Genomic DNA, 115,343 nt, shown 5'->3' with positions numbered 1-115,343 from the left:
CCACTCCGCGTCCACCTGGACGGCCAACCCTCAGTCCATCATCTACCGGGGAAGCGGGACCTCGAACAACTATCCGATCCTCTACAACGACATCGCCGCCGCCTACCAGAACGCACTGCGCTGGCTGATCAGCGGTGACACAGCACACGCGGACTGCGCGGCCGCGATCTGCAACGCCTGGTCGAGCACGCTGACCTCGATCCAGGGCACCACAGACGGGGAGCTGGTCGCCGGCATCCAGGGCTGGCAGTTCGCCAACGTGGGCGAACTGTTGCGCGACTACAGCGGCTTCGACGTCGAGGCCTTTCAGCAGATGATGCTGAACGTGTTCTACCCGATCAACCACGGCTACCTGAGAGACCACAATTTCGCCTGCATCACCAACTACTGGGCCAACTGGGACCTGTGCAACATGGCGTCCATCATGGCCATCGCCATCCTCTGCGAGGACGGCGCCAAGTTCGACGAGGCCGTCAGCTACTTCCAGAGCGGCGCGGGCAACGGCTCCATCGAACACGCCGTGCCGTACCTGTACACCGACGACAAGGTCTACGGGCTGGGCCAGTGGCAGGAGGCAGGCCGCGACCAGGCCCACAGCATCATGGGGGTCGGCCAGATGGGCACGCTCTGCGAGATGGCCTGGAACCAGGGCGTCGACCTGTACAGCTACGACAGCAGGAGGTTTTTCCAAGGGGCCCAGTACGTCGCCAAGTACAACATCGGCCAGGACGTGCCGTTCACCACCTACAGCTGGGGCAGCGGCCAGAACTGCGCGTACAACGAGCAGACCGTGATCTCCGAATCCGGCCGCGGGCAGATCCGTCCGGTGTGGGCGATGCTCCACTTCCACTACCACGGACGCATGGGCTGGAGCGACGAGTATCTCTCGTCCATGTACTACGACTTCGTCGGAATCGAGGGTGGCGGCGGTGACTACGGCTCCACCAGCGGCGGTTACGACCACCTCGGCTTCGGCACCCTGATGTACGCCAAGTAGTCCCAGGGCGGCCCCGCGCTCCCCCGCGGGGCCGCCCCGTCACACCGTTCACGCAACGCCACATCCACGCAGGAGTATCTCCGTGCCTGACGCCAACCGCCCTGCCGAGACGGTCGTGGAGGTGGACACCCGCGCCTCGGGCACGGCCATCTCGACCGACCTTTTCGGAGCGTTCTTCGAGGACCTCAACTACGCGGCGGACGGAGGTCTTTACGCCGAGCTGGTGCAGAACAGGTCCTTCGAGTACGGCCCGGCCGACCGGCCCGAGTGGCGCTCCCTCACCTCCTGGGAGCTGCTGGAGAGGGACGGCGCCGCCGGATCGCTCGCGGTCGCCACCGACGACCCGCTGCACCCCGCCAACCCGCACTACGCGGTACTGACCAGCACCACCGTCGAGGGTGCGGGCCTGCGCAACGAGGGGTTCGACGGCATCCCGGTCCGGGCGGGTGAGCCGTACGACGTGAGTCTCTTCGCCCGCCTGGCCGAGGGTACCGTCGGCCGGCTGGTCGCGCGGATCGAGAGCCGGGACGGCGAACGCGTCCACGGGCAGGCGGAGTTGGGTCCGCTCGACGGCTCCTGGAGACGCCGCGCGGCGGTCATCACCTCCGAAGCGACCGACCCCGACGCCCGCCTCACCCTCACGGCGACCGGCCCCGGCACCGTCCACCTGGACCTGGTCTCACTCTTCCCGCAGAACACGTTCAAGGGCCGCCCGAACGGCCTGCGCGCAGACCTGGCGCAGGCAATCGCCGACCTGAAGCCCAAGTTCCTGCGTTTCCCCGGCGGTTGCCTCGCCCACGGACAAGGACTCGGCAACATGTACCGCTGGTCCGAGACCGTCGGACCGCTGCACGAGCGCCGGCAGCAGTTCAACATCTGGCACTACCACCAGTCGATGGGCCTCGGCTACTACGAGTACTTCCAGTTCTGCGAGGACATCGGCGCCAAGCCGGTGCCCATAGTCCCGGCCGGGGTCTGCTGCCAGAACAGCGACGTGACCGGACAGATCGGCCTCCCCGACGAGGAGATGGACGCATACGTCGCCGAGGTGCTGGCCCTGGTGGAGTGGGCCAACGGCCCCGTCGACTCCCGCTGGGGCGCCCTGCGCGCCGCCGCCGGACACCCCGAGCCGTTCGGCTTGGAATACCTCGGCGTCGGCAACGAGGACAGCATCACCGACACCTTCCGCGAGCGCTTCTCCCGCATCCACGACGCCGTGCGCGAGCACCACCCCGAGATCACCGTCATCGGCACCCTCGGCCCGGCCACCTTCGGCGAGGACTGGGAGAAGGGCTGGGCGTTCGCCCGCGAGCGGAACCTCCCCGTCGTCGACGAGCACTCCTACAAATCACCGCGCTGGCTCCTGGAGAACAGCCGTCGATTCGACACCATGGACCGCGAGGGCCCGCACCTGTACATCGGCGAGTACGGCAGCTGGTGCAACGACGGCCGCGGCGCCCTCGCCGAGGCCCTCTACATGATCGCCATGGAGCGCAACGGCGACGTCGTCCGGATGGCCTCCTACGCCCCGCTCCTCGCCAAACGCGACCACACCCAGTGGCTGCCCGACCTGATCTACTTCGACAACACGCACGTCTGGACCACCCTCAACTACCACGTCCAGCAGATGCATTCGCTGAACTCGGGTGACACCTCGCTGCCCGTCAGGGTCACCGGAGCGCCCCAGGTACCGGCCGTCCAGGTGAGCGACCGGCACGACATCCGCATCGGCACCGGACCCGACACGCGCGCCGAGTTCACCGGCGTCCTCTGCGGCCCCCTGGGCGAACAGGCCGCACCGGCCCCCGACTTCCGCAACTGGGAGATGCAGGACGGTACTTGGGAGGCAAACGGCGAGACCGCGGCCGGATCGGGTGCCGGCCCGCTGCTCATGGACGCGGTGCGCGGAACGTCGTACGCCTTCTCCGTGCGGGCCAGGAAGGCGGACGGTCCCGAGGGGTTCGTCCTGTGCTTCACCGGGACGACGTCCGAGCGCCGGTACCAGTGGCGGCTCGGCGGCTGGGGCAACCGGGCGACCTGGCTCCAGCGGGTGGACGACGGCGTGGGGGAGGACCTCGGCGAGCGGGTGCTCGAAGGTGTGGAGAGCGGGCGTTGGTACGACCTGCGGGTGGAGGTGGATGGCCTGCGCGTGCGTTGCTTCCGCGACGGCGAGCTGCTGCACGACGTCGAGGACGTCCGGCCGGACCCGGAGGTCTTCGCCGTCTCGGCCGTTCGCGACAGTGACGCGGGCGACGTGATCGTCAAGATCGCGAATACCACTTCCCGCCCCGTCCCGGTCAGGCTGCGCATGTCCGGCGCAGAGGGCGTCGCGACCGGTTACGCCCGCACGACTCTCACCGTTGCCCCGGACGCCACCAGCCGGTTCGGGCCCGCCCCGGCCGCCCCCGTCCACGACCGGCTGACTGGCACGCTCTGTGCCGTCCCGCCGTACTCCTTCACCGTCCTGCGCACGGACGCGCGGCATAGCATGCGTGCGGGTACCGAGACCGCTGACCAGGGGCGAGCGTGGTAACGATCCAGGACGTGGCGAAGGCGGCCGGAGTCTCGCCGATGACCGTGTCGAACGTCATCAACGACCATCCGAACGTCCGCCCGTCGACGCGCGAGAAGGTCCTGGAGGCGATGGCCCGGCTCGACTACCGGGTCAATGTCGCCGCCCGCAACCTGCGCAAGGGCCGCACCGGGATCATCGGTCTCGCCGTTCCCGAGGTCAACAGTCCCTATTACGGACGGCTCGCGGCCGGCATCGTCGCCGCCGCCGAACGACGCGACCTCAGGGTGAGCATCGAGCAGACCGCTTCCCGGGAGAACGAGTTGGACGCGCTCTCCCTGTCCCGCAACGCCCTGTACGACGGGCTCATCCTCACCGCAGCCGGCATGAGCCAGGCCGACGCCGAGCGGCTCAAGGTGGAGCACCCAGTGGTCGTCCTCGGCGACCGGATCTTCGGCGGTCCCGTCGACCACGTCGCCATGCCCAACCTGGAGGCGGCCCGGGCGGCCACCGGCCATCTGATCGAGCGGGGCTGCCGGCGCGTCGCGTTCCTGTGCGGGGCGCTGGAGGAGGTCGACACCTCCAGCTTCCGCCTCACCGGCTACCGGCAGGCGCTCGAGGCTGCGGGCCTTCCCGTGGACCGCGCCCTGATCCAGCAGGTGGACCGGCTCGGCATGCGCGAAGGCGCGCGGCGTGCCCGCGAGATGGCGGAGAGCGGGCTCGACTTCGATGGCGTGTTCTGCATCACCGACTCCCTGGCCATGGGCGTGCTGCGGGGCCTGACCGACGTCGGGATCCGGGTGCCCGACCAGGTGAAGGTGATCGGGTTCGACAACGTCTCGGAGAGCGAATTCTTCATCCCCTCCCTCTCCACCGTGGACCCGGACCACGACGGCATGGCCGAGCGCGCGGTCGACCTCCTCATCCGGCGCATCGAGCAGACCGGGCCCTCGACGCGGCACCAGGACTTCATCGGCGACTTCGCCCTGATGATCCGGGAGTCGACGGGCGGCTGAACACGCCGCGCCGCACGAGCACGAACCACGAGCACGAACAAGGGAGAGCCCTGTGAACCCCGTGGCCGACGCGCCACTCTTCCGCGACCCGATACACGACGGCGCCGCCGACCCGGTGGCCATCTGGAACCGCCAGGCCGGCGAATGGTGGCTCGTCTACACCAACCGCCGCACCACCGCCCCCGGCCCAGGCGTCTCCTGGGTCTACGGCACCGACCTGGGCGTGGCCGCATCGTCGGACAGCGGCCGCACCTGGACCTACCGGGGCACCCTGACCGGCCTGGAGACCGAATGGGGCCGCAACACCTTCTGGGCCCCGGAGATCATCTGGCACGACGGCCTGTACCACATGTACGTCAGCTACATCCGAGGCATACGCGACGACTGGAACGGCGCCGCTTTCATCCGCCACTACACCAGCCCCGACCTGATCGACTGGACCCACCACGGTGCCCTGGACCTCGGCTCCGACGGGGTCATCGACGCGTGCGTGTTCCCGCTGCCGGGCGGCGGCTGGCGGATGTGGTTCAAGGACGGCCGCCGTGGCTCGCTCACCTTCGCCGCCGACAGTCCCGACCTGTACCGGTGGCGGCCGACAGGCCTGGTGGTCGGCCACCGCCCGCACGAGGGCCCCAACGTCTTCGCACTCGGCGGCTATTACTGGATGCTCGTCGACGAGTGGCGAGGCCAGGGTGTGCTGCGGTCGGACGACCTGACCACCTGGGAACACCGGGGACTGATCCTCGACAAGCCCGGCAGCCGTCCCGACGACGGGACCATCGGCCTCCACGCCGACGTGGTCGTGCAGGGCGAGACGGCATACGTCTTCTACTTCACCCACCCGGGTCGCGTCGCCCCTGTCACCGACGACGACGGCACCTACGCCACCCGCCGCTCCTCCCTCCAGGTCGCCGCCGCACGGGTCGTCGACGGCAGCCTGTACTGCGACCGCGACGAACCCGTGCGGCTCGATCTGTCCGCTACTTGCTGACCGGCGGAGCTCCGTTGGTCAGTTGAGGGTCCACTTCTGGTTGGTCTGCCCGTTGCAGGTCCAAAGGATCAGCTTGGTGCCGTTGGCGGTCGCCGCCTCCGAGGCGTCCAGGCAGAGTCCGGACAGGTTGTTGGTGACGGTGCCGTCGGAGTGGACGGTCCACTTCTGGTTGGTGCCGCCGGTGCAGTCCCAGATGATGACCTTGGTGCCGTTGGCGGTGCCGCTGTTGTCGGCGTCCAGGCACTTGTTGCCGTAGACGACGAGTTCGTCGCGTGTGGTGTGGGTGAAGGTCTGGTTCTGACCGCCCGCGCAGTCCCACAACTCTGCCTGGGTGGCGTCGGTGATGGTGTTCTTGGCGAGGTCCACGCAGCGGTTGGAGGCCGCGCCGACGAGGGCGGTGCCGTCGGTGCCGGGGATGTTCTGGACGCGGATGGCGTCGATGTCGGGCGCCGTGCTGCCGGAGACGGCCGCGAAGCGCACCGTGTTCGTGCCCTTGGCGAGGTGGGCGAGTACGGACACGGTCCGGTAGGTCGAGGACGCGCCGGTCGGCGGGAAGGAGACCACGTACGTGTACTGGCCGCCCACCTGGATGGTCGCCTTGCGGGCCGTGCTGCCGCCGTTGGCGTAGGTGACGTCGATCAGCTTGGTGCCGGCCGAGGTCGCGGTGACGCCGGTGAAGGCGGGCGTGGTGGCCGTGGTGGTGTCCTCGTACGTCGCCCCGGATGCCTCGGTGCCGGAGACGGTGAGCAGGACGGCGTCGTTGGCGGGGACGGTGGTGGTGTAACTCGTGCTGAACGAGCCGGCGTTGGTGGCGCTCCACACGTTGCGTACGGAGGCGGCGGCCGAGGTGAGGCCCAGGTCGGCCCAGCGGACCGTCATGGACGCGTCGGAGCCGGTGCGGTTGAGCAGCAGCACCGCGCGCTTGCCCGTGCCGGCGAGGACCTTGCCGTACACCTGCAGGTTGCGGGTGTCCTCGGCGACCTTGACGCCCTGCAGTCCGCGCGGATCCTGGTCGATGGCGATCAGCTCACGGTTGGTGAGGATGTCGCGGGTGGTGGTGCTCATCGTGGCCAGGTTGTTGCCGGCCAGCAGCGGGGCGCCCAGGATCGACCACAGGCCCATGTGCAGCCGGTTCTGGGCGGCGGTCAGGCCGCTCATGCCGGTCATCATCATGTCGGGGTCGTTGTAGTAGCCGGTGTGCTGGGCGGCCGGGTGCAGGGCCCGGTCGAAGTTGGTGAGCATCATCGCCGTCGTGGGGGTCTGGCCCCACAGAATGACATCGGTGCTGGTGCGCCACAGGTCGCCGTAACCGGTGGCCCAGTTCCACGGCAGTCCGCTGCCCCACTCGCAGAAGGACAGCACGAGCCTGTGGCCGGTGACGGCGGTGGCGGCCTCGTCGGCGGCGGCGATGGCCTTGTACGTGGTCTCCTGGTCGAGGCCCTCCACCCGGCCGCCGCACCAGTCGATCTTGACGTAGTCGAAGCCCCAACGCTGGAAGGTCTCCAGGTCCTGTTGGTAGTGGCCCTCCATCCCGGTGCCCGGGGCGGCGGCGCGGGTGGTGGGGTAGTAGTAGCCGCAGCCGTTCTTGCCGGCGTCGGTGTAGATGCCGGCCTTGAGGCCCTTGCTGTGGATGTAGTCGGCGACGGCCTTCATCCCGTCCGGCCACAGGCCGGCGTCGACTGCGATGCTGCCGTCGGCATTGCGGTCGCCCTGCCACCAGCCGTCGTCGAGGTTGACGTACTGGTATCCGGCCGCCGCCATACCCGAGGAGACCAGCGCGTCCGTCTGCTGCTTGATGACGCCGGAGTCGATGCTGCTGGCGAAGCTGTTCCAGGACGCCCAGCCCATCGGCGGCGGGGTGACGTCCGCCTGCGTGGTGCTGACCGCGGCCGGCTCGGCGTGCAGCGACGCCGACGACTCGCGGTCGGCCATGGCCGTCAGACCGGCCAGCCCGAGGGCAAGGGCGAGGACGCGCACGGTGACGCGTCCGGCCCAGCCACGTGCGAAGGTGCGCGACATGGGGGTGCCTTCCATGGTCAGTAACCGACCCGGAAGGTCGCGTCCTGCCGGTCCGTCGTCGTGGAGATCGGGTCGATGCGCAGCACGTAGTTGGAGTGCCGGATGTAACGGGTCGGGTAGTTGTACGACCGGAACGACGCCCAGCTCGCGTCCGCGAGGCCCGGCGTGCGGTAGAAGGTCGCGTCGGCGGCGAACGTCGACGTGCCGTCGTTGACGTCCAGTTGGAGCGCGTAGCTGTAGTGCCGCAGGTAACGGGTCGGGTAGTTGACCGACCGGAAGGAGACCCCTGAGCTGTCGGCGAGCCCGGGGACCAGGGTCCACAGGGAGTCCTTGTACGGCTCGATCGGGTACGTATCGATCCGGCCTACATAGTCGGAGTGGCGGACGTAACGGGCTGGGAAGTTGTACGACTTGAGCCGGTTCCAGGCCGGGGTTCCCCACTTCGCGAGCAGGTTGTTGTACTCGGTCGTGGTGATCGTCGTGATGCCGCAGTGCTTGGAGTTGACCGGCTGGGTGTAGGTCCTCTGGTCGAGGGCCGTCCAGGTCCCGGAGGCGAGACTTCCGGTCTGCCAGGCGTAGAAGACGCCGTTGGGCGTGTAGGTGTCGCCCCAGAGCCACCAGGTGCCGGAGTTCAAGGATTTGACCAGCGTCGGGGCCTCCGTGCCGCCGTGCGCCACGCCGGGGCTGAACTCGGTGAAGCTGCCCGGGTTCAGGGAGGTGGACCGGGCGCCCCTCAGCGTCTGGTTCCCCTTGAAGTAGAGATAGTTGTAACCGTCGACGCCCACGGCCATGTCACCGTCGATGACGTCGTAGCCCGGGTCGAAGAGCACCTGCGGCGCGGAGGCCGTGACGAAGTCGCTGGTGTAGTTGACCATGATGACGTTGTGGCCGCTGCTGTTGACGGCGGAGTAGATCACCGCGTACTGGCCCCGGCCCGCGTCCCAGAACGCCTCGGGCGCCCAGCTGTGGGTGTTCATGTCGTGCAGCTTCATCCGCCGGTAACCGGTGAACATGCGCAGGTCGGGGGAGTCCCAGACATGGATGTACTGACTGACATAGGTCCAGTCGGTGCCCTTGAGGTCCGTGGCGAGCACCACGAACGTGCCGTCCTGCTTGCGCAGGATGAAGGGGTCACGCAGGCCGAGGTCGCCCGCGGTGGGGGTGACCACCGGGTTGTTCTGGTTGAGCGGCGTCCACTCGAGCGCGTCGGGGCTGACGGCCAGGTGCAGGCCGTAGTCGGTGCCGTCGCCGAGGTTCGTCGACTCGGTGAAGTAGCACATCACGTACGCCGAGTCGGCGGCGTAGGCGGTCCCGGCACCGAGGGCCAGTGCGCCGGACATGGCCAGGGGGGTGGCGGCGGCCATGCCGAGGAAGTGGCGGCGGGAGGTGGTCATGCGTGCTCCAAGGGGGTGTGCGGCCCTTAAGTTCAGCAAGCGCTGATCGATATACCGAACATAGTTCGGCGAATCGGTCAGAAGTTAGGGCGTGGCCATGCGCGCGTCAATCACCTGGAACACCATTGGTGCAATCCGTGCGCACGGGCCACGCCCGTCGGTCGGCTCAGCGCTGGGTGTAGATGAAGCCGATCTTGTCGACCTCGTCGCCGCTGCGTCCGTGGAATCCGGCGATCTGCCAGCCGGATGGCGCGGTGCGGGTCACGCAGTCGGAGGTGGTGGTGCCGCCGGCCAGGGTGTGGCCGAGGTTCGTCGTGAACTTGGCGTAGAAAATGCGCGTGTGGTCGCTGTACGTGCCCTGGCAGAGCTGCGCGGTCGTCACGTACTCGCCGCTGCCCAGGGTCAGGGAGGACGCGGTGCCGCCCGTTCCGCCGTGGGCGAGGGTGGTGCCGTTCGCCGGGGTCAGGCCCATCTGGTCGACCCGGGAGCCGGAGCGCAGGGCGATGGTGGTGGCGCGAGCGCCGTCCGGGACGCTGTCGATGTCGTTGTAGTAGTCGCCGTGCGGTCCGCCGAACTGGTCGCTGAGCTGGTAAGCGGCGTTGCGCGACCAGGAGAAGCCGACCGTGATCGGGTCGTGGTCGGAGAGCATCTTCCCGTCGTCGGTGAGGAACTTGGCGTGCTCGTTGTTGTAGGACGTCGCGTCGAGCGAGACGAGCTTGCTGCTGCGGTAGAGGACCTTGTCGACGACCTCGCAGGTGTTGGGCACGGTCGCCCCGGACTGGTCGCAGACCAGCGCGGCGCTGCCCTTGGCCGGCGGGGTGCCGCCCCGGATCAGCTGCACCCACGCGTCGGTGAGCCCGTTGGCCGCGCCGAACTCGGCGATGGTGTCGGCGGTGCGGGTGTAGCGGGTGTTGGTGTCGCCCATGACCACGACGGCGTTTCCGGCCGAGTGGGTCTTGATGAAGGCGGTGAGCTGGCTCAGGTTGTCGGCGCGGGAGGCCTCGTCGCCGTCGTTGGTGCCGGCGTTGGTGTGCAGGTTGTAGAAGTCGACGTAGACGCCCTCGGCGAGGCGCTCGTGCATGAAGGTGAAGCCCTTGGGGGTCAGGCAGTCGCCCGAGTCGACCTGGCAGGAGTTCCAGTGGACGCGCTCGAAGTCGTCCTCGTCGTAGGGGATCTTCGACAGGGTGTTGAGCCCGCTGCCCACGCCCGCGCCGCCGCTGGTGGGGGTGCGGTAGGCGTGCGCGGTGTCGGCGGCGTAGAGGTAGGAGTGGTAGTTGAAGTCCTCCTCGACATGGACGATGTCGTACGGCGCTATCCGCTGGCCGATCGTGGTGGTGCTGGACTCGCGGGGCGTCGGCGCGCTGTTGAGGCTCGCGGGCAGGCCGGCCACGTTGTAGCTGAGGACGCTGAAGCTGCCCGAGTCGGCCGCCGCCGCGGGGGACGCGGCCGCGGTGAGCCCGCCGAGGGCGGCGGTTGCCGCCGCCAGGCAGACCTCGCCATTGAGGATTCATGGCAACTGTGCTGCTACGTGCGGGAAGTGGGCGCACGTTCCGTTTCGGCAGCCTCAAGCGTCCATCGCTGTCTGTCCGACGCGTCACGGTCCGCCACGACCACCTCCGTGGACCTGCCGCCCCGGCCCGGCGCCAGAGCGAGGTCCTGGCGGCCGCGGAGCAGGAGTTCCCCACGCGCCGTGATGGTGTACGACACTTCGCCGGAGTGCACGACGCACAGCGCGAGCTGGACATTCCGGGTCCGGGGATCTGCGGTCAGGCAGAAGGAGGGGTCGGCGTCGCTGCGCAGCAGACCGTCGAACTCGTATGACCATCGCTCGGATTCGGTCGACGAGCATGCTGTCAGGTGGATGCCCGCGCCGACCGTGAGTCGGCCGTCGACGGCCAGGCATCGTCCGGTGGCGAGGCTGCGCAGCCTGCTCTGGGGTTGGGTGCCGGGTTCGCCCGGTGAGGTGGAAGGCTCGGGTGCGGTGCCAGGTGGCGCGGTGGGGCTGGAGGAACTGTTGGCGGGAATACCCCAGGTGGGGGTGACCGGGCCGGGCTGACCGCTGTCGTCGGACCAGTTGCGGGCGGCCAGGACGGCCACCAGTAGTGCGAGCGAGGTGAGAGCCACGGCGGCGGCTGCGTGATGCCTCTTCTCGGAAGCGGTGCGGTGCCGGCCGCCTGCGGTCGGACCTGTCGTCTCCCGTTCCGGTGTGGGTGCCCATTCCTCGGGGCTGCTCCAGCCAGGGCGCGTAGCCAGATAGCGGCGGCCTCCCCAGCCGAGGACCGCATCAACGAGCAGGAGGCCCAACCCACCTTTGAAATGCTCGAGTTGGTCCGCGGCGGCCCGGCAGTAAGGGCACCGCGCCAGATGCTGCTGGACATCCGGGAGCAGCCGGCCGCCCCGCTGAATGGGAACGTCGATAAGACGGTTGTAGAAGCGGCACTCCGCGGACGGCGCGAATTGCCTGTGGGCGCGCACCAAGCCCACCCTGAATTGTTCGCGGGCCCGTTCCACGGCGGCTCGCGCCGTAACCGTTTCCATGCCGAGCAGGCCGGCGGGTATCTCTATGGGTTCCGCCTCGACTTCGGTGTGCCACAGAAGGGACTGGGCGAAACCGGACAGTGTCACGAAGGCGTGTTCGGCGAGTTTCCGGTTCGCCGGTGCTTCTGCTTTGGTCGCGTACAGACCGCGGCCTCCGGTGGGTTTGCGCAGTTCTGGTAGGGCTGTGCATATTCTGTCGTCGGCGGCCCAATTGCGGATGGTCTCGCGAACTGCCACGAGCAGTAGTGGGCGCAGGGCTGCGCTGGGCGTACTGCTCGCGAGCCGGTCCAGTGTGCGCTGAAATGCGCTGGTGGCCACGTAATGGGCGGTGGGGGTCGCCGACGCCAGGCAGAGGAGCGCGTAGTCGCGGGCGGCAAGCCAGTGGCGGGCCAGCAACAGGGCTGTCGCATGGTGCCGTTCGTCCTCCTCGCCGCCCAGCTGGGCGGCGAGGTCCGGATCAGCCTCACCGAGAGGCAGTCCGGGACAGGGCGGGTACGGCGGGCGTGGGGGGTGAGGGACCTGCACGGAATCCTTTCCTTTCCAATTGCAGGACGGCATGCAAAATTACGTTCCGTCGGAAAGCAGTGAGTGATTGGTGCATACCTTAAGGATCGCCTTTTCGCCCGGTCATGGCCCTGGCGGTCCTAAGGGAGGCTCACTTTCGCATACGCGTGTTACGCGAGACAAGTGATTCGCCTGACAATTTTCAAGGCTTCCTGAAAGATGTGGTGTTACCGGCGGTAGTCGTACCTGCATTCGAAGATTCGCTTTGAATGTGGAGGTGAATCGCCCTGAAAGTGAAGTGGAAAGTGCTTGAAAGCTTCGGTTGCTGGCCGGCTGTGTCGGACTACGACGTCATTTGTCCCCGGTCCACTTCTTCTTGCGGTCAGCTTCTTTCAGTGGCCCGGCGGCTGCCGGGCCATGTCCGAACCGAACTCAGGGCTTCGGATATGCGGCGCGCACTCGCGCGAGTTCCCCGGTGGCGACGGGCAGGGCCGATCCATGCCAGGCGTGCGGAAAGGCGGCAGTCGCTCGTCGGCATCCGGTCGGGCGCGGCAAGGGTGTCAGTGTAGAAGGAGGGGGGCCGCGTCCGGCGTCCTCGTCCATGAACACCCACCAGCCGTGGCCTGAGTTGTCTTGGAAGACGGTCGGTTACTCGACCCGGTTGGTGCCGACGCCGGTGCGCACGCAGTCGTCAACCAGCTGCCAGTTGCGCGGGTGCCGTGCCGGGGGCGTCGGCTGCGGCCAGATCGCGGGAGCGTTCCAGCACGATGTCGTGCGTAGGAGCCGACGGCCTTGTCGTCGGTGGTGACGCGGTAGTACCAGTCGCCGTCCTTGACCACGGCGGAGTCGATGACGCCGCCGCCCGGGTCGTTCCCGACCTTCGGTTCGCTGAAGGTGCGGAAGTCGCGGGTGGTGACGTATTTCATGCGCGGGTAGGTGGTGCCGGTGTGCTGGGTGTCGTCGGCCGCGTAGAGATTGGAGGCCCGATAGGCGACGTAAGCACCGAGCGTCGGGTCCCAGGTGGCCTCGGGCGCCCAGGGCGGGCCGGCCCGGTTGCCGGAGACCTTCACATGGCGCTGTTCGAGCCAGTGCACCAGGTCGGTGGACTCTCACACCTCCAGGTAAGCACTGCCGAAGCGCATGTCGTAGCCTCAGCTCTTGCCGCCGTTGATCTTCAGGCCGGTGGCGACGAGGTAGAACTTGACGACCTCAGGGAAACGGACGGCGAACGGGTCGCGTACGCCCTTCTCGCCGAGAGCTGAGGCGAGCACCGGCTGGTTGCCGTTCACGTCGGACCTGGTAGTGATCGAGTCGGACGGTGGCGGTCAGGGTGACATGGGCCGGGGGCGTGGGCGGGGCGGTTGACCTCGCCGGTCGCGGTGATGGTCCAGGGCTGTCGGACGTCCACCTCACGGTCGCGTCGTGCAGGGAAGAGGTGGGGAGGGTGAGGTAGCCGCGTACGTCGTCGGCGTCCCACACGGTCAACGCGCTGGCAGCCTCGGCGAGTTCGGGTCCAAGGGTCGACGGCCGCGTGGCCTGCGCAGGCAGTGCGGCGCAGGCCATCGCAACGACGGTGAGCGGAATCAGCAGGTGTCGGTGCAGACGCCGCGGCGGGAGGTGACGAGCGGGCAGGAAAGGCATGAGCGGCTCGTCCTTTTCGCCTCAGGAGGGAGTTGTCCTTCACTGCGTGCCGTGCGATATGTCGGCAGCACCGTCAAAACCCATGCTCCTGAGGTACGTTGGAGAGTTACTTCCCGTAGCCGGTGATCTGAGCGATCCACTTGATGAAGTCGTCTGGGTCCTCGTTGGCGCCGTGACCGCCGTCCCAGTACATGAGCGCGTTGACGTTGTCGCCGAGGTTCTTCAGGCTCGCGGCGAGGTTGCCGACGACCGTGAGCGAAGTGGCGGTGTCGCTGGTGCCGACGCGGATCCACCAGTTCTTCGAGCGGGCTGCGTTCTTCTGCCCGATGAAGTGCATCGGGTTCATCAGCGTGATCTTCTCGGGGAGGTCGCCGTCCAGCCGCGCACCGGACTTCCCGGTCGCGTGACGCAGGCTGTAGAGCGTGAAGTGCCGGGCGTTGGTGGTCTCGTTGCCGAATTCGATGTTCTCGGCGGCCGAGGTGTTGAAGGCGTCGAACGCCGGCACACTCTTGCTCCGCCCGACGTGCGTGACGAAGTCGTCGAATTCGAAGGTCGCCTTGCCGCCGGACCAGGTGATCCAGGACTGTTCCTTCAGATAGGCGGTGCGCTTGGTATCGGACAGGGCCTTCAAGTATTTCGTGGCGGCGGGCTCCAGGTACGTCTTCAGCAGGTAGGCGTCGTAGTTGCGGGCCGTTAGGGTGCCGAAACCGTTCTCGCCCTTGAGGTTGAGGGATGCCTGGTACTCGGCGAACTGGGACCGGAGCGCCTTGGAGACGGTCTGGTCGACGGTCTTGCCGCTCAGTTCCGCGCCGCCGTACATCCACTCGTAGGCCATGTCGGCGTGGTCGAGATCGGTGATCGGGCACCAGTCGGCGCTCGCGAAGATCGCGTCACTGGCGTCGGCCGCGCCGATCTCCTTGAGTTGCGTGTCGTAGAGAGGGCTGTCGCCGGAGGCGCCGAGCAGTGCGGACATGGCACCACCGGCGCTCGTACCGGAGGAGACGATCCAGTCCGTGTTGCCCGGGATGCGTCCCTTGTTGTAGCGGATGTAGCGCACCGCGGCCTTCAAGTCGACGATGACGGCCGGCGCCTTGCCGTAGTACTTGCCGTTCTTCTCGTTGTCGCGGCCCCGAGCGCCGGGCTGGACGATGACACAGCCGGCCGCGAGGGCGAGGTCGCCGTTGCTGACCATCTGACCGCCGCCCGTCATGCCGGCGCCGGGCTGTGTGCCGCCGCTCGGGGCGCCGCCAGCCGTCGCGCCACTGGGCATCGCAGCGGCCCCGCCGCTCGGCGCGGCCCCGCCGGGCATGCCGCCTCCGCCACCCGGGGCACCGCTGGGGGCGGCACCGCCGCCCCCGCCGCTGCCGCCGGTCACGGACGAGGACATGTATCCGGCGATGGCGTTGTCCAGGAGGATCGGGGCGCCGGAGGCGTCGATCTCCTTGTCCCCGATCTTCACAGGCACCATGACGTTGAGGCTCTGGTACTTCTCGTCCACGGGCTTGGTTACATACGTGATCGCCTCCCAGAGGCGGTAGGTGACCTTCTTCTCGCCGTCCGCCGTGGAAACGGTCTTGGTCTTGGTCTTGTAGGCGTCCTTGTCGAACGTGAGCGAGACGCTCTTGCGGCTCGAGTCGCCGTCGTTCGAACAACCGGAGAGCATCGGGAGCGCCGAGGCCGCGGCCGCGGCGAGCGTCGCGGTCTTGAGTACCGTCCTGCGCTTCACTGATCTGCCTCTTTCGTACCGTGGGGGTGGGCAGCCGTGAACGTAGACGTTGGGCAACATAATCGTCAACAATTTCGCTGACCTTCATGGGGTATGCATAGCCGACTCGAGGGAAACCCTCAGGAACGACGCGACAACAAGCGCGCCGCGTTTCTGATCAGGCTCTGATCCAGCTGTGATGCCGCTTTGCGTCGCTCCGTTTCCTGGTGCGCAGCGGTGGGGTCCGACCCATCGCTCTCCTCTACCGGGACCCACCGTCCCAGACCTCCAGGGCACAGCAGCGAGAGAGGCGTGACCAGCAGAATCAAGCGCTGGGTGACGGTCGGCGCGGCCGTCGTCACGGCGACCGCCTGCGTGGTGGCCACCGCCCCGCGGCCGACGCCAACCCGTCGTCCGGTGTCAACATCCGCGGCAAGGAGTCCTTCAACACCGACGTCCTGATGTCCACGCTGTGCAGCGACATGAGCGGCGCCGACAAGTCCTTCGTCCTCAGCATCAACACCGGTGAGCTCGTGGACTCGGCGAAGGCGCACGGCAAGGCGCCTTACTGCCACGTCGCCGCTGGCGCGTCCCGCAGCGTGCACTCCGACCTGCCCTACGGCGAGCACTGGGCGCTCGTGAACGGCTGGGAGGTCGTGGTCGGCAACTGCGAGTTCCCGCACTCGTACACCTGGACCTGGCTCGGCAAGGAGCGCCGCCCGGCTGGCGGCGCTGTATCGACGCCCGCCCGCACATGCGGACCGTCCGGATCAACCCGGTGTTCCACGTCCATTACTACAACTGGAGCGACGGGACAGCCGGAGGTCGGCACGACGGTCCACAGCTGGCGCGGACGTGGCTACGACCGCATCTGGTCCTTCGGCCACTACGTCGACACCTATGCGGACGTCGTCAATCCTGACGGGCCCCCGCCATCAGGTAGCCGCCGCCGTGCACGGTCCTGAAAGCGACTGGTCACGGTCGCCCAGCTTGTGCCGCAGGTAGTAGACGTAGGTCTCCACCACGCCGGACTCGCCGTGGAACTCCGACTGTCACACCCGGTCGAGGATCTGCCCCTTGGAGAGGACCCGGCCCGCGTTGTCCATCAGAAAACTGAGGAGATCGAACTCCCGGCGTGAGAGCGCGACCTGGGTTCCGTCCCGCCACACCTCGCGGGTCGCCGGATCAAGCGCCACGCCCCTGATGCGCAGCAGCCGGCAGTCGAGGGCGCGTCCGCGCCGCAGCAGCACATGGACCCGGGCGACCACCTCCTCCAGCGCGAAGGGCTTGGTGACGTAGTCGTCGGCGCCCATCATCAGCCCGCGCACCTTGGTCTCGGTCCGGTCCTGGGCAGTGAGGAAGAGAAGGGGCGCGTCGACGTCGGCGCCGCGCAGGGCGCGGTAGGTCTCGAAGCCGTCGCCGTCCGGCAGGATCACGTCGAGGACGACGAGGTCGGGGCGTACGGCGACGCCGACTGGGTCGCCCTCCTCGCCGCGACCGGCCGCGTACACGTCGAAGCCGAGCTCACGCAGCCTCGTCAGCAGCGGTCACGTACCGCTGTCGGCGTCCACGACGAGCACGCGGGGCGGTCTGGAGGAACTGTGCGCCTTCACGTCGTGGAAGACCTCATTCCGCGAGGTGGGGTGCACGTTGCGCGGGGGAACAAGGTGTGACAACTCCATGACAGGACATGAGGGCGGGTGGAGGCGACGACGTGCGGAGCTCTCGGCGGTGGTCACATCGTGGCGCGCAGATGGCTCACGGTGACGAAGTGGTAGCCGCGAGCGCTGAGGGTGCGCAGGATCTCCGGGAGCGCAGCGACCGAGGTGGGGTGGATGTCGTGCATGAGGACGACGTCGTTGCGCTTCACCTTGCCGATGACGGACTGGGCGACCTTCGTGGCATCGGGGTACTTCCAGTCCTCGGTGTCCAGGGTCCACAGCACCGGGGAAAGGGTGGTGGCACCGCGTACGGCGCTGTTGACGGCGCCGTAGGGCGGCCGGAAGAGGGTGGGGGCCCTGCCCGTGGCAGCCTTGATCGCGGCGCTGGTGCGGTTCAGCTGGTAGGCGACCTGCTCGGAGCTGAGCTTGGTGAGGTCGGGATGGTTCCAGGAGTGGTTGCCCACCTCGTTGCCGGCCCGTGCCTCGGCACGCACCAGGTCCGGGTGGGCGACCACGTTCTGGCCGACCGTGAAGAAGGTGGCCCGCGCGTTGTACTGCGCAAGGTACGTCAGCAGGGTCGCGGTCTCCGGGGCGGCGGGACCGTCGTCGAAGGTCAGGGCGATGCAGCGGACCCGCTTGCAGTCGGTTTCGTCGTCGCCGGATGCCGTATGGGCCGGCGCGGCGGCCGCCGGCGTGCTCGTCGCCCCGAGGTCGAGAGAGCGGGACGGCTGGACGGTCTGGTGCTGTGCGCGCCTGCCGAACGCCGACAGCCAGGGGGTGACCGTCGCCTTGGGGAGGGTCACGAGATACGAGCCGGCGGCGGGGGCGCCGACAGCGCCCTGGTCGAAGGCCACCCGCAGCCCGCCGTCCGGGGTGAAGGCCATGTCGTCGAGGATGGCCGTGAGGTCGGACCGGTCGGCGAACGCCTCATCCACCGTGTCCGCATCCGTGCCCTCCCGCCCCTTGAGCTGGTTCTTCAGGGCGGTGACGAAGGCGTCCCTGGAACCGTCCGCGACGAGTGCGAGTGCGGTGCGGTACGCGCCGACCTTCCCGTCGTACCAATATGTGCCACTGGACAGTCCGCTCCCTGCGGCGGCACCGTCCAGGGTGGTGAGCCGCACGCCGAGGACGTCCCCCGAGGCGACCAGGAACTGGTGGCTGATGTTTAGTTCGCGATGGTCGTCGCCCTGACACGCGGAGCGGAAGGTCTCCAGGCGCTCCTCCACGTACTTCTTCATCGCGTCGGTCATCGTGCTCGCGCCGGGGACGTCCGGGTAGCTGGTGGCCCACGCGCAGGAGGCGCTCTCGCTGTTGTCGGTGACGAGCTGCAGGCCCTTGATCTTCGAGGGGTCCACCGACCTCACCGAGGAGACGGTGGAGGACGAGCCGGGCCGTGCTCCGGCGGTCGTCGAACTCGCCGTCCCGGAGGATCCGGACGAGCATGCCGACGTCGCGCAGAGCGAGCCGAGCAGGAGGAGAGAGGGGACGACAAGATGTGCGCGCATGAGGACCAGAACCTGGGATCGGGGGCTTATCGGGGTCCGATCCTGCAGGTCAGGGATATTATTCAGCGACCGTCGCAGTCACTGCGAACAAAAAAACCTTCCCGGCCCTCCACGTCCGTCGTCACTTACCGTGCAGAGGGGCACACCTGTCGGTACGACACGTCGGGCACGTACGTCCGCCACTGCGCGCCGGTGAGTCCGCCCCCGGCCCGGGAACACAGGACGCGGGCGATGTCGTCCGGGGCGACGGGGTAGCCCTGCAGCAGCACGTCCGGGCCACCGGCGTACAGGGTGGAGCCGTCGCGGGTGAAGGCGAGGGTGTCGATCTCGTCGCGGGCGGTGGGCAGGTCGGTGCCGAGGAGTTGCTGCCCGGCGGTGTCCCACAGGCGCAGGGTGCCGTACTGGCCGCCCACGGCGAGGGTGGAGCCGTCGGGGGAGAAGGCGAGCGCGCCCACGGCCTCCGCTTCGCTGCCGGGGGTCGTGTCGGAGGTGCCGGTCAGTAGGCCGAGGCGGTGGCGCAGGGCGCCGTCCCACAGCGTCACGTGCCCGGTGGAGTCGCCGACGGCGAGCCGGGTGCCGTCGGGACTGAATGCCAGTGCGGTGACCTGCCGGCCGTCGGCCAGGGCGTGCCTGCGCACGCGACCGGACGGCAGCGCCGTGTACTCGTCGCCGGAGTCGGCGAGCAGCCGCCCGTCGGGCCGCAGCGCGAGACTGCCCTGGTAGACGGTCTTCAGGGTGGCCGTCCGGCGGTGGCTGCGAGTGTCCCAGACCTCGGCCGTACTGTCGCCGCCTGCGGAGCGTGCGGCCAGCAGCGTCCGGCCGCCCGGGCCGAGAGCCAGCGCGTAGACGGTGCGGTCCGCCGCGCCGGACGTCTCGAACGAGGTACGGGCCCGGTGCGCACGCACGTCCCAGATGCTGAAGCGCTGCCGCACGGAGCCGTGCGAGGAAACGGTGTCGGCGACGGCGAGGAAGCGGCCGTCCGGGCTGTAGGCCGACTGAGGGGAGCCGTCGCCGGAGTCGGTCGGCAGGGGGCCGAGGGTGGTGCGGGCGAGGAGGGCTCGGCTGCCTGTGGTACGCAGTTCGAAGCGGTAGCCGGTGCCGGAGCGGGTGGCGGTGGCCAGGACGGAGCCGTCCGGGCTGAGCGCGGTCGCGTCGGCCGGCGTGCGCTGCCAGTGGGCGTCCAGGCGGTCGCTCACGTCGTACGTGCGGACCGTGGCGCCGTCCAGATAGCGCAGTGTCCGGCGGCTCGTGTCCGGATCCCAGGCCAGGCCCCTCACCTCGGCGCCGGCCAGCGGCGTGTGGAAGACCTGTCCGCCGCCATTGGCCAGCCGCCACACGGCGATCTCCTCGCCGTCGGCCGTGGCCAGGAACTCCCCGTCCGGGGACAGGGCGGCGTCCGTGAAGCCGGTGGTACCGGCGCTGGCGAAGTCGGCGACCTCTCGCCCGCCGGAGACGTTCCAGACCGTGGACGTGTTTCCCAGGACGGCGGCCAGGCGCCGGCCGTCCGCGCTGAACCGCAGCAGCCGCGAACCGCCGTCCGCCCCCGACCCGGTACCGCAGACGCCGCCGCGTGCCTTCTCCCAGGCACCCGTCACCTTCCCGCCGTGGACGGTGTCCCACACCTGGGGTGCACCGCCGGCCGTGCACAGGGCGAGGAGACGGCCGCCCGGGCCGACCGCGGCGGCGGTGAGGGCACGCGACATGTCCGTGGTGAACAGCGTCTTGCCGTCGCCGACCCGGTGCACGCGCACCGAACCGGTGCCGTCCGTCGGCCCCGTGACGTAAGCGCTGCCGTCAGGCGCCCAGTCCACCGTGTCGCCCAGGTCGGCGACGGTCCTGCCCGAGGTGAGGTTCCACAGCTGGTCGCCGTCCTGACCGATGACCACGAGGAAGCGGCCGTCGGGGCCGCCCTCGGCGACCTCCGTGCCGGCGGGCAGACGATAGGTGGCGGTGACGCGGTGGTCGGCCACGTTCCGGACGGTCACCCTGCCGCCCGTGACGGTGACCAGGGAGCGACCCTGACCGGTGAGGAAGCGCCGGATGTTCTCACCCGTCTGCGGGTCGGTGAAGGCGTCCCGCTCCGGCCGGGCCAGGGCTTCCAGCAGGGCCGAGCGGGACTCGGTCAGCGGGGCGAGCCGCCAGGCGGCGACGGAGAGCCGGGCGGCCGTGCGGGGGTCGTCGGAGAGCAGGCCGGCGGCCACCGTGGCCAGGCGGCGGGCGGCCGCCTTGGCCGCCTCCTCCTCGCTCGTCCGGCCACGCTGCCAGGCCAGCAGGCCCGCGGCCAGCGCGAGCACCAGGAACGCGGACAGGCCCGCGGTGAGCACACGGGTACGGCGGGTGGCCCGTGCCTCGGCGTCCCGTTCGGCATCGCGCGCGGCCCGCGAGGCGTCGAGGAAGGCCCGCTCCGGCTCGGCGAGGTCGTCCTGCGAGGGCCCGTCGAACAACTCCTCGGCCTGGGCCAGCCGCGCCCCCCGGTACAGCACTCCCGCATCCCGGTTCAGCTGCTCCCAGGCGCGGGTCGACTCGCCGAGCAGCCGCTGCGCGCGCAGCCGCTCCCGGCCCTCCTCGATCCAGCCCGCCAGCCGCGGCCAGCCGGTGATCAGGACCTCGTGGGCCAGTTCGACGGTGTCGCCGTCCAGGGTGACCAGCCGGGCGGCGGCGAGGCGTTCCAGCACGTCCTGCGATTCGGGCCCGAGCTCGGCCCGGGACGCCGGGCGGCGCGTGTCGGCGGCGCCGTCGCCGGGGGCGATCAGCCGCAGCAGGATGCGGCGGGCGGTGCGGGCCCGCTCCGGCGCGAGGTCGCCGTAGACCTGCTCGGCGGTCGCGGCGATCGCCCCGCGCACGCCGCCGGCCTCCTCGTACGCGGCCAGGGTGAGGGTGCGGCCGCGGCGCCGGCGCCAGGTCTCCAGCAGGGCGTGCGAGAGCATCGGCAGGGCGCCCGGCTGGTCGATGACCTCGTCGATGATGCGGGCGGTCAGCGCGCGCTCCACGTTCAGGCCCTCGGCGGTCGCGGGCCGTGTGATCACGTCCCGCAGCTCCTCCCGGCCCATCGGCCCGATCAGCAGGGTCGCCCGGCCGACCGCCTCGGCCAGTCGCGGGTGGGTGCCGCAGTGGCCGTAGAAGTCGCCGCGTACGGCGATGGCCACGCGCAGCCGGCTCGCGGGCTCGCGGGCGGATAGCAGCAGATCCAGGAAGCGGTCGCGTTCCGCGCGGTCATGGCAGAGGGTGAACAGCTCCTCGAACTGGTCGACGATCACCCAGGTGTCCGGGCCGCCGTCCTCGCCGTCCCCTCCGTCCTTCGCGACGAGCGCCTGCTCGTGCGTTCGCGCGGGCTGTTCACCAGGGGTGAGCACTCGGATCACCGCCGGGCGGTCGGCGCCCTGCGCCTGCCGCAGTGCCGGGATCAGCCCGGCCCGCAGCAGCGACGACTTGCCGCTGCCGGAGGCGCCGGACAGCACCGCGAACCGGTGCGCGCGCACCAAGCCCAGCAGCTCTCTGACCTGCTTTCCCCGGCCGAAGAAGAGATCACTGTCGCCCGATTCGAAGCGTGCCAGCCCCCGGTAGGGCGCCCGCTCCTCGGCCGAGGGTGCCCGGACCTCCGCGTCCGCCTCCCGCCAGCGCCGCTCCCACTCGTCGGGATCGGCGTCCAGCACCCGGACATATGCCCGCACCAGCGCGAGTGAGGGCAACTGGTCGCCGGCCGCCGCCTGGGACAGGGCCGTCGTCGAGTAGCCCGCCCGCGCGGCCATCTCCCGGTACGGGGGCTTTCCCGCCTTCTCGCGGAGCAGACGCAGGTCGTGCGCGAGCCTCTGTACGGGTCCGGCTTCGGGGTCCACCGGTTTTTCGCGTCGTCCCACCGGGCCGTACCTTTCGACCTGCAAACACACCAGTGATCGCCGCCAACCTACGTTCGGCCGCCGATTCGAGGCAATTGCGGCCCATTCTGCGGACGCGAGGCCGACGCACGACACCGCCGTGTCTCCGACCGGTACGGCCGGAGACACGGCGTGCAGCTGTCCGGATGGCTAGCGCACAGTGCGGTACGCCGTGTGGATGGTCTGGGTGGCGGTGTTGCCGTCGGTGTCGGTCAGGGCCGCCCGGAAGGAGACCGTGCCGGGCTTCTTCGGGTGGGTGAGGGTCAGATACCACTTGCCGGAGCGGTCCGTGTGGACGGCGACCGTCCTCCAGGTGCGGCCGCCGTCGTACGACACGCGCACGGTCAGCGACTTCAGGTGGCCCTTGGCCGCGGCCGGGCCCTGGAGCGAGAGGGGCACCGTGACGCGGGCGCCGGCCTTGGCGGTGTCGGTCAGGCTCAGCTTCGGGTGGAAGCGGACGACGGAGAGCGGGAAGGGGACCCCCTTGGTTTCGCCGTTGTCGCGGGAGGTGAAGGTCCACACCGCGTCCACGTGGTCGCTGGTCCGGTAGTCCTTGGTGCGGTCGGCGCTGATGGACAGCCGGTAGGGGGTCGGTGCGGCGGGCAGGCCGCCGTAGACGTTCAGGCAGGTGTCGTCGGTGGTGGAGGTGAACACCCGGGAGCCGGAGCTGAGCCGGGTGGTGATGGTGGCCTGGGGGAGGTAGGCCAGGTTGCCCGGGCCGTCGGAGAACATCGGCACGCACACGTAGTAGAACCCGCCGAGCCGTTTGGCGCCGGTTCCGGAGGCCGGCGCGACGGCCGGCCCGTGGACACCGCCGTCGAACGTGACCCGGTAGGTGTGGCCCGGCTCGAAGCGGCGGTCGGTGAGGAAGTTGAACGTGTCCTCGTTGTGCGAGCCGTTGCCGATCACGGTGCCCAGGTTCCAGCGCAGCCCGCGGTCGGTGCTCAGGTACTGCACGACGGAGGCGGTCGGCGCCGGGCGCCGGGCGCCTTCCAGGGCGAGGGACGCCCGGCCGAGCTGCGGCCAGTCGGGGATGGACCAGTTCACCTGGGGCGTAGTGTCGGCGCCGCTCAGGGCGGTCGCGACGGAGGTGTTCACCCGGGCCATGTCCCGGGTACTGGAGAAGCTCCGGTTCAGACCGGTGAAGAACGAGCCGGTACGGGTGGTGACCAGGTTGTACGCCGGGGAGACGGCGGTGCGCTGCCAGATCCCGCCGAACTGGGCGACGAAGGAGCCGGCCGCGGTGGAGGAGCCGATCTGGCCGAGGGCGGTGTCACCGGCGTCGACGGTGTTCCCGCCGGCGTAGTCGTAGGCCGGCTTGGCGCCACGGGCCGCGAAGAGGACCTGCGCGTCGCGCGCGGTGGCCCGGCGGTCGGGGGCGGTGATCTTCACTGGCTCGGCCCTGCGCCCGTCGAGGGCGAGGCTGGTGTCGTGGTCGAGCGTCAGGCGGGGTGCCACCAGCAGGGCGGTCTTTCCCCGCGAGTCGGTGGTCTGGGCGTCGACCACATAGTGCCCCTTGGGCAGCCGCAGGGTGACCGTGCCGTCGGGGTGGTTCTTGCCGTCGTCGAACGGCGTGTACTGCTTGCCGGTGTCCAGGTTCGCCACGGTCACGCCGGGCGCGTCGTCGCGCTTGCCGTCGCGGCGGGTGACGGTCAGCTTCAGCTTGTGCGACTCCACCTCGCGGATGACGCCCAGGGCGGTGCGCACGCTCTGTCCGTCGCCGCTCGCGGTCACCGCGCCGGAGTAGGCGCCGTCGGCGCCGCCGAGCCGGGTGTCGGCGGTGACCGTGGCCTGCGCGGTGCCGCCGGCCGGGACGGTCAGCCGGGCCGGGGAGACCGTGAACATGCCGGCGGGTGCGCTGCCGCCGTCGGGGCCGGTGACGTCGGAGGCCAGGTCCAGGGTGACGGGCTTCGTGCCCGAGTTGCGGTACGTCAGCGTCCGGGGCGTCGGCTGGTCGTCGTCGTGCGGCCACTTGGCGACGCCGAAGCCGACGGAGGACGGCTCGGTGGCGGCGGTGGCGCCGGTCGCCTGGTTCAGGTCGACCCGGCCCGCCCCGGCCTCGTACGCGGTGGTGCCGGTCAGCGGCTTAGCCGAGGCGGTCAGCGCGGCCTTGATCCGCTCGCCGGTCCAGTCCGGGTGCTCCTGGGCGAGGATCGCGGCGGCGCCCGCGACGTGCGGGGTGGCCATGGAGGTGCCCGACATCTTCACGTATCCGGGCGCCACCTCCTCGCCCTCGCTGCCGTGGGCGGCCCGCGCGGCAACGATGTCGACTCCGGGCGCGGCGATGTCCGGCTTCAGCGCGCCGTCCGCGGTCGGGCCGCGGCTGGAGAAGTCGGCGACCTTGTCGTGCCGGTCCACCGCGGCGACGGTCAAGGCCGACGCGGCCGAGCCCGGAGTGCCGACCGTGGTGTCGGAGGGGCCGTCGTTGCCGACAGCTATCACGAACAGGGCGTGGGAAGAGGCCGACAGGCTGTTGACGGCCTTCTCCAGCGGGTCCACCCCCGGGGTGTCGGTGTCGCCCAGGCTCATGCTGACGACCTTGGCGCCCTGTGCCACGGCCCACTGCATACCGGCGATGATCGACGAGTCGGATCCGACGCCGGTGTCGTCCATGACCTTGCCGACCAGCAGCTTCGCGCCGGGCGCCACACCCTTGTACTTGCCGTGGCTTTCCGCACCGGAGCCGACGATGGTGGAGGCGACGTGGGTGCCGTGGCCCTGCCTGTCGTCGGTCGACCCGGTGTCGGAGCCGGTGTCGGAGCCGGCGAAGTCCTTGGTCTTGAGGATGCTGCCCTTGAGGTCCGGGTGGGTGGCGTCGACGCCGGTGTCCAGGACGGCGACCTTCACGCCCTTGCCGTCGTAGCCCTGCTTCCAAGCCGCGGGGGCACCGATCTGCGCGACACCGCCTTCGGGATCGAGGGCGTCGCTGTCCTGGGCGGCCACCTTGACCTCTGCGTCGAGCCACACCCGGTCGATGCCGGGCGCGGCGGCCACGGCGGTGTGGCCGGCGACCGGGGTGGTCAGCGCCCGCCACACGTCGTCGATGTCCGGCTTGTCGACGGACAGCGCCACGCCACGGACGGCGGGCAGCATCCGCTCGACGTCGGCGTCGGCGGCTGCCAGGGCACGTCGGGCCCCGGCCTGGGTGCCACTGCCGCCCCGGTAGGAGACGATCAGCGGCACCTGCTTGCGATGGGCGTCGTCGTAGCCGTCCTTGAAGAGCTGCGTGATGTCGAACAGGCGACGGTCCAGCCGCCCGCTGTCCAGCAGCCGGGTCGCGTCCTGCGGGACGACGTAGGTGTGGCCCGCGAACCGCCGTATCGAGAAACCGATGTGCCCGCGGCCCGTGCCGCGCCGCACACCGGTCACCCGGCCCGTGCCGTCCATGCTCACGGTGTCACCGGTCACCAGCGTCACGTGGACGCCGGCCCGGGCCGACCCGCTCGCCGCTGAGGCCGCAAAGTTCGCCGGCGAGCCCGCTGCCGCCGGGGTGACGACGGTGGCGGTGAGCCCGGCCACCGCCACCACGGCAGGTATCCCGTACACGGCGCCCCGTGCCGTCAACCGCTTCCGTGTCCGGCTGTGCTTGTTGCGCAATGTGTTGTCTCGCTTCCCCGTAAGTCAAGTGGGTGGGTGGTCGCGGATGAGGCCCGTCCGCGCGGGCGCACCGGCGGCCCGGGCCCACACAAGGGGGCGTGTGAACCTGGGCCGCGTGAGCCGTCGGCGGTGCAGTACCGTCGGCCGTGAACGAGTCTTGGTCTCCTGGGAATTGGTCAGTAGCTCCTCTCGGGCAGTGAAAAATCGAGGGAGATGGCTGTTCGCGCGCGATCTCGGCCATTTGGCCGGTGTGCGCGGCTCGCTGTGTCGCGGAAGATGGCCTTTCGGCTGACCCGGCCGTGCCGGTGAAGGGATTAGGGTCGCGCCGTGGATCTCCCGAGCAGCGTGCGCGCCATGGGTGCGTCTCCCGCAACGGCCAGCCGTCGTCGGGGCCTTCTGAGAGCGTTCGGCATCGTCCTTCTGCTGTTGGCGGCAGGTGGGGACGTGCTGTTGGCCGGCGCCGACGGCGGTTTGTGGTGGCCTCAGCTGGTGGTGCTTCCGGTCGGTCTGGCGGCGCTCCTGTGGCCCGCCGCCCGGCGGCCGAAGTGGCTTACGACGGTGGTTCGCACCGCCGTGCCCGCGGTCCTTTCCGGCGCCGTGACGGCTGCCGTGTTCCTGTCCGGCAGGGAGGCGCTGTCCGGACCCGGCGAACTCGCGATCCTGCTGTGCCTGCTCCTGATCGCGGTGCGTGACTGCCGCGTGCGGTGGGCGGCGGTGTGCGGCGTTCTGGACGGTGCCGCGATTTCGGCGCTGCCCTACAGACAGGCCCCCGGCGACTCGGCCGTCAACCCGTTCGCGATGCTGGTGCTGGCCGGCGTGGTCGCCGGACTCGGCGGGTACCTGCGCGCACTGGACCGCCGCCGCCGTGTAGCGGTCACCGAGACCCAGCGGGCCGAACGCCTCGCCATGGCCGCCGACCTGCACGACTTCGTGGCTCACCACGTCACCGGGATCCTGGTGCAGACGCAGGTGGCCCAGCTCCTCGCCACGACGGACCCCCAGCGCCTGAACGGGATCCTGAAGGACGTCGAACGCTCCGCCACCGAAGCCCTCGCCTCCATGCGTCGCACGGTCGGCCTGATGCGCGAGGCGCCGGAGGCCGGTGACACCGACCGCAACCCGAGGGGCGATCTGGCCGCGCTGCCCGAGCTGGTGGAAGGCTTCGCCGGACCCGTCGGCCCCAAGGCCGTGTTGCGCCGTGATCCCTCGGTGCCCGATGGGCTGCCCCATGAAATGCAGGCCGCCGCCTACCGGGTCGTCCAGGAAGCCCTGACCAACGTGCGGCGGCACGCCGCGGACGCCACCGAGGTGCTGGTCGGCCTGGCCTACGACGGCCGCGTGCTGGAGGTCACGGTGCGCGACGACGGCCGTGGCGGCACCCGGCTTCCCCAGGCCGCGCGCGGCGGCGGCTTCGGCCTGGTCGGGCTGACCGAACGGGTCACCGCGCTCGGCGGCAAGCTGCGCACGGGACCCCGCCCCGACCGCCGGGGCTGGGAGGTCACGGCGAAGCTGCCGATGGAGAAGCCGCCGTCGTGACCTTTGTGGCACGCTCTGCCACGCCGTAGAGAGCAGGAGCGCGGCCGCCGGCGCCTTGAAAGAGACCGGCGGCCGGTGCCGGTAGTCGGGTGAGACCCGCGACGTCACGGTGCGGTTCGTTCCTTGCCCGGCCCGCCGACTGCAGAATCCGGGCTGCGGTCGTCCCGGGCGGAGAGGACCACGTCCCGACCGGCGCCGGGGGCTCGTGACGTCCCGTCATCCGCCGTTCGGCCGAGCCCCAGCCCGTCCAGGCCGGTTGCTCATGGCCGTTCGACCGAGGCGGCGGCCCTTGCCACGAGGGGAGATTGGAAGCTCGTCAGATGACAGGGGCAGGAGAGATGTACATGACTATCCGGGTGGTCGTCGTGGACGATCAGGACATGGTGCGTTCGGGGTTCGCGGCCTTGCTGTCGGCGCAGAGCGACATCGACGTCGTGGGGGAGGCGCCCAACGGCCGGCTCGGCATCGAGGTCAGCCGCAGCACGCATCCCGACGTGGTGCTGATGGACGTACGGATGCCGGAGATGGACGGGCTGGAGGCAGCCCGACAGCTGCTGGATCCGCCGCCCGGTGTGGTGCACCGCCCCAAGGTGCTCATGCTGACCACCTTCGACATCGACGACTACGTGTACGAGGCCCTGCACGCCGGGGCCAGCGGCTTCCTGCTGAAGGACGCCCCGGTCGCCGAACTGGTGCAGGCGGTGCGGGTGATCGCCGCCGGTGAGGCGCTGCTCGCCCCCTCCGTCACCCGACGCCTCATCGAGGACGTGGCCCGGCGCCGCCCCACCCCCCGCCGGGACGCCCGGCTCCGACTGAACGGCCTCACGCCACGGGAGACGGAGGTTCTGCTCCTGGTGGCGCAGGGCCTGTCGAACGCGGAGATCGCTGCGAGTCTCGTGGTGGCCGAGCAGACGGTCAAGACCCACATGACCCGGCTTCTCACCAAACTCGATGCCCGCGACCGGACCCAACTCGTCGTCCTGGCCTACGAGTCGGGGCTGGTCGCCCCGGGGATGTCCCAGCCTGCCCCGGGCACCTGATACCCGGGTGTGACACCGGAGTCGGCACCTGGGTGCGACGTGCCACCTTCATCGCAGCTACGCTCACGATCTCGACCGGGCCCGCGAGAAGCAGCGGGAACTGCTCGCGCCGCCGACCTCGCTGAAAGCCCAATTCGACGGCATCGAGGCGGAGATCACTTCCTGCTGCGCAAGACCCGCCCGGAGAGGTGGTGGAGATCGGCACCTTCCTCGGCTGGTCCACCACCTGGATCCTCCAGGCCCTGAAGGACAACGGCACCGGCCACCTGTACTCGTACGACATCGTGGACCACGTCGCACGCAACGACACCTCCCCCTCGCCGCCGTACCCGAATCGAGTGGTCCGGGCCGAGGCGTCGGCCCCGCCCGGGGCACGAGCACGCTGCGGGCTCCTACGCGGATGCCGTAGGGACCAGGCGGCCGTGGAAGATGAGTGAGGCCGCCTGTTTGAGACGGCGGACGCGGATGCTGACCTCGTAGGCGTCGATGCCGTCGATGGCGGCGACGCTGGTGGTGAGGTAGCGGTAGAAGTCCTCGGCGTCGCGGCAGATGACGCTGACCATCAGGTTGTGGTGGCCGCTGATGGCGCCGGCGAAGGCGACCTCGGCGTGCCGCGCGAGCGCCTCCCCGGCTTGTTCGAGGCGGGCGGGGGCGACGCGCAGCCAGAGGGTGGCGTTGAGGGTGTGGCCGAGGCGCTCGGGCAGTAGTTCTACGTCGTAGAAGAGCGTGCCCGAGGTCTCCAGGGCCTCCAGGCGGCGGGCGACGCGGGCGTTGGACCAGCCGGTGAGCTCGGCGAGGCGGGTGTGGGTGGTGCGGCCGTCCTCGGCGAGGGCTTCCAGCAGGGGGGCGTCCTCGTCCGTGGGGGGCCGCAGTGGGCCGGCGGGGACGGTTGGCCGGTCGGACGTGAGTTGCCGTACCTGTTCGAGGGTGAGGCCGTTGCCGTAGGCGGTCCATTCGCTGGTGCCGGTCTCGCCGAAGGGGTGCAGGAGGAGGTCGATGCTGACGTCCAGGACCGAGGCGGAGCGGGGCAGTTGGCGCAGGAGGATGTCGTCGCGCTCGGCCTCGACGGCGGAGCGGATCATGCAGATGATCTCCGAGCCGCCGGAAGCCAGGTTCGCGTAGGCGATGTCCGGCCGCTTGGCCAGGGAGTCCGCCAGGGGCCCGACCCGGTCGGGGCGGGAGCGAATGCGGGCCACCCACTGTGCCTTGCCGTGGACGGCCGGGTTGACCAGGCCGACCACGCGCATCACCCCGCTGCGGCGCAGGGCGTGGTAGCGGCGGGCGGCCGTCTGCTCCGACACGCCGGTCACTTCGGCGATGTGCCGGAACGAGAGACGGGGTGCGCACTGGAGGGCGTGGAGGATTTTCATGTCCACATCGTCGATCACGAGTGGAGTGTGACACATTTTCGGAGCTGCATAGAGGTTTCTGCTCGTCTTCAGCAATTGGCTTCGTAGTTATGGGCTGCGAGGCGGATGCTGGTCATGTCCAAAAGAAAGGGCGTGACTCCCATGGGTACGCGGCTGGCGCCGGCGGCGGTCTGTATCGGCACCTTCGTCCTGCTGGCGCACCTCACCGCGACGGACGTGACGCCGTCCCATCGGACGGCGCTCCCACGGGCCGGTCTCTCCCGCATCCAGCGGGCGATCGATGACATGGCCCCGGTGCCCGCGGCGGCTCTCCTGAGGGCTGCCCGCCGCGGCGTCGCCGTCGCTCCCTGACCGGCCCGCGCCGGCCGACGAGTCGGTGGCACCACCGCACAAGGGCAGTACCACTTCCCGAGAGAGGCATTCGTCCCCGTGGACCTCACCGCCGACGCCTTCCGCTCGACACCCCATTCGAGCGTGCTCGTTCCCGAGCCGAGCTGCAGGCCCATCCGGCCGCGCACCGGGCGGAGTTCGGGCTGACAGCGACGTAAACGGCGGAGCGCTGTCGCCAACCTACGTCTGGAGGACGCCACCGGCTGCGTCGCCCAGGCAGGGGCTGCCGACTTCGGCATGGCAGTCCCTGAGCACCACCCACCCCTCCCCACCCAACCGACTGCGGCGCACCACGCCGTACGGGAGAAAACGGAGAATTTCCGTGAACGTCATCACACCGGCGAGCGGGTCGACGGACAGGCGGGCGGCCACCATCGTCATGGCCTGCCTCGGCGTGTTCGTCGCCTATCTGCCGATCACCACGGTCGCCGTCAGTCTGCCCGCCGTCCAGCGGGCGCTGAACACCTCGACCGCGCAACTGTCGTGGGTCCAGGACGCGTTCGTCCTTCCCATGGCCGCCTTCATCCTGACCGCCGGCGTGTTCGGCGACGTCCACGGCCGCAAGAAGGTCTTCCAGGCCGGCCTGTTCTTCAGCGCGGCCGGCGCGGCCGTCGCCCTGTGCGCGCACAACATCGAGACCCTGTGGGCGGGCCAGGCACTGGCGGGCCTGGGTTCGGCGGCGCTGCTGCCCACCACGCTGGCGCTGATCAGCCACGCGGTGCCCGACTTCCGCGAGCGCGGCAAGTTCATCGGTATGTGGGCCATGGCCCTGCTCGCGGCCCTGGCGGTCGGCCCGGTCATCGCCGGCGTGATCCTCGACCACTACTCATGGCGCTGGATCTACCTGCTGTCCATCCCCCTCTCGCTGGTCGCGATGGCCGTCGCCGCCCCGCTGCTGACCGACTCGCGCGCCCCGCACGGACGCAAGCTCGACTGGCCCGGCCAGATCACCGCCGCCGTCGGCGTCACCGCCCTGGTCTACGGCGTGATCGAGGGCGGCGCCGACTCCTTCACCACGCCGAAGGTGGTCGCCGCCCTCGCACTGGGCGTCGTCGCACTGATCGCGTTCGTCGTCGCGGAGAAGCGCAGCGCCAGCCCCATGCTGGACCTGGCGGTCTTCCGCAGCGCGGCCTTCACCGCCACCGCCCTCATCGCCCTGATCACCTTCCTGGGGCTGATCGGCTTCTTCTTCGTCCTCAGCCTGTACTTCGGCATGGTCCAGCAGCTCGGCACCCTGGAGGCAGGCGCCCGCCTGCTGCTGGTCCCGGTCGCCGCGATCGTGGCCGGCGCCCCGGCCGGCCGCCTCATGCACCGCGTCCAGGCCCGCTGGATGATCACCGGGGGGCTGGTGCTGATCGCCGGGTCCCTCCTGGCCATGACCAACCTCGATGCCGACACCTCCTACGGCTCCATCGCCTGGCGCCTGATCGTGCTGGGCGTCGGCCTCGGCCTCGTCACTACCCCGATGACGGCCACCGCCGTTGCCGCCGTGCCGCACCAGCTGGCCGGCATGGCCTCGGCCGCCAACAACGCCTTCCGCCAGGTCGGCGGCGCGCTCGGCCCGGCCGTCCTGGGCGCCCTGCTGTCCACCCGCGCCGTGCACACCCTGCCCGGTCACCTCGCCGACGCAGGTGTGACGGGCACCCAGGCCCACACCATCGTCGCCACCGCCAAGGACGGTGGCCTGGGCGCGGTCGCCGGGATGAACCTCGGCTCCACCGCCGGACAGGTCTACGGCGCCCTGGGCGACTCCCTCATCGACGGCATGCGGCTGTGCCTCATCGTGGCCGCGGTGCTGGTACTGATCGCCGCCGTGTGCGCGGCCACCCTCCTGCGCCGCCCCAGGCAGGCCGCAGCGGCCGGTGTGAAGGCCGCAGACACGGCACAGCACAGCCGCCCCGACGCCGCCGAGAAGAACGAGACGATGGCCACCGCCAAATCCCACGGTCACCGGCGCGGCTGACCGGCCGACGAGGAAGGGGGCGGGGCATCGTCTCCCGGGCCGTTCACAGGGCCCCGGAGACGATGCCCCGCCCCCCGCCTGCCGGGACCAACTCCCGCACACCAAGACCCGGGGAACGCTTCGTTCGGCGACGCGTCTTCGGGTCTTGGCATCGGACCGGGCGCCCTCGTCCTCAGCCTGCTGATACCGCCTTTGAAACCAGCCGGAAGAAGAGCCGGAGGCGGCGGTTGCGGTCGCCGCGCACTGAGCCTCTCTCTGCTCACCGAGCACCGCTGTCTCCCACTGTCTCCCACGGCGGTCGTACGGGCTGCGTCTGCGGGGGTGTACCGGACGGCTGTGCCCCGCTCCGTCAGAAGGACGTCATGCCTCAGCACCAGTGGACCGCACAGGTCATCGCCGCTGCATCGGCTTCCCCGGCCGCCGCTTTCTCCGATGCGCCAGCATCCGGCGTATTCGGTCGACGTCGTGCCGGCCCCCGGCTGGACGAGCTATCGCCATCGGCATCGCTACCAGACGTTCGACGTCACCGGCCTGCTGCGGCCGGGCCCCAACGTGTGGGGCGCACACCTGGCCGACGGCTGGTACCGGGGACTGCTCGGCTTCAACGGCGGTACCCGGAACCTGTACGGCTCGCACACCGGCCTGTTCGCGGAACTCCACATCACCTACGCCGACGGCACCACCCACATCGTCACCACCGGCCCCGGCTGGCGCGCGGGCATCGGACCGGTCGTCGCGAGCGGGCTGTACGAGGGCGAGACGTATGACGCCCGTCTCGGACAGCCCGGTTGGAGCGCACCGGGATTCGACGACTCGGCGCCGGGTCTTTCCGGGCCGTGCCACTTCGCCACGCGGTGAAGGCTGCGACCGTCGCCTTCCCTCGCCGTCTCGTCGGCGGACTCCAGGGGACGGTGATCCGGACATGGGCGGTCTGCCGGGGCGTTGTGGCGACGGACTTCGGCGCGGGCGCCGGGCACCGCCTGCCGTGGGCGATGTCCGCGCAGATCGTGGCCCGGACCAGTCCGGTGAGCCTGCACCTGGGCACTCCTGGGCGCCGACAGGGCGCTGAAGTCCGCCCGGCCACCGCCCTACGGGTGTGCGAGCCGTTTGACCTGACGCAGGACGGACGAAGTCTCCGCCCTCCCGATGCCCTCGACGCCGCGGATGCCGCTGATGAGGTAGGCGTACAGCTCTCTGCGCGTGGCGAAGTGCGTGGAGACAACGACGTTGGAGTCGCCCGTGACGGCCGCGGCGAAGTTCACCTCCGGGTGGCCGGCGAGGTCGTGTCCGACGCGGGTCAGGTGGGCGGGGGCGACGGTGAGCCACAGCAGCACCCGGAACCCGTGGTCGAGCTGCTCATGGTCGAACTGCACGGTGTAGTGGAGGACACCTGCCGAGCGCAGACGCTCCAGCCTGCGCCGGACGGCCGACTCCGACTGGCCGGTGACCTGGCCGAGTTGGGTGAGGGGCGTTCGTCCGTTGCGTCGCAGCGCCGCCAGGAGCACATCGTCCGAGGCCGGCCGTGGGATCGGTTGGTCGGACGACTCCGCGGGCGGAGGGCGCAGCGCGGCCTCCTGCTCATGGGCGAGCGCAGCGATGCGGTGGACCGGGCCGAGCGCGCCCTTGTGGAAGGAATGCAGCACACAGTGGGCGCTGACCGACGTGACCCCTGCGCTGAGATGGAGCCGGTCCAGGACGAGTCCGTCCGTGTCACGCACGCCGCACACCACCTCGGTGCCTCCGGAGGCCACGGCGACGTAGACCGTGTCAGGGCGCCGGGCCAGCGTGTCCGCCAGGCTCTCGGCGGCGTCGGGCACACAGCCCAGCCGGACGATCCAGCTGACCCCGCCCTGCCTGCGGTCGTCGGTCATGCCCACCACCCGCAGGTTCGCGAGGGTGCACAGCCGCTGGAAGCGGCGGGCGACCGTCCGGTCGGAGACGCCGAGCACGGCCCCGATACGGCTGAACGAGGCGCGCCCGTCGATCTGCAGAGCCCGCAGCAGCTGGACGTCGAGTGTGTCGAGGACGTCGCGTGCCGGGGAGTTCACGGGCATGTCCAGCTCCAAGGCTCGGTGTCGGGGCGGTCGGTCGGGGCCCGGTGCTGTCTGTCGCGGGGAGACCCGGGACCCATGGGGGAGTACGGTCCCGGGTCTCGCGCGGGGCGCCGTCCCGTCCCCACGGAAGGCGCCCGTACCGGTACGGCCGCTCCGCTCGGGCGGCCCCGTCCGGTACGTCGGTGAAGGCGTCGGTCAGATTTCGGGGTGGGCCAGGGCGAGGTCCAGACCGTCCAGGTCGTGACCGCTGCCCACCGCCAGGTGCACCGTCGCGAGCGGATACCCGGCTGCGATGACCGTGTACTCGCCGGCGTCGAGGTCGGTGAAGGCGTAGTCGCCGTCCGCTGCGGTGATCGCGTCGGCCACGACATCGCCGACGGCGTTCACCAGCGTCACCCGCGCATCCGCCAGGGGCGTGCGGTCGGCGCCGCTGCGTACGGTTCCCCGCAGCCGTGCGCTCGGCCGCAGTGGCAGATGCACCATGGCAGCACCGGCGTCGGACAGCCGGACCGGAAGCGCGGCCGGCCGGAAACCGGTGGCGGTCGCCCGCACCTCCACCGTGCCGTCGGTGTACGGCAGTTCCCGGAAGCCGAACCGGCCGTGCTCGTCGGTCGAGCCGGCCGCCAGCACCGCGCCGTGCACGTCCGTCACGGTCACGACGGCTGCCTCCAGGGGCAGCCCGGCCTCCTCGTCGGTCACCGTGCCCGCCAGCCCGCGGATCGAGGGCAAGACGACGTCGTACGCCGTCGGCTCCGTCCCGAGCAGCAGGGTCCGCGCCTGCGGCCGGTGACCGGAGGCCGCCGTGACCAGGAAATACGCACCGGGCCCGGGAGCGTCCAGCCGGTAGGTGCCGTCGCCGCGCGCCACCGTCCGTCCCAGCCGGCGTCCGATCGGTGAGATCAGGGTCAGCGTCGCGCCCGCCATGCCGCTCCCGTCCGTGTCGCTCACTCGGCCCGAGAGCAGCGGGCCAGGCGGTCGGGGGGCCGAGACGAGGTGTGCGGTGTCTCCGGTGGTGCGCGTCGCCCGGTCGAGCGACGCGTCCGGCGTCCCGCCTTGTGCCCTCCCGGAGTCCGGTACGGCCGAGGGGCGCGGGCGGCGGATCAGGACCGCGGCCGCCAGCGCGGCCAGCAGAAGCAGGCCGGCGCTGACGGTCAGGCACAGTCTCAGTCCGCCGAGGAACGACTCGCCCAGCGCCGTCAGAGCACGTCCACGGTCGGCGCCCAGTGGCATGCGGGCCACCGCACTCAGGCCGCTGTCGGCGGCGGTTTCGGTGATGCGCCGGGCCATCGCCCCGGTCAGGCCCGCATCCGCAAGGTGCCCGGGCAGCGTGCTCGTGGCCCGCGTGGAGAGCACGGCGCCCAGTACGGCCGGGCCGAACGCCGCGCCGAGCTGGCGGAAGGCGTTGCTGCCCGCCGAGGCCATGCCCGCCAGCTCGAACGGCACGGAGTTGACAGCCGTGTTCGTCATCGGCGTGATCACGAAGCCCAGGCCGAGCCCCAGCAGCACCAGCCGCCATGACAGCGCGCCCAGCGAGGTGTGGACCTCGACGCCTGTCAAGGACAGCAAAGCACCTGCGGCCACCAGCAGACCGCCCGTGATCAGGACCCGGGCGTTGACGTGCCGGGTCAGTCGGCCCACCAGTGGGCCGAGAACCAGCGTCGTCCCACTGACCATGATCATCCGCTCGGCTGCTTCCAACGTGGTCAGCCGCTGGACGACGCCGTAGTACAGGCTCATCGCGAAGTAGAAGCCGATCAGCCCGAGAAAGGTGATCATCGCGACGAGTGTGGCGCCGACGAAGCCGGAACTGCGGAACAGCCTCAGATCCAGCATCGGACTCGGGCTGTGCCGCTCCACCATCACGAAAGCGAGGGCGGCGAGGCCGGCCAGCGGCAGGGCCACCAGCACCTGGGTGTCCGTGAACGAACCGGCACCGCCCTCGATCACGCCGTACACGAGCGCGGTGACCGCCGTCGCGGCGGTGAGCTGCCCGAGCCAGTCCAGTCGTCGCCCCCGCGGCGCGCGGGAGTCGGCCGGGAGAGGGATCGAGGCGGTCAGGGCGATCAGCGAGACGGGGATCGGCAGCAGGTAGATCCAGCGCCAGGCGGCATGTTCCAGGATGCCGCCGGCGACCAGCGGGCCGGAGGCCAGGGCCGCCGACAGGGCGGTCGCCCACAGCCCGACAAACCTGCCGCGCTCGCGCGGGTCCGGCACCGCATGGCTGATCAGCGCCAGCGTCGTCGGCAGCAGCGCCGCGGCACCCAGGCCGGAGAGTGCCTGCCCTGCCCACAGCACCTCAATGGAGCGGGCACCCAGCGCGGTGGCGGCACCTGCGGCCGAGCACAGCAGGCCCGCTTGGAACACCCCCTTGCGGCCGTACACGTCCCCCACCACCCCGGCGGTCAGGACGAACGCGGCCATCGGGAGCACGAACGCGTCCGTCACCCACTGCAGTTGGGAGGTCGGTGCGTGCAACGCCCGCTGGATTGCGGGCAGACTGACCGACACGGTGGTCACCGGCATGTAGGCGACGAACACGCCGACACAGGCCATGACCAGTGTGGCCTGGCGACGATCCGGCGATGCGGTGACCGGTGCTGCGGCTGTCGTGGCGTTCACAGAGCTTCCTTTCGCGACCGTGCCGCACGGGTGGTGCGGCGCGCTCCCGGACTGGCCGTGCCAATCTCCGCCCCGAAGTGCCCCGGCACCAAGGATCCGTTGCGGAACGGACAAGAACCGCCATCTGTCCTGTGCATGCGCGGATCTTGCGTCATCCGTAGGCGGTGCGGTGTGCCACATTCCGCATGCGAGTTGACCTGCCACTGCGTGAGCCGTTCCTGGACGACGAGCAGGTCAGCCGTCCCAGTGTTCGAGGACGCGTGGGCGGATGTGTGGCGGGTACGCCTCGGCGGAAGGGCTCTTGGGCCGGCGCCCTCGGCCGGGCGCCGTGCGATTCCTGATCCCGCGTTCCGCGTAATTCGGAGCCTCTGCAGCGACGGCATGCCTGCTGGCTTGCGGTTTCGCCTTGTCGGGCGTCGCGGGGCGTTTCTCTAGTGCCCGACGTTTCCGCAGGTCAGGAGGGGATGGTGCCCCTTCTCGTGGTGTAAGCGATCTACGAGTGGGAGTGCGCGGGCGTCTGCTCGGGGCGCACACCTGATGTGGGCGGCCGCTCCCTGACCAAGGGGCGGGCCATCGTGCAACTCTCCCTGCTAAAACGCCAGTTCAAGCGGTGGGAGTGCACGATGGCCCTGTCTCAATCTGACCTGATACGCCTGCTTGAGTCACTACGTTCGTCCGACGGAATCGAGATCGTCCGCGCCATCGCCGAGCGGATGGTGCAGGAGCTGATCGAGGTCGAGGCGAGTGCGCACATCGGTGCCGAGTGGAACGAGCACACCGCCACGCGGACGGCACCTCGTGATGCTCGCCGCCGACACCTCGGGCCGCCGGGCAGAGCTCTTCGTGATCGGCCCCGAGCCCCGCCGCTTCCTGACCACCAGCAACCGCGGCCTGGGCCCTGGACCGCAGCCCAGGGGCACTGCGGACCTTCACCACCGTCTTCGGCACACCGAGCATGTCCGTCGCCCAGTTCACGGCGACCCATGCCGCCCACGTTCAGATCACCGATCTGCGGGATCTTCTCCCCGCGTCCGTCGCAGCCCTCCTGCAGTGAAATGTCCTCGGCATGAAGCGCCAGCTTGCGAAGAGCCCCACACTCACGCCCTCCAAGCCACGGCGGCGCGTTCCGCCACTAGCGCGGCGCCGGTGAGACAGGTACCGCGGCCGATGCTTGTGGCGGCTTGCCTGTCCGGTAGCCACCGATCCGGGGCGAACTGGTCCGGGTTCTTCTACAGCTCCGGGTCGCGGATGAACGCGGAGCCGACGATGACGGCGTCAGTGTAGGAACGCGGGGCGTAGACAGATGTCCGCGACCGACCCGTCGGGCCAGTCGCGCGAGGCTGTGATCCACAGCGTGAAGGCCCCCACCAGCGGGCCCGAGCTCCGCACCCTCCTGGTAGAGGTGGCTGGCCGCCGAGACAGCTGAGCGGCCGCACCCCGGTGGCTGGGCGTGACGTGCCGGCTGCCGCGGCTGCCCAGGCGGGCGTGCTCAGCCCGGCCGGTGTTGCTCGCTGAACGTGGCCTTGCCCGCATCCGATCGCGTATCGGTTAGGGGATCGTCGATGATCAGGTGAAACCGCCAGCCCTCGGACGAGGACAACGCCTCGCTCAGCTCGTCCCACGACAGCGTCCGGCCGTCGACCACGACCCGCATCGGGCCGCGCTTAAGATCCGCGACCAGCCGGCCCGCCGCCTCCCTGTCGGCCAGTTTCCACCCCGCGCCGTGTGGGGTCGGATCCAGGTAGCAGCGGCCGATCTCCGCTTCGGCCTCAGCGCGTACCCGGGTGGCCAGCTGGTCCACGTCGGCATCGTGATCGCCGAGCACCGCGAACTCGAACCGCGTCGCTCCAGGCGATCTTCGGCTTGCCCGGGTCGGTGTAGTCGTGCGCGCTGCACTGCGCGGCAGCCACCGCTGCGGCGCCAGGGACCTCGCGGATCACCGCGCGGACGGCGGCGGTGATCTGGGTGACGGTGTCCTGGGTGGCGACCGCATCGTCCAGCACGGTGTCCTTCACCACCTCGCGCACGGCCTCGAACACGCGGTTGGGGCGGGCGGAACGGGCCATCCGGCGGCGGAAGCAGGCCAGCAGCGACGGATCGAAGGCCATGTCGTGGGCGCCCAGTCCCCGCAGGCAGCCTTCCATCGCAGGTCGCACCGCAGTTCCTGCACCGTCTCGAAGTCCGACAGCCCGTTAACCTGCGCGTTTCACTTGGGGCCGTGTCCGGATCATGAGCGGGAAAGCGAAAGTGCCTTCTGACCTGGGACGATCGGGCTTGTCTACGGCTTCTGTCATCTCGCAGAGGAAGGCGCTTTCTGCGTGAGCACTACCGCGTCACGTCCCCGACTTGTCGTCACGGCCGACGGTCGTGGGGTCGTCAGTCACGCCGGATCCCGTCTGCTGGCCGACCTCGCCGACGCGACCGGCCTGACGTACCCTGCGCAAGCTACGGCCACGCGGCACCGGGCACGCTCCGGGCCGGGTTGCCGTCGATCTCGCTGTCATGCTCGCCGACGGCGGCGAGGCCATCACCGACCTGGCCGTCCTACGCGACCAGCGTGAGGTGTTCGGGCCGGTCGCCTCCATCCTCACCGCCTGGCGGGTCCTGACCGACGTCGACCCGGTCGCACTCGCGGCACTGCGATCAGCCCGCGCCACTGCCCGGGAGATCGCCTGGCTGCAGGCCGCCGACGCCGGCCGGGATATACCTCCTTCGCGTGCGGGCGGCCGCACCCTGCCCGGCCTGGTTCTGGACCTCGACGCCACCCTGGTCACCTGCCACTCGGGACGGTGATGCGCAGGAGGACGGCGGCGCTGTGCGGCCCGGGAACTGATGCGCCGTATCCGGTTCAAGCGGCTGATCACCGCTCATGAGCTGCCCCTCTTCCTCTCGCCGACTCGCTGAGCACTGTGTCGATCGACGATCGGCGGAAGTCGGTGCGCCAGACGTCGATCACATCACCGTGGTGGTTGGTGATGAGGTACTCGGGCCATCGGTCAAATGCCGAGCACGGGTGCGAGATCCCGAACTCGACAACATCCGTCACCTCAAGATTCCGTGCGTCGGAGAGCACGGTGTGGTGGTCGTACAGTGCGCGGACGCGGCCGTGGACATCCGGCTTGTCCTGTCCGGCCGCTGTGCTGGCGGACAGAAGGATCGGTGTCTCGGTGTCGTAGGGAAGGTCGCGCTTCCCGGCTCCGACCACGGCGGTGCCGTCCTCGGCGGCGGACACGACGACCGCACGCACGGCCAGGGCTGAGGCGAGGCCGGGAATCGCGCTCACGCGGTCGTAGACGCCGTGGTCGTGCGTGACATAGCAACCGGACCTGAGCAACCGGATTGTGCCCGGAACGTCATCCTCCGTCGGGAGGAATTCGACGACACGGTCGGGAAAGGCCGATCCGCCCATCGAGTACACGGGGCGGTCGGTCTCGAAAAGTCCGGCGACGTCGAGGTAGACGTCGCGGACCCGGCGGCAGTGTTCGTCCACGGCCGCAAGCGTTTCGTCGGTCCTTGTGTTCGGGGCGACGCCTTCGTACCCGGCGACTCCCACGAGCCGGAGTCCGGGAGCCGCTCGGACAAGCTCCGCTGCGCGGCGGGCCTGCTCCGGGTCGCGGATACCGGTGCGGCCACCCGGAGTGCCGATGTCCAGCAGCACTTCAAGAGCGGGGCCGTGCGCGCCGAACACCTGTTTCGCTGCGGCGATCCCGGCCACGGAGTCGACGAAGCACCGGATCCTCCGTTCCGGCTCGGCGGCGAGCAAGGCCCGAAGCCGCGCCAGTCCGAACGGGTCGACGATCTGGTTCGCGACGAGGACGGTGTCGTGTCCCCAGCCGAGGACGGTCGCGGCCTGGTCGACGGTGGCGACGGTGACGCCGACGGCGCCGGCCGCGATCTGTCGTTCGATGATGGGAGCGGACATCGTCGTCTTGACGTGGGGAGCAAGCACGACGTCATGGGTCTTGCACCAGTCGGCCATGATGCGGATGTTGCGATCAAGGACGGTGGCGTCGAGACGCAGTTGGGGGTATGCGGCGGGAATCACGGCTGTTCCTTCAGGTGGCTGCTCGGTAGGGCGTCAGCGCCAGTGGACGGACTCACGGCTCACAGCGCGCTCGGTGTCCGGGCCGGGATGTGCTCCTTGCGGGCGGCGTTTCGCGACGACAGCCGGTAGCCGCCGATGAGAACCGCTGCCCAGACCGGCAGGGCGTACAAGGCGATGCGCTGGCCCTCGTCGAACGCAAGGAGAACCGTCAGGGCTGCGAGGAAGGCGAGAGTGGTCCAGCACAGGGCCTTGGCGTAAGGGAGCCGGAATGTACTCGCGGGTGCCTGACCGCGTTCGACGCGCCGCCGGTAGACGAGGTGGCATACGACGATGACACCCCAGCTCCAGATTCCTCCGAGGGTGGCGACCGACGAGATGTACGAGAACGCCTTCTCCGGGACGATCGCGTTGACCGCGACGCCGACGAGCATCAGAGTGCCGGAGGCGATGATGGCGGCCGCAGGCACGTGACCTCGGCTGGTCTTCTCGAACACCTTGGGCGCGAGCCCGTCCGCGGAGAGCTTTTTGAGCAGGCGTCCGTTGCTGTACAGCCCGGCACTGCACGCCGACAGAGCGGAGGCGAGGACGACGAAGTTCATGACGCCGGCGGCCGCGGGAAGACCAATGTGCGTGAAGCCCTTGACGAAGGGGCTCTCGTCCGCGCTGAACTGATCCCAGGGGAACAGTGACATCAGCACGATCAGGGTGCCGACGTAGAAGATCCCGATACGCCAGGGCACGGAGTTGATCGCCTTCGGTATCACGGTCTCCCGGTCCTTGGTCTCGGCCGCGGTCATGCCGATGAGTTCCACGCCCTGGTAGGAGAAGACCACGATCTGGAAGGCCAGAAGGACCGCGAGCAGCCCGTGCGGGGCGATGCCTCCGTACTTCCAGAGGTTCTCGATCCCGCCTGCCTGGCCCGCTTTGCCGACGTTGAAGACCAGGGCGAAGACGCCGCCGCCGATCAGGGCAAGGATGGTGACGATCTTGATCGATGCGAACCAGAATTCGGCCTCCCCGAAGAATCCGACCTTGGCCAGGTTCAGTCCGACGAGTGCGCTCAGCGCGATCAGCGCCGTGAGGTACTGCGGCATCGACGGGAACCAGAACTTGACGAAGACTCCGGCTGCGGTGAGTTCGGCCATCCCGATGATGGTCCAGGTGATCCAGTAACCCCAGCCGGTGACGAAACCGTATGCAGGGCCCAGGAACTCGCGGGCGTACTCGGCGAAGCTTCCCGAGACGGGCCGGTACATCAGCAGCTCGCCGAGGGCACGCATGATGATGAAGATGAACACGCCGGTGACCGCGTAGACGCCGATCAGGGCCGGACCGGCGTAGGAGATGCCTTTCCCGGATCCGAGGAAGAGCCCGACTCCGATGGCACCGCCGATCGCGATCATGCGGATGTGCCGTTTGTTGAGTCCTTGCGCGAGGCCGTCCTCGGTCGCCCCTTCGGGGGAGCTGTCGACTGTCATGATGTGTCCTTGTTCGAATCGAGATCGGTGTTCGGATATAGGCGTTTTGGGTCGGCGGGGACAGCCCTGGCAGACCGTGCCGGGCGTCGCCCGGTCGGGTCCGGCTGGGCGTGGGGGGTCAGGCAACCTCGACGATGAGTTCGACTTCGACGGGGGCGTTGAGTGGCAGTTCGGCGACGCCGACAGCCGAGCGCGCGTGTGTACCGGCATCGCCGAAAACGCTCGCGAGCAGCATGGAGGCGCCGTTGACGACGTCGGGCTGGCCGGCAAAGTCGTCGGCGGAAGCGACGAACCCGGTCACCTTCACCACCCGTACGACCGAGTCGAGGCCGATGAGGGCATCGATCGCAGCAAGTGCGTTCAGGGTGCAGATTTCCGCTGCCCTCGACGCGTCCGTCACCGAGACCTCGCGGCCGACCTTCCCTGGTCGTTCGATCGATCCCCGCACCAACGGCAACTGGCCAGAGGTATAGACCAGGTCACCGGTCCGTACCGCTGGAACATAGACGCCGATCGGCGCGGCCGTCGACGGCTGTTCGAACCCGAGCTCGGCGAGGTTGTGCGCCCATGGCGACATGGGTGACGCGGAGGCAGTGCTCCGCGCGTGGTCGGATGCACCGTTGGTGGATGGTGTCGCGAACATGTAGACGCTGCCTGCTTTCGGGGGTGGGGGTGTCGATGGGCATCAGCGTGCTGCGCGTCACCACGACGTGCATCGTGCGGCTGCACCAATCTCGACCGAGGTGTGGTGTGGATTCACCAACGACGTACCGTTGGGGCAGCAGGCAGCGAGCGAAGGGACGATCATGACCAGCCCTGGAGCCAGGCTCGACAACGTTGTGAGCAAGCTCGCCGGCACCCTGCTGGAGGTTCTTGCGGGGAGCATCGACGGAACTACGTTGATCACCGACGTCGTCGTCGACGATCCACGGGAACAGGCGCCGGTTCGCCCAGGGGCCATGCTTCTGTGTACCGCCGCCGACGTCCGAGATCTGCCGGCCTTGCTCGATCGTGCGGTCACACGCCAGGCGCCCGCCCTCGTGGTACGTGCGCCGCTGGATCTAGAGCCGGAGCTGCGTGCTCGCATCGAACGCAGCGGTGTGGTCCTGCTCGGCCTCGCGGGCGGAGCAACGTGGGCACAGTTGGTCGTTCTGCTCCGCTCGCTGCTCTCCAGCAGTGGGAGCGGTGAGGAACTGCTGGCCGGAATGCCCGCGGAAGACTCGTTCGCCCTGGCGAACGCGATCGGATCGCTACTCGATGCGCCGATCACCATCGAAGATCGCAATTCACAGATTCTGGCGTTCTCCGATCGCCAGAACGAGGCTGATCAAACACGGATCGAGACGATTCTCGGACGGGTCGTCCCTCAGCACGCCCGCCTCGCGCAGGAACGAGCGGGCGTCTTCAAACGGCTCTACGCCGGTGAGAAACCGGTCTTCATCGACACACCGCAGATCGAAGGAGTGCCGGGTCTTCCGCGCGTGGCGATTGCCGTACGCGCAGGTGACCAAGTACTCGGTTCGATCTGGGCGGCTGTCCCCGGGCCCCTGAGCGACGAGAAGGAGCAAGTACTCGTCGATGCGGCGAAAGTTGTCGCGCTGCAGCTGCTGCGGCACCGCATCGGTACAGACATCGACCGGCAGATCCGCGCGGACCTCATCGCAACCGCATTGACGGGTGGCGCTCCGGCGTCGGGCGCGATCGAGCGTCTTGGACTCGCGCACCGGACCGTGACGGTGCTCGGCCTGTCCCTTCCGAATGGGAACTCGACCGACACGGCGGCCGCCGGCCGAACGCGACGGCAGACCTTGGAACGGATCACCGACTCCTTCGCATTTCATCTGTCGGTCGCGGTCCCCGGCGCGGTCGCCGCACTGGTCGGCGACGTGTGTTACGCGATCGTGCCGGCGCCGATCCGGAAAGGAAAAGAAAACGTCACGGCCATGGCCCAGCGGGTTTCGAACAATTTCCTCGACCGGACACGGGACAGACCTGGAGGAGCGGCGATCGGCATCGGCCGCGAGGTCTCGTCATCCGATCCGGCCGGCCTCGCTCGCTCGAGGCACGATGCGGACAGAACCCTGCGTGTCCTGCGCCAGGCACCAGCCGGCCGAGTCGCGGTGTTCGCCGACGTCCAAGTCGACGCACTCTTGCTGGAGATCGGTGACCAACTGCACAACCAGGGCGGACTGCTGAACGGCCCCATCGCCCGACTGCATCACCACGATAGAGAACACGGAACGACGATGGCGGAAACCGTGGCCCAATGGCTCGACCACCTCGGCAACACCCTGAACGCAGCTGCGGCCATGGATGTACACCCCAACACATTCCGATACCGCCTTCGCCGGGCGGCGGAAATCGCGCAACTGAACCTGAATGATCCCGACGAACGCTTTGCGGCGATGCTCGAGTTCCGGCTCACTCGGCAACGACCGTCCGCGGAAAGCGGCTGACCCGCCGGCGCGAGCGCGATCGCCGTACCGGCGGAGCCGATGAGGGTCGGCGCTCACCGGGACGTCACCGTGCACGAGGCCCCGATCCGTACTTTGACCCAATCAGCCGGGCGGATGTGGATACCTGGCCACTGCGAGTGCGCCTCGTCGGCGACGCCGCCTCGCCGTTGATTACCCGGGAGACAGTGAGCCCTTTCCAACCTCCGGCGTCGGCTGAGCAGTTGGCGGGACGGACGGATGAAGCCCCTGGTGGATGGGCCTTCCTGACCTGGGACGATGAACCTTGCTGAGGGATTTCTGTCGGTCCAGGCGGAGGGCACTTTCTACGTGCAGGCTGTCGGGTTGCGTCCCAAGGTTCAGGTCAGTGCCGACGGTTCGGGGGTGGTCGGGCATGCCGGGGCACGGCTGCTGGCGGATCTCGCTGATGCCACCGGCCTGACCGCCGCGTACTCCGCCGCGCTCAGGCCGCTCCGGCCTCGCGGGACCGGACATGATCCAGGCCGGATCGGCACCGACCTCGCGGTGATGCTCGCCGACGGCGGCCAGGCCATCGCTGACCTTGCCGTACTGCGGGACCAGGCAGCCCTCTTCGGCTCTGTCGCCTCGACACCGACGGCCTGGCGGCTGCTCTCCGATGTCGACGAGACGGTCCTCGCCTCGCTGGCTTCTGCCCGCGCCCAGGCCCGGGAAGTCGCCTGGCTGCACGCCGCCGAGCACGGTGAGGGCATCCCCGCAGTCCGGGCCGCGGGGCGCATGCTGCCCGGTCTGGTCCTGGACCTCGACGCCACGCTGATCACCTGCCACTCCGAGAAAGCACAGGCTGCACCCACCTACAAAGGCGGCTTCGGCTTCCACCCGCTGCTGTGCTTCCTGGCCAACACAGGCGAGGCACTGTCCGGCCGGCTGCGGCCAGGCAACGCCGGCGCCAACACCGCCACCGACCACATCACTGTGCTCGGCCAGGCCCTCGCCCAGATCCCCGACGCCCACCGGCACGGCACCGACATCCTTATCCGCACCGACAGCGCCGGATCCGCGAAAGCCTTCCTCGCCCATGTCCGCGACCTGCGCAAACGAGGCATCCGCACCTGCTTCTCGGTCGGATACGCCATCACCGGAACGGTCCGCCGCGCCATTGGGGCCATGCCCGACCGCCTCTGGCATCCCGCCCTGAACCAGGACGGAACGCTGCGTGAGGGCGCCGATGTCGCCGAGTTGACAGGCATGATCGACCTGGACGGCTATCCGAACGGCACCCGAGTCATCGTGCGCCGGGAACGGCCGCACCCCGGAGCACAGCTGTCCCTGTTCGACCAGGACGAGGGCCGACGTCATCAAGTGTTCCTCACCGACACTCCCTACTCCGGTGGCGGCTCCGCCCAGTTCCTGGAAGTCCGCCACCGCGGGCACGCCACCGTCGAGGACCACATCCGGTGCGGCAAGACCACCGGATTCGGCCGCTTCCCCTCACGCGACTTCCACGTCAATGCCGCCTGGCTCGAACTCAGCCTCGCGGCGATCGACCTGCTGGCCTGGACCCATCCCCTGTTACTGGACGGCGAGCTGGCCAGCGCCGAACCGAAGAAGCTCCGCTACCGACTACTGCACGTCGCCGCCCGCCTCACCCGCGGCGGCCGACGCCTGCGACTACGCATATCGGCGACCTGGCCCTGGAGACACGAGCTCGCCACAGCCTTCCACCGCCTCGCCGCACTGCCCCGTCCCGTCGGCTGACCAGCAGCCCCCTGCCCGCCCACAACCCGAAAGGCCTTGGAGAACCCGACCACCGCGCCGGGACTCAGCGATGCCCCCGCAGCGAAAACGCCTCATCCACCTGACAGTTGACGATCAACGACGGCTCATCAGCTCGACCGAAACGGCGAGGTTAAGGGCCTGCAAGGTGATTGCGGCGGCCAGGATCTGCGGCGGCATGCTCGGCCGCCCGTTCGCCGACGGGTACATGTCCGCGAACGTCTCAGCCGGGAACAGCTCGCCGCGATGCTTGGCCAGGAACGCGAACACACTCCCTGCCGGGCTCAGATCCCGACACGTCTCCCCACACATCCGGCCCGACCATCTCGCCGACCCACTCACCCGCCGCCACACAACGAGTCTGGCCCTGCCGCTGACGCGGCAGGGCCAGAACCCAAGATCTTCATCAACCTTCTAAGGGGGTGCGTCCCGCCTCCCAGGTGGGAGACGAGTGGGAGATGATCATGGCGTGGTGATGCAGTTAGGCGCTAGGAAATGCTAGATGGTGCTGCATGGGTGACCGGGCGGCTTACTCCGCCGACTGCGCCGCGCTGCCGCCGACCCGGCCCGGCTGTGAGTCAGCGCTGCCACTGCCGACCCGCCTGACCGGCAGGCTGATCCAGGCCTGTCGGCCGTACAACTCCCGCGCTGCGGCGGGGTGTTGACGGCCGCCAGGCCCCGGGTCAGCCCGCCGACTCCGCCGCGTGCGGGCTCAGTACGCCCGCGCTGACCAGGGCGATGATGACGATGCCCAGCGCGATGCGGTACCAGACGAAGGGCATGAAGCTCCTGGTCGAGATGAACTTCATGAACCAGGCGATGACGGCGTACCCGGACGCGAAGGCGATCACCGTAGCGAACAGCGTCGGACCCCAGGCGACATGGCCGCTCTCCAGCGCGTCCTTGGTCTCGAACAGACCGGAGGCCAGCACCGCGGGAATGGCCAGGAGGAAGGAGTAGCGGGCCGCGGCCTCGCGCTTGTAGCCCATGAACAGGCCGCCGCTGATGGTGGCGCCGGAGCGGGAGACGCCGGGGATGAGGGCTGCCGACTGGCACAGGCCGTAGACGAGGCCGTCCTTCACGCCAAGGTTCTCCAGCGTCTTGCGCTGTTTGGGCGCCCGGTGCCGGCCGCCCGTCTCGTCGCGCGCCGCGAGCCGGTCGGCGAGGCCGATGACCACACCGATGACGATCAGCATCGTCGCGGTGATCCGCAGATCGCGGAACGGCCCCTCGATCTGGTCCTTGAACAGTAGCCCGAGCACACCGATCGGAATCGAGCCGACGATCACCAGCCAGCCCGTCTGCGCGTCGTGGTCCCGGCGCATCTCCTTGTTCGCCAGCGAGCGCGCCCAGGCCGAGATGATCCGCCCGATGTCCCTGCGGAAGTAGATCAGCACGGCGGCCTCCGTGCCGATCTGTGTGATCGCAGTGAAGGCCGCGCCGGGGTCCTTCCAGCCCGAGAAGGCGGCCGTCAGCCGCAGATGCGCGCTGGAGGAGACGGGGAGGAACTCGGTCAGCCCCTGGACGAGTCCGAGGATGAGGGATTCAAACCAAGACATGGATGTACGGCGTCCAGGTGCTGATCGTGGCAGGCGCGACGGGATGTCACGCCGGCGGGCGTCGTGATCACAGGTGTGCAGGGCAGCCTAACCTCCGGTGCCGACGGCCCCGGCACAGGGGTTTCGGGGGCGGCCCGCGGCCTTGGGTTTCGGGTGGTTGACCAGGCCTGGGGGTGGAGCTTACGTTTCTGGGAGGAGAAAGCGCTTGCTGACGCTGCTCCTCCTCGTAGCTCGTCGTTCCCGGAGGAGTGCTGATCAGGTCCATGTCCACGTCCGAGACCCATCCCGGGACGTCCCAGCCGCCCTCCGCCCTCCTGTCCGGCCGGCGCATCCGGGCCGCCCTGATCGGCACCGGCGCCATCGGGCGCGGCTCGCACCTGCCCGCGCTGGCCAGGCTCGCCGAGGAGGGCGAGACGGAGATCGTCGCCGCCGTCGACATCGATGCCACCGCGGTCGAGGAGTTCTGCCGGGAGACCGGGATCCCCCACGCGTACACCGACCTGGAGCAGATGCTCCGTGAGCAGCGCCCCGACCTGGTGAGCATCTGCACCCCGCCGACGCTGCACCGCGAGCAGACCATCGCCGCCCTGCGCGCCGGGGCGTGGGTGTGGTGTGAGAAGCCGCCGGTGCCGACCCTCGCCGACTACGACGCGGTGGAGGCGGAGGAGGGCAAGGACGGCGGCCCGTACGCGTCAATCGTCTTCCAGCACCGCTTCGGTTCCGGCTCGCAGCACGTCCGGCGGCTGCTCGCCGAGCAGGCCATGGGCAGGCCCCTTGTCGCGCACTGCCAGACCACCTGGTACCGCGACACCGTCTACTACGCCGTGCCCTGGCGCGGCCGCTGGGCGACCGAGGGCGGCGGCCCCGCCATGGGCCACGGCATCCACCAGATGGACCTCCTGCTGGATCTGCTCGGCCCGTGGAGCGAGGTGCGCGCCATGGCCGGGCGGCTGGTGCACGACGTGGAGACCGAGGACGTCTCCACCGCCCTGGTCCGGTTCGAGAGCGGCGCCATGGCGACGATCGTCAACAGCGTCCTGAGCCCCGACGAGGTCAGCCGCATCCGCATCGACTGCGAGCGCGCCACCGTGGAACTCACCCACCTCTACGGCCACTCCAACGAGAACTGGCGCATCACCCCGGCCCCCGGCGTGGCCGGCGACGAGGCCGCCGCCTGGCAGGACTTCGGCGCGGACGTGCCCAGCTCGCACCTGGAGCAGTTGCGGGAGCTGGTGGCGAGCATGCGCGCGGGGGAGCGCCCGCGCAGCAGCGGCGCCGACGGGCGCACCAGTCTGGAGTTGATCGCCGCGATCTACAAGGCGGCGTTCACGGACACCACGGTCCGGGCCGGCGAGATCGGCCCCGGCGACCCGTTCCATACGGCGATGCACGGCGGAGCGCCGGGCTGGGCACCCGTCGCTCCCGTCGCGGCCCAGGAGGTGTCCGCATGACCGGGCCGAGTGTCGTGCACGCCCAGGGCGACCGCATCACGATCACCGAACCGGCCGGTGGCGTCGAGCTGTTGAGCTACGTCTACGCCCAGGAGGCGGCCTGGGAGTCCCCGAAGCCGTACGTCCACCCGCTGCGCACCCTGGCGGGCGACGTCGTCACCGACTACCGGCCCAACGACCACCGCTGGCACAAGGGCCTGCAGCTGACGGCCTCGCACCTGTCGGGCGCCAACCTGTGGGGCGGCAACTCCTACGTGCACGGCGAGGGCTACCTCGAACTCCCCGAACGCGTCGGCTCGATGGCGCACGTGGCCTTCGACGAGGTCGCGGCGCACGACGACCGCGTAGTGATCGCGGAACGGCTGACCTGGCACCCGTACAGCGGAGAGCTGTGGGCGGACGAGGAGCGCCGTATCGAGATCCACGACGTCGACCCGGCATCCGGCTCCTGGGCGCTGACCTGGACCAGCGCCGTCACCAACCGCCGCGACGAGCCGCTGCGTTTCGGCAGCCCGACCACCGCGGGACGCGAGATGGCCGGCTACACCGGCCTGTTCTGGCGCGGCCCGCGCGCCTTCCGCGACGGCCGGATCATCGGCCCCGACGCCGACGGCCCGGGCCTGATGGGCGAGCAGTCGCCCTGGCTCGCCTTCTGCGGTGAGCACGACGGCAGCGACGGCCACGCGACCCTCGTCTTCGCGCACGCCCCCGAGAACGACCACCTGGGCGAGCGGGGCGCCCACCCCGCCCACTGGTTCGTACGCAACGAGCCGTTCGCCGCTGTCGCCCCGTCCTGGGCCTTCTACGACGAGCTGGAACTCGCCCCCGGCGACACCCTCACCCGCCGCTACCGGATCGTGGTGGCCGACGGCTCGTGGGAGCGCGAGGAGATCACCAAGTACCTGGAGGCGCATCCGTGGTGAGCACAGGGGAGTTCACGGGACTGCCGGGCTCGGTCGCTGTCTCGCACCTGTCCGTCTACGACTGGCCGGCCGTCGACGGTGTCTGCGGCGGAACTCCCCATATGCATCTGACCTGTTCGGAGGCGTATGTCGTCACCGGCGGCCGGGGTGCGGTGCAGACCCTCACGACGTCCGGGTACGAGGTCACGCCCCTCGTACCCGGAACGGTCGCCTGGTTCACGCCGGGCACCATCCACCGCCTGGTCAACGAGGACGACCTGCGTATCGCGGTGCTGATGCAGAACAGCGGCCTGCCGGAGGCGGGTGACGCGGTCCTGACGCTGCCGCCGCGGTACCTGGCCGACCCGGAGACGTACACCGCCGCGACCAGGATTCCGACGGGTGTGCCGGTGGAGGAGCAGGAGCGGTTCGCCCGCACCCGCCGGGACCTCGCCCTGGAGGGCTACCGGGCGCTGCGCGACGCGGACGGCCCCGAGGCGCTGGCCGCCTTCCACCGCGCCGCCGCGGCACTGGTACGCCCTCGGCTCACCGAGTGGCGCGAGCGTTGGCGCCGGGGCGCGGAGGCGGCCGCCGCGGCCACGGGGGAGCAGCTCGACCGTCTGGAAAGGGGCGACGTCGGCCATCTCGCGGAGGCCGTCGTCAGGGCCGAACTGCCCTCGGCGTACGGGAAGTTCGGGATGTGCGGGCGGTTGGACGTGTACCGGGCCGACTAGGCCCTAGGCCCTGCCGCCTCGGGGCCTCACGGCGCTGCAACAGGCGTGGGTGATGTGGCACGCAGTGCAGCACCCTGCAGTGCCGTGATGCGCTGGATCACGAACATCGCGAGGACGGCCGCGGCCAGGTTGAGCGCCTCCGTCACCGCCAGGAGGGGCATCGAGGTCCCGCCCTCGAACTGGGATGCCATGGCGATCACGGTGTGCCCGGCCCAGGCCGCCCACCAGACGTTCACCAGAACCTCGTCGCGGCCTTTCTCCGCCGTGCCGGGGCCGCTCGCGCGGTGGACCTCCAGGACGAGCCAGCGCGGAACCCACAGGTTGACCACCGGGATCAGCCAGGCCACGACGGCCCACATTCCGGGTTGCGAGGCAGTCCCCGGAGAAAGGACCCGTGCGTTTCGCCGGCAGCGGCTGAACCACACCAGGAAGACCACGGCCGCCGCGGTCATGAGGTTCACGAACACCATCGATCTGAAGCCGAACTCGTTCAGCGACGCGTTCGTGGGGTGCAGCTCATGAGCTCTGAGGGCCAGTGCCCGGAAGACGTCCGCGACGGCTGCCGCGGCGATCGCGACCTGCGCGAAGCGGGCGAGGAGCCATGGTGCGTTCATGACAGGGCTATCGGTGTCGGCTGGGCCGTTCACAGTGGGAGACCTACTTCTCGCGGGCGGCCCGCACTGTGGCGGCGCAGCGGAGGGAATGGGCGCCTCGGATCATAGAGCTCTCGCGAGCCGGGTTCGCCGCAAGATCGGCAGCCGTGGGGCAGAGGGCACCTGCTGATCCCGGTTTCTCCGGGTCAGGCCGCCGACGGCCCCTTCGCCGTCCACCCCTCGGCCTGCGGGTGGGCGGTGAGGTCCTCGTGGTGCAAGGGATCGCCGCAGGCCTGGCAGGTGACGACCGGGACGAGTTCGTTGCCGCAGATGTGCTCGACCGCCATGGGGAGGTCGACTCCGTTGCGGAGGTGGCGGTCGCCCCACTCCTTGAGGGTCATCAGGACCGGCTCCAACTCGAGCCCCGCCTGGGTGGGCCGGTACTCGAAGCGCTGCGGCCGCTCACTGTAGGCGCGCTTCGTCAGGATCCCGGCGTCCACGAGGCGGCGCAGACGGGCGGCCAGGACGTCGCGCGGGGCGGCGATGTTGCGCACCAGCTGGTCGAACCGCCCGTTGCCGAGGCACACCTCGCGTACGACGAGCAGGGAGTACTTCTCGCCCACCACTGCGAGCGTGTCGGCGATCGAGCAGGGGCGCGGATCTTTGGTGGCGGCCATGGCGCCCAGTCTAGAGGAGGGTTTGTTTTTCCAACCTTCGAAGCTATGGTGAGTTTGGATTTCCTACTAACCAGTAGTTCCCGTTCGATTCGCCGTGGAGGCATGCACATGCGTGACGCAGTCATCGTCGAAGCCGTACGCACCCCGATCGGCAAGGGCAAGCCGGGCGGCTCCCTCGCGCACGTCCACCCCGTGGAGCTCCTCGCCCACACCCTGCGCACCCTCGTCGACCGCTCCGGCGTCGACCCTGCCCTCATCGACGACGTCATCGGCGGCACCGTCGACCAGGTCGGCGAGCAGGCCATGAACACCACCCGCTACGCCGTGCTGTCGGCGGGTTTCCCGGAGACCGTTCCGGCGACCACCGTGGACCGCCAGTGCGGCTCCTCCCAGCAGGCCGTGCACTTCGCCGCGCAGGGCGTCATCTCGGGCGCCTACGACCTCGTCGTCGCCTGTGGCGTCGAGTCGATGAGCCGGGTGCCGATGTGGTCGAACGTGCCGCCCGGCAAGGACCCCTTCGGCCCCGGCGTCGCCGAGCGCTACCCGGAGGGCCTGGTCCCGCAGGGCGTGAGTGCCGAGCTCATCGCCGCCAAGTGGTCGATCACCCGCGACCAGATGGACGCCTTCGCGGTCTCCTCGCACCACAAGGCCGCCGAGGCCTGGAGCCAGGGGCTCTTCGACGCCGAGGTCGCACCCCTGGAGGGCGTCACGCGCGACGAGTGCGTCCGGCCGGGCAGCACCACCGAAGTCCTCGCCGGCCTCCGACCCGCCTACCACGACCCGGCCTTCGCCGAACGCTTCCCGCAGATCGAGTGGAACGTCACGGCGGGCAACGCCAGCCCGATCAACGACGGCGCCTCCGCCGTTCTGATCACCTCCAGCGAGACCGCGGCCCGCCTCGGACTGCGTCCGCTCGCCCGGCTGCACAGCTTCGCCGTCACCGGCTCCGACCCGTTGCTGATGCTCACGGGCGTCATACCGGCGACCGAAAAGGTGCTGCGCAGGGCCGGCCTGACCCTCGACGACATCGACCTGTTCGAGGTCAACGAGGCGTTCTCCAGCGTCGTCCTCGCCTGGCAGCAGGAGACCGGCGCCGACCTCGCCAAGGTCAACGTGCACGGCGGCGCGATCGCCCTGGGCCACCCGCTCGGGGCCAGCGGCACCCGTCTGACGACCACCCTCGTGCACGCCATGCGCGCGCGTGGCGCGCGCTACGCCCTGCAGACGATGTGCGAGGCGGGCGGGCTGGCCAACGCGATGATCCTGGAAGACGTGTAGCCGGTCGTCAGCGTCCGCGCAGCTGGTGCCGCTTGCGCCAGGCCACCACTGCGGCCACCAGAGCCGGTACGGCGATGCAGGCCATGGCGATCAGGAAGGCGGGGGACGTCGGCGCGGAGGCGCGGGCCCCGGCGACGGCGTACGCGGCGGTGTTCGGCACCGAGCCGAGCGCTGTGGCGAGCACGAAGGGCACCCAGCCCATGCGGGAGACGGCGGCGCAGTAGTTCGCAGCCCAGAACGGCACCCCCGGGAAGAGCCGGGCCGCCATCATCGACCGGAATCCGTGCCGGCTGAGCTGCCCGTCCGCCGCCTTCAGCAGCCGGCCCCGCAACAGGGGGCGCAGCGCGTCCTGCCCGAGCACCCGGCCGAGGCCGAAGGCGAGCCCGGCGCCGAGCACCGTGCCCGCCAGGGCCGTTCCGGTGCCGAGCTGGGAGCCGAAGAGCGCGCCCGCCCCGAGGTTCAGCAGCGGGCGTGGCACGAACGCCACGGTGCACAGCCCGTAGGCCCCCGCGAACGCCACGGCCGCCGCGGCCCCGCCCAGCTGCGGCGGCCAGCCGTGCGCGAGCATCCGCTGCGGCTGGAAGAGCAGCACGGCACCCGCGGCAGCCGCGAGCAGCACGACGAGCAGGGACAGCCGCGACCACGGCGAGAGCAGCACGCGCGTGCAGCGCGCGCCGAGGCTCGGCGGTGGTACAGGTACGGCGACGGCGAGCTCCGTGGCGGCGGCCCGGGGAGAGGCCGTGGCGGTGCCCCCAGAGCGGGTGGTGGCATCGAGCATCCGGTGACACTAACCGACAAATGTGTGTGATCGCCGTATGGTTCGTCCCATGAGCGTCACAGGTGAGGTCACCCCGCATGTGCCGTTCAGCACACTCGCCGACGCCGTGCTGGCGCGACTCACCGCCACGTACGCCGCCGCGGCCGACCCGGAGCGCGCCGTGTCCATGCGGGCCTACATGAAGGACGTGGCCCCCTTCCTGGGCCTCGCCACGCCCGTGCGCCGGACCCTGTCCCGTACCGTCGTCGAGGGTCTGCCGCGCCCCGTCGAGGACGACTGCACGGCGATCGCCCTGCGCTGCTGGCAGTTGCCCGAACGCGAGTACCACTACTTCGCCGTCGACTATCTGCGCCGCCACGCGCGCGTGTGCTCCTCCGGTTTCCTGCCCCTGGCCCGGCACCTCGTCGCCACCGTCCCGTGGTGGGACACCGTCGACGCGCTCGCCGCGCATGTCGTGGGTGCGCTGGTCGCGGCCGACCCCAGGCTCACGGCGGACATGGACGCATGGATCGTCGACGACGACCTGTGGATCGCCCGCACGGCACTGCTGCACCAGCTGCGCTACAAGGAACGCACCGACACCGAACGGCTCTTCACCTACTGTCTGCGCCAGTCCGGACACCCCGACTTCTTCATCCGCAAGGCGATCGGCTGGTGCCTGCGCGAGTACGCCAAGACCGACCCGGAGGCCGTACGGGCCTTCCTGGCGCGGGAGCGCGGGCGGTTCGCGCCGCTGTCGGTCCGGGAGGCGCTGAAGAACATCGGCGCCTAGCGGGGTCACAGCAGGGCGAGCTGCCAGGCGAGGAGCAGCGTGCACAGTACGGCCGTGACGATGGCTCCGCGCAGTGTCGCGCCCAGGCCGCCGTAGGGATCCATCGGGCTGTAGGGGCTGTCCGGGGAGACCAGGACGGTCATCGAGGAGCCGATCTCGGCGGGGCGCCCGAAGCTCGCGTTGGCGATCCCGGCCTCGTAGCGCCTGCCGTCGATGTAGTAGCGCACGACCGGGGTGAGAAAGTACGCGCCGGGCTTGCCACTGCCGGTGGCCCTGTTGTCGACGATCTCTGCCGACAGTTCGAGCGCCGTCGGACGAATCTGCCGCAGAGTCATGCCCTGTCGCAGCTCGCGCACCATCGTCACGAGCGACGCCACGAGCAGCCCTGCCGTCACCAACAACCACACCATGCGGCATCTATAGCGCACCGGGGAAAACCATTCGACGCCGGGCAGGGCATCGGCAATGATCGATGGCATGTTCCGGTACGCCTTCCACCTCGCAGCATCCGCGGTCGCGGATGCCCCGAAGGCTGCCGTTCCCACTTTTGTCGCCGCAGTCGACGGCGCCCGAAGCTGACCCTCTCCGGATCGTCCGGCGGACCCCGCAGGGGGAGGGTCGGCGAGTCCTTGGGGTCCCCATCTCTCCTACGAAGAGGCTTCGAGGTATCGCCATGCCCAAGACGGCATACGTGCGCACCAAACCGCATCTCAACATCGGCACCATGGGCCACGTCGACCACGGCAAGACCACCCTGACCGCCGCCATCACCAAGGTGCTGGCGGAGCGCGGCACCGGCACCTTCGTGCCGTTCGACCGCATCGACCGCGCCCCGGAGGAGGCCGCCCGCGGCATCACCATCAACATCGCGCACGTCGAGTACGAGACCGACACCCGCCACTACGCGCACGTGGACATGCCGGGCCACGCCGACTACGTCAAGAACATGGTCACCGGCGCCGCGCAGCTCGACGGGGCGATCCTCGTCGTCTCCGCGCTCGACGGGATCATGCCGCAGACCGCCGAACACGTCCTGCTCGCCCGGCAGGTGGGCGTCGACCACATCGTCGTCGCCCTCAACAAGGCCGACGCGGGCGACGAGGAGCTCACCGACCTCGTCGAGCTGGAGGTCCGCGAACTGCTCTCCGCGCAGGGCTACGGCGGCGACGCCGTGCCCGTCGTACGGGTCTCGGGGCTGAAGGCCCTGGAGGGCGACCCGCGGTGGTCGGCGTCCATCGAGGCGCTGCTCGACGCCGTGGACACGTATGTGCCCATGCCCGAGCGGTACTTGGACGCGCCGTTCCTGATGCCCGTCGAGAACGTCCTCACCATCACCGGCCGGGGGACGGTGGTGACGGGCGCGGTCGAGCGCGGTGTCGTCCGTGTCGGCGACCGGGTCGAAGTGCTCGGCGCCGGGCTGGAGAGCGTCGTCACCGGCCTGGAGACCTTCGGCAGGCCCATGGAGGAGGCGCAGGCCGGCGACAACGTGGCGCTCCTGCTGCGCGGCGTCCCACGGGACGCCGTCCGCCGCGGGCACGTCGTGGCGGCGCCCGGCAGCGTCGCGCCGAGCCGCCGCTTCTCCGCGCGCGTGTACGTCCTGTCGACGCGCGAGGGCGGGCGTACGACGCCGGTGTCGACCGGCTACCGGCCGCAGTTCTACATCCGCACCGCGGACGTGGTCGGTGACGTCGACCTCGGCGAGACGACCGTCGCCCGGCCCGGCGAGACCGTGACCATGACGGTCGAACTCGGCCGTGACGTGCCGCTGGAGCCGGGGCTCGGCTTCGCGATCCGCGAGGGTGGCCGCACGGTCGGCGCGGGCACGGTGACGTCGGTCGGCTGAGCCTGTGCGGCGCCCGCTTCCCCGGGGGCGGGCGCCGCGCATCGGGCCGTCCGGGCCCGATTGTCAGTGGCGTGCGCAAGACTTGATCGCACACGGAGTCGTGGGTCGTGGAGAGGCGGGGGAGAGCATGGCGGGCAGGGCGTTGGTACTCGGCGGCGGGGGCGTCGGCGGCATCGGATGGCTGGCCGGGATGGTGTACGGGCTGTCCGAGTCGGGCGTGGATCTCGGGGACGCCGATGTCGTGTTCGGTACGTCGGCGGGCTCGGCGGTGGCGGCCCAGCTGCTGGCGTTGCGCGCACCACAGGAGCTGTACGAGCGCCAACTGGCCGAGCCCGAGGGCGAGATACCCGCGCACCTGGGCCCGGGCGTGATCGCCCGCTTCGTCTGGGCGGCCCTCACCTCACGCACTCCGGAGGCGTACGGCCGCAAGGTCGGCCGGTGGGCACTGACCGCCAGGACACCCACCGAAGCGGCGCGGCGGGCGGCGGTCGAAAGCCGGCTCGTCTCACCGCAGTGGCCGGACGGCCCGCTCCGGATCACCGCCGTCGACACGGCCACCGGGACACTGCGCGTCTTCGACAAGGACAGCGGCGTGCCCCTGGTGGACGCCGTCGCCGCGAGCTGCGCGGTGCCGGGCGTATGGCCGGCCTGGCCCATCGAGGGCCGCCGCTGGACGGACGGCGGCGTGCACTCACCGGCCAACGCCCACCTCGCGAGCGGATACGAACGCGTCGTCGTCCTGGCCCCCATCGCCTCGGGCGGCGGCCCCCTCGCCTCGGCGGCCGACCAGGGGAGACGACTCGCCGAGCAGGGCGCCCGGGTCGCGGTCGTGACACCCTCGCCGGCGGCGAAGGAGGCGATCGGACGCAACGCATTGGACCCTGCGGTCCGGGCGGCTTCGGCTCGGGCGGGTCGCGAACAGGCGAGGGCGCACGTGGGGCGGGTGTCGGACGTCTGGGGCGGCTGAACCACGGGGCGTGGAGCCGCTGAACCATGAGGCATGGGGCGGCTGAACCGGTGGGCTCCCGATCGCACGCCTGCGCCTCCCCCTCCCGGCACAATGGACCCGTGGACGAGCCGATACCCGTGACCCGAGACGTTGATCACGGCACCGCCAAGCTGATGCCCGACGTCGACCGGAAGCGGGCCTGGCTGCTGACGGTCGACGGGGCGCCGCAGTCGTACGTCGACCTGGACGAGCCGGTGCACCTGGAGTTCGAGTACGCGCGGCGGCTCGGGCACGTCCTGGACACCGTCGCGGAACCGGGCAGTCCGCTGGACGTGCTCCACCTCGGCGGGGGCGCGCTCACCCTGCCCCGGTACCTGGCCGCGACGCGGCCCGGCTCACGACAGGACGTCGTCGAGGCGGACCGCGCTCTGCTGGAACTGGTCGTGGAGCACCTGCCGCTCCCGGACGGCTCGGCCATCGCCCTGCACACGGCCGACGCCCGCACCTGGCTGGAAGCGGCCCCCTCGGACTCGGCGGATGTGCTCATCGCCGACGTCTTCGGCGGCTCCCGCGTCCCGGCACACCTCACCTCCGTCGCCTACGCCCGCGAGGCCGCACGGGTGCTGCGCGACGGGGGCGTCTACCTGGCGAACCTCGCCGACGCCGCGCCCTTCGCCTTCCTCCGCTCCCAACTCGCCACCTTTGCCACGGAGTTCGAGGAGCTGGCCCTGATCGCCGAACCGGCCGTCCTGCGCGGACGCCGCTTCGGCAACGCCGTGCTCGTCGCCGCACACCACCCCCTCGACACGGCCGCCCTCGCCCGGCTCACGGCAGCCGACGCCTTCCCGGCGCGGGTCGAGTACGGGCCCGGAATCGATGCCTTCATCGCCGGCGCGCGACCGGTGCGGGACGAGGACGCCGTACCGTCCCCCGAGCCCCCCGACGGGGCGTTCGGGATCGGCTGAATCGTCCCGGGCACTCGACGGCCGCTCCGCCGTCGGCCTCATGCCCTCCCCGCAGGTCGTGTGAGTCCGGCCCGCCCGGCGCCGCCGAAACACCCCTCTGGCCAGCGAAGTCTACTCGTGGGTAACATGTTGCTCATGAGCGCAGAACAGATGTCGATCGGCGAGATGCTCGCCGCGACGGTGCCGATGGCCCGGACCCTGAACCTCCAGTTCCTGGAGACCACGCCGGACAGGGCCGTGGTGGCCCTTCCGGACCAGGGCGAGTACCACAACCATGTCGGCGGGCCGCACGCCGGGGCGATGTTCACGCTGGGCGAGACCGCGAGCGGGACCATCGTGCTGGCTGCCTTCGGGGAGCAGCTGGCGCGGGCCGTGCCGCTCGCCGTGAGGGCCGAGATCGCGTACAGGAAGCTGGCGATGGGAGCCGTCACCGCCACCGCGACCCTCGGCCGCCCGGTTGCCGATGTCGTCGCGGAGCTGGACGCCGGGGAGCGGCCCGAGTTCCCGGTGTCGATCGAGATCCGGCGCGCCGACGGTGCCGTCACCGGCGAGATGACCGTCGTGTGGACCCTGCGCCCCAACGGCTGAGCGGCGCTTGCACACTGGGCCCGGGGCTATGTCGCCCCGGGCCCGGTGTGCGTTCGGTTCGGGGGCCCGCGGCCAGGCCGCTGATGTCACAGCCCCAGGGCGAGCGCAGGATCAGGCCGCCAGTGGGCGGCGTCCGGCGCCGGCCCCCTCTTCCAGCCCGGCGACGAACTCCTTGAGCCAGGCGGTGAATTCGGGGCCGAGGTCGTCGCGGTCGCAGGCGAGGCGGACCACCGTGCGAAGGTAGTCGGCCTTGTCCCCGGTGTCGTAGCGCAGACCGTCGAAGACGACGCCGTGCACGGTGCCGCCCGCGGCCAGTTCCTGCAGGGTGTCGGTGAGCTGGATCTCGCCGCCGCGGCCGGGCGGGGTGCGCTCCAGGGTGTCGAAGACGGCAGGGTCGAGGACGTAGCGGCCGATGACCGCATAGCTGCTGGGTGCGTCCTGGCGGGACGGCTTCTCGACCAGGCCGGTGACGCGGACCAACCCGTCCTCGCCGGTCGCCTCGACCGCGGCGCAACCGTAGAGGTGGATCTGCTCCGGCGGGACCTCCATGAGGGCGATGACACTGCCCGCGTGCTGGTCGCGGACGTCGAGCATGCGGCTGAGGAGGGTCTCGCGGGGGTCGATCAGATCGTCGCCGAGGAGGACGGCGAAGGGCTGGTCGCCGACGTGGCGGCGGGCGCACAGCACTGCGTGGCCGAGGCCGAGGGGCTCGCCCTGGCGGATGTGGTGGATGTTGGCCAGGCGGGCGGGGTCGCGCACGGCGTCCAGGCGTACCGCGTCGCCCTTGGCGGCGAGGGCCTGTTCCAGTTCGAAGGCGTTGTCGAAGTGGTCCTCGATGGCGCGCTTGTGGCGTCCGGTGACCATGAGTACGTCGTCGAGTCCGGCCGCGGCGGCCTCCTCGACGACGTACTGGATGGCCGGCTTGTCGACGACCGGCAGCATCTCCTTCGGGGTCGCCTTCGTCGCGGGCAGGAAACGGGTACCGAGACCGGCGGCGGGGACCACGGCCTTGGTGACCGCACGGGCGGAAGTGGTGTGGGGGATGCTCATGCGGTTCATGCTGGCGCAGGCGGATGAGAGCTCGCAGAGAGAAGCTTGGGAGCTCGCTGTGGGTCCGGCAGTCAGTGGAGATTTCGTGTACCAGCCGTCCTGCGGTACACACAACTCGCCATGCCCCCTACGGTTGTTTCGAATGCGGGTGCGGATACCGCCGGTAACTTATCTGAAGTTCCTGCGTTTTGAACTTTCGTCACTCGAACTCCTTGTTTCCTGTGTGTCAATTGTGCGAAAGTGAGCGGCCCTATAGCGGTCCCAGATCCCGACCCGGCATAGGTATGCACCAAACAGACACCTGCTTTCCGATGGACGCGAAATCCGCCTACCGTCCTGAGGCTTGGAAGGAAATGGTTCAGTGCAATCCCCCTACCCCCCACGACCGCCGTACCCGCCGCGTCCCGGATCGGGGCCCGCCGAGTCCGACCGCAATCTCGTCGCACAGCTGGGCCCGGGTGCCGCCGGCGCCCATGCGGGCGCGTTGCTGCTGGCCCGGCACTGGCGCGCGACGTACGACTACGCAGTCATATGCCTTGCCACCGGAGAGGGTCCGGCATCCATGGCCGCGGCCGCCGCGTTTTACCGGGTGCTCGGCCGGCCGGGCGGCGGCGCCCTGCGGCCGCAACTCCTCATGGCCGTACGGGACACCGTCAAGGAGTGGGCCGCGGATGACGGTATTTCAGCTCTCCTGCCGGAACTCCGCAAACCGACCGGCGGCCGTGGACTGCGTGCCGCACGGTCCGCGACGCCCGAAAGGCGGCAAATCGCCGAGCGGGCATTCCGGGCCCTTCCGGGAGCCTCGCAATGCCTGCTGTGGCACTCGGAGGTCGAGGCCGAACCCATAACCGTACCGGCTGGTCTGTTGGGAGTGGATGCGCCCACCGCGTCGGCCGCACTGGAGCAGGCGCGCGAGCAATTCCGGGTGGGCTGTGTGCGCGCCCACCGGGAACTCGCACCCGGCAAGGAATGCCGCTTCTACAACCGCCTCCTCGACGTCCCCATACGCCGCGGCGGTGCCCTGCTCCCGGATGTCCAGCAGCACCTGATGGGGTGCAGGTACTGCCGTCACGCCGCCGAACAGCTCAGTCACTTCGAGGGCGGACTGGAGATCCTGCTCGCCGAGACCGTGCTCGGCTGGGGCGCCCGGCGCTACCTCGACTCCCGCCCCAGGCGCGGCGGAGACCTGGCGTTCACGCCCGGGCGCGACAGCGCACGCCCCGGCGGCGGACGGCACCGGCCCGCCGCGCCGCGCAGGCACACCAAGGCCGTCGTCGTGGGCGTCGGCCTGACGACGCTCGCCCTGCTCGCCACGGTTCTCGTCAGCAAGGGCTGGTCCGACGACAACGCTGTCCGCGACTCCGGCGCCACCTGGGGAGCGCCCAGCAGCAGCACCCTGCGCCCGTCGCCCCCCGCGGACCACACCTCGTCGGCCGGTTCCCCCTCGCCCGCCTCCGTGGAACAGCCCCTCGTGATCGGACGCGGCAGACTCCTCAACCCCAAGGCCGGACTCTGCCTCGACATCGAGGGCGGCAGGGCCAGGTCCGGTGCCGCGGCCGTGCTGGCGGCCTGCTCTGCCGCCGCGGCACAGCAGTGGTCGTACCAGGACGACGGTCTGCTGCGCAGCGGCGCCGACCCCACTCTGTGCCTCGACTCCGACGCCCACGACAGTTCGGTGTTCCTGGCCGACTGCGTGGTGCACGCGGGCGAGGTGCGCTACGACCTCACGGTCCGCGGAGAGCTCCTGCTGCGTGGCGGCAAGGGAGTGCTCGTCGCGCCGGGCAAGCGGGCGGACGTCGTCGTCACCGCACGGGACGGATCCGCCGGGCAGCGGTGGATCCTTGAAGCCGGGCTCGAAGGCACCGGCCGTACGGAGAAGAAGGCCGGATCGCAGGGCAGCGGTCACCCGGCGGGCCAGGGCTCTCCCAGCGGCGCGCCGCAGCCGCCCGGATCCCGGACCCCGGAGCGGCAGCCCGCGGGCGAGCCCCAGGACGGGCAGTACGAGGAGCGGTTCGCCCAGGTCCACAGCGAAAACGGGCCTCCCGGGGCGCCGGCGCCCCTCGACCGGGTGCGCTCCCTTCCCGCCGACACGCTGGGCTCGGTCACCTCCGTGGCGGGCATGGCCACGAAGCTCGGGGCCCTCCTGCACTGAGCAACGCGCATAACAGGGACGTACAACTCATCTGGGGTCACCCCGCCGGGGTGGCCCCACCTTCGCTTCTTGTCGGCACTCGGAGTGTGTCTTGTTCGCTTCATTGACACGAGTCACTTACGGTCATAGTTTTCCCGCCGCGCCCACGGTGCCCTACGGGGTGTCAGGTCGGTCCTGAAGCACACTGCGTTCAGATGCCGAACGCAGACCGGGCCGCCGGGTGCACCCGCGGTTCACACCGTCGTGCCCGCACACCGAAGGAGTGACGGCCCATGACCGACACTGTCTCCCGGAGATCCGCACTGCGTCTGCTGGGCGGCGCGATCGCCGTCGCCACGGCGGCCACCAGCGGTCTCACGTCCCCCGCGCACGCACTGGACAGACCCGAGGCGGGGGCCGGCTCCCGGGTAGAAGGCCTGATCGGCAAGCTCACCCTCGACGAGAAGATCTCCCTCCTGCACGGCGCCACCGACACGAAGTCGCTCGGCCAGGCGGGCTACATCCCCGCGGTCGACCGCCTCGGCATCCCCCGGCTCCGCCTCGCCGACGGCCCCGCCGGCGTCCGCGTCACCCGGCACGCCACCGCCCTGCCCGCCCCCGTCCTGCTGGCCGCCGCCTTCGACCCGGACCTGGCCCGCCGCTACGGACAGGTCATCGGACGCGAGGGCCGGGCCCTCGGCCAGGACGTCCTGCTCTCCCCGATGGTCAACCTCATCCGCACCCCGTACGCGGGCCGCAACTTCGAGACCTTCAGCGAGGACCCGCTGCTCGCCTCCGGCATGGTCGCCGCCGAGATCAGGGGCATCCAGGGAGAGGGCCTCATCGCCACCGTCAAGCACTTCGCGATGAACAACCAGGAGAAGGACCGTATGTCGATCGACGTACGGATCGACGAGCAGACCATGCACGAGACCGAACTGCGCGGCTTCGAGGCGGCCGTAGGCGCCGGCGTCGGCGCGGTGATGGGCGCCTACAACAAGGTCAACGGCACGTTCTCCTGCGAGAACAGGACCCTGCTCACGGACATCCTGCGCGACCGGTGGGGCTTCGACGGCTGGGTGATGACCGACTGGTTCGCCGCGCACAGCACCGTCGCGGCCATCACCGCCGGCCTCGACATGGAGATGCCCGACGGCAGCCACTTCGGTACGGCGCTCAAGTCGGCCGTGCAGAACGGCAGTGTGCCCGAGCGGTATGTCGACCGTTCCGTCCGCCGCATCCTCACCGTCATGGACCGCTTCGGCCTCCTCGACGGCAGCGCGCCGCCGCGCCCGGACCGCGACGCACACGCGGGCGCCGCGGTAGCCCTGGAGGTCGCCAAGGCCGGCGCCACCCTCCTGCGCAACGAGCACCGCACCCTCCCCCTGGCCCCCGGCGGCACCGTCGCGGTGATCGGCCCGACCGGCACCCTGCCCTTCGTCAGCGGCGGCGGCAGCGCGCACGTCGTCCCGGATCACGCCGACAGCCCACTGGACGCCATCAAGTCCCGTGCGGGGAAGGTCACTTACTCCCTCGGCGAGGACCTGTTCGGCAAGGCGGTCCCGGCGTCCGCGCTGAGCCCCGCCTTCGACAGCGAGGGGCAGGGCGTCGACGCCGGCAAGGTCTGGACGTACGACGGGACGCTCACCGTCCCGGAGGCCGACGAGTGGACCTTCGTCCTGCACTTCTCGTCCGCGCCCACGGCCCGCCCCAAGGTCCTCCTCGACGGCACCGAACTGTTCCCGCAGGCCTCCGGATACGGCGAGTTCTTCACGGGCGGCCTCGTCTCGGCCGCCCCCGACGGCCTGTCCGTACGCCGCAGGACCCTCACCCTCGCCAAGGGCGCCCACACGCTGAAGATCACCGCGCAGGGAGGAGCCGACGGTCTGCTGTTCCGGCTGCGGCGCAGCACCGGCGCGACCCGCGCACAGGACGTCGCCGAGGCCGTCGAAGCCGCGCGCACCGCCCGCGACGTCGTCCTGTTCGCCTACGAGGACGCCACCGAGGGCCAGGACCGCACCACCATCGCGCTGCCCGGCCACCAGCAGCAGCTGATCGAGGCCGTCACCGCGGCCAACCCGCGCACCACGGTCGTCCTGAACACCTCGTCCTCGACCTCGATGCCCTGGCTGCGGCGCACCGGCGCCGTGCTCCAGATGTACTACCCGGGCCAGGAGGGCGCGGCCGCCACCGCCGCCGTGCTTTTCGGCGAGTGCGACCCCGGCGGCCGCCTCACCCAGTCCTTCCCGGTCGACGACGACCACCACCCCGTCGCCGGTGACCCGCGCCGCTACCCGGGTGTGGACGGCACCGAGGAGTACTCCGAAGGCATCCACGCCGGCTACCGCTGGTACGACGCCGAAGGAGTGCGGCCGCTGTTCCCCTTCGGGCACGGACTGTCGTACACCTCCTTCTCGTACGAGGACCTGCGAGCCCGCCGGACACGAGCCGGCATCGAGGTGTCCTTCACCGTCCGCAACACCGGCCGGCGCGACGGTGTCGCCGTGCCGCAGGTGTACGTCGGGCCCTCGCCGGACCTCCGACTCGACCAGGCGGTACGGCTGTTGGGCGGGTACCGGCGGCTGACCCTGCGACCGGGGGAGCGGCGCCGGGTCAGCGTGGAAGTCACCGCACGCACATTGTCCTCATGGGACCCGAAGCATCACGATTGGGTACTTGGCACCGGCCGCCGCACGGTATGGGTCGGTGCGTCCTCGCGTGATCTCCGGCTGCGAACGAACGTGGAGGTGGGCACGTGATACGACGCATCGCCATCGGCCTGACGGCCCTCGCGGCAGCCCTCGTCACACCGCTCCCGGCGGCGCAGGCCGCAGCGGCGGGCGGCGACCCGGTCGTCCGCACCGAAGCGGGTCTCGTGCGCGGCGAAACCAACGCCGAAGGGCGGCAGTTCCTCGGCATCCCGTACGCCGAGCCGCCGGTCGGGAAACTCCGCTGGCGCGAGCCGCACGCCGTACAGCCCTGGCAAGGAGTGCGTTCCGCAAAGGGCTTCGGCAACAAGTGTGTGCAGACGTCGAGTTGGGACCCCGGTTACGAGCACCCCTCGTACACCGAGGACTGTCTCGACCTCAATGTGTACGTCCCCGAAGGCTCCGCCCGACGGTCCGTCCTGGTCTGGTTCCACGGCGGCGGACTGACCGCCGGCGCCGGTCAGGACGTCGTCCCGGACACCTTCGCACGACAGACCGGAACGGTCGTCGTGACCGTCAACTACCGGCTCGGCGCGATGGGTTTCCTCGCCACGTCCGCTCTGGACGGCGAGACGCACGACGGGGTGTCCGGCAACTTCGGCATGCTCGACCAGCAGGCCGCGCTGCGCTGGGTGCGCGCCAATATCGGCCGCTTCGGCGGCGATCCGGGCCGCGTCACCATCGCGGGCGAGTCGGCCGGCGGCCGCTCGGTCTGCACCCAGCTGGCCTCGCCGACGGCCAGGGGCCTGTTCCGCGCCGGCATCATCGAGAGCGGGGCCTATGGTGACTGCGGTGCGCGAACGCACCAGGAGGCGGTGACCCAGGGGGCGGACTTCGCCAAGAAGCTCGGCTGCACCACCGTGGCCTGTCTGCGGGGCAAGTCCGCCCGCGAGATCCTGGAGGCCCAGGGCGACTTCGACTGGGGCCCGGTGACCGGCGGCGCCTTCCTGCCGGTGCAGCCCGAACAGGCCATCGCGACCGGGACCGCGTCCCGGGTGCCGGTGATCAACGGCTCGAACAAGGACGAGGGCCGGCTGTTCGCCTTCTCCGCCTTCGATCTCAACGGCACGCCCCTCACAGCCGAGCGGTATCCGGTGGTCATGCGGAACGACTTCGACGAGCAGGCGCTGCAGCGCTATCCGCTGTCGGCCTTCCCGACACCGACCATCGCCTACGCCACCGCACTCGGCGACACGCTGTTCAGCTGCTCGGCCCTGCGGCTCGACGGTCTGCTCGCCGCCCGCGGCCCGGTCTACTCGTACGAGTTCGCCGACCGCACCTCCCCGCCCTTCGCCTCCCTGCGCAATCTGCACACCGACTTCGACTTCGGCGCGACGCACGTCAACGAGGTCCAGTACCTCTTCAAGCACTTCGGACTGGAGAGCCCGCTGAACGCCGAGCAGAGAGCGCTGTCGCGCCAGATGGTCCGGTACTGGGGATCCTTCGTACGGGACGGTGTGCCGCGTGCGGCGGGGCAGCCGGCGATGCCCGCCGGCCCGGACGTGGTCCTCTCCCTGAAGACCGCGTCCAAGGGCGGGAACACCCTGAGCACCTCGGTCCACCAGGAGCACCGGTGCGATCTGTGGGACGGCGCCTCGGCAGGCTGACCCGGTAGGCTTCCCGGCGTGCGCCCCCGTGCGGCGCACGCCGGGAACACAGGAACCAAAGGGTCACGAATCGGGAGGAACCGGCGTTGCACGTCCAGGAGTGGCTCGACACGGTGCCCGCGGCAGCCGTCTACGCCGTGGTGGCACTGGTCATCGGTCTGGAGAGCCTGGGCATACCGCTGCCGGGCGAGATCGTCCTGGTCTCGGCGGCGCTGCTCTCCTCCCAGCACTCCGCCATCAACCCGATCGTGCTCGGCGCGTGCGCGACGGCCGGCGCCGTCATCGGCGACTCCATCGGCTACGCGATCGGCCGCAAGGGCGGACGGCCGCTGCTCGCCTGGCTGGCCAGGAAGTTCCCGAGACACTTCAGCGAGGGCCACGTCGCCACCGCCGAGAAGTCCTTCGAGAAGTGGGGCATGTGGGCCGTCTTCTTCGGCCGCTTCATCGCCCTCCTGCGCATCTTCGCCGGCCCCCTCGCCGGCGTGCTCCACATGCCGTACTGGAAGTTCCTGACCGCCAACGTCCTCGGCGGCATCTGCTGGGCGGGCGGCACCACGGCGGTCATCTACTACGTGGGTGTCGTCGCCGAGGACTGGCTGAAGAGGTTCTCGTATCTGGGGCTGGTGGTTGCGGTCCTCATCGGCCTGGCATCGATGCTGGTCATCAGGCGCAAGGCCAAGAAGGCGCAGGGCGCGCAGCAGGAGGAGGTCGAGGTGGGCGCCCCCTGAGGGGCGCGGGGCTGTGTCTGATCTGCGGCTCCGCCGCGGGGCGCGACAAGCCCCCCACCGACCCGCGCTATGACTGATGGATCTCCCTGTGTGATTCAGCAAGCTCCGCATACAGGGTGCCGTTCAGTGTCACGCCTTGAAGCTCCTCCTCCGTAAGCTCCCGTTTCACTTTCGCCGGTACCCCGGCAACCAGCGAACCCGGCGGCACCTGCATCCCCTGCGGCACCAGGGCCTGCGCGGCCACAAGCGACCCCGCCCCGATCACGGCGCCGTTCAGAACGGTCGCCCCCATCCCGATCAGGCAGTCGTCCCCGACCGTCGCGCCATGTACCACCGCGTTGTGCCCCACGGACACCCGCTCACCGATGCTGACCGGAAACCCCGGGTCGGCATGGAGCGTGCAGTTGTCCTGGATATTGGCCTGAGCCCCCACGAAGATCCGCTCGACATCCCCACGCAGCACCGCCCCGTACCAGACGCTCGCTCCCGCCTCCAGCGTCACGTCCCCGATCACGGACGCCGTGGGCGCCACGAAGGCCTCCTCGTCGATCTTCGGTTCCCGACCTCCGATACCCGTGATCAACGCCTTGTGCGTCATGGCTCTCTCCTCGTCGTCGACACAGAACGCACCGTAGGCGATGGCATCCCGCTGCCGGGCGCCGGGCCCACGGCCTGCCGGAGACACGCGCGAAGGGCACCGCCAGGACGGCCCTGCCGAAGGCCGTGTGGAGCCGTCGCGCCGCCGGCCGCTCGGCGGCTTCTCCAGGGCGGTCTCCGCTGGCGACCGCCCGTCCGCGGCGGGTGTCCACCGTGCGCCGGTGCGCGCGGTACGCGGCGACGGCGTCCTCCAGCCGTCGGGAAGAAGTGGGCCGGATCGATGGTGAGGGTCAGTTCACAGCGCTCGATCCTGCGCCGCACCGGGTCCTTCAGCTCAGCGAACACCAGGCTCATGCCCCGCTCGTCGAGCGCCTCGTCGAGCTTCTCCGACTCGTCGGCCGCCGTGGTGTCCACGTCCGTCACGGGCTCGGCCGCCGGCAGCACCCACACCGGCGGCGGCTCGCGGCGGGTCAGCCGCATGATGTGGTTTCGGAAGGCCCCCAGCCACTCGCGCCGGTACGCCGGCAGCGTGCGCAGCCCCGGCGGGACGTGACGCCTGGTGTCTGCCATCGCGGGCCTCCTTCGGCCGTGCCGGCCCTCTCCGTCCTCGGTCGGCCGCCGGTCGCGGCCCTTCCTGTACGACTCATACGCGGCCCGCACGAGGTCGTCGCCTCGCAAGGGTGATGGTGTCAGAACCGGTGGTACCGCACCGCGCTGGCCATGACGACGTCCTGGACCGAGGCGTGGCGTCGGCTGAAGGGAATCCAGAGCAGTCCCACAGGCAGAGCGACGCAGAACACGGCCCGCAGCAGCGCGCGGGGGGTGCCGAGCAGCCGCCCGGTGCGGCCGGTGACCCGCAGGCCCAGCAGCCAGTCGCCGAGGGTGCCGCCGGTCGACGCCCAGCTCACGCCGAGATAGAGCACCGCGACGGCCCAGCCGAGCGCTCCCGTCTGCCACGCGGACAGGTCCGGCATACGGAACGGCGGCCCGGTGACGAGCAGCCGCAGTCCGCCGTACGCGAACTGCACGGCGAGCCCGATGCCGGCCACCACGATCACGTCGACCAGCGCCGCGAGACACCGCGACACCACTCCCGCGGTGTCGGCTCCGGAGCTCCGGTCCCCCTGCGTCACGGTGGCTGCCCGTGCCCGTCGGAGTGTGCCGGGGCCACGCCGGGTCTGTGCAGCAGTCGGTCGGCGACGCGGTTCACCATCCGGTCGGCCCTCATGCTGCGCAGCCGCAGCGCGTCCACCGTCTCCTCGGCCATCCCGCCGCTGGTGTCCCGGACGATCCGGCCCAGGTCGATCTCCTCCAGCACCGCCCTGGTGAGCGAGACCAGGTCGATCCTGGCGATCACGGCGTCGAGGTCCAGCCGGGCGGCGATCCGGTCGACGTCGATACGTGCCGCGATCCGGTCCACGTCCAGCCGGGCCGCGATCTCGTCCGCATCCACCCGGGCCGCCACCCGCTTCACATCCACGCGGTCGGCGACGCGGTCCACGTCGACCCCGTCCGCGATCAGGTCGATGTCGACCCGCCGCACGACCCGCATCACGTCCACCCGGTCGGCGATCCCGTCGACGTCGATCCGGGCGGCCAGGGCGTCGAGGTCGAGCCGGTCCACGACGGCGGCCGTGCCCACGCGGACGAGACGGTCGACGACCGGGCCGGCGGCCCCCAGCGCGTATCGCGTCAGCCGTCCGGTGACGTCGAGGGGATCCACCAAGCTGCGCCAGGTCATCCCACCATCGCACCACGGCTTCGGCGCCTTCGCCTCATCCGCCACGGGTGATCCGCGCCCGCTCGGTTGGGGTGAAGATCACAGCCTCCGCACCTCATCGGCGCCCCGCACGCTGAGTACGGTGACTCCGTGCCGAAGAGCAAGAACACGTTCTCATCCTGGCGGCGAAGCCTCAGCCAGCGCGCCGTCCACGCGGGCTGGGCCTGGGTGCAGCGCACGGGCTCGGTGACGGCCGAGCGCCCCGGCCGCTTCCGCTTCGGATCGATCGGCGAGGCCACCCGGCTCGCCTTCCCGCTCGGCACGGTCTTCGGCGAAGCCTGGATCCACATCGGCTCCCACTGCATCGTCGGCGAGCAGGTCACTCTCACCGCGGGGCTGATGCCCGACCTGGACCTGGGGCCCGACCCGATCCTGCGCATCGGAGACGGTGTCGTGCTGGGCCGCGGGAGCCACGTCATCGCCGACACCACCGTGACCATCGGCAGCGACTGCTACTTCGGGCCGTATGTGTACGTGACGTCCACGAACCACTCGTACGACGATCCGCACGAGCCCATCGGCAAGCAGTGGCCGCGCATGGAGCCGGTGGAGATAGGGCCGGGCTGCTGGATCGGCACCGGAGCGGTGATCCTGCCGGGGGCGCGGATCGGGCGGAACGTGGTCGTGGCCGCCGGTGCCGTGGTCCGGGGCGTCGTGCCCGACCATGCCGTGGTGGCGGGGGCGCCCGCCCGTGTCGTACGCCGCTGGACGGCCGCCGACGGCTGGCAGCCGCCGCTCAGGACGCCGGCCCCGGTACCGATTCCCGACGGGATCACGCCCGAACAACTGCGAGCCCTCTCCGAGCTGGACGAGGAGACGGTGGCGAGGCTGGCCGAGCTGGAGCCGGAGTCCTAGACCCGCCTCAGCCCGTCGCCAGCAGCAGCGTGCCCACCAGGGCGAGGCCCGCGCCCGCCGCCTGGATGCCGCGCAGGCGTTCGCCGAGGAAGCCGCGTGCGGCGAGGGCGGTCACCACCGGGTAGAGCGAGGCGAGGACGGCGGCAACCGTGATGGGGCCGTGCTGGGCGGCGACCGAGTACGTGCCGTTCGCCGCGACGTCCGCGAGACCGACGAAGGCGAGCGCCGGGAGGCACGTCCAGGGGAAGCCGCCCGGCGGGAGGGCCTCGCCGCCGCGCTTCACGGAGGCGCAGAGCGCGAGGCCGCCCGTGGCCACGCTTGTCAGGCGCTGGACGAAGAGGGCGAGGAAGAGGCCGGTGACGGTCGTGGACGCCTCGGTGATCAGGGCGAACACCGTGCCGAAGCCCACGGCCGCGAGGAGGGTGAGCAGGATGGCCTGCCGCTGTACCGGGGCACCCTTGAGCTGTGGTCCGCCCGCGAGGACGACGCCGGTCACGGCGACCGCGATGCCCGCGACCTGCGTCAGGCCGGGGCGTTCGCCGAGGAAGAGGCCCACGCCCACCGGGACCGCCACGCTCAGCGTCGCGAGCGGGGAGACGACGCCCATCGGGCCCAGAGCGAGGGCCTTGTAGAAGGAGAACAGGGCGACCGGGCCCACCAGCCCGGCGGCGGAGGCGAACCACAGCCGGGGGCCGGCCTCGCTCCAGCCGCCGGTGGCGACCACGATCGCCCCGAGCATGACCGCGGCGATTCCCTGGGAGACGACGACCACCGTGAGCGCCGGGGTGCGCCGGGTCAGCAGTCCGCCGCCGAAGTCGGCCAGGCCCCACAGCAGGCTGGTGGCCAGGGCGAAGAACGCTGTCACGGGACGCCTCGCAGTACAGTTCGGTGAACGATCGGGTGCACACCACCGTAGTTCAGTGCAGTGAACCCTGTCATCCAGAATATTGACCTCCCTGTATATGAATATTGGACGGAACGTGTCGGACCTCGATCTGCTGACCCAGTCCCTGGCCCGCAACGTCAAGCGCTGGCGCAACGAGCGGGGCTTCACCCTGGACGCGCTGGCCGCCCGGGCCGGGGTCAGCCGCGGCATGCTCATCCAGATCGAGCAGGCCCGCACCAACCCGAGCATCGGCACGGTCGTCAAGATCGGCGACGCGCTCGGCGTCAGCGTCACCACCCTGCTCGACTACGAGCAGGGCCCCAAGGTGCGGATCGTCCCGGCCGATCAGGTGGTGCGGCTCTGGCACACCGACGCGGGAAGCTACAGCCGACTGCTCGCCGGTACCGAGGCGCCCGGCCCGCTGGAGATGTGGGAGTGGCGGCTGATGCCGGGCGACAGCAGCGCCTCGGACCCACACCCCGCCGGTACGGTGGAGATCGCCCATGTGACGCGGGGTGAGCTGACCCTCACGGTGGAGGGCGCGGAGTACCGCGTCCCGGCGGGCGCGAGCGTCACCTTCGAGGCCAACGCCCCGCACAGCTACGGCAACCAGGGCGACGTTCCGATGGAGCTCGTACTGGCGGTCTCCGTCCCGCCCGTGCGCTGAGGCGGCCGGTACGTCCTGTTAGCGTGCGGCCATGCGCCCGCCCCTCGGACACTTCGACATCGCGACCCCCGCCCCCGACGCCCTCGACGAACTGACCCGCCCGGTCGCCGACGCCGTACGCCACAGGAGCGGCAGCGTCCCCGCCGACCAGATCGTCTACGTCGACACCGACCCGCAGTGGGCCGACACCGCCGTCTTCGTGGAGCACTACGGGCAGGAACTGCTGGAGCAGTCGGCGAACTGCGTGGTGGTGGCGGGCAAGCGGGGCGGGGAGGCGACACTCGCCGCGTGCCTCGTGCTCTCCACCACCCGGGTCGACGTCAACGGCGTCGTCCGCCGCCAACTCGGCGCCCGCAAGGCCTCGTTCGCGTCCATGGACACCGCGACGGCGGAGACCGGCATGGAGTACGGCGGCATCACCCCGATCGGACTCCCGGACGGCTGGCCGGTGCTGGTCGACTCGGCCGTCGTCGAGCTCCCCTACGTCCTGGTCGGCAGCGGCCGACGGCGCGGCAAGCTGCTGGTCCCGGGGAAGGCCTTCGCGGAACTGCCTGGGGCGGTGGTGCTGGACGGGCTCGCAGGCTGAGCGCACCGAGCTCCTCCAGGGCGCCGCCGTTTTTGTCTGCGGCATCATCGTGGCTGGTCGCGCAGTTCCCCGCGCCCCTTCGGGGTGCGGCAGACCGCACGGGACCTGCTCAGCGCTTCGCGTGATGAGCCAGCGCCAGGTGGGGGTCCGCCTCGCCCGGCGCCGGTGCCGGATCGGCGTGCACCAGGGCCGCCGTCAGTCTCGGTACGGCGTGCAGCAGCGCGTGTTCGGCCTCGACGGCTATGCCGTGCGCCGTACGTACGGTCGCCTCGCCGTCGACCACCACCGCGACCTCGGCCCGCAGCCGGTGCCCGATCCAGCGCAGCCGCAGCTCACCGACCGCGCGCACGCCCGGCACCTCGCGCAGCGCCCGCTCCGCCCGGTCGACCAGCTCCGGGTCGACGGCGTCCATCACGCGCCGGAACACCTCGCGCGCCGCGTCCCGCAGCACCAGCGCGATCGCCGCGGTGATCGCCAACCCCACGAGCGGGTCGGCCAGCTGCCACCCCAGCGCGGAGCCGCCGGCGCCCAGCAGCACGGCCAGTGACGTGAAGCCGTCCGTACGGGCATGCAGTCCGTCGGCGACCAGCGCCGCCGAGCCGATCTCCCGGCCCACCCGGATCCGGAAGCGGGCCACCCACTCGTTCCCCACGAAACCGGCCAGCGCGGCCACCGCCACCGCCGCTATGTGCGTGACGGGACGCGGGTCGAGCAGCCGCTCCACCGCCGCCCAGGCCGCGAACGCCGCCGACGCGGCGATCGTCAGCACGATCGCGATCCCCGCCAGGTCCTCGGCCCGGCCGTAGCCGTAGGTGAAGCGGCGCGTGGCCGCCCGTCGCCCCAGCACGAACGCGATCCCCAGCGGTACGGCGGTCAGCGCGTCGGCGGCGTTGTGCACCGTGTCGCCGAGCAGGGCCACCGAACCGGACATGACCACGACCACCGCCTGCGCCAGGGCCGTTGCCCCGAGGACGGCCAGCGAGACCCAGAGTGCGCGCATTCCGCGGGCCGAGGACTCCAGCGCGGAGTCGAGCTTGTCGGCACTCTCGTGGGAGTGGGGCGTGAGGAGGTGGCCGAGGCGGTGCCTGAGGCCGGCGGGGCTGTGCTGATGCGGGTGCCCATGCTCGCCGTGGTGCTCATGGTGCTCATGGTGCCCGTGATGGTTGTGGTGCTCGTCGTCGTGACGGTGGTGCCGATCGCTCACGGTGGCCCCTTCCTGCGCGCGGTGGTGGACGCGGGACGCCCACGGGACCATTATGTGCGTATGAGCGCACGCATGCACCTATCAACTGCGCACGATGCGCACCCGCGCACCCCGGGCGAGGAACAGTTCGCGCTCGCCGCCGAACTCCTCGCCCTGCTGGGCGACCGCACCCGTCTCGCGCTGCTGCATGCCCTGACCGGCGGCGAGGCCGATGTCACGACCCTGACGGAGGCGAGCGGGGCGGCCCGGCCCGCGGTCAGCCAGCATCTGGCGCGGCTGCGGCTGGCGGGCCTGGTGAACACGCGCAAGGAGGGCCGCAGGGTCATCTACTCATTGCGGGACGGGCATCTGCGGCGGCTCGTGGACGAAGCGCTGAAGGTGGCGGACCACAGGCTCAGCGACCGGCCGCTGCACGACTGAGGGTCACGGAACTCAGGACGCGGAGCCCTTGCCGAGGTACTGCTCCGCGAACGCCGACGCGGCAGCGGGGGATTCGAGGAGGCGGCGCAGCCGGGCCAAGGTCGTTCCTGCGCGGTAGGCGTCGCCCGATGACGCGCCGTGGTACACCTCCGACAGCCACTGCGAGAACTCCTGGTAGTCCCACACGCGTCCGAGACAGGCCGCCGAGTAGCCGTCCAGGCCGCGGTCGTCGCCGTTGGTGAGGTGGGCGACCAGCCCGTCACCGAGCAGGAAGGCGTCGTGCAGGGCGAGGTTCATGCCCTTGGCCGCGATGGGCGCGGTGAGATGGGCCGCGTCCCCGGCGAGGAAGAGCCGGCCGAACACCATGGGTTCGACCACGTAGTTGTGCATGTCGAGGACCCGCTTCTCGATCAGCCGTCCCTCCGTCAGCGGCGGCCGGTCGGCGGCGCCGAGCCGCTCCTGCAGTTCGGCCCAGACGCGGTCCTCCGACCAGTTCTCCGGGTCGTCGCCGGGCGGGCACTCCAGGTAGTAACGGGTGACCTCGGGGCTGCGGGCCATGTGCCCGGCGAAGCCGTTCGGATGGATGCCGAACACCACGCAGTCGCTGGACGGCGGCGCCTGAGCCAGCAGCGCCAGCCAGCCGATGCCGTAGTCGTGCCGGGCGATCCTGGCCTGCTGCGGAAGCACGGTCCTCGTCACCCCGCGTGCTCCGTCGCAGCCCGCCACGAAGTCGCAGTGCACGAGGGTGCGTCGGCCGGTCTCGGGGTCGAGGTACGAGACCGCGGGCCGGTCCGTGTCCAGGCCGTGCAACTGCACGTCCCGCACGCCGAAGCGGACGGCGCCGCCGCGCACGTCGGCGTACTCGCGCAGCAGGTCCGTCACCAGCAACGGCTGCGGATAGACGAAGTGGTGATGCCCCGTCAGCTCGGTGTAGGAGAACCGGTGCCGCTGCCCCTCGACGCGGAACTCGCACTGGGTGTGGAGCTGCGCCCGCTCCAGCAAGTGGTCCGCGAGCCCCCGATCCTGGAGCCCGCGCACCGCCCACTCCTCCAGCACACCGGCCCGGGGCCGCTGTTCGATGAACGCGCGCGTCTCGGTCTCCAGGACCAGGCAGTCCACCGAGGCGGCCCGCAGGATGTTCCCGATGGTGAGACCGGAAGGCCCGGCGCCCACGATCACCACCGGAAAGCGTTGCGGCGACGGGGAGTTGGGGTGGGGGGAGCTGGAAGTCACCCGGGCATTATGACGGTGGCCCGCCGGCCACGGCAGAGGAGCCGGGGCCGACGGGCCGGGTCGTGAGAGGGGGGTCGGTCAGTGCGATGGGGCGTCGGTGACGACGACTTCGTCGATGCTGCGCTCGATGTCCTCGCGCTTGGATGCCGTCGCCCGGGCCCAGTAGTAGATGACCAGGGAGAAGACGGTGATGACCAGGATGTCCCACCACAGGCCGATGTTGCCCGAGCCGCCGAAGCCGCCTTGGGCGGAGATCACGCCCATGCCCAGGAGGTAGACCGGCAGCCACTGGGCGGCCTTGAAGTCCATCCGGGGCGCGTCGGGCTGGTTGGTGGAGTTGGCCCACCAGGCGTAGCCGCCCAGGAGCAGGTAACCGAGGACGATCGCCAGACCGAGCCGCCACAGGGTGTCCCAGCCGGACCAGTAGATGATCAGGTTGGCCACCACGAACGACACCGGCGAGATCACCTTGCCGCCGGGCAGCCGGTACGGGCGCTCCAGGTGCGGCAGCTTGTCGGCGAAGACGCCGTACGCCAGCGGCGCGCCCGCGTACATCAGGACGCTCGCCGAGGTGATGAAGCCGACCAGCTTGTGCCAGCTGGGGAAGGGCAGGAAGCAGATCACGCCTGTGACGAAGGACATGATGAGGCCGAACCACGGCACACCGCGAGAGTCGGTCTTGGCGAAGATCTTCGGCGCGTAGCCGTTCTTCGCCAGGCCGTAGGAGACGCGGGAGGTGGCGGTGGTGTAGATCAGGCCGGTACCACCGGGGGAAATGATCGCGTCGAGGTAGAGGACGAAGGCCAGCCAGCCGAGACCCGCCAGGGTCGCGACACCGGCCCACGGGCCTGTGTCGCCCTTGAATGCGAGGTGGGCCCAGCCGTGCGCGAAGCTGCTGTGCGGCAGCGCGGCGATGAACACGACCTGGAGAAGGACGTAGATGACGGCGCCGATCGCGACCGAGCCGAGCGTGGCACGCGGCAGATCCCGCTTGGGGTTGCGGCTCTCGCCCGCCAGCTGAATGGCCTGCTCGAAGCCGAGCAGTGCGAAGATGATGCCGCTGGTGCTGATCGCGGCGAGCACACCCTTGGCGCCGAACGGCGCGAAGCCCTCGGAGTGGAAGTTGGCGGGGTGGAAGTGGGTCGCCGCCATGATGAAGATCGCGCCCAGCGGGACGGCGATCTTCCACCAGGTCGCCGCGCTGTTGGTGTGCGCCAGCGCCCGTACGCCGAAGAAGTTCACCCCGACGAAGACGGCCATGAGTACGACCGCCACCACCAGACCGCTTGCCGTCAGAGTCTTGTCGGCGTGCTGAAGGCCCTGTGCCCAGGACCAGTGACCGGCGTAACCGATCATGGCCTCGACCTCGATCGGGGCGACGGTCGCGGCCTGGAGCCAGGAGAACCAGCCGAACGACATGCCGGCCAGTCCGCCGAACGCGTAGTGCGGATAACGGGCCGTACCGCCCGCCACCGGGAACATGCCGCCCAGCTCGGCGTGCACCAGCGCCAGCAGCACGATCGCGACCGCGCCGATCACCCACGAGATGATCGCCGCCGGGCCGGCCTGGATGACTGCGTCGTGGGCTCCGTAGAGCCATCCCGAACCGATGATGGACCCGACGGAGGCCCACATCAGACCGATCAGTCCGACGTCACGCCTGAGGCCACCGGGACCCCGGGCCTCCTCCACGGAGGTCTGCTCGACGCTCACCATATTTTCAGCGACCTCTCACGATTTGAATACTTGTTTTCATTACGTGCGACGTCGCAGATTAGGAAACATCAGGGGTCGAGCAGAAGGGTCATGGTGAAGTTTTGACCAACGCCCGGGAGCTTTCTGGGCAGCCCTTCAGGGGCTCTGTACGCGGCGGAAACCTGTGTGAGGACTGGAACCGTCCACGGAAACGGCAGTGCGCGCCGCCCGCCGGCAGCGGTTGCGGTGTGACCGGCGGCACATGGGGAAGCCGCCGCGGACGACCTTCGCGGCGGCGGTGGGAGGCCCCCCGGGCTGCTAGCCGAGCAGAGGTATCTCGATGGCGGGGCAGCGGTCCATCACCATGTCCACGCCCGCCGCGCGCGTACGGTCGTACGCCGCCTCGTCGATCACGCCGAGCTGGAACCAGACGGCCTTGGCGCCCTTGGCGACCGCCTCGTCGGCGATCGGTCCGGCCAGGTCGCTGTTGACGAAGACGTCGACGACGTCCACGGCGAAGGGTATGTCGGCGAGCGAGGCGTACCCCTGCTCGCCGTGCACGGTCTCCGCCTTGGGGTGGACGGGCACGACGCGCTTGCCGAAGCGCTGCAGCACCTGGGCGACGCCGTATGCGGCGCGGCTCCGGTTCGACGAGAGGCCGACCACGGCCCAGGTGTCTCCGGACTCCGTGAGGATCTTGCGGATCGTTGCCCCGTCGCCGTGCACCGCGGCCTCCCTGCGCCTCGTGGACATGCTCTTCTGTCCGACAACGGCCGGGTGTTCGCGATGATTCCCCGGATTCCGGCCACGGCATGCTTGCCGCTTCGCTCGACCGGCTTCGGTGCCGGCGACACCGAGCAGTCGCACCTCGCCCCGAAGGGGCCGTGCGCCGTGGCCATCGTCGGACGAGGAGCCCCGGCTGCGGGACTTCCTGCCGCACGTCGCGGACGGTTTGGGGAGACGTCGGCGGTGGCGGTGCTCGACCGGGTGCGGATCCGTACGCCGCGCGCGCATGGGTGAGCCTCACGTATGAGTGAGAGGTGCGAGCGAGTGGGGACGGGAGCTGCACGCGCGCGTGCGCGTCACGCGACCCCGCGCACCTGGTTGAATTCCGCCGCTGTGTGCGGAATTCGCGCCGGATGCCTGCGCGTCGGCCGTCCGCCCGCCTACGCTCAGCCCGTGCTGCGCATCACCGACGCCCGAACCGGCGAATCCGTCGACGCCGCCCCGGTCCGCCGGGGGCTGACCCGGGTCGAAGCCCATGTGCCGGATTTCCACACCGGCGCCCTGCGTGTACTGCTGGTCGCCGACCTCCTCCAGCGAGCCCTGGAACTCGGCGGCACCCCGGTGTGGGGTGTGCTGACCGGTGAACGGGGGCAGGCGGAGCTGCGGGCGGGGGTGGCCGCGCTCGGCATCCGGCCCTTCGAGGACCGGCGGGACGTCGGCCCCGGACTGAGCGAGGCCCAGGTCCTGCATGTCGTGGGGGAGGGCGGCGCGACACCTGACGGCGTCCGGGTCGCCGTCGCCCCCGTCGACTCGGAGGCACCCGGCACCGCGGAGAGCGCCGACCCGGCCGCCCTGCGTCTGGCCCTGCTCTCCCGGCACCGGAGCACGCCCCTGCGGCTCGACGCGGCCGCCCTGGACGAGGCCCGCCACACCCTCGCACGCTGGCGCCGCGCGGTCGCCGCCTGGGCGCAGCAGCCGTCGCGGCCGATTCCCGACGAGGCGCGCGCACGCCTCCGTACCGCCTGGGAGGACGACTTGGACGTCCCCTCCGTGCTCAAGGTGCTGGCCTGGGTGGAGACCGACTCCGGGCTGCCGGACGGCGCCCGCTTCGAGACATACGCCTACGCCGACCGGCTGCTCGGCCTGGATCTCACCCGCGACCTCGGGTCCCCGGCGTGATCGCGCGCGCGGGCGCCGGTCCACTGCGTCGCCTGGTGGTGCTGCGGCACGCCAAGTCGGCCTGGCCGACGGGCGTCCCCGACCACGAGCGCCCGCTCGCGCCGCGCGGCCGCCGCGACGCACCGGCGGTCGGCCATGCCCTCGCCGAGGCCGACTGCCTGCCCGACCTCGCCCTGTGCTCCACCGCCGTACGTGCGCGCCAGACCTGGGAACTGGCCTCGGCCCAATGGGGCACACCGCCCCCGGTGCGCCGCGACCCGCGGCTGTACGCCGCCGACGTGCCCGACCTGCTGACCGCCGTGCACGAGGTGTCCGCCGAGGTCGAGACGCTGCTCCTGATCGGGCACAACCCGGGCCTCGAGGAACTCGTCCTCGAACTGGCCGGGGACAGCCTCGACGACGCCCTGGACGAGGTGCGGGTGAAGTTCCCGACCTCGGCGATCGCGGTACTGGCCTGGCACGGCACCGCCTGGGACGCGCTCGCCCCGGGCACGGCACTGCTGACGAGCATGATCGTGCCGCGGGGCAAGAAGCACGGCGGGAAGCAGTAGCGCGCGCCGCATAGGCTGGCCGGATGCAGGACGAGTACCGCACGGTCGCCCACGGGGGCGTGCACGAGACCGAGGTCAACCGCTCCCGCTTCCTGTGCGCCCTGGCACCGGCGGCCACCGAGCAGGAGGCCCAGGACTTCGTCGCCGCCGTACGCAAGGAGCACGCGGACGCCACCCACAACTGCTGGGCCTACGTCATCGGCGCCGACGCCTCCGTCCAGAAGGCGAGCGACGACGGCGAACCGGGCGGCACCGCGGGCGTTCCCATGCTCCAGATGCTGCTGCGCCGCGACATGCGGTACGTCGTGGCCGTCGTCACCCGCTACTACGGTGGCGTCAAGCTCGGCGCGGGCGGACTCATCAGGGCGTACGGCGGCGCGGTCGGCGAGGCCCTGGACACGCTGGGCACCCGCACGCGCCGCAGGTTCCGGCTGGCCACGGTGACCGTCGACCACCAGCGGGCCGGCAAGGTCCAGAACGACCTGCACTCGACGGGACATGAGGTACGCGACGTGCGCTATGCGGAAGCCGTCACCATCGAGGTCGGCCTGCCGGACTCCGACGTGGACGCCTTCAAGGCCTGGCTCGCCGACGTGACCGCCGGGACGGCAGGGTTCGAACTGGGCGGGGAGGCGTACGGGGACGTATGAGCATCAGCATGAAAGGGGCGTAACGGACCAGTGTGGGACGCCTCATGACGAGCCGGTACGGGAGTAACCGACCGTGATGATGCTCCTGTTGCTGTCAAGCGGTCTGGATCCAGTCGCGGTAGGCATGGGCGAGGTCGTCGTCTCGGCTGAGACCTCGTTCAAGCCTGGAGATGGTGGTGGGCCAGACGCCGAAGTGCTGGGCGACGGCGGTGAGAGCGATGTTCCTGGCTTGCCGTAGTGGCCGTAGGTCGGTGATGCCGGGGACGGTGACGGTGGTGGTGAGGCAGCGGAATATCTCCCGGGCGATGGCTCGTTTCAGGAGCCGGATGATCTCTCTCTTCGTCCGGCCGGCAGCGGTCTGCCGTGCCGCGTATGCGCGGGTTGTGGAGTCGCTGGACATGCGGACCAGGGCGATGCGGTAGGGAGCGGCGTTGGTATCCCGGTCTCCGCCCCGGGACAGGCGGTGCCGGTTGGTTGTGCCGCTGGAGGCGGGGACCGGGGCGACGCCGCAAAGGGCGGCGAAGGATGCCTCGGTCCGCATGCGTTCGGGATTGCCTCCGGCGGTGACCAGCAGCTGCGCGGCGGTGTCGGGGCCGACGCCGTGGGCGGCTCGCAGGCCTGGGTCGTGCGTGCTGACCTCGTTGTCCAGGGCCCGGGTCAGGGCCTCGTGTTCGGCGGTCGGCTCCTTGACGCGTCGGGCGAGGCTCTTCAGCGCGGCGAGGACCGCTGTGTGCACCGCGTCTCCGGCCGGCCGCAGCCGGGCCAGGGCGTCAGTGCGGTCTGTCCCTTTGAGCTGCCCGTACTTGGCGCGGACGGCTTCGGGGGCGTGGGGCATCTGGTTCAGGGCGGCGGTGCGGGCCTTGACGGCGGAGCGGGCGGCGTCGTGCAGGGGCCTTCCCAACGGAGGTACGTGCGCGCGAGCGCGGTCTGCAGCAGATCCTGAGCATCGAGCGGATCGGGGACCAGGCGTCGAGCGCTGCGCAGCAGAGCGTCGTGCCGTGCACTTACGTATTCCTCAAATTCCAGCACCTTGCCGAGGTGCCTGGGCGCGTTCACGTATCGGGTTCCTTCCGTGCGTGACGTGGGTGGCCAGCCCTGCCGAGAGGGTGGTGGGCCGGTGGAGGATGAGGCCGGGGCGGTCGGCATACGTCCGCCCCGGCACCATCTGTCGCCTGCCGCTTATCGGAGACTCAGACGTGCAACCCTGGCTCCTGATCACGAGCGCGTACGGTCAGGCGCGGGCGCGCGGCGGGCGGACGGCGCCGCCCTGCCGTGCAGCCTGTCGGGCAGGAGCCCGGGTTTCGGCCGGTGTAAGTTCCGGCTGTGCCGCGAGGTCGAGGCCTCCGTGCGACGGGATCGTTCAAATGCCCTGGCTGCAGTGCCAGGTTGAGTCGTTCCAGTCGATGTTCTGCAGACAGACCCGTGCCTTGTAGCCGCGGTCGTCCCAGTAGTAGCCGGTGTGGTCCTGGTTGTTGTAACGCACGAAGTGGTACCAGGTGATCCGTTCCCAGGCTCCACCGTGCTGACGCTGGAGCATCATGACGCAGTGACCTTGGTTCCAGGAGTGGACCAGGCCCTGCGCGAACCAGTGGCCGTTGATCTTCTTGGTGTTCATCCAGACCTTGCAGTCCCCGCGGGTGACGACGGAGCCCGGCTCGAAGCCGTCGGGGTGGACGGCGGTGCTCTGCCGGACCGTTGGGCCGGCCGTGGGGTGAGCGGCGGTTGCCGCCTGGGCAGGCGCCACCACCGCGAGACCTCCAGCCAACGCGGCGGCCGCAGCGTACAGAGTGGCTCGCTTGCGTGTGTTCACGTTTCGTCCCTTTCGTTGGTGATGAGGTGTCTGGACACCGAGCGCGCAGGACGACCATCTGGCTCGGCGCTTGCTAGTGCGGGGCGCCGCCACCCACCCCGTGGGGCGACGGCGGCTTCCCCGCACCGGCACCGCTGCAGGGCGGCACATCACCGAGTTCAGCGGTTCCGGAATTGAATGGGCAGCCGGTCTTGTCACCCTGATCAATGGCCGCTTCGCAGGTCACGGGCACGACGGTGGTACTGACCAAAGAAGGCGCATCACGTTTGCACTTCCGTCGCGGGCGTGCGTAGCGTGCGGCCGGTCGTGCCGCGTCCACGGGGGAGGCGGACTGATGGAGGGGTGAGCCCCCGATGGCAGGACGTCCAGAGAGCCCTCTCGATCCGAGTGCTGGACCGGTGGCGCGGTTCGCTGCCGAGTTACGCAAACTCCGGGCGGAGGCCGGAAGCCCGACCTATCGGTTGATGGCCCAGCGGACCGGGCAGGGGGCGAGCACCTTGTCCCAGGCGGCCGGAGGGGAGCGGCTGCCGACCCTGCCGGTCCTCCTCGCCTTCGTCCACGCCTGCGACGGCGATCCTGAAGAATGGGAGGCGCGTTGGCGCCAGGCGGCGGCCGAGACGGCGGCAAGCCCGCGTCCCGACGACGAGAACGCGGTGCCCCCGTACCGGGGTCTGGCGCGCTTCGAACCCGGCGACGCTGACATGTTCTTCGGCCGCGATCAGCTCACCGACAGTCTTCTGGAGCTGACCCGCACCCACCGCTTTTCCGCTGTTTTCGGTCCTTCGGGGAGCGGCAAGTCGTCGCTGCTGCGTGCCGGCCTCATCCCCCGTCTGCGCACCCCCGACCCGGCCGGTCCGCAGCCGGCCGCGCTGCGCGTCCTGACCCCGGGCGAACATCCCCTGCGCACCCACGAGAAGCGCCTGATACCGAAGGACGGCGGCGAAACCTGGCTGATCGTCGACCAGTTCGAAGAGCTCTACACCCTGTGCACCGACTCCGCCGAACGCAATGAGTTCATCGACCGCCTCCTCACCGCCGGCGATCCCGCCAGCAGGCTGCGCGTCATCCTCGCCGTACGCGCGGACTTCCTCGGTCACTGCGCCCAGCACTCCGCGCTGACCGCCGCCCTGCAGCACGGCACACTGCTGGCCGGGCCGATGAGCCGCGACGAACTCCGCGAGGCCATCGTCAAACCCGCCCAGAGCGCCGGTCTGATCGTCGAACGCTCCTTGACGGCCCGCCTCCTCGACGATGTGGAGGAGGAACCTGGCGCTCTGCCGCTGCTGTCTCACGCCCTGCTGGAAACGTGGCATCGCCGAAAGGGCCGTGCCCTGACCGAATCGGCCTATGAGGCGGCCGGCGGGCTGCACGGTGCCATTGCCCGCACCGCCGAAGTCGCTTATACCCGGCTTGCCCCCGGCCAGGCCGACCTCGCCCGCCGCGTCCTGCTGCGCCTGATCAATCCCGGCGACGGCACCCCCGACACACGTCGCCCCACTGCCCGCACCGAACTCCACCTCGATGACCACGACGACACCGCCACCGTCCTGGAACACCTCACCCGCGCCCGGCTGCTCACCCTCGACGGCGACACCGTCGACCTGGCCCACGAAGCGCTCATCTCATCGTGGCCACGGCTGCGGGCGTGGATCGAGGAAGACCGCGAACGGCTGCGTACCCATCGGCAGCTCACCGGCGCCGCCCGCACCTGGCACGCCCTCGGGCGCGACCCGGGCGCCTTGTACCGAGGCACCCGGCTGGCCGTGGCCGAGGAAACCTTCCCCATCGCCGACCGCCGGGCTACGTTGACGAAGCAGGAGGCCGCGTTCCTGACCGCCAGCACAGACCGTCTGCGCCATGAACACCGGCGTCGGCGCGTTTTCGGCGGAGTCTTGTCCCTGGTCGTTGTGCTCGCTGTGCTGGCGGGCGGCATGGCGTGGCAGCAGAACCGCAGCAGCGAGCACCGCCGCACCGAGGCCGCCGCCAACCGGGTCGCGGCCGTGGCGGACAATACGCGCTACTCCGACCCGGTGACGGCGATGCGTCTGAGCCAGGCGGCCTGGGACACCGCGGACACCGTGGAAACACGGTCCGCGCTGTTCGCCGCAGCGATGCAGCGCGAGGAAGACCGGTTCGCCCCGCCCGGGGCATCCCAGGCGGGGGACTTGTTCCTCAGCGCCGACGGCAATGTCCTGGTTCAGGCGTCAAACAGCCGGGTGATGACCTGGGACGTGTCCAGCCATCGCAGGACAGGGCTGTTCAAAGGCTTCGGTGAGGGCTCCTGGACCGTGCAGGCACTCAGCCCCGATGCACGCCGACTTGCACTGGACGCCGACGACCGGCTGGTCATCTGGGACATCGCCCGGGGACGCCCGATCGGCAGCCCGCTTGCCTCCCGGGCACCCTTCATGACGGTCTTCGGGCCGAGCGGCCGCACACTGCTGGCCGAGCAGAGCGACGGTGCCGGCCCCGCCACCATGCGAGTGTGGGACCTGAACAGGCGCCGTACGCTCTTCCAACATCCGGTGCCGACCTTCGAGAGCGCGGGAATCAGCGCGGACGACCGCTTCGTCGCCTTGTGCCCCCAATCCCCGGGCCGCGTACAGCTGTGGCGGGTCGCCGGCGGGCGGCGCATCCCGCTGCAAGACACACCGGCCGTCGGGGCGGCAGACAACTGCGCACTGACCTTCAGTCGCGACAGCCGTCGGGTGACGATTGCCGTCGGCGGGTCCGTGTCGACTTGGGACACCTCTTCGGGCCGGCAGGTCGGTCACTTCACCAACCGTGCCTACTCAAACCTGCGTTACAGCGGTGACGGACATTTCCTGGTCGCGTCCAACGACTCCGGTATCGACATCTGGCGGCAGCCCCCCCTCGACGACCAGCCGGTGATGACCTATCCCATCCCCAGCGACAAGGCCGACGACTTCCGCCTCGATGCCGGCGGCCGGTTCATCAGATACATGGCCAGCACCGGAGCGACCACCGCCGCCGGATCCGTCGTCCGCACCATCACGCTCGGAGACCTGACCCGCCTGCCCTGGCGAAGCGAGCTGTCCGATGGCGCCTGGTACAGCCCGGACGGCAGCCGGCTCGCCATCGCACGACGCGCGGGAGGCAAGGACCGGTTCTGGTTCGCGGACGCGCGCACCGGCCGGGACACCGCGCAACTGCCCGCCGCCGACTGCCCCGTCACTGCGACCTCATCCGGCGATCGAGACCGCGAAGTGGAGGGCGGATGTACTCCTGCCATGTCCTTCAGCGCGAACGGCGGCACCGCCGCCTACGCGCTGCTGCCGGCTGATGAACCGACACCCCGGCAGCAGGTCGTGCTGTGGCACCAGGCCGGCGGGCCGGCCACCCTCAGCCTGCGTCTCAAGCACCCCGCGTTGATCCGTGCGATTGCGCTCAGCCCTGACGCCGCACAGCTCTTCCTCTCAGCGCGGTCGGGCAACGGCTCGGAATGGATCGAGGTCTGGGACACGCACAACCGCTCACGGATCCGGCTGATCGAAGGTATGGGAGGCACCAGCATGACAGTGAGCCCCGACGGACAGCTGCTCGCCGCCTCCGACGGCCGGTACGCCGAGGTGTCCACCGGCCGCGTTGGGCACCTGCCGCTCGGCTTCGACACGTCCGAGACGGTCGAGTCGGGCGGCGTCGCATCGAGCCTCCCGCCGCAGAACAACATCGGAACGCTGACTTTCAGCCCCGACGGGAAGTACCTGGCAGCGGGGGATCTCTCGGGACGAGTGACCCTGCTCGACGGCAGCCTGAAAAGACGCCTCGGAATCATGTCCGGGCTCGTCACCAGCGACCGCCAGGACGCTGCGGCGGCGGTCATCGCCCTGGCCTTCTCCAGTACGGGAGGGACTCTCGCCGTGGGAGGCGACGACGGCACTGTGCGGCTGTGGGACGTGGCCGCCAACCAGCCTTTGGGAACCGCTCTCCCCACCCCGAGCGACACCGTCCAGGCCCTGTCGTTCGCCCCCGGCAACGACACGCTGTACGTGGCGAGTGACTATGTTCCGTCGCAGACCTACAAGGTGTCGCCGAAAGCCGCGGCAGCCACGGTGTGCACACGCGCCGACGGCGGCCCTTCTCCACGGGAATGGCATCAGATGATCCCCGAAGTGCCCTACCGCAGGCTTTGCTGAGCGCGCCCTGCGCAAACTCCGGTGCAGCACCACCCGCATCACCGCACTCGTCCATGCCGTCCTCACCCTCCACCTCAACGCCTCACGCAGAGGTTGGGAAAGGCTCAATGAGTGAAAGTCCATTTCCGCCACCGTTCCCTTCCGCCGCCCGGCTCGCGGCACCGGACTGGAGGGCGGCATGCGTTAGCGTGGCGGGTGTTAACGGCGAGCCCCGTGCTGGTTCGTGCTGGTTTTTGAGGTGCAGTGGGGGCAAACGTGCAGGTCAGAGCGATTTCATGAAATTCCTGCACACTTCCGACTGGCATCTGGGCCGGGCGTTCCACCGGGTGAACATGCTCGGCGCCCAGGCCGAGTTCATCGGCCACCTCGTCACGACCGTGCGCGAGCGCGGGGTGGACGCGGTGGTCGTGTCGGGGGATGTGTACGACCGGGCGGTGCCCCCGCTGGCCGCGGTCGAGCTGTACGACGCGGCGCTGCACCGCCTCGCCGACCTGGGTGTGCCCACGGTGATGATCTCCGGGAACCACGACTCGGCCCGCCGGCTGGGCGTCGGCGCCGGACTCATCGGGCGGGCCGGCATCCATCTGAGGACCGATCCGGCGGCAGCCGGGACACCGGTGGTGCTGCCCGACAGCCATGGCGAAGTGGCCTTCTACGGACTGCCCTATCTCGAACCGGCGCTGGTCAAGGACGAGTTCGGGGTGGAGAAGGCGGGACACGAGGCGGTGCTCGCCGCCGCCATGGACCGGGTCCGCGCCGACCTCGCCACGCGCGCAGGGGGCACCCGTTCGGTCGTCCTCGCGCACGCCTTCGTCACCGGCGGAGAGGCCAGCGACAGCGAGCGGGACATCACGGTCGGCGGGGTCGCCGCCGTGCCCGCGGGGGTCTTCGACGGTGTGGACTACGCGGCACTCGGCCATCTGCACGGCTGTCAGACGATCACCGAGCGGGTCCGCTACTCCGGCTCCCCACTGCCGTACTCCTTCTCCGAGGCCGACCACCGCAAGACCATGTGGCTCGTCGACCTCGACGCCGACGGCTCCGTCACCGCCGAGCGCGTCGACTGTCCCGTGCCGCGTGCGCTGGCCAGGATCCGGGGCACCCTGGAGGAACTGCTCGCCGATCCCGGGTTGGCACGGCACGCGGAGGCGTGGGTCGAGGTCACCCTCACCGACCGGGTCCGCCCTTCCGATCCCATGGCGCGGCTCACGGAGCGCTTCCCGCACACCCTCAGCCTCGTCTTCGACCCCGAGCGGACACCGGACGACCCGGACGTGTCGTACGCCAGACGGCTCGCGGGCCGCAGCGACCAGGAGATCGCCGAGGACTTCGTCGCCCATGTGCGTGGCGCCGGGCCCGACGCGCGCGAACAGGCCGTGCTGCGGGACGCCTTCGACGCGGTGCGCGCCGACGAGGCCGTGCGGGAGGTGGCGCCATGAGGCTGCACCGGCTGGACATCACGGCGTTCGGACCCTTCGGCGGCTCGCAGACCGTCGACTTCGGCGAGTTGTCGGCGGCCGGGCTCTTCCTGCTGCACGGACCGACGGGAGCCGGCAAGACGTCCGTCCTGGACGCGGTGTGCTACGCGCTCTACGGCTCCGTCCCCGGCGCCCGCCAGACCGGTCAGGGCCTGGCCCTGCGCAGCGACCACGCCGCATCCGGTACGCGCACGGGAGTGACCCTAGAACTGACCGTTGCCGGACGCCGGTTGGAGGTCACCAGGCAGCCGCCCTGGGAGCGCCCCAAGAAGCGGGGCTCGGGCACGACCCTGGAGAAGGCCCAGAGCTGGCTTCGTGAGTACGACGCCACGGCCGGCGCCTGGAAGGACCTCAGCCGCTCGCACCAGGAGATCGGTGAGGAGATCACCCAGCTGCTCGGCATGAACCGCGAGCAGTTCTGCCAGGTCGTCCTGTTGCCCCAGGGCGACTTCGCGCGCTTCCTGCGTGCCGACGCCGAGGCGCGTGGCAAGCTGCTGGGCCGCCTCTTCGACACCCACCGCTTCGCCGAGGTCGAAAAACGTCTGGCCGAGCGCCGCCGCGCCGCCGAGGCGCAGGTGCGCGAGGGGGACGCCGCGCTGCTGGCCGACGCACACCGCATGCAGCAGGCGGCGGGCGGCGTGATGGAGCTGCCTCAACTGGCACCGGGGGAGCCGGGGTTGGCGGAGGCCGTCATCAGCGCCGCGGCCTTCGCCCGCAGTACCGCCCGCGAACAGCTGACCATCGCGCACTGCCGCCTCACGGCCGTCGAGTCGGCGCAAGCGGCCGCCGAGCGCGCGCTGCGCGAGGTGCGCGAAGTGGCCCGGCTGCAGCAGCGGTTCACCGAAGCACGCGAGCGCGCAGCCCGGCTGGAGGAGCGGGCCGCCGCGTACCGGGAGGCGCAGGCGCGCATGGAGCGGGCCCGCAAGGCCGAGGCGGTGGCGCCCGCACTGGAGTTGCGGGAGGCCGCCGAGGGAGAACACCGGCGTGCGACACAGGCCGAGGCCCGCGCGCGTGCACTGCTGCGACAAGCCCTCGCTGAGGGGCACGCGGATTTCCGGACGGCGAGCTCCGCCGCGGGTGCAGCGGGGGGCACGTGGCCGCGGGACGCCCTCGGCGAGGGCAACGCGTCGGGGCGCGCGGGGTGGCGAGGCACCGGCGGCGACAGGGGCGCGGGGAACTGCGCGAGCAGCCACGACAAGCCCGCACCCGCCCCACATCGTGCACCCTCCTTTGGCCCCGCCGATGCAGCCGGGACTGCGGGGCCGCAGGATGGTGGCGCAGATGCGGCTGAGGGCGCGGGGCCGCGCGATGGGCTCGCGTCCGACGATGGGGCCGGTGCTGCGCTGCCGCGAGATGCTGTTGCCGAAGCCGCCGTCACCGGACTCGCCGAGCCGCAGGACGCGATCGCCGAACCCGGCAGGGGCCAGGAGCTGACGGGCGCGTGTGGCGACACCGCCCCACGTGAGGAGCCGCGCGGTGCTCTGGCCGACGCCGGTGCCGCAGGGCTGGCCGCCGCCGCACGCCGGAGTGCCGAGGAGCTCGGTGGCCTGGAGTCCGCCCGTCGTGCCGAACGGCGACTGGCCGAACTCGTCGCCGAGCGCGCCGGTCTGGACCGGCAGGAGCGCGCCGACGAGGACGTGCTTCAGGAGGCCGAGGCATGGCTCGCGGGCTGGGATGAGACCCGGGCCGGACTTGACGCCCGTATCGAATCCGCGCAGCAGGCCGCGACGAGCGCCGAGCAGCTCGGGGTGCAGCGAGAACCGGCACGGCGCAGGCTCGGCGCGGCCCGCCAGCGCGACCAGTTCGCCCGCGACACCGACGAGGCCCACGCGCGCGTGCTCGCCGCCCGCGAACGTGCCACCGAAGCCCGCGCCCACTGGCTCGACCTCAAGGAACAGCGGCTGAACGGCATCGCGGCCGAGCTGGCCGCGAGCCTCACCGACGGCGAGCCGTGCGCCGTCTGCGGAGCCACCGAACACCCCGCCCCCGCGCGCAAGGTCGCCGGGCACGTCGACCGGGAGGCGGAGGAGAGCGCCCTCGCCGCCTGCCGGCGCGCCGACGAACAGCGCGCCGAGGACGAGCGGCGCCTCGGCGTCGTACGTGAGGCACTGGCCGCCGCCACCGCCGAGGCGGGCGACACGCCCACGGCCCGACTCACCGAAGAGGTCGAGGAGTTGGAGCGGCAGTACAGGCAGGCGCGGCATGCCGCTTCCGAGCTGCACCCGGCGAGCGAGCAGCTGCGGCGAGCGGAGCAGGAGCACGAGCGGAGGACAGCGGCACGGCAGGAGGCGGCGGTCAGAGCCGCCTCGCGAGTGGGCCACCGTGAGCGGCTCGACCGTGAACGGGCAGGTCTCGAAGGAGAGTTGGCGCAGGCGCGCGGCACGGCGGAGAGCGTGGCCGTGCGGGCCGCGCAGCTGGAGCGGCAGGTCGCGCTGCTCACCGAGGGCGCCGACAGCGCGCGGGTGGCCGAGGACGCCGCCCAGCGGCTCAAGGACGCCGACGCCCGGCTCGCCGACGCCTCCTTCCGGGCCGGCTTCGACACTCCGCAGGCAGCGGCCGCCGCGCTTCTGGACGACGCCGCCCACCGCGAGCTCCAACGCCGCCTGGACGCCTGGCAGTCCGAGGAGGCCGCCGTGCGCGCCGTCCTCGCCGAGGCCGACACCGCGGCCGCCGCACAGCAGCCGCCCGCCGACGTGGTCTCGGCGGAACGGGCCGCCGCCGTCGCCACCCAGCGGCTGCGCGACGCCGCCTCCGCACGGGACGCGGCCGCCCGCCGCTGCACCGAACTCGACCGGCTCTCGGCTCAATCCGCCGCGGGCGTACGGAGGTTGGCCCCGCTGCGCGAGGAGTACGACCGGGTGGCGCGGCTGGCCTCCCTCGCCGCGGGCACCTCGGCGGACAACGAACGGAAGATGCGCCTGGAGTCGTATGTGCTGGCGGCCCGCCTGGAACAGGTGGCCGCCGCCGCGACCGTGCGGCTGCAGCGCATGTCGTCCGGCCGTTACACCCTGGTCCACTCCGACGACCGGGCCGGGCGCGGCCGCAGCGGGCTGGGGCTGCACGTCGTCGACGCGTGGACCGGACGCGAGCGGGACACGGCGACGCTGTCGGGCGGCGAGACGTTCTTCGCCTCCCTGGCGCTCGCCCTCGGTCTCGCGGACGTCGTCACCGACGAGGCCGGCGGAGTCCGTCTGGACACGCTCTTCATCGACGAGGGCTTCGGCAGCCTCGACGACCAGACCCTCGACGAGGTCCTCGACGTGCTCGACTCCCTGCGTGAGCGCGACCGCAGCGTCGGCATCGTCAGCCATGTCGCCGACCTGAGACGCCGTATCCACGCGCAACTGGAGGTCGTGAAGGGGAGATCGGGGTCGGAGGTCCGGCAGCGAGGTCAGTGACCGAGGGGCCGTCGGGGCAGCGGGGACGAGTAGACGACGCTCGTGGTCACCGAGCCGAGCGCGCCGATCTTGCCCGACACCTCTTCCAGGTGGCGCATCGAGCGGACGGCGACCTTGATGACGAAGCAGTCGTCGCCCGTCACATGGTGGGCCTCGAGGATCTCGGGCGTCACGGCGACCAGGTCGTGGAAGGGCTTGTAGTTGCCGTTCGGATACCGCAGCCGGACGAACGCGAGGATCGGCAGCCCCAGCCGCTCGGGGTCCACGATGGCCGCGTACCCCTGGATGACGCCGGCCTCCTCCAGGCGGCGCACCCGCTCCGTGACCGCGCTCGGCGACATGGAGACGGCGCGGGCCAGCTCGGCGAAGCCGGCCCGTCCCTCCCGCTGGAGGACATCGAGGATGCGCCAGTCGGTGGCGTCCGGGGAAAACGCGGTCATAGCGCAGAGATAGCAGGGGAATCCCTGGCCGGGCAAGGCGCAGACCGGGGAATACCCCTTCTGGGAGATCATCGGCGGCCGTAGATTTCTGGCCGTAGCGACAACCTCGGAGAAAGCAGGCCGGATCATGAGCAGCACCACGACCGCCGTCAACGCTGTCCTGCGCGTGGCCCCGGCGGCCCCGGCCGAGGCCGCTGCCTACTTCCGCGCGAGTCTCGTCTTCCACGCCGACGTGTCGGACGTCGCCGCAGCACTCGCCTCCGACGGCGACCCGGGGTTCGTCGTCCTGGACTCCCGTTCCACCGAGTCCTGGGACCAGGGCCACGTCCCCGGCGCGGTCCACCTGCCGACCGCGCTCATCCCCGAGCAGGCCGAACAGCTCCTCGACAAGTCGGTGCCGGTGGTCACGTACTGCTGGGGCCCCGGCTGCAACGGCGCCACCCGCGCCGCGCTCGCGCTCGCCGAACTCGGCTACCAGGTCAAGGAGATGCTCGGCGGCTTCGAGTACTGGGCGCGCGAGGGCTTCGGGTACGAGACCTGGGAGGGCCGCGAGCGCCGCCCCGCCGACCCGCTGACGGCGCCGGTGGACGCGGAGGACTGCGGCTGCTGAACCGACGTCTGTGCGGGGAGGGACGGGGAGGGGCGGAGTCACGGGTTCTGCGGCCGTGTACGGTTCTGCGCCATGGTGCGATACGCGGATCCCGGTGCGCTGGAATGGGTCGAGTCGGGTGGCGGGCCGCTCATTGCGGTACCGGAGACGGTGTTGCCGTTCTGGGCGGGTGCCGACGGCGAGGAGACCGCCTCCGACTACGACCGGGCCTGCGAGGTCGACGGATTCGTCGGCCTGCTCCCGGTCGGCGACTCGGCCGCCCTGGTCCTGGGCGACGAGCCCGCCTCCACCGCCTTCCTGCCCGAGCACGCCACCTTCATACGGTGGTGGGCGGCGAACTCCGAGGCCGAACTCCTGGCGGGCGTGCCCGCAGCCCTCGCCACGGCGAACTGGGGACACGAGGTGCGCTGGGAAGTGCCCGGCACGGTCGTGCTGTTCGACTCGGCCTGGCCCGGATCCGAAACAGAGCGGACCGACTGCCTCCGGGTCGGGCTGGAACCGGGGCGGTATGCCGTTCGCGCGGCCAACGTCCAGCCAGGACCGGAGACCTGGCTGGGCCTCGTCCAACTGCGGCGCGTCGAGCACGGATAGTCGAGCACGGATAGTCGAGCACGGATAGTTGAGCACGGATAGTCGAGCACGGATAGTCGGGCATCCATGGTCCTGCACGGTTGATCGCGTGCCCCGGCCCGAAGCGTTGCCCATCATGCTCGTCCATGCCCCGGCTGCCGCACCCCGCCCCCGAAGACCTGCGCCGTGAGCGGCAGCCTCTGCGTGGCCGTACCGCCCTGGTGACCGGGGCCGGCAGACGCTCCGGCATCGGACACACCGTGGCCCGGCGGCTCGCCGCGTACGGGGCGAGCGTCCATCTGCACCACCACGTGCCGCACGACTCGGCCATGCCCTGGGGCGCCGACCGTACCGAGGACGTGGTCGCCTCCGCGCCCGCCGAACTCGTCGCCACGGCCGTCTCGGCACTCGGCGGACGGCTCGACATCGTCGTCGCCCACCACACCCTCAGCGTCAGCGACGGCACCCTCGACACGATCGACGCGGCGATGCTCGACGCGCACCGGGCGGTCGAGACCCGCTCGGTGCTGCTGCTCGTCCAGGCCCACGCCCGGCACCGCGCCTGACTGCCGTCGCAAACTCCGGGCGGACGCGTCGTGATGATGACCTCCCGCCAGGACATCGCGGGCGTATGACCGGCGAGATCGCCTACGCCCCCAGAAGGGTGCCCTCGCCTCGATCACACGCTCCCTGTCGACCACGCTCGCCGAGCAGGCGATCACGGTGAACACCGTCGACCCGGGTCCGGTGGACACGGACACACGACCGGAGAGACGTAAGATGCGGTCGCTTCCCGCTTCCCGTCCGGCCGTTGGGGCAGGCCCGACGATCCCGGCCGCCTCATCGCGTGGCTCGCCACCGACGAGGCGGACTGGATCACGGGCCAGGTGATCGACTGGGAGGGCGGCTTCCGCCACTGACCTGCCGGGCTGTCAGAGCTGGGCGAGCTCGTCCACCAGGTCGTCCAGGCCGAGGGAACCCTGCGAGAGTGCCGCCATGTGCCAGGCCTTGAGGTCGAAGGCGTCGCCGTGCCGCTCACGCGCCTTCTCGCGGCCCCGCAGCCAGGCCCGCTCGCCGAGCTTGTAGCCGATCGCCTGGCCGGGGATGGTCAGGTAGCGGGTCAGCTCGCTCTCCACGAAGTCCGCCGGCCGGCTGCTGTGCGCGCCGAAGAACTCCTGGGCCAGCTCGGGAGTCCAGCGCTCGCCGGGGTGGAAGGGGGAGTCCGCGGGGATCTCCAGCTCCAGGTGCATGCCGATGTCCACGATGACCCGGGCCGCCCGCATCATCTGTGCATCGAGGTAGCCGAGCCGCTGCTCCGCGTCCGTGAGGTAGCCGAGCTCGTCCATCAGCCGCTCCGCGTACAGCGCCCAACCCTCGGCGTTGGCGCTGACCCCGCCGATGGTGGCCTGGTAGCGGGAGAGATCCGCGGCCACGTGCGCCCACTGCGCGAGCTGCAGGTGATGGCCGGGGACGCCCTCGTGGTACCAGGTCGAGACGAGGTCGTAGACCGGGAAACGGGTCTGCCCCATCGTCGGCAGCCAGGTGCGGCCCGGACGCGAGAAGTCCTCCGACGGTGCCGTGTAGTACGGGGCTGCCGCGCCGCCGGGCGGGGCGATGCACGACTCCACCTTCCGCACCCGCTCGGCGAGTTCGAAGTGCGTGCCGTCCAGCTCGTCGATCGCCTGGTCCATCAGACCCTGCAGCCAGTCGCGGACCTCGTCGACGCCGTCGATGTGCTTGCCGTGCTCGTCGAGGTGCGCGAGCGCCACCCAGGGCGTCCCGGCACCGGGCAGGATCCGCTCGGCCTCCTGCTTCATCTCGCCGAGCAGCCGGTGGAACTCGGCCCAGCCGTACGCGTACGCCTCGTCCAGGTCGAGGTCCGTGCCGTTGAAGTAGCGAGCCCAACGCCCGTACCGCTCACGGCCCACCGTGTTCGGCGCGCCCTCGACCGCCGGCGCGTACACGTCGCGCATCCAGTCACGCAGCTCCACGACGGCGGCGGTGGCCGCGCGAGCCGCCTCGTCCAGCTCCCCGCGCAGCGCCTCGGGGCCGGCCGCCGCGAAGTCCTCGAACCAGCCGCGGCCCTTGCCGTCCGTGTCCGACCACTCGGTGAGCTGCTCGACGAACGTGGCCGTCGGGCGCGGAGCCGCGTACAGCTTGCGCTCCAGACCGAGCGCGAGGGACTCGCGGTAGCCGGCGTACGCGGCCGGTACCGCGCGCAGCCGCTCGGCGATCGCCGCCCAGTCCTCCTCGGACTGGTTCGGCGTCACGGTGAAGATGTCGCGCACCGAGTGCGCGGGCGTGGCCATGTTGCCCACCGAGCGCAGGCCCTCCTCCGCCTCGTGCACGGCCAGTTCGGCGGTCAGACGCTCACGCAGCAGCCGGCCGCAGCGGCGCTCGATGTCACTGTCCGAGCCGGGTTGCCGCTCGGCATCGTCGAGCCGCGCCAGGGTCTTGCGCGCCAGTTCCGCGATCGCCTCCTGGCCTGCGGGCGAGAGGTCGGGCAGCCTGCTCGAACTCTCCTTCACGCCGAGGTACGTACCGGTCACCGGGTCGAGGGCGATGAGCTCGTCGACGTATGCGTCGGCGACCTCGCGGGGCAGCGGGTTCGTGGTCTGTGACATGCGGTCCATCCTCATACGAGGGGCCGCCGCCCGTCACCCGGATTGAGCCGAGGGCGTAGGCGGCGAAAACGGCGGGACAGGGCGTACGACGTGCTCCGGGCCGTGGCCCCGGACGCCGAAACGGCCCGGCGTTCACGCCGGGCCGTTCGCAGGTGCGCCGTGCCGGGCGCTAGTCCCGTGCGATCCGCTCGCCGACCTGCTCCTCCGCCACCTCGTACGGCGGCCGGGAGCCGGACCGGCCTGCTCGCAGGCGGGCCGTGATGACCAGGGTGCCCTCCTCGATCTGGTAGTCGAGGGGGAGTCCCAGACCGCGCATCGCCGCGACCATGCCGGTGTTGGATGCCTGCGTCACGGCGTACACGCTCTCGCAGTTCGCCTCGGCCGCCATCGCCACCAGCCGCTCCAGCAGTTCACCGCCGACGCCACGGCGCTGCCACTTGTCCTCGATCAGCAGCGCGACCTCCGTCTCGTCGCCGTCCCACAGCAGGTGGCCGAGGCCGACGAGGCGCCCCGACGCGGTCTGCACCGCGAGGGTGCGGCCGAAGCGCGGGCTGAGCAGGTGGTTCAGGTAGCGGTCCGCGTCGCCGACCGGCCCGTGGTAGCGCATGCCGAGCGTCCGCGCCGAGCACCGTTCGTGCATCGCCTTCGCGGCCTCCAGGTCGCGTGCGTCGGCCCGGCGCACGGTGATCTCGTTGCCCTCGGGCAGCGTCAGTACGTCCTGGCTGTGCGGCACGCGCGGTCCGAGCCGGGCGTCCAGCTCCACCAGCGCCCGCGCCCGGGCGAACTCGGTCGGGGTGAACGGCAGATACGGCCGCTCCACGGTGATCACTCCGCCTTCCGGCGCCCGCAGCCGCATCACGGTGTCCTCCAGCGCTCCTTCCACGGGCACGCCTCCCGGACCCCGGCCGCCGCCGACGGGTGTGGCGGGCAGTTGGCGAATGGTGCACCGGCCCAGCAACTGCCGCAGTGCGAGCGGCAGTTCGGCCGCGTCCAGGGCGGTGCGGGCGGCCAGGCCCAGCACCCGGGTGGGCGCGTCCACCAGATCGTGGGCGTCGGCCCGCTCGATCCAGGTGTCGGTACCCCCGGCCAGCGAGACCACCTTGGTGAGTTCGGACGCCATGAGCCCGCCGGGAGCCCGCAGCAGGAACTCGTCCACCGTGCCCTCGGCCAGCGGATGCGTCTGCAGGCTCAGGATGTCGATCTGCCGCCCCGCCAGCGCCGTGCACAGCGCGGCCAGTGACCCCGGTTCGTCCTTCACCGTCGTCCGCATCCGCCACAGGGTGCTCTGACCGGGCACGGCCTCCGCTGTCGCCGACGACTCGTCGGACGGCCCGGCCTGCTGCTCCTGGGGCAGCGACCGGGCGCCGGTATCGCCGGCCGGAGGTGCATGACCGTGGCGGCGTGTCCACCAGGCGGGCAACCGCTCCGCGATGTCGCGCATCCACTGGTGCACGGGACGGCCCTGCTTCGCACAGGTCACATCAGACATTTCTCGACTCATGCAGCCACTGTGAAGGAAAGGTGTTGCGTGATCACGAACGCTTTGTGACTGATCGGTAAAGTGTGGTTATGCTCCTTTTGTAGAACTTTGAATTGATCGTGCCGCGATGCCCGCGGCATGGAGAAGCCGCGCACCGGGGGATGACGCCGGTACGCGGCCCACGGGAAAGCGTACGGGAGTTACTGTCCGACCCGGCCCGGCTGCAGCACCTGCGTGAACAGTACGGTGCCGTCGTATTCGCGCAGCCGGACCGTCAGCTCGCCGCTGTCACCATCGATGTCGACCTCGCCGAAGAACTGGTAGCCCTGGGCAGGCGAGACGTTCGCGGTCGTCGGTGCCTTCACGAACACCCGGTCGGGGCCGAAGGTGTTGTCGAGCGCGTTGGCCGGGAAGGCGCCGGCGTTGAGCGGGCCGGACACGAACTCCCAGAACGGCTCGAAGTCCTTGAACGCGGCCCGTGACGGGTCGTAGTGCTGGGCGGAGGTGTGGTGCACGTCGGCCGTCAGCCACACGGTGCCGGTGATCCGCCGGTGCTTGATGAACCGCAGCAGTTCGGCGATCTGCAGCTCACGGCCCAGCGGCGCGCCCGGGTCGCCCTGGGCGACGGCCTCGAAGTTCGGCTTGCCCTCGACCGGGTCGGGCACGACCAGCCCGAGCGGCATGTCGTTGGCGATCACCTTCCACACCGCGCGGGACCGGGCGAGTTCCCGCTTGAGCCACTCCAGCTGCTCGCGGCCGAGGATGCCCACCGGGTCCGTGGTCTGGTTGTCCGGCGAGTTGGCATTGCGGTAGGTGCGCATGTCGAGCACGAACACGTCCAGCAGCGGGCCGTGGCCGACCTTGCGGTAGATCCGGCCGTCCGGGCGCCCGCTGACGGTAGAGATCGGGAAGTACTCGGAGAAGGCCTGCCGGGAGCGCAGTGCCAGGTCGTCGAGCTTCGTGCCGGCCGGGTAGGGCGTGCCGGTGCCGATGACCTCGCCCGGGTACCAGTTGTTGCGGACCTCGTGGTCGTCCCACTGGATGATGTTGGGCACCTGGGCGTTGAACCGGCGCAGCGCCTGGTCGAGCAGGTTGTAGCGGAAATTGCCCCGGTAGTCGTCCAGGGTGGTCGCGACGTGCGACTTCTCCTCGGTGGTGACGTTCCGGTAGACGCTGCCGTCGGGCAGCGTTGCGGTGGCCGAGATCGGGCCGTCGGCGTAGATGTTGTCGCCGCTGCACAGGAAGAAGTCCGGGTTCACCTTCGCCATCGCGTCGAAGATGCGGTAGCCGCCGATGGACTCGTTGATGCCCCAGCCCTGCCCCGCCAGGTCGCCGGACCACACGAACTTCACGTCCTGGCGGCGCTTGACGGGCGCCGTGCGGAAGGTGCCGGTCACCGGCTCGCCGGTGCGGCGTGGGTCGTCCGGGTCGGCCAGCAGCACGCGGTAGTGGAGCTGCTCACCGGACGGCAGCCCGCGCAGCCGGGTGGTGCCGGTGAAGTCCGAGTCGGCGCCGAGCAGCGGACCGTGCCATCTGCGCGGGTTGCGGAACGACTCGGTCGCCGACGTCTCCACGATCATCCGGGCGGGACGGTCGGAGCGCACCCACACGAGACCTGAGTCGCAGGTCACGTCTCCCGCCTGTACGCCCCAGCCCGCCCGGGGGCGCCCGGAGAGGGCGAACGCCGGTGCCGCGCCGAGGGTGGTGGGCAGGGTCAGGGCCGCCGAGGCGGCGAGGGAGCCGCGCAGGACGCTGCGGCGCCCGGGGAGCGGACGGTGTGTCATGGATGCGCCTCCAGGGACGGGATCCGGCCAGTGTGCGATGCCACAACTACTGGTGCGCCGCAGCGCGTACGGAAACCAGAAGTGAACAACTGACCGCAGGGACAAGGGAACCGGTGTGCGACCGGGGAGACAGCGGGGCGAATGGCATGAACCATCCGTTGCTTTCCGCGCCGGCCACCCCACGGTCATGCGTCGGTCGCTTGCGCCATCAGCCGTACACCTGCGCGGATCCGGGTGGGTGACAGATGCGCGTACCCCAGGACCAGCTGTATACCGCCGCTGCCCTCGTGCGCTGCACGCGCGTGCGTGTAGTCCGTCAGCGGGCGTACGGCCACACCGGCCGCGGCCACGCGCGCGAGGAAGTCCTCCTGGGGGCCGTACCGGTGCGGGAGCGCGGCGATGACATGCAGTCCAGCCGCGATCCCAGCCACCTCCGCGCCCGGGAAGTGCTCCCGCAGCGCGGCCACGAGCGCGTCACGGCGTTCACGGTAGGCGCGCTGGCAGCGGCGCAGCTGGCGGTCGTAGTCGCCGCGCTCCACGAAGCGGGCGAACAGCGCCTGGTCGAGGGTGGGATGGCCGAGGTCCATGGTGCGCTTGCGCTCGACGACCTCCTCGGCCAGCGCCTGAGGTACGAGCAGCCAGCCCAGCCGCAGGCCCGGAGCGAGCGACTTGCTGACCGAGCCCGTGTAGGCCACGTGTTCCGGGTCCAGTCCCTGCAGGGCGCCCACGGGGGCACGGTCGTAGCGGAAGTCGCCGTCGTAGTCGTCCTCCAGGACGAGCCCGTCCTCGGACCGCGCCCAGTCGAGCAGTTCGGTGCGGCGGCGCGCGGAGTACGCGATCCCGGTGGGGAACTGGTGGGAAGGCGTCGTCACCACGGCCCGCACCCCCGAGTCCCGCAGCGCTCCGACGACGATTCCCTCGCCGTCCAGGGGCAGGGGCACCGTGGTGACACCGGCCGAGGCATACAGCGCGTCGTGCTGGGGGCTCCCGGGATCCTCGACGCCGACCGAGCGCAACCCGCGCGCGTGGAGCACGAATCCCAGCAGCGTCGTCGCCTGCGCCACCCCGGAGACGATCACGATCCGCTCCGGGTCCGCGACCACACCCCGGCGGCGTGCCAGCAACTCCGCCAGGGCGGTACGCAGCGGCGGCAGCCCGCGCGGGTCGGGATAGCCGAGGTCCTGGTGGGGCAGTTCGGCCAGGACCGCGCGCTGTGCCGCGGCCCACGCGGCGCGCGGGAACAGCGACAGATCCGGCGTTCCTGGCACGAAGTCGGCGCGCGCACCGGGGGAGCGCGGGGCGAGATCACGTGCGGGTGGGGGAGCGGCCCGCACCGCGCCTCCCACCCAGGTGCCCGCACCCCGCCCGCTGCGCAGATAGCCCTCCGCCGTCAACTGCTCGTACGCCTCGGTGATCAGTCCCCGTGAGACTCCGAGGTCGGCGGCGAGATCGCGGCTGGAGGGCAGCCGGGTGCCCGGCGCCAGCCTTCCCGCGCGCACCGCCTCACGCAGTGCTGCCTGTAGCGAGCGTCCACGCGTGCGTGCCGGCGCGGCGGCGGCCGGCAGGAGCAGTTCCCAGGCGGGCGAGCCCGGTCGGCCGGGCTCCGCACTTCCGCCCTGGTCCGCACTCCCGCCAGGCTCAGGAACCCCGACAGGCTCAGGAACCCCGCCCGGCTCAGGAATCCCGTCCCGATTGGTCTCCGATGACGTCATGGAAATGGACCTTAAACCGGACCGCAGCGCTGCCTAGCGTCGCTGCCATGAACGCCACCCCCACCCGCGGAGCCCTCCTCGCCGCACTCGCCTGCGTCCTCGTCGGCGGATCCTTCACGGCGAACAGCGTCCTGGGCCACTACCCGTACGCGGGCGGCCAGTTCCTGCGCTACGGCCTCGCCGGCCTGCTGTTTCTCCCCCTGACCGGCGCGGGAGCGGTCGCGCGGCTGCGGACGCTCGCGCCCCGCCAGTGGGCCCGCCTCGCCCTGCTGGCCGCCGTCGGCATGGTCGGCTTCAACCTGGCCGTCATCGCGGCAGAGCGCTCCGCGGAACCGGCGGTACCCGGTGTCTTCGTGGGATGCGCGCCCGTGGTGGTGGCTGTCGTGGTCCCGGTCCTGGCGGGCCGTCGTCCCCAACGCCGGGTGCTGTACGGCGCGTTGCTGGTCGCCTTCGGCGCCTTCACGGTCCAGGGGTGGGGGCGTACGGACGGCACCGGGATCGCCTTTTCGTCCTGTGCGTTGGCCGGGGAGGTCGGTTTCGCCGTACTCGCGGTGCCGGTTCTGCGGCCTCTGGGGCCCCGGCTGCTGTCCGCCACGGTGTGCGGACTCGCGGCGGCCGAGTCCGCGGCCGCCGGACTGCTCGCGGACGGCACGGCGTGGCTGCGGCGCCCCGACGCCACCGAGGCCGGCGCGCTGCTGTGGCAGGCGGCGGTCGTCACCGTCGTCGGGTTCGTGTGCTGGTACATGGGCATGCAGCGGCTCGGCGCCGAGCGCGCCACGCTGTTCTCCGGCCTCATCCCGGTCGCCGCCGCCTGCACGGCCCCGCTCGTCGGAACGGGCTCCTACGGGGCCGCCCAGGCCGTCGGCAGTGCGCTGGTCGGCGCCGGAGTCGCCCTCGGATCCGGCGCGCTGACCTTGAGGCGTGCCGGGTCAGCGGCTGCCGTCGAGGATGACGCGGGCGACCAGCGCCGGGTCGTCGTTCATCGGGCAGTGCCCGCAGCCGGGCAGTCGCACCAGCCGGGCCCGGGGGATGATCTGCTTGGCGCGCACCCCCTGACGGCGCACGAGCAGCATGTCCCTGGTGCCCCAGCCCACGGTGACCGGAATGGAGGGGATGTCGTCGGAGAACTGGACCGTACTGCCGGCCCGGAGGGTCGCGTCGAACCCCGTGGCCTGCGCCAGGGCCAGCGTCTCGGCGACCACGGCCTCGGGTGAACGGCGGCCCGGGCGGGCGTAGATCGTGCTCGTCAGCATGGTGCGGCCGGCCGCCGAGTGCGACAGCCGCTCCACCAGGGGCAGCGGCAGCCGCCGGGAGATGTGCCGCATGGCGAGCAGCACACCGAAGGCGTAGCGCCGCTCGGCCTCGGACCAGAACCCGGCCGGCGACAGGGCGGTCACCGACCGCGCGAGCTGCCCGCGGCCGAGTTCCAGGGCGAGCAGGCCGCCCAGCGAGTTGCCCGCCACATGCGGACGCTCCAGCTCCAGCGCCTCGCAGAACGCGCCGAAGACGGCCGTCGTCGTGGGCAGGTCGTAGGCGAGCCCGTCCGGCAGGGCCGGGGAGACGCCGAACCCGGGCAGGTCCACGGCGATCACGTCACGCTCGGTCGCCAGGATGTCCACCACCGGGTCCCAGGCCTGCCGGTGGTGACCGATGCCGTGCAGCAGGAGCAGCGGTTCGCCGCTGCCCACGCGCGCGTAGGAGACGGTCACGGGCTGCGGGCCACGTGGAGAGGGGACCTTGAAGGAGACGGTGGCGGACATGGGGGTGCTCCTCGTCTGGGGCTCGCTTACGGACGCCGTGTAGACAGCTTGTCAGCAATTGCTACCGACGGGTAGCCCCTGAAGGTGGCCGACCTCCCGGCCGTACGCCCTTTCAATGGCCCTGCGGACCTCCAGGTTGAACTCCGCGTGCCCCAGATGCCGGAAGAGATCGAGCCACAGCGGCAGCAGCATCTCCACGCTGCGTGCCGAGCGGATGCCGCCCAGGCCGAGCACCCGGTGCGGAGGCGGCCTCCAGCGCGGCGAGCGCCACCCGCCCGCCGACGGCGACCACCACCACCTCTGCGGCCGAGGCCGCCTCCGCGAACGTGCCGGCCCGCGCTCCCGCGCCGGCCTCGCGCACCCACTCCAGGGCGGTGGGACTGTCCTTCGCGCGGGAGCCCGGAGTCACCTCGTGGCCCAGCTCGGCCGGCCTGCCGCCGAGGGTGCGGCCGACACCGCCCGTGCCCGGAACCGCGTACCCCATGGCCATCTCCGCGAGTCCGGCCGCCGGCGGCCCGCGCGCCATTCCGCTCCGGGACACACGGATTTCTCCTGGACATGTCCGGACGTGTCGCATGGGATGAGTCCGTGACCACCGACACCGAGACCGACGTCTTCGAAGAGCACCGGCCCGTCCTGCTGGGGGTCGCCTACCGCATGCTCGGGCGGGTGGCCGACGCGGAGGACGTGGTCCAGGAGGCCTGGCTGCGCTGGTCCGGCGCCGACCGCAGCGAGGTGCGCGAACCGCGCGGATACCTGGTGCGCATCACCACCCGCCTCGCCATCGACCGGCTGCGTCAGGTCAAGGCGCGCAACGAGGCCTACGTCGGCCCATGGCTTCCCGAGCCCTATGCGACCGACTTCGGGGACACCGTCCCGGACACCGCCGAGCGTGCCGTGCTCGCCGACTCCGTCTCGCTGGCCGTCCTCGTCGTCCTGGAGTCGCTGTCGCCGCTGGAGCGGGCGGTGTTCGTGCTCCGCGAGGCCTTCGGCTACCCGTACGCCGACATCGCCGTCATGCTCGACCGCGGTGAGGCGGCGGTGCGCCAGCTCGCCGGGCGGGCCCGCAAGCACGTCGAGGAGCGGCGGCCGCGCTACGAGGTCGATCCCGGCCGGCGTCGCGAGCTGACCGAGCGGTTCCTCGCCGCCGCGGCGGAGGGAGATCTGGAAGGTCTCATGGCGCTGCTGGCGCCCGACGTACGACTGGTGGGCGACAGCGGCGGCAAGTCCAGGGCGCCGCTACGGGTACTGGAGAGCGCCGACAAGGTGGGCCGTTTCCTCGTCGGGGCCGCCAAGAAGGGCGTGCCGGCCCAGTCCTTCCGCTTCATGGAGCTCAACGGCGGCCTCGCGGTCGTCGTCCTGTCCGCGGGCAAGCCCGACAGCGTCTTCCAGGTGGACGTCTTCGAGGGCCGCATCCAGTCGCTCTACATCATCCGCAACCCGGACAAGCTGCTCTCGCTTGCCTCCGAGTAGGCGGCGTGGGCCGCCCCCGTACGAACACCTCGTGAACCCTGCGCGGCGCGCGCCCTGTGCCGTGCCCATGGGATCCAGGATTGGTCTTGACCAAGGGTTTGGGCCGCCCTATGGTCGCAGATAAGTGCAACAACCTTTAATAAACAAGGGCGCTAAAACGCCGCCGGATCACGGCGATTGCGGAGGACAGGGTGGGGACCACGCAGTTGGAATCGGTGCCGGAACCGAAGTACTGGCATCTCAAGACCGTGCTCAGTGAGGCATTGGACTCCGAGTTCTCCGTGGGCGAGATCCTGCCCAACGAACGCGACCTGGCGGCCCGCTTCGGCGTCGCGCGCGCCACGCTGCGACAGGCCCTGGAGCAGCTCGAACTGGAAGGCAGGCTGCAGCGCCGCCGCGGTGTCGGGACGACCGTCGCCCCGCCGCGCGTGGGCGTCGCGGTCGGCACCGAGCAGCAGGCCTGGCCGGGGGGCGCCGGGGACGTCTGGCAGGCCGTCGACTGCACGCCCGCGGCGCCGCCCGCGGCCGTCGCCGCCGCGCTGGAGACGGGCCCGGACGACACCGTGTACACGGTGCGCCGCTCGCGCGTCTCCCAGGGCCAGCCCGTCGCCGCGGAGCTGCTCTACGTCCCGGAGTCTTCGGTGCCCGAGCTCTCCGCCATAGACGCGCCGTCCGGACCGGCACGCGCGCGTGCGGTGCTGCGCGAGCTGCAGCGGCTGGAGCTGGAGGGGCGGGACAGCGCCGTCGAGCTGGGCTCCGCCCGAGCGGACGACGCCAGGGAACTGGACCGGCTCCCGGGGGCGCCCGTCCTCGTGGTCACCACCCGCTTCCTCGCCGACGGCCGCACCGCGGCGCTCTCCGTGGCCACGTACCGTGCGGACACCTGCCGTCTGACCTTCGGCGACTCGGGCGGCGTGGAGATCCACCAGGGGCCCGAGCGCCAGGCCTCCTGAGGCCCGGCCTCGCCTGACCTGCTGTGCCCCGGAACTCCTCCGGGGCACAGCGCGTTGCGGCGCCGGTGACTCAGCGCCGCGCCGTCACCGTGCCCTCCACCGCGAACAGCTGCTCCTCCACGTGGTCCAGGGCGAGTCGCAGCGCGCCCGTCGCGACCGCCGCCTCGCCCAGCAGCGACAGGGCCACCTTCGGCGGACGAAGGCAGTAGCGCGCCAGCTCGCGGCGCAGCGGCTCCAGTACGCCGTCCAGGCCGGCCGCCCAGCCGCCGACGACGACGAGTTCCGGGTCGAGCGCCAGGACCAGGGCGGCCACGTCGTGGACGAGCCGCTGGATGAAGCGGTCGACGGCGGCGCGGGCCCGCTGGTCGCCCTCGCGGGCCTGCGCGAAGACCTCGGCGACGGCCTGCTCGTCGAGCGGGTGCAGTGGCTCGTCCGTGGTGGACAGCAGCGTCTCCGGGGTCACCTCGCGGCCCAGCAGATGCAGCGCGCCGATCTCGCCGGCCGCCCCGCCGTACCCCCGGTGCAGCTGCCCGCCGATCAGCGAACCGGCTCCGGGGCTCAGCCCGGCCAGCACGAACACCACGTCGTCGGACTCGGTGGCCGCGCCCTTCCAGTGCTCGGCGACGGCTGCGGCGTTGGCGTCGTTCTCGACCAGCACCGGGCACTTGAAGGACCGGCTCAGCCGCTCACCCAGGCGCAGCCCCGTCCACTCGGGCAGTGCCGCGCACAGCCGCACCGTGCCGTCGGCCTCCACGATCCCCGGTGAGGCGACCCCCACGGCCCGCAGCGAGCCCCGTGCGACCCCGGCGCGGCGCAGCAGTTCGGCCACCGCGGTACGCAGTCGCTCCAGGCGCTCGTCGGCCGGGGCCGTCTCGTCGACGTCCTTGGCGACGGACCCGAGCACCCGGCCGTCCAGGTCGGCGAGGAGCGCGGCGACCCGGTGGGAGCCGATGTCCACGCCCAGCAGATGCCCGGCCTCGGCCCGGAACCGGAAGCGCCGCGCGGGCCGCCCCTGCCGTCGAACCAGGCTCTCGTCGGCCGCCTTCTCGACGACGTAACCCGCCTCGATGAGCCCTTCGACGACGCCCTCGACAGTCGGCCGGGACAGCCCGGTCACCCGGGTGATCTCCGTCAGTGTCGCCGCGTCCGTGGCGCGCAGCGCGTGCAGCACCACCGCGGAGTTGATCCTTCGCAGCAGCGAGGGATCCCCGCCGGTCAGCCGCCCCAACGTCCCGTCCTCCCAGCTCGTGCGCGTGTTGGCCGGATCGTACCGGGTCGCTCCGCTGGGCAGGGCCGCTTGGCAGTGCCTGCCGCGTGCCGTCTTTTGTCTGCCGCGCCGTCGTGGCTGGTCGCGCCCCGCGGCGGAGCCGCACAGGGGCACTGCCCGCGTCCCTTCGGGGCACGCTGCACTCGCCCGGGGCCACGAAGTGTGGAGCGTACGACGCCGGGATGTCTGACGCCTCACCAATTGTCAGTGTCGGCCGCTTTACTGGATCACATGGACATCGCGAAGGACCTGGCCCTGACCGACCTGCTGTGCACCGAGGCCTTTCCGACGGAGCACAGCGAGACGCGGATCGCCGCGGGTGGACCCGGCTACTACATCACCCCGTTAGGGACGGGCCCCTGGCCGAGCGCGGACGATCTGTACGCCTACGAGGCCGCCCTGGTGCAGCGATACGACGAGAGATGGGGGGACGCGGCACGGTGGGGTGGCGTGACGCTCCAGGAGCGGCGCAGCCGGGGGGAGGACATACCCGAGCCCTGGGACGTGCTCAGCACCCGCGCGGACGACCTGCGTACCTGGGAGGCGACCGGCACGGGGCGCTGGGTCAACCTGGCTGTCGCCGACCGCGACACCGAGGAGGAGCCCGAACTCCTCCTCATGGTCACTGAGATAGACCCGCCCTGACCCGCAACCTCCCGAACTCCTGCGCCATCGTCTCCGCCGTCCAGTGCGCATTGAGCCCGCTCGGATTCGGCAGCACCCACACCCGCGTCTCCCCGAACGTCCGCTCCTGCGGCCCCACCTGGGCCAAGCGGTCGTCGAAGGCCGCCCGGTACGCGGTGACTCCCACCACCGCCAGCCAACGCGGCCGCAGCTGCTCCGTCTTCAGCGCCAGCACCCGCCCGCCCTCGCGGTATTCCTCCGCGCCCAGCTCGTCGGCCCGCGCGGTCGCCCTTGCCACGACGTTCGTGATGCCCAGCCCGTACGACAGCAACTCGCCCTGCTCCGACGGCTTCATGAGCCGCGGGGTGAAGCCGGACAGGTGCAGCACCGGCCAGAAGCGGTTGCCGGGGCGGGCGAAGTGATGGCCCGTAGCGGCCGTCATCAGGCCAGGATTGATGCCGCAGAAGAGCACGGAAAGGCCGTCCGCGACCACGTCCGGGACGAGGCGGTCGCGGGCGGCCTCCAGTTCCGCCGGGGTGAAGCGGGTCAGAGGATCGCCCCCGGCGTGTAGCCCGCGGCCTCCGGGTGCTGCTTGACGATCTCCTCGATGCGTCCGACGACCGTGGCGACCTGGTCGGCGGCGGCGCCCGTGAAGGACAGCTTGTCGGCCATCAGCGCGTCCAGCCGGGCGCGGTCGAGCGGGATGCGGTCGTCGGCGGCGAGCTTGTCGAGGAGCTCGTTGCGCTCGGCGCCCTGCTCGCGCATCGCGAGGGCGCAGGCGACGGCGTTCTCCTTGATGGCCTCGTGCGCCAGCTCACGGCCGACGCCCGCGCGCACCGCACCCATCAGCACCTTGGTCGTGGCCAGGAAGGGAAGGTAGCGGTCCAGTTCGCGGGCCACGACGGCCGGGAAGGCGCCGAACTCGTCGAGCACCGTCAGGAACGTCTCCAGCAGACCGTCCAGCGCGAAGAACGCGTCCGGCAGGGCCACACGGCGCACCACCGAGCAGGACACGTCGCCCTCGTTCCACTGATCGCCGGCCAGCTCGCCGGTCATCGAGGCGTAGCCGCGCAGGATGACCATGAGGCCGTTGACACGCTCGCAGGAGCGGGTGTTCATCTTGTGCGGCATCGCGGAGGAGCCGACCTGGCCCGGCTTGAAGCCCTCGGTCACGAGCTCGTGCCCGGCCATCAGCCGGATCGTCTTGGCCAGTGAGGAGGGGGCCGCCGCCAGCTGCACCAGCGCGGTCACGACCTCGTAGTCGAGGGAGCGCGGGTAGACCTGCCCGACGGACGTGAACGCCTGCGAGAAGCCGAGGTGCCGGGCGATGCGGTTTTCCAGATCGGCCAGCTTGCCCGCGTCGCCGCCGAGCAGGTCCAGCATGTCCTGTGCCGTGCCGACCGGGCCCTTGATGCCGCGCAGCGGGTAGCGGCCCAGCAGCTCCTCGACGCGGCCGTGGGCGACGAGCAGCTCGTCGGCCGCCGTCGCGAAACGCTTGCCCAGCGTGGTGGCCTGCGCCGCCACGTTGTGGGAGCGGCCGGCCATGACCAGCTCGCCGTACTCGCCGGCCAGCTTGCCCAGGCGCGCCAGAACGGCCACCGTGCGGTCGCGCATGAGTTCCAGCGAGAGCCGGATCTGCAGCTGCTCGACGTTCTCGGTGAGGTCCCGGGAGGTCATGCCCTTGTGCACGTGCTCGTGCCCGGCGAGGTCGTTGAACTCCTCGATCCGCGCCTTCACGTCGTGCCGCGTGACCTTCTCGCGCTCGGCGATGGAGGCCAGGTCGACGGTGTCGAGGACACGCTCGTAGTCCGCGATCGCCGCGTCCGGCACCTCGATTCCGAGGTCCTTCTGGGCGCGCAGCACGGCGAGCCAGAGCCGGCGCTCCAGCTTCACCTTCTGCTCGGGGGACCAGAGCGTGGCGAGCTCGGCGGAGGCGTATCGTCCGGCGAGGACGTTCGGGATGCGGGGCTTGGCGGGCGCAGAAGTCACGTGTACGGATTCTACTGGCGATTCGTGCAGGCCAGCGCCACGGTCGCTTTCGGCGGAACCTACGAGATCTGCGTCACGCCATTGCCGAGAGGTTCTCGCCCCCGCCGCCCCTACCCGTCCCATCCTGGAGGGGCTCTGCCCCTTCGGCCCCGCTGGGGCTGCGCCCCAGACCCCCATCGCCCTGAACGGCCTCGTCCTCAAACGCCGGACGGGCTGAAAAACTACGCCGCCGGATCCTCGTACGGCAGCAGTTCCGGCCGCTTGGCGTCGGCCGTCCCCGGACGGGCCTTCAAGGAACCGAGACGTCCTCTCCTGCGGGTCATCAGGCGTTGATGTACTGGTCGGCCCAGGCGCTGATGATGCGGGCGGCTCGCTGCGCCTGCCCCCGTGCGGTCAGAAGGTGGTCTGCTCCTTCGAGCGAGACGAAGCTTCGCGGGTGCCGCGCCGTGCGGAAGATCTCCCCGGCGTTGGCGATATCGACGGTGTCGTCGTTGGGCGAGTGCATCACGAGGAGTGGCCGGTCCAACTCACAGACCCGGTCGTGCAGACGGGCACGGCGGACGTCCTCGACGAAGGCGCGCTTGAGGACCAGGGTCCGCCCGCCGACGAACCACTCGTGCTGCCCGTCGCTGAGCACGCGATCCACGACCGCGTCGTACTGGTGCTCCACGTGGCTGGGGTCGGCGGGCGCCCCGATCGTGGCGACCGCGCGGACGCCGTTCGCCTCGGCCGCTGCGGCGATGGCGGCGGCGCCTCCCCACGAATGCCCCACCAGCAGGTCTGCCGGTGTCCCTCGCTCTGCCATCAGAGTTGCCGCACGGACGGTGTCCTGGACCTTGACGGTGAAGGAGCCGTCACCCCAGTCGCCGTCGGAATCGCCGATCCCGAGGTTGTCGTAGCGCAGCATGCCGATCCCCTCGCGGGCCAACTGCTTGCTGACCCGCGAGGCGGCCGGCGAGTCCTTGCCGAGCGTGAATCCGTGGACGAAGATCCCCCAGCCCCGGACCTCGCCCTCCGGCAGGTCGATCGACCCGGCCAGCTCGGGGCCGACGACACTCTTGAATCTCACTTCTTCGGACATGTTGCGATCACTCCGGTCGGCTGTTCGTGGAGGTCGGCGTGGAGACGAGCAGCTCGGTGATCTCCTTGGCAAGGTCCGGGCCGAGCTCACCCCAGCCGTCCTTGTAGCCGTAGACGCCGGCCAGGGTGCGGGCCTCGTAGTCGCCGTTCATGATCTCGATGTCGTCGGCGGTGATGAGCGCCGGGTGGGCGACCCCGACGGCCGCCGAGACCTTGGTCAGCTCCTTGCGCAGGGTGCGCAGGTAGACAGCGGCCCGGGTGGCCTTCGAGGCCGGGTCGAGGCCGCGGGCCAGCCACTGGTTCTGGGTGGCGATGCCGGTGGGGCACTTGTCGGTGTGGCACCTCTGCGACTGGATGCAGCCGATGGACAGCATCGCCTCACGGGCCACGTTGACCATGTCGGCGCCCAGGGCGAACGCGACCGCGGCGTTCTCGGGCAGGCCGAGCTTGCCGGAGCCGATGAAGGTCAGGTCGTCGGTCAGACCCAGCTCGGCGAAGGCGCCGTAGACCCGGGAGAAGCCCATCCGGAACGGCAGTGACACCGAGTCGGTGAAGATCAGCGGCGCCGCCCCGGTGCCGCCCTCGCCGCCGTCGACGGTCACGAAGTCGACACCACGATCCCCACGGGCCATCAGCGTGGCCAGCTCCTGCCAGAAGCCCATCTCGCCGACCGCGCTCTTGACCCCGACCGGCAGACCGGTCTCGGTGGCGACCAACTCGACGAAGTCGAGCATCGAGTCGACGTCGGTGAACGCGGTGTGCCGCGACGGGGAGGCGCAGTCCTTGCCGACCGGGATGCCGCGGATCCGGGCGATCTCCGGGGTCACCTTCGCGCCCGGCAGCATCCCGCCCAGCCCTGGCTTGGCGCCCTGGGAGAGCTTGATCTCGATTGCTTTGACGGGGGCGCTCGCGACCACGTCCTTGAGCTTGTCGAGGTTGAAGCTGCCGTCCTCGTCGCGGCAGCCGAAGTACGCCGTACCGATCTGAAGGACGAGGTCGCCGCCGTTGCGGTGGTACGGAGACAGGCCGCCCTCACCCGTGTTGTGCATCGTGCCCGCCAGTGCCGCCCCCTTGTTGAGCGCCGTGATGGCAGCGCCGGAGAGCGATCCGAAGCTCATCGCCGAGATGTTCACCACGCTGGCCGGCCGGAACGCCTTGGCGCGCCCCCGCGGCCCGCCCAGGACCTTGGCCGAGGGCAGTGGAACGAGCGGGTCGTGCACATCGGGCAGCGTGCCGGCGAACGTGCGCTGTTTCAGGTAGGCATGCCCCTGCACATGTTCGACGTCGACGTCGGTCCCGAACCCGAAGTAGTTGTTCTCCTCCTTCGCCGACGCGTAGATCCAGGAACGCTGGTCACGACTGAACGGCCGCTCCTCCTCGTTGGAGGTCACGATGTACTGCCGCAGCTCCGGCCCGATCGTCTCCAACAGGTACCGGGCGTGCCCGATCACCGGGAAGTTCCGCAGCAGTGCGTGCCGCTTCTGGACAAGGTCGCGGGCTGCCACCAGCGCCACTGCTGTTGCGGCGATGGCGCCGATCCTCCGGGCCTGCATGAAGGTTCCTCCTCGAGGCACGGCTCCATCGCCATGCGGTGGAGCCCGCTTGTGTCACATCGGGCGCCGGACGGCGCACACAGCCAAGGGCGCGCCGGCGCCATCCAAGAAAGGCGAACCGACTCTAGAAGGCCACACGGATATGCACAGCGACGGCGATCACATCACCCAAACGACCGGGCCCAGGCCTCGCCCGCACGCAAGCGCCGGACATCAGCCTGTTGCTTGACCTCGCCGGTTCCTCTGACCTGCTGATCTTGGTTCGTTCCCGAGACAGCAGGACGGCCGTACTTCACGCGTCGAGGTGTCGAGCAACGTCGCGTGAAGGAACGGCCGCTGGGAAGCGTCTCGCCCCTGAACAGCCCGCTGACGCCGCGCTGGGCATCCTGTTCCACTTTCGTGTCCAGTTCTACGACTGCCTCTGAAGCTGGGCGGATGCGCTCTTCGAGCTCACCGACGGGGTGCTCTGCTCGGACGGCCCGGTGGTGTCGCTGGTCGAGTTGGCGCTCATTTCGACGACAGCCGAACGCCGGCTCGGCCAGGATTTCCGTGAAGGCGATCATGCTCCTCGGGCGCGCGGAGACTCCCCGGCCGTGTCGCGATGCTGGTGGCGCTTACCCGAGTTGTCACGAGGGGAACCGCTCCGGGCGGAAGTCCGCCAGCATCTCGTCTCTCTTCCCGCTGAGGATCTCCGAAGCGAGGAGCCGGCCGATGACCGGTCCGAGCGTGATGCCGCTGTGGGAAACGGCCTCGTAGTAGCCCGGTACGGACGGCACCCCTCCCACCGAGGGGAACCCGTCGGCTGGGATGGGCCGGTGGGCTACCCGAGTCTGTGCGATGCGGGAGTTACCGAGTTCGGGAACCAACTTCCACGCCGATTCACGGAGCAGCCGCGCGAGTTGCACTGGACCTTCGCCGGTGTCGATGAGTGCGTCGATCTCGCGGCTGTGGAGGACCACCGATGCGTCCCCGTCCGGACGGATCTCGATGTGAGGCGCGTGCATGGCCCGGCGAACAGGGACCTGAGCACAGGCGATCCGGGTGAGGACGCCGGGTTCCCGGCGCATCGGCAAATGCCGTGAGAGGAGCCCGGCGACGTGGGAGGCGCTGGGGCCCGCTGCGTTCACGACGATGTCGACGTCCAGACAGCTGCCGTCGGACAGAGCAACCGTCCGGATGCTCCCGTCGCCACCGGTGCCGATGTCGCAGACCGCGGTGCCGGACCGGAGTTCGGCGCCGAATGCAACAGCCTGGCCGACCAGGCGGCCGACGAGATGACGCCCGTGCACCCAGGCTTCGTCGGGGTAGAACAGGACTGGAACCTCGCCGGGCATCGTGAGAGCACGCTCGAGGTGCCGGCGCACCTCGGCCCCGGTGCACACCTCGACCTGGTAGTCCCAGCTGGTCAGCAGTCCGGCCGTTTCCAGGAGCTTCGCCTGCGCCGCGGGATCCTCTGCCCAGCGCAGGTGGCCTGTTGGATACCACCATGAGTCCGGCCCGATGGTCCCGGCAAGCTCACGGTGGGCTGCCATGCCCGCGACGTTCAGGTCGAAATAGGACTTGCGAGTGGTCTTGTTGCTGGCGTTGACCCACGAGAAAGACCAGTTGGTGACGCCCTCGCCCGGCTGGCCCGCGTCGATGAAGACCACCTTGGCGCCATGCCGGGACAGGTTCCAGCCCACGCTGGCTCCGAGGATGCCCGCCCCGATGACAGCAACACGTTCAGGCGGCTTCACAGCCCCGATCCCCACGAAGCCTCCCCAGATCATGGGCGAACTCCCGTTCCCAGTATGCAAGTACCGGTGACCGCGTGCTGATGTCCCATGTCTTCAGGTGATCAAGGGGCAGCCTCAGCCCGCCCTCGTCGCCATACCTCACACGCCACGGGATACAACCACCGCTCTGGGCCCATCAGGGACTTCAAGGAAGGGGACTTCAAGGAGAGACACCCTGACGAGCTGAAGTCAGCAGTGCCCCACCCGTCGCCGGTCCGTCACCCCGCTCTTCAGCCTGACGACCCCGTTCGTCACACTGACGCCGTGCCTCGAACAGCCACCGCCACCTCGTCCCGGCAGGTCCGCCGCCTTACCGCGATCGCGTTTTTGGGTCCGCCGGTGATCGTCGGGCTGTCGTTGCTGGCCGCCAATCCGGACTGGAGCGTGCTCGGACTGGTGCTCGGGACCTTCGCGCTGATCGCGACTCTCTCGCTGATGATCATCGCAGCGCCGAACGGGTGGCTGATCGTCGGCGGGGTGATCGTGGGGATCGCCGCGCTGTCCGGGCCGGGGCCGGTGCTGCAGGCGGAGGTGATGGCGCACCAAGGGCAGCGGGTGGAGGTGCGGGTCACCTCGGTGAAGACGTACCAGGGCAGGAACGGGCCGGAGTACACCTGCCTTCTGGCGCGGGTGGACGGCAAGCCGCTCAAGCACGCCGAGCTGGACAACGACTCCTGCGACGGGCCGATGGAAGTCGGGCAGACGGAGGACGTGCTCGTCGACCCGCACGGCTGGACGGCGCCGGAGCCGGCCGAGACGGACTACAGCGGGATCGACATCGCCGCATGGGCCCTGCCAGTGGTACTGGTGCTCTTCGAGCTGCTGGTCTGGCTGTCCCGGCGGGTCGGGCTGCGCCGGTTCGAGGGCCGCTGATGGCGCCCCGGTCCCGGAAGAACGTGGCCTGGCCCCCGCACGTGGTGCGGCGGCTCGCCCGCACAGCCGCGCTCGTCCCCCTGCTGATGGTGGGCATCGGCGTGCTCGGCACCAGCCCGGACTGGTTTCCGGCGGCGCTGATCCTAGGTCTGCTGACCGTGGCCCTCGCGATCGCGGTGCTGATGGCGACCGCGACCAACGGGTGGGTGTTCTTCGCCGGGCTGATCACCGGACTGGCCGTCGTGCTCGGCTCCGGGCTGGTCTTCCAGGCCGCGCTCATGCAGAGCCAGGGGCGGCGTACCGAGGTGCGGATCACCTCGGTGTACACCACCAAGGGCAAGACCGGCCCGATCTACCACTGCAGGCTGAAGCGGACCGACGGCAGGCCGATGGCCCACGCCGACATCGTCGGCCTGGGCTGCAACGGCACGGACGACGCGGGCACCAGCGAGGACCTGCTGGTGGACCCGAGCGGCTGGCTGGCCCCGCAGCCCGCCGATGCGGACTTCAGTCCCCTCCCCGTCGGCGTCGTGGGAGTCGGCGTCGCGGTCGGGTTGTGGGAGCTGACTGTCTGGCAGACTCGCCGGATCGGCCTGCGCGAGGCCGCGGCGAACCCGATGCCGCCCGGCCGGCCGAGCGGTGCCAAGCCGAGCGCCGACAACCGGAGCAAGAAGAAGCGCAAGCGGCGCTAGTGTCCCGCGCCCGTGATCCGCTGGTGGATGCGAGGGCCTCGACGACCGGGTTCAGGACGCCGTCCGGGCACGTTGACCGTTCAGCCGGAACCAGCTGGACGCGATACCGGCGGTATCGCGTCTAGGGCCTGTTGCGAAAGTGGATCTTGTTCGCTGATGATCACGTCTTGTGGGACGTGGGGATCTGACGAACGGCCAGTGGGCCCGGCTGGAGCCGTTGTTGCCGCAAGGCGTCAAGCCG

The 115,343-nt window shown here is 70.7% G+C and carries 92 protein-coding genes and 6 pseudogenes (1 of these 98 running past the window's edge); 46 read left to right on the top strand and 52 right to left on the bottom strand.

The window, feature by feature from the left end:
• The 4 genes from LJ657_RS33510 to LJ657_RS33495 form a co-directional block, all read left to right on the top strand.
• A protein-coding gene (locus LJ657_RS33510; protein ID WP_232652655.1) for an alginate lyase family protein crosses the window boundary here: on the top strand, nt 1-997 show its 3' portion. The gene continues 275 nt to the left of window position 1, outside the view; only the last 997 of its 1,272 coding nucleotides appear in the window; its start codon lies off the left edge, out of view; it ends in the stop codon at nt 995-997.
• Nucleotides 998-1,079: 82 nt separating this feature from the next.
• On the top strand, nt 1,080-3,530 hold the full coding sequence (locus LJ657_RS48740; RefSeq protein ID WP_232652654.1) for an alpha-L-arabinofuranosidase family protein: 2,451 nt from the start codon (nt 1,080-1,082) through the stop codon (nt 3,528-3,530).
• Complete coding sequence (locus LJ657_RS33500) at nt 3,524-4,525, top strand: LacI family DNA-binding transcriptional regulator (protein WP_232652653.1); 1,002 nt, start codon at nt 3,524-3,526, stop codon at nt 4,523-4,525. Before LJ657_RS48740 ends, LJ657_RS33500 begins: the two co-directional genes overlap by 7 nt.
• A gap of 52 nt (nt 4,526-4,577) precedes the next feature.
• Entirely contained in the window at nt 4,578-5,516 is a 939-nt protein-coding gene (locus tag LJ657_RS33495) for a family 43 glycosylhydrolase (RefSeq protein WP_232652652.1), read from the top strand.
• A gap of 18 nt (nt 5,517-5,534) precedes the next feature.
• Here LJ657_RS33495 and LJ657_RS33490 read toward each other — a convergent pair whose 3' ends face one another.
• The 7 genes and pseudogenes from LJ657_RS33490 to LJ657_RS33460 all read right to left on the bottom strand — a co-directional run bounded on the left by LJ657_RS33490 (nt 5,535) and on the right by LJ657_RS33460 (nt 15,338).
• Nucleotides 5,535-7,535: an RICIN domain-containing protein gene (locus tag LJ657_RS33490; RefSeq protein WP_232652651.1), complete on the bottom strand. Its 2,001-nt coding sequence runs from the start codon at nt 7,533-7,535 to the stop codon at nt 5,535-5,537.
• Nucleotides 7,536-7,552: 17 nt separating this feature from the next.
• Complete coding sequence (locus LJ657_RS33485; RefSeq protein ID WP_232652650.1) at nt 7,553-8,929, bottom strand: glycoside hydrolase family 43 protein; 1,377 nt, start codon at nt 8,927-8,929, stop codon at nt 7,553-7,555.
• 166 nt (nt 8,930-9,095) lie between these two features.
• On the bottom strand, nt 9,096-10,436 hold the full coding sequence (locus LJ657_RS33480) for a jacalin-like lectin (protein ID WP_232652719.1): 1,341 nt from the start codon (nt 10,434-10,436) through the stop codon (nt 9,096-9,098).
• A gap of 17 nt (nt 10,437-10,453) precedes the next feature.
• Nucleotides 10,454-11,992: an RICIN domain-containing protein gene (locus tag LJ657_RS33475; RefSeq protein ID WP_232652649.1), complete on the bottom strand. Its 1,539-nt coding sequence runs from the start codon at nt 11,990-11,992 to the stop codon at nt 10,454-10,456.
• A gap of 539 nt (nt 11,993-12,531) precedes the next feature.
• Nucleotides 12,532-13,260, bottom strand: a pseudogene (locus LJ657_RS33470) (glycoside hydrolase family 43 protein).
• The gene (locus LJ657_RS49120; RefSeq protein WP_505016524.1) at nt 13,181-13,534 is read right to left on the bottom strand and encodes an immunoglobulin-like domain-containing protein; all 354 of its coding nucleotides are present in this window, start codon (nt 13,532-13,534) and stop codon (nt 13,181-13,183) included. Before LJ657_RS49120 ends, LJ657_RS33470 begins: the two are co-directional and overlap by 80 nt.
• 184 nt (nt 13,535-13,718) lie before the next feature.
• Nucleotides 13,719-15,338, bottom strand: a complete 1,620-nt coding sequence (locus tag LJ657_RS33460) for a subtype B tannase (protein ID WP_308117100.1) — start codon at nt 15,336-15,338, stop codon at nt 13,719-13,721.
• Between the two features lie 206 nt (nt 15,339-15,544).
• Here LJ657_RS33460 and LJ657_RS33455 point away from each other — a divergent pair, with 206 nt between their 5' ends.
• Nucleotides 15,545-16,282, top strand: a complete 738-nt coding sequence (locus LJ657_RS33455) for a hypothetical protein (RefSeq protein WP_232652646.1) — start codon at nt 15,545-15,547, stop codon at nt 16,280-16,282.
• Nucleotides 16,283-16,369: 87 nt separating this feature from the next.
• Here the strand turns inward: LJ657_RS33455 and LJ657_RS33450 are convergent, their stop codons facing one another.
• The 4 genes from LJ657_RS33450 to LJ657_RS33435 form a co-directional block, all read right to left on the bottom strand.
• The gene (locus tag LJ657_RS33450; RefSeq protein WP_232652645.1) at nt 16,370-16,828 is read right to left on the bottom strand and encodes a response regulator transcription factor; all 459 of its coding nucleotides are present in this window, start codon (nt 16,826-16,828) and stop codon (nt 16,370-16,372) included.
• Nucleotides 16,829-17,052: 224 nt separating this feature from the next.
• Nucleotides 17,053-18,483 (bottom strand): polysaccharide deacetylase family protein, encoded by a 1,431-nt coding sequence (locus tag LJ657_RS33445; protein WP_232652644.1) that lies wholly within the window; start codon nt 18,481-18,483, stop codon nt 17,053-17,055.
• A 125-nt stretch (nt 18,484-18,608) separates the two neighbouring features.
• The gene (locus tag LJ657_RS33440; protein ID WP_232652643.1) at nt 18,609-22,340 is read right to left on the bottom strand and encodes an nSTAND1 domain-containing NTPase; all 3,732 of its coding nucleotides are present in this window, start codon (nt 22,338-22,340) and stop codon (nt 18,609-18,611) included.
• A gap of 168 nt (nt 22,341-22,508) precedes the next feature.
• Nucleotides 22,509-25,904 carry a S8 family peptidase gene (locus LJ657_RS33435; protein ID WP_232652642.1) on the bottom strand — a complete coding sequence of 1,132 codons (3,396 nt, stop codon included), beginning with the start codon at nt 25,902-25,904 and terminating at the stop codon, nt 22,509-22,511.
• A 495-nt stretch (nt 25,905-26,399) separates the two neighbouring features.
• On the opposite strand from LJ657_RS33435, the gene LJ657_RS33430 reads away from it, so the two are divergent.
• The 3 genes from LJ657_RS33430 to LJ657_RS33420 all read left to right on the top strand — a co-directional run bounded on the left by LJ657_RS33430 (nt 26,400) and on the right by LJ657_RS33420 (nt 28,968).
• The gene (locus LJ657_RS33430) at nt 26,400-27,491 is read left to right on the top strand and encodes a sensor histidine kinase (protein WP_308117099.1); all 1,092 of its coding nucleotides are present in this window, start codon (nt 26,400-26,402) and stop codon (nt 27,489-27,491) included.
• A 344-nt stretch (nt 27,492-27,835) separates the two neighbouring features.
• On the top strand, nt 27,836-28,531 hold the full coding sequence (locus tag LJ657_RS33425) for a response regulator (protein WP_232652641.1): 696 nt from the start codon (nt 27,836-27,838) through the stop codon (nt 28,529-28,531).
• 191 nt (nt 28,532-28,722) lie between these two features.
• Nucleotides 28,723-28,968: a class I SAM-dependent methyltransferase gene (locus tag LJ657_RS33420; RefSeq protein ID WP_232652640.1), complete on the top strand. Its 246-nt coding sequence runs from the start codon at nt 28,723-28,725 to the stop codon at nt 28,966-28,968.
• On the opposite strand, the gene LJ657_RS33415 is transcribed toward LJ657_RS33420, so the two are convergent.
• On the bottom strand, nt 28,924-29,919 hold the full coding sequence (locus tag LJ657_RS33415; protein ID WP_232652639.1) for an Lrp/AsnC family transcriptional regulator: 996 nt from the start codon (nt 29,917-29,919) through the stop codon (nt 28,924-28,926). The genes LJ657_RS33420 and LJ657_RS33415 overlap by 45 nt on opposite strands.
• Before the next feature lie 96 nt (nt 29,920-30,015).
• On the opposite strand from LJ657_RS33415, the gene LJ657_RS33410 reads away from it, so the two are divergent.
• From LJ657_RS33410 to LJ657_RS33400, 3 genes are all read left to right on the top strand, one after another.
• Nucleotides 30,016-30,252, top strand: a complete 237-nt coding sequence (locus LJ657_RS33410) for a hypothetical protein (protein ID WP_232652638.1) — start codon at nt 30,016-30,018, stop codon at nt 30,250-30,252.
• A 361-nt stretch (nt 30,253-30,613) separates the two neighbouring features.
• Entirely contained in the window at nt 30,614-32,254 is a 1,641-nt protein-coding gene (locus tag LJ657_RS33405; RefSeq protein WP_232652637.1) for a DHA2 family efflux MFS transporter permease subunit, read from the top strand.
• Nucleotides 32,255-32,686: 432 nt separating this feature from the next.
• Nucleotides 32,687-33,112 carry an alpha-L-rhamnosidase N-terminal domain-containing protein gene (locus LJ657_RS33400; protein WP_232652636.1) on the top strand — a complete coding sequence of 142 codons (426 nt, stop codon included), beginning with the start codon at nt 32,687-32,689 and terminating at the stop codon, nt 33,110-33,112.
• Nucleotides 33,113-33,342: 230 nt separating this feature from the next.
• Here the strand turns inward: LJ657_RS33400 and LJ657_RS33395 are convergent, their stop codons facing one another.
• From LJ657_RS33395 to LJ657_RS33380, 4 genes and pseudogenes are all read right to left on the bottom strand, one after another.
• On the bottom strand, nt 33,343-34,308 hold the full coding sequence (locus LJ657_RS33395; protein WP_232652635.1) for an Lrp/AsnC family transcriptional regulator: 966 nt from the start codon (nt 34,306-34,308) through the stop codon (nt 33,343-33,345).
• Between the two features lie 195 nt (nt 34,309-34,503).
• Complete coding sequence (locus LJ657_RS33390; RefSeq protein ID WP_232652716.1) at nt 34,504-36,861, bottom strand: MFS transporter; 2,358 nt, start codon at nt 36,859-36,861, stop codon at nt 34,504-34,506.
• 1,555 nt (nt 36,862-38,416) lie between these two features.
• Complete coding sequence (locus LJ657_RS33385; RefSeq protein WP_232652634.1) at nt 38,417-38,728, bottom strand: DUF7713 domain-containing protein; 312 nt, start codon at nt 38,726-38,728, stop codon at nt 38,417-38,419.
• 37 nt (nt 38,729-38,765) lie between these two features.
• A pseudogene (locus LJ657_RS33380) lies at nt 38,766-39,124 on the bottom strand (transposase); the annotation flags it as partial.
• 70 nt (nt 39,125-39,194) lie between these two features.
• Here LJ657_RS33380 and LJ657_RS33375 point away from each other — a divergent pair.
• Nucleotides 39,195-39,711: pseudogene (locus LJ657_RS33375) on the top strand (IS1380 family transposase); the annotation flags it as partial.
• A 76-nt stretch (nt 39,712-39,787) separates the two neighbouring features.
• Here the strand turns inward: LJ657_RS33375 and LJ657_RS33370 are convergent.
• The 3 genes from LJ657_RS33370 to LJ657_RS33360 form a co-directional block, all read right to left on the bottom strand.
• Nucleotides 39,788-40,972, bottom strand: a complete 1,185-nt coding sequence (locus LJ657_RS33370; RefSeq protein WP_232652633.1) for an alanine racemase — start codon at nt 40,970-40,972, stop codon at nt 39,788-39,790.
• Nucleotides 40,973-41,031: 59 nt separating this feature from the next.
• Entirely contained in the window at nt 41,032-42,450 is a 1,419-nt protein-coding gene (locus tag LJ657_RS33365) for an amino acid permease (RefSeq protein WP_232652632.1), read from the bottom strand.
• Between the two features lie 118 nt (nt 42,451-42,568).
• Nucleotides 42,569-43,027 (bottom strand): RidA family protein, encoded by a 459-nt coding sequence (locus LJ657_RS33360; RefSeq protein WP_232652715.1) that lies wholly within the window; start codon nt 43,025-43,027, stop codon nt 42,569-42,571.
• 229 nt (nt 43,028-43,256) lie between these two features.
• Between LJ657_RS33360 and LJ657_RS33355 the strand changes: the two genes are divergently transcribed.
• Both LJ657_RS33355 and LJ657_RS33350 read left to right on the top strand, forming a co-directional pair.
• Complete coding sequence (locus tag LJ657_RS33355) at nt 43,257-44,906, top strand: PucR family transcriptional regulator (RefSeq protein ID WP_232652631.1); 1,650 nt, start codon at nt 43,257-43,259, stop codon at nt 44,904-44,906.
• A 276-nt stretch (nt 44,907-45,182) separates the two neighbouring features.
• Nucleotides 45,183-46,640, top strand: coding sequence for an IS1380 family transposase (locus LJ657_RS33350; RefSeq protein ID WP_232652630.1), 1,458 nt, complete (start codon nt 45,183-45,185; stop codon nt 46,638-46,640).
• A gap of 114 nt (nt 46,641-46,754) precedes the next feature.
• Here LJ657_RS33350 and LJ657_RS33345 read toward each other — a convergent pair whose 3' ends face one another.
• Together LJ657_RS33345 and LJ657_RS33340 are read right to left on the bottom strand one after the other, a co-directional pair.
• Nucleotides 46,755-46,928 carry a hypothetical protein gene (locus LJ657_RS33345; protein ID WP_232652723.1) on the bottom strand — a complete coding sequence of 58 codons (174 nt, stop codon included), beginning with the start codon at nt 46,926-46,928 and terminating at the stop codon, nt 46,755-46,757.
• A 413-nt stretch (nt 46,929-47,341) separates the two neighbouring features.
• On the bottom strand, nt 47,342-48,217 hold the full coding sequence (locus LJ657_RS33340; protein ID WP_232652629.1) for an undecaprenyl-diphosphate phosphatase: 876 nt from the start codon (nt 48,215-48,217) through the stop codon (nt 47,342-47,344).
• Nucleotides 48,218-48,480: 263 nt separating this feature from the next.
• On the opposite strand from LJ657_RS33340, the gene LJ657_RS33335 reads away from it, so the two are divergent.
• From LJ657_RS33335 to LJ657_RS33325, 3 genes are read left to right on the top strand one after another with little or no spacing between them, the layout of a single operon-like run.
• Nucleotides 48,481-49,668 (top strand): Gfo/Idh/MocA family protein, encoded by a 1,188-nt coding sequence (locus LJ657_RS33335; protein ID WP_232652628.1) that lies wholly within the window; start codon nt 48,481-48,483, stop codon nt 49,666-49,668.
• On the top strand, nt 49,665-50,591 hold the full coding sequence (locus LJ657_RS33330) for a DUF6807 domain-containing protein (RefSeq protein ID WP_232652627.1): 927 nt from the start codon (nt 49,665-49,667) through the stop codon (nt 50,589-50,591). The genes LJ657_RS33335 and LJ657_RS33330 overlap by 4 nt, the downstream gene beginning before the upstream one ends.
• Nucleotides 50,585-51,304: a cupin domain-containing protein gene (locus LJ657_RS33325; RefSeq protein WP_232652626.1), complete on the top strand. Its 720-nt coding sequence runs from the start codon at nt 50,585-50,587 to the stop codon at nt 51,302-51,304. Before LJ657_RS33330 ends, LJ657_RS33325 begins: the two co-directional genes overlap by 7 nt.
• Before the next feature lie 26 nt (nt 51,305-51,330).
• Here LJ657_RS33325 and LJ657_RS33320 read toward each other — a convergent pair whose 3' ends face one another.
• Entirely contained in the window at nt 51,331-51,918 is a 588-nt protein-coding gene (locus LJ657_RS33320; RefSeq protein WP_232652625.1) for a DUF4328 domain-containing protein, read from the bottom strand.
• A gap of 185 nt (nt 51,919-52,103) precedes the next feature.
• The gene (locus LJ657_RS33315; protein ID WP_232652624.1) at nt 52,104-52,574 is read right to left on the bottom strand and encodes a winged helix-turn-helix transcriptional regulator; all 471 of its coding nucleotides are present in this window, start codon (nt 52,572-52,574) and stop codon (nt 52,104-52,106) included.
• Between the two features lie 108 nt (nt 52,575-52,682).
• Between LJ657_RS33315 and LJ657_RS33310 the strand changes: the two genes are divergently transcribed.
• Complete coding sequence (locus LJ657_RS33310) at nt 52,683-53,852, top strand: thiolase family protein (protein WP_232652623.1); 1,170 nt, start codon at nt 52,683-52,685, stop codon at nt 53,850-53,852.
• Nucleotides 53,853-53,859: 7 nt separating this feature from the next.
• Here LJ657_RS33310 and LJ657_RS33305 read toward each other — a convergent pair whose 3' ends face one another.
• Nucleotides 53,860-54,630, bottom strand: coding sequence for a TVP38/TMEM64 family protein (locus tag LJ657_RS33305; protein WP_232652622.1), 771 nt, complete (start codon nt 54,628-54,630; stop codon nt 53,860-53,862).
• A 49-nt stretch (nt 54,631-54,679) separates the two neighbouring features.
• On the opposite strand from LJ657_RS33305, the gene LJ657_RS33300 reads away from it, so the two are divergent.
• Nucleotides 54,680-55,402, top strand: coding sequence for a DNA alkylation repair protein (locus LJ657_RS33300; RefSeq protein ID WP_232652621.1), 723 nt, complete (start codon nt 54,680-54,682; stop codon nt 55,400-55,402).
• A 5-nt stretch (nt 55,403-55,407) separates the two neighbouring features.
• Here the strand turns inward: LJ657_RS33300 and LJ657_RS33295 are convergent, their stop codons facing one another.
• Nucleotides 55,408-55,881 carry a DUF3592 domain-containing protein gene (locus LJ657_RS33295; RefSeq protein ID WP_232652722.1) on the bottom strand — a complete coding sequence of 158 codons (474 nt, stop codon included), beginning with the start codon at nt 55,879-55,881 and terminating at the stop codon, nt 55,408-55,410.
• Between the two features lie 194 nt (nt 55,882-56,075).
• On the opposite strand from LJ657_RS33295, the gene tuf reads away from it, so the two are divergent.
• From tuf to LJ657_RS33275, 4 genes are all read left to right on the top strand, one after another.
• On the top strand, nt 56,076-57,245 hold the full coding sequence (gene tuf / locus LJ657_RS33290; protein ID WP_232652620.1) for an elongation factor Tu: 1,170 nt from the start codon (nt 56,076-56,078) through the stop codon (nt 57,243-57,245).
• Between the two features lie 127 nt (nt 57,246-57,372).
• Entirely contained in the window at nt 57,373-58,212 is an 840-nt protein-coding gene (locus LJ657_RS33285; RefSeq protein WP_232652714.1) for a patatin-like phospholipase family protein, read from the top strand.
• A gap of 101 nt (nt 58,213-58,313) precedes the next feature.
• On the top strand, nt 58,314-59,159 hold the full coding sequence (locus LJ657_RS33280) for a spermidine synthase (RefSeq protein ID WP_232652619.1): 846 nt from the start codon (nt 58,314-58,316) through the stop codon (nt 59,157-59,159).
• 135 nt (nt 59,160-59,294) lie between these two features.
• Nucleotides 59,295-59,747, top strand: coding sequence for a DUF4442 domain-containing protein (locus LJ657_RS33275; RefSeq protein ID WP_232652618.1), 453 nt, complete (start codon nt 59,295-59,297; stop codon nt 59,745-59,747).
• 111 nt (nt 59,748-59,858) lie between these two features.
• Here LJ657_RS33275 and galU read toward each other — a convergent pair whose 3' ends face one another.
• Nucleotides 59,859-60,806, bottom strand: coding sequence for a UTP--glucose-1-phosphate uridylyltransferase GalU (gene galU / locus LJ657_RS33270; RefSeq protein ID WP_232652617.1), 948 nt, complete (start codon nt 60,804-60,806; stop codon nt 59,859-59,861).
• Between the two features lie 352 nt (nt 60,807-61,158).
• On the opposite strand from galU, the gene LJ657_RS33265 reads away from it, so the two are divergent.
• The 4 genes from LJ657_RS33265 (at nt 61,159) to LJ657_RS33250 (ending at nt 67,971) form a co-directional block, all read left to right on the top strand.
• Entirely contained in the window at nt 61,159-62,949 is a 1,791-nt protein-coding gene (locus LJ657_RS33265; protein ID WP_232652616.1) for an RICIN domain-containing protein, read from the top strand.
• 272 nt (nt 62,950-63,221) lie between these two features.
• A complete protein-coding gene (locus LJ657_RS33260) occupies nt 63,222-65,687 on the top strand; it encodes a beta-glucosidase (protein WP_232652615.1) in 2,466 nt (821 codons plus the stop codon).
• Nucleotides 65,684-67,243 (top strand): carboxylesterase/lipase family protein, encoded by a 1,560-nt coding sequence (locus LJ657_RS33255; protein WP_232652614.1) that lies wholly within the window; start codon nt 65,684-65,686, stop codon nt 67,241-67,243. Before LJ657_RS33260 ends, LJ657_RS33255 begins: the two co-directional genes overlap by 4 nt.
• 86 nt (nt 67,244-67,329) lie before the next feature.
• Nucleotides 67,330-67,971 carry a DedA family protein gene (locus LJ657_RS33250; protein ID WP_232652613.1) on the top strand — a complete coding sequence of 214 codons (642 nt, stop codon included), beginning with the start codon at nt 67,330-67,332 and terminating at the stop codon, nt 67,969-67,971.
• Nucleotides 67,972-68,038: 67 nt separating this feature from the next.
• Here the strand turns inward: LJ657_RS33250 and LJ657_RS33245 are convergent, their stop codons facing one another.
• The 4 genes from LJ657_RS33245 to LJ657_RS33230 all read right to left on the bottom strand — a co-directional run bounded on the left by LJ657_RS33245 (nt 68,039) and on the right by LJ657_RS33230 (nt 70,309).
• Nucleotides 68,039-68,569, bottom strand: coding sequence for a gamma carbonic anhydrase family protein (locus LJ657_RS33245; protein WP_232652713.1), 531 nt, complete (start codon nt 68,567-68,569; stop codon nt 68,039-68,041).
• Nucleotides 68,566-69,138 (bottom strand): sodium-independent anion transporter, encoded by a 573-nt coding sequence (locus tag LJ657_RS48735; protein WP_308117098.1) that lies wholly within the window; start codon nt 69,136-69,138, stop codon nt 68,566-68,568. The genes LJ657_RS33245 and LJ657_RS48735 overlap by 4 nt, the downstream gene beginning before the upstream one ends.
• Before the next feature lie 119 nt (nt 69,139-69,257).
• The gene (locus LJ657_RS33235) at nt 69,258-69,701 is read right to left on the bottom strand and encodes an RDD family protein (RefSeq protein ID WP_232652612.1); all 444 of its coding nucleotides are present in this window, start codon (nt 69,699-69,701) and stop codon (nt 69,258-69,260) included.
• Entirely contained in the window at nt 69,698-70,309 is a 612-nt protein-coding gene (locus LJ657_RS33230) for a hypothetical protein (RefSeq protein WP_232652611.1), read from the bottom strand. Before LJ657_RS33230 ends, LJ657_RS33235 begins: the two co-directional genes overlap by 4 nt.
• Before the next feature lie 129 nt (nt 70,310-70,438).
• Here LJ657_RS33230 and LJ657_RS33225 point away from each other — a divergent pair, with 129 nt between their 5' ends.
• Nucleotides 70,439-71,203 (top strand): acyltransferase, encoded by a 765-nt coding sequence (locus tag LJ657_RS33225; RefSeq protein ID WP_232652610.1) that lies wholly within the window; start codon nt 70,439-70,441, stop codon nt 71,201-71,203.
• A gap of 7 nt (nt 71,204-71,210) precedes the next feature.
• Here LJ657_RS33225 and LJ657_RS33220 read toward each other — a convergent pair whose 3' ends face one another.
• A complete protein-coding gene (locus tag LJ657_RS33220; protein ID WP_232652609.1) occupies nt 71,211-72,068 on the bottom strand; it encodes a DMT family transporter in 858 nt (285 codons plus the stop codon).
• A 115-nt stretch (nt 72,069-72,183) separates the two neighbouring features.
• Here LJ657_RS33220 and LJ657_RS33215 point away from each other — a divergent pair, with 115 nt between their 5' ends.
• Complete coding sequence (locus LJ657_RS33215) at nt 72,184-72,756, top strand: helix-turn-helix domain-containing protein (protein ID WP_232652608.1); 573 nt, start codon at nt 72,184-72,186, stop codon at nt 72,754-72,756.
• Nucleotides 72,757-72,787: 31 nt separating this feature from the next.
• A complete protein-coding gene (locus LJ657_RS33210; RefSeq protein WP_232652607.1) occupies nt 72,788-73,342 on the top strand; it encodes a YbaK/EbsC family protein in 555 nt (184 codons plus the stop codon).
• A gap of 109 nt (nt 73,343-73,451) precedes the next feature.
• Here LJ657_RS33210 and LJ657_RS33205 read toward each other — a convergent pair whose 3' ends face one another.
• Nucleotides 73,452-74,546, bottom strand: coding sequence for a cation diffusion facilitator family transporter (locus LJ657_RS33205; protein ID WP_232652606.1), 1,095 nt, complete (start codon nt 74,544-74,546; stop codon nt 73,452-73,454).
• A 60-nt stretch (nt 74,547-74,606) separates the two neighbouring features.
• On the opposite strand from LJ657_RS33205, the gene LJ657_RS33200 reads away from it, so the two are divergent.
• A complete protein-coding gene (locus LJ657_RS33200) occupies nt 74,607-74,966 on the top strand; it encodes an ArsR/SmtB family transcription factor (protein ID WP_037884505.1) in 360 nt (119 codons plus the stop codon).
• A gap of 12 nt (nt 74,967-74,978) precedes the next feature.
• Here LJ657_RS33200 and LJ657_RS33195 read toward each other — a convergent pair whose 3' ends face one another.
• From LJ657_RS33195 to LJ657_RS33185, 3 genes are all read right to left on the bottom strand, one after another.
• Nucleotides 74,979-76,199, bottom strand: coding sequence for a 4-hydroxybenzoate 3-monooxygenase (locus LJ657_RS33195; protein WP_232652605.1), 1,221 nt, complete (start codon nt 76,197-76,199; stop codon nt 74,979-74,981).
• A gap of 78 nt (nt 76,200-76,277) precedes the next feature.
• Nucleotides 76,278-77,915, bottom strand: a complete 1,638-nt coding sequence (locus LJ657_RS33190; RefSeq protein ID WP_232652604.1) for an APC family permease — start codon at nt 77,913-77,915, stop codon at nt 76,278-76,280.
• A gap of 297 nt (nt 77,916-78,212) precedes the next feature.
• Nucleotides 78,213-78,620, bottom strand: a complete 408-nt coding sequence (locus LJ657_RS33185) for a CoA-binding protein (protein WP_232652712.1) — start codon at nt 78,618-78,620, stop codon at nt 78,213-78,215.
• A 453-nt stretch (nt 78,621-79,073) separates the two neighbouring features.
• Between LJ657_RS33185 and LJ657_RS33180 the strand changes: the two genes are divergently transcribed.
• From LJ657_RS33180 to LJ657_RS33170, 3 genes are read left to right on the top strand one after another with little or no spacing between them, the layout of a single operon-like run.
• Entirely contained in the window at nt 79,074-79,799 is a 726-nt protein-coding gene (locus LJ657_RS33180) for a hypothetical protein (protein WP_232652603.1), read from the top strand.
• A complete protein-coding gene (locus LJ657_RS33175; RefSeq protein ID WP_232652602.1) occupies nt 79,796-80,350 on the top strand; it encodes a SixA phosphatase family protein in 555 nt (184 codons plus the stop codon). Before LJ657_RS33180 ends, LJ657_RS33175 begins: the two co-directional genes overlap by 4 nt.
• 23 nt (nt 80,351-80,373) lie before the next feature.
• Nucleotides 80,374-81,000 (top strand): YigZ family protein, encoded by a 627-nt coding sequence (locus tag LJ657_RS33170; protein WP_232652601.1) that lies wholly within the window; start codon nt 80,374-80,376, stop codon nt 80,998-81,000.
• A gap of 94 nt (nt 81,001-81,094) precedes the next feature.
• Here LJ657_RS33170 and LJ657_RS33165 read toward each other — a convergent pair whose 3' ends face one another.
• The 3 genes and pseudogenes from LJ657_RS33165 to LJ657_RS33155 form a co-directional block, all read right to left on the bottom strand.
• Complete coding sequence (locus LJ657_RS33165; protein ID WP_232652711.1) at nt 81,095-81,835, bottom strand: transposase; 741 nt, start codon at nt 81,833-81,835, stop codon at nt 81,095-81,097.
• A gap of 56 nt (nt 81,836-81,891) precedes the next feature.
• Nucleotides 81,892-82,056, bottom strand: a pseudogene (locus tag LJ657_RS33160) (sigma factor); the annotation flags it as partial.
• A gap of 304 nt (nt 82,057-82,360) precedes the next feature.
• Nucleotides 82,361-82,810 carry a hypothetical protein gene (locus LJ657_RS33155; protein ID WP_232652600.1) on the bottom strand — a complete coding sequence of 150 codons (450 nt, stop codon included), beginning with the start codon at nt 82,808-82,810 and terminating at the stop codon, nt 82,361-82,363.
• A 464-nt stretch (nt 82,811-83,274) separates the two neighbouring features.
• Here LJ657_RS33155 and LJ657_RS33150 point away from each other — a divergent pair, with 464 nt between their 5' ends.
• From LJ657_RS33150 to LJ657_RS33140, 3 genes are all read left to right on the top strand, one after another.
• Nucleotides 83,275-86,967, top strand: coding sequence for an NACHT and WD repeat domain-containing protein (locus LJ657_RS33150; RefSeq protein ID WP_232652599.1), 3,693 nt, complete (start codon nt 83,275-83,277; stop codon nt 86,965-86,967).
• 275 nt (nt 86,968-87,242) lie between these two features.
• Nucleotides 87,243-88,406 carry an exonuclease SbcCD subunit D gene (locus LJ657_RS33145; RefSeq protein ID WP_232652598.1) on the top strand — a complete coding sequence of 388 codons (1,164 nt, stop codon included), beginning with the start codon at nt 87,243-87,245 and terminating at the stop codon, nt 88,404-88,406.
• On the top strand, nt 88,403-91,843 hold the full coding sequence (locus tag LJ657_RS33140; protein WP_232652597.1) for an AAA family ATPase: 3,441 nt from the start codon (nt 88,403-88,405) through the stop codon (nt 91,841-91,843). The genes LJ657_RS33145 and LJ657_RS33140 overlap by 4 nt, the downstream gene beginning before the upstream one ends.
• Here the strand turns inward: LJ657_RS33140 and LJ657_RS33135 are convergent.
• Complete coding sequence (locus LJ657_RS33135; RefSeq protein ID WP_232652596.1) at nt 91,837-92,283, bottom strand: Lrp/AsnC family transcriptional regulator; 447 nt, start codon at nt 92,281-92,283, stop codon at nt 91,837-91,839. The genes LJ657_RS33140 and LJ657_RS33135 overlap by 7 nt on opposite strands.
• A gap of 127 nt (nt 92,284-92,410) precedes the next feature.
• Between LJ657_RS33135 and LJ657_RS33130 the strand changes: the two genes are divergently transcribed.
• The 3 genes and pseudogenes from LJ657_RS33130 to LJ657_RS33120 all read left to right on the top strand — a co-directional run bounded on the left by LJ657_RS33130 (nt 92,411) and on the right by LJ657_RS33120 (nt 94,383).
• Nucleotides 92,411-92,893 carry a rhodanese-like domain-containing protein gene (locus tag LJ657_RS33130; RefSeq protein ID WP_232652595.1) on the top strand — a complete coding sequence of 161 codons (483 nt, stop codon included), beginning with the start codon at nt 92,411-92,413 and terminating at the stop codon, nt 92,891-92,893.
• A gap of 72 nt (nt 92,894-92,965) precedes the next feature.
• A complete protein-coding gene (locus LJ657_RS33125; protein ID WP_232652594.1) occupies nt 92,966-93,484 on the top strand; it encodes an immunity 21 family protein in 519 nt (172 codons plus the stop codon).
• A 125-nt stretch (nt 93,485-93,609) separates the two neighbouring features.
• Nucleotides 93,610-94,383 (top strand): annotated as a pseudogene (locus tag LJ657_RS33120) (SDR family oxidoreductase).
• Nucleotides 94,384-94,395: 12 nt separating this feature from the next.
• On the opposite strand, the gene LJ657_RS33115 reads toward LJ657_RS33120, so the two are convergent.
• From LJ657_RS33115 to pdxR, 4 genes are all read right to left on the bottom strand, one after another.
• Nucleotides 94,396-96,087 carry a DUF885 domain-containing protein gene (locus tag LJ657_RS33115; protein WP_232652593.1) on the bottom strand — a complete coding sequence of 564 codons (1,692 nt, stop codon included), beginning with the start codon at nt 96,085-96,087 and terminating at the stop codon, nt 94,396-94,398.
• 169 nt (nt 96,088-96,256) lie between these two features.
• Entirely contained in the window at nt 96,257-97,528 is a 1,272-nt protein-coding gene (locus tag LJ657_RS33110; protein WP_232652710.1) for a GNAT family N-acetyltransferase, read from the bottom strand.
• A gap of 239 nt (nt 97,529-97,767) precedes the next feature.
• On the bottom strand, nt 97,768-99,351 hold the full coding sequence (locus tag LJ657_RS33105) for an alkaline phosphatase D family protein (RefSeq protein ID WP_232652592.1): 1,584 nt from the start codon (nt 99,349-99,351) through the stop codon (nt 97,768-97,770).
• Between the two features lie 185 nt (nt 99,352-99,536).
• On the bottom strand, nt 99,537-101,063 hold the full coding sequence (gene pdxR, locus LJ657_RS33100) for a MocR-like pyridoxine biosynthesis transcription factor PdxR (RefSeq protein WP_232652591.1): 1,527 nt from the start codon (nt 101,061-101,063) through the stop codon (nt 99,537-99,539).
• Here pdxR and LJ657_RS33095 point away from each other — a divergent pair.
• Nucleotides 101,054-101,899, top strand: a pseudogene (locus LJ657_RS33095) (EamA family transporter); the annotation flags it as partial. The gene pdxR and the pseudogene LJ657_RS33095 sit on opposite strands and share 10 nt — an antisense overlap.
• Before the next feature lie 93 nt (nt 101,900-101,992).
• Here the strand turns inward: LJ657_RS33095 and LJ657_RS33090 are convergent.
• Both LJ657_RS33090 and LJ657_RS33085 read right to left on the bottom strand, forming a co-directional pair.
• Entirely contained in the window at nt 101,993-102,823 is an 831-nt protein-coding gene (locus LJ657_RS33090) for an alpha/beta fold hydrolase (protein WP_232652590.1), read from the bottom strand.
• A gap of 112 nt (nt 102,824-102,935) precedes the next feature.
• Complete coding sequence (locus LJ657_RS33085) at nt 102,936-103,364, bottom strand: NAD(P)-binding domain-containing protein (protein WP_308117097.1); 429 nt, start codon at nt 103,362-103,364, stop codon at nt 102,936-102,938.
• A 47-nt stretch (nt 103,365-103,411) separates the two neighbouring features.
• On the opposite strand from LJ657_RS33085, the gene LJ657_RS33080 reads away from it, so the two are divergent.
• Nucleotides 103,412-104,296: an RNA polymerase sigma-70 factor gene (locus LJ657_RS33080; RefSeq protein WP_232652589.1), complete on the top strand. Its 885-nt coding sequence runs from the start codon at nt 103,412-103,414 to the stop codon at nt 104,294-104,296.
• A gap of 191 nt (nt 104,297-104,487) precedes the next feature.
• On the top strand, nt 104,488-105,249 hold the full coding sequence (locus LJ657_RS33075) for a GntR family transcriptional regulator (RefSeq protein ID WP_232652588.1): 762 nt from the start codon (nt 104,488-104,490) through the stop codon (nt 105,247-105,249).
• A gap of 70 nt (nt 105,250-105,319) precedes the next feature.
• Here LJ657_RS33075 and LJ657_RS33070 read toward each other — a convergent pair whose 3' ends face one another.
• Nucleotides 105,320-106,477, bottom strand: a complete 1,158-nt coding sequence (locus LJ657_RS33070) for an ROK family transcriptional regulator (protein WP_232652587.1) — start codon at nt 106,475-106,477, stop codon at nt 105,320-105,322.
• A 270-nt stretch (nt 106,478-106,747) separates the two neighbouring features.
• Here LJ657_RS33070 and LJ657_RS33065 point away from each other — a divergent pair, with 270 nt between their 5' ends.
• The gene (locus LJ657_RS33065; RefSeq protein ID WP_232652586.1) at nt 106,748-107,161 is read left to right on the top strand and encodes a hypothetical protein; all 414 of its coding nucleotides are present in this window, start codon (nt 106,748-106,750) and stop codon (nt 107,159-107,161) included.
• Here LJ657_RS33065 and mug read toward each other — a convergent pair.
• From mug to LJ657_RS33035, 6 genes are all read right to left on the bottom strand, one after another.
• Nucleotides 107,139-107,690, bottom strand: coding sequence for a G/U mismatch-specific DNA glycosylase (mug, locus tag LJ657_RS33060; RefSeq protein ID WP_232652709.1), 552 nt, complete (start codon nt 107,688-107,690; stop codon nt 107,139-107,141). The genes LJ657_RS33065 and mug overlap by 23 nt on opposite strands.
• Complete coding sequence (gene purB / locus LJ657_RS33055) at nt 107,687-109,129, bottom strand: adenylosuccinate lyase (protein WP_232652585.1); 1,443 nt, start codon at nt 109,127-109,129, stop codon at nt 107,687-107,689. Before purB ends, mug begins: the two co-directional genes overlap by 4 nt.
• A gap of 322 nt (nt 109,130-109,451) precedes the next feature.
• Nucleotides 109,452-110,198 carry an alpha/beta hydrolase family protein gene (locus tag LJ657_RS33050; RefSeq protein ID WP_232652584.1) on the bottom strand — a complete coding sequence of 249 codons (747 nt, stop codon included), beginning with the start codon at nt 110,196-110,198 and terminating at the stop codon, nt 109,452-109,454.
• Nucleotides 110,199-110,217: 19 nt separating this feature from the next.
• Entirely contained in the window at nt 110,218-111,762 is a 1,545-nt protein-coding gene (locus tag LJ657_RS33045; RefSeq protein ID WP_232652583.1) for an FMN-binding glutamate synthase family protein, read from the bottom strand.
• Between the two features lie 164 nt (nt 111,763-111,926).
• The gene (locus LJ657_RS33040) at nt 111,927-112,325 is read right to left on the bottom strand and encodes a hypothetical protein (RefSeq protein ID WP_232652582.1); all 399 of its coding nucleotides are present in this window, start codon (nt 112,323-112,325) and stop codon (nt 111,927-111,929) included.
• 63 nt (nt 112,326-112,388) lie between these two features.
• The gene (locus LJ657_RS33035; RefSeq protein ID WP_269787211.1) at nt 112,389-113,531 is read right to left on the bottom strand and encodes an NAD(P)/FAD-dependent oxidoreductase; all 1,143 of its coding nucleotides are present in this window, start codon (nt 113,529-113,531) and stop codon (nt 112,389-112,391) included.
• A 270-nt stretch (nt 113,532-113,801) separates the two neighbouring features.
• Between LJ657_RS33035 and LJ657_RS33030 the strand changes: the two genes are divergently transcribed.
• Together LJ657_RS33030 and LJ657_RS33025 are read left to right on the top strand one after the other, a co-directional pair.
• Nucleotides 113,802-114,410, top strand: a complete 609-nt coding sequence (locus tag LJ657_RS33030) for a hypothetical protein (RefSeq protein ID WP_232652580.1) — start codon at nt 113,802-113,804, stop codon at nt 114,408-114,410.
• Nucleotides 114,410-115,102, top strand: a complete 693-nt coding sequence (locus LJ657_RS33025; protein ID WP_232652579.1) for a hypothetical protein — start codon at nt 114,410-114,412, stop codon at nt 115,100-115,102. Before LJ657_RS33030 ends, LJ657_RS33025 begins: the two co-directional genes overlap by 1 nt.
• Nucleotides 115,103-115,343: the final 241 nt, after the last annotated feature.

This window comes from Streptomyces guryensis (assembly GCF_021261325.1).
GTDB lineage: Bacteria > Actinomycetota > Actinomycetes > Streptomycetales > Streptomycetaceae > Streptomyces > Streptomyces guryensis.
Note: the sequence above shows the minus strand (reverse complement) of the source record. Positions and strands in the feature narration are given on the sequence as shown.

Excerpts from the sequence above, each read along its gene's own strand:
- LJ657_RS33260 (WP_232652615.1), top strand. The coding sequence starts at position 63,222 with ATGACCGACACTGTCTCCCGGAGATCCGCACTGCGTCTGCTGGGCGGC.
- LJ657_RS48735 (WP_308117098.1), bottom strand. The coding sequence starts at position 69,138 with ATGGCAGACACCAGGCGTCACGTCCCGCCGGGGCTGCGCACGCTGCCG.
- LJ657_RS33045 (WP_232652583.1), bottom strand. The coding sequence starts at position 111,762 with ATGCAGGCCCGGAGGATCGGCGCCATCGCCGCAACAGCAGTGGCGCTG.
- tuf (WP_232652620.1), top strand. The coding sequence starts at position 56,076 with ATGCCCAAGACGGCATACGTGCGCACCAAACCGCATCTCAACATCGGC.
- LJ657_RS33115 (WP_232652593.1), bottom strand. The coding sequence starts at position 96,087 with ATGTCACAGACCACGAACCCGCTGCCCCGCGAGGTCGCCGACGCATAC.
- LJ657_RS33390 (WP_232652716.1), bottom strand. The coding sequence starts at position 36,861 with ATGGCCTGTGTCGGCGTGTTCGTCGCCTACATGCCGGTGACCACCGTG.
- LJ657_RS33150 (WP_232652599.1), top strand. The coding sequence starts at position 83,275 with ATGGCCCAGCGGACCGGGCAGGGGGCGAGCACCTTGTCCCAGGCGGCC.
- LJ657_RS33285 (WP_232652714.1), top strand. The coding sequence starts at position 57,373 with ATGGCGGGCAGGGCGTTGGTACTCGGCGGCGGGGGCGTCGGCGGCATC.
- LJ657_RS33300 (WP_232652621.1), top strand. The coding sequence starts at position 54,680 with ATGAGCGTCACAGGTGAGGTCACCCCGCATGTGCCGTTCAGCACACTC.
- LJ657_RS33320 (WP_232652625.1), bottom strand. The coding sequence starts at position 51,918 with ATGAACGCACCATGGCTCCTCGCCCGCTTCGCGCAGGTCGCGATCGCC.
- LJ657_RS33165 (WP_232652711.1), bottom strand. The coding sequence starts at position 81,835 with ATGCCCCACGCCCCCGAAGCCGTCCGCGCCAAGTACGGGCAGCTCAAA.
- LJ657_RS33040 (WP_232652582.1), bottom strand. The coding sequence starts at position 112,325 with ATGATCGCCTTCACGGAAATCCTGGCCGAGCCGGCGTTCGGCTGTCGT.
- LJ657_RS33305 (WP_232652622.1), bottom strand. The coding sequence starts at position 54,630 with ATGCTCGATGCCACCACCCGCTCTGGGGGCACCGCCACGGCCTCTCCC.
- LJ657_RS33130 (WP_232652595.1), top strand. The coding sequence starts at position 92,411 with ATGAGCAGCACCACGACCGCCGTCAACGCTGTCCTGCGCGTGGCCCCG.
- LJ657_RS33200 (WP_037884505.1), top strand. The coding sequence starts at position 74,607 with ATGAGCGCACGCATGCACCTATCAACTGCGCACGATGCGCACCCGCGC.
- LJ657_RS33025 (WP_232652579.1), top strand. The coding sequence starts at position 114,410 with ATGGCGCCCCGGTCCCGGAAGAACGTGGCCTGGCCCCCGCACGTGGTG.
- LJ657_RS33210 (WP_232652607.1), top strand. The coding sequence starts at position 72,788 with ATGCGCCCGCCCCTCGGACACTTCGACATCGCGACCCCCGCCCCCGAC.
- pdxR (WP_232652591.1), bottom strand. The coding sequence starts at position 101,063 with ATGACGTCATCGGAGACCAATCGGGACGGGATTCCTGAGCCGGGCGGG.
- LJ657_RS33395 (WP_232652635.1), bottom strand. The coding sequence starts at position 34,308 with ATGCCCGTGAACTCCCCGGCACGCGACGTCCTCGACACACTCGACGTC.
- LJ657_RS33400 (WP_232652636.1), top strand. The coding sequence starts at position 32,687 with ATGCGCCAGCATCCGGCGTATTCGGTCGACGTCGTGCCGGCCCCCGGC.
- LJ657_RS33090 (WP_232652590.1), bottom strand. The coding sequence starts at position 102,823 with ATGTCCGCCACCGTCTCCTTCAAGGTCCCCTCTCCACGTGGCCCGCAG.
- LJ657_RS33035 (WP_269787211.1), bottom strand. The coding sequence starts at position 113,531 with ATGATCTGGGGAGGCTTCGTGGGGATCGGGGCTGTGAAGCCGCCTGAA.
- LJ657_RS33485 (WP_232652650.1), bottom strand. The coding sequence starts at position 8,929 with ATGACCACCTCCCGCCGCCACTTCCTCGGCATGGCCGCCGCCACCCCC.
- LJ657_RS33330 (WP_232652627.1), top strand. The coding sequence starts at position 49,665 with ATGACCGGGCCGAGTGTCGTGCACGCCCAGGGCGACCGCATCACGATC.
- LJ657_RS33355 (WP_232652631.1), top strand. The coding sequence starts at position 43,257 with ATGACCAGCCCTGGAGCCAGGCTCGACAACGTTGTGAGCAAGCTCGCC.
- LJ657_RS33105 (WP_232652592.1), bottom strand. The coding sequence starts at position 99,351 with ATGACACACCGTCCGCTCCCCGGGCGCCGCAGCGTCCTGCGCGGCTCC.
- LJ657_RS33170 (WP_232652601.1), top strand. The coding sequence starts at position 80,374 with ATGCAGGACGAGTACCGCACGGTCGCCCACGGGGGCGTGCACGAGACC.
- LJ657_RS33140 (WP_232652597.1), top strand. The coding sequence starts at position 88,403 with ATGAGGCTGCACCGGCTGGACATCACGGCGTTCGGACCCTTCGGCGGC.
- LJ657_RS33410 (WP_232652638.1), top strand. The coding sequence starts at position 30,016 with ATGTCCAAAAGAAAGGGCGTGACTCCCATGGGTACGCGGCTGGCGCCG.
- LJ657_RS33110 (WP_232652710.1), bottom strand. The coding sequence starts at position 97,528 with ATGCGCGACATCGCGGAGCGGTTGCCCGCCTGGTGGACACGCCGCCAC.
- LJ657_RS33445 (WP_232652644.1), bottom strand. The coding sequence starts at position 18,483 with ATGCGCGCACATCTTGTCGTCCCCTCTCTCCTCCTGCTCGGCTCGCTC.
- LJ657_RS33350 (WP_232652630.1), top strand. The coding sequence starts at position 45,183 with ATGAACCTTGCTGAGGGATTTCTGTCGGTCCAGGCGGAGGGCACTTTC.
- LJ657_RS33310 (WP_232652623.1), top strand. The coding sequence starts at position 52,683 with ATGCGTGACGCAGTCATCGTCGAAGCCGTACGCACCCCGATCGGCAAG.
- LJ657_RS33360 (WP_232652715.1), bottom strand. The coding sequence starts at position 43,027 with ATGTCGCCATGGGCGCACAACCTCGCCGAGCTCGGGTTCGAACAGCCG.
- LJ657_RS33190 (WP_232652604.1), bottom strand. The coding sequence starts at position 77,915 with ATGGTGAGCGTCGAGCAGACCTCCGTGGAGGAGGCCCGGGGTCCCGGT.
- LJ657_RS33135 (WP_232652596.1), bottom strand. The coding sequence starts at position 92,283 with ATGACCGCGTTTTCCCCGGACGCCACCGACTGGCGCATCCTCGATGTC.
- LJ657_RS33295 (WP_232652722.1), bottom strand. The coding sequence starts at position 55,881 with ATGCCATCGATCATTGCCGATGCCCTGCCCGGCGTCGAATGGTTTTCC.
- galU (WP_232652617.1), bottom strand. The coding sequence starts at position 60,806 with ATGAACCGCATGAGCATCCCCCACACCACTTCCGCCCGTGCGGTCACC.
- LJ657_RS49120 (WP_505016524.1), bottom strand. The coding sequence starts at position 13,534 with ATGGCCTGCGCCGCACTGCCTGCGCAGGCCACGCGGCCGTCGACCCTT.
- LJ657_RS33245 (WP_232652713.1), bottom strand. The coding sequence starts at position 68,569 with ATGACGCACAAGGCGTTGATCACGGGTATCGGAGGTCGGGAACCGAAG.
- LJ657_RS33230 (WP_232652611.1), bottom strand. The coding sequence starts at position 70,309 with ATGACCTGGCGCAGCTTGGTGGATCCCCTCGACGTCACCGGACGGCTG.
- LJ657_RS33365 (WP_232652632.1), bottom strand. The coding sequence starts at position 42,450 with ATGACAGTCGACAGCTCCCCCGAAGGGGCGACCGAGGACGGCCTCGCG.
- LJ657_RS33335 (WP_232652628.1), top strand. The coding sequence starts at position 48,481 with ATGTCCACGTCCGAGACCCATCCCGGGACGTCCCAGCCGCCCTCCGCC.
- LJ657_RS33340 (WP_232652629.1), bottom strand. The coding sequence starts at position 48,217 with ATGTCTTGGTTTGAATCCCTCATCCTCGGACTCGTCCAGGGGCTGACC.
- LJ657_RS33125 (WP_232652594.1), top strand. The coding sequence starts at position 92,966 with ATGGTGCGATACGCGGATCCCGGTGCGCTGGAATGGGTCGAGTCGGGT.
- LJ657_RS33145 (WP_232652598.1), top strand. The coding sequence starts at position 87,243 with ATGAAATTCCTGCACACTTCCGACTGGCATCTGGGCCGGGCGTTCCAC.
- LJ657_RS33425 (WP_232652641.1), top strand. The coding sequence starts at position 27,836 with ATGACTATCCGGGTGGTCGTCGTGGACGATCAGGACATGGTGCGTTCG.
- LJ657_RS33490 (WP_232652651.1), bottom strand. The coding sequence starts at position 7,535 with ATGTCGCGCACCTTCGCACGTGGCTGGGCCGGACGCGTCACCGTGCGC.
- LJ657_RS33315 (WP_232652624.1), bottom strand. The coding sequence starts at position 52,574 with ATGGCCGCCACCAAAGATCCGCGCCCCTGCTCGATCGCCGACACGCTC.
- LJ657_RS33275 (WP_232652618.1), top strand. The coding sequence starts at position 59,295 with ATGAGCGCAGAACAGATGTCGATCGGCGAGATGCTCGCCGCGACGGTG.
- LJ657_RS33065 (WP_232652586.1), top strand. The coding sequence starts at position 106,748 with ATGGACATCGCGAAGGACCTGGCCCTGACCGACCTGCTGTGCACCGAG.